The sequence below is a fragment of the Brevundimonas sp. FV1ye7S genome, assembly GCF_058680995.1.
Map to the genome: position 1 here is coordinate 618066 of NZ_CM178726.1, position 111515 is coordinate 729580.

Below are 111515 nucleotides of genomic sequence, written 5' to 3' on the forward strand. Positions count from 1 at the left end.
CAGTGACAGGAGCCTTCCGTGATCGCGCTTCCCTCCACCGCAGAACCGGCCGTGCGTCGGCCCTTTTACCGGCATCTGTATTTCCAGGTTCTGACCGCCATCGTGGCCGGTGCGATCATCGGCCATTTCTGGCCCAGCTTCGGCGAAAGCCTCAAGCCGCTGGGCGACGCCTTCATCAAGCTGGTGAAGATGATCATCGCCCCGGTCATCTTCCTGACCATCGTCACCGGCGTCGCCGGCATGAGCGACCTCGGCCGCGTGGGGCGCGTGGCGGCCAAGGCCTTCGCCTATTTCCTGACCTTCTCGACCCTGGCCCTGATCGTCGGCCTGATCATCGCCAACCTGGTCCAGCCGGGACGCGGCCTGAACATCGATCCGGCCACCCTGGATGTCGGCGCCGTCGCCAAATATTCGGAACAGGCGCATGAGACGACCATCACCGGCTTCCTGATGGGCATCATCCCGGACACGATGGTTTCCGCCTTCTCCGAGGGCAATATCCTTCAGGTGCTGTTCGTCTCGGTCCTGTTCGGCCTGGCCCTGGCCCTGGTCGGCGATGTGGGCAAGCCGGTGCTGAGCTTCCTGGAATCGATCAGCCACGCCTTCTTCAAGCTGGTGGCCATCCTGATGAAGGCCGCGCCCATCGGGGCCTTCGGCGCCTTCGCCTTCACCATCGGCAAATATGGGATCGGCTCCATCGCCAATCTGGCCGCGCTGGTCGCCACCTTCTACCTCACCGCCGTCATCTTCGTGGTCGGCGTCCTGGGCCTGGTCGCCTGGGCCAACGGCTTCAACATTCTGAAGCTGATCCGCTATCTGAAGGAGGAACTGCTGCTGGTCCTGGGCACCTCCTCGTCGGAAGCCGCCCTGCCGTCGTTGCTCAGCAAGATGGAACGCGCCGGCGCCTCCAAGTCGGTCGTCGGCCTGGTCGTCCCGACCGGCTATTCGTTCAATCTGGACGGCACCAACATCTACATGACCATGGCGGCCCTGTTCATCGCCCAGGCCCTGAACATCGAGCTGACCCTGCAGCAACAGATCCTGCTTCTGCTGGTCGCCATGCTGTCCTCCAAGGGGGCGGCCGGCATCACCGGCGCCGGATTCATCACCCTGGCGGCGACCCTGTCGGTGGTTCCTACCGTTCCGGTCGCGGGCATGGCGCTGATCCTGGGCATCGACCGGTTCATGAGCGAGTGCCGGGCCCTGACCAACTTCATCGGCAACGCCGTGGCCACCATCGTCGTCGCCCGATGGGAGGGCGAACTGGACCGGGACGCCTTGCACGCGGCCTTGAACGGTCCGTCGCAGCCGATCGCGGCCCAGCCCGATCCGGCGGCCGGCCCCGGCGACAAAGAGCTGGTCACCGCCGACTGAGTTCCTTCCTGCATCCGGCGCTTGCCCAACGCTGATACGCATTTCTGCTTATAGCCATTTGGGCCTTCCTTAACAGTCGCACCCTATGAGCGTTATTCATGATTATTCACCGCTCCCTCGCAGCGGGTGTCGGCCTCGCCGCGCTCGCCACATCCGCCTTCGCCCAGTCGTCAACGCCGACGGCGGAAGAAATCGCCGCCCTGCGCGCCCAGGTGCAGGCCCTGTCCGCGCGCCTCGAACAGCTTGAGGCCCAGTCGCAGGTCCAGGCTCAGACGGCCGCCGCCGCGCCCGCTGCCGCGGGAACGCCGCCGCCGGTCGCCGCCGCCGCGCCGCGCCCGGTCGTCCAGGCCGCCAGCGCGCCCTCCAGCGTCGACTGGTCGAGCGGCCTTCCCGAACTGCGCAGCCCGGACGGCGGCTTCACCTTCAAGCCGCGCATCCGCGTCACGGCCGACCTGTCCAACACCTTCGGTTCGGACTTCGACGGCCGCAACCTGACCACCACCGAACTGCGCGGCCTGCGCCTGGGCGCCCAGGGCAAGACCCCCGGGGGCTTCAGCTACTGGATCGAAGGCGACATCGCCGACAATGCGATGAGCGTCGCCAACGCCTTCATCGCCTATAGCCGCAAAGTGGGCGGCCGCGATCTTGAGGTGTCCGTCGGCCAACGTCTGAACGATCGCTGTTTCGAATGCGGCACGGCCGAGGATGTGGTTCCGTTCCTGGAGCGCAGCATGGCGATCTCGACGGTGGGGCCGGAGCGCGGCTCCTACGGCGTCGGCGTGACCTCCAAGCTGATCGGCAGCGTCTGGCACGCCTCGTTGTCATTGACCGGCGACGCGATCAGCAGCGGCACGACGAATGACTCCGTCACCCTGATGGGCCGCACCCACTGGTCGCCCTTCAAGACCGACGACGGCTTCCTGCACATCGGCGGCTGGGGCTTTATCGAGGATCTGACGCCGAATGCATCGGTGGGTTCGCGCAGCCTGGTGGTCTCGTCGCGCGGTAACGACAATCTGCGTCTCTCGGCCGGAACCTATGCCGATCCGAAGGGCAGCAAGGGCCTGGGGCTGGAGCTGGGCGGGGTGCATCGCTCGGGCTGGCTGATGGCCGAAGGCGGCCGGCGTGTGCTGGAGACCGCCGCGCGGGACTTCGACCAGGACGGCTATAGCATTTCGGCGGGCTTCTTCATCACCGGCGAGAAGCCGCCCCTTTCGCCCCGTACCGGCACCTGGGCGCGTCCCAAGGTGCTGAAGCCGCTGGGCGTCGATGGTTACGGCGCGGTCGAAATCGTCGGCCGCTATGACACCGCCGACTACAGCGACAACCCGACCGGGGGGGAAGCCGACACCTGGCTGTTGGGCGTCAACTGGTATCCGACGAACAACACCCGCGTCTCCACCCACTGGAGCGCCTGGTCGGTCGATAACCGCACCGGGACCTTCGTCGGCGACGACAGCGGCAACACCGCCACCGTCCGCGTCCAGACCGCCTTCTAGACCTGAAACCCGCCCGGAACGGTCCGCCGTTCCGGGCTTGCGCTCCAAAGCCGCCGAGATGATCGCATGAACCCGAAGAACATCCCGATGCAGCGGAAACTGGCGATCGCCTTCGCCCTTCTGCTGACCGTAGCGGCCGCCATGATCGGGGCGGTCTTTTTCCAGCTGTCGGAGATGAAGACAGCGGCCGAACTGAACGCCGAGAGCAAGTCGATCATCGACCACACCCATGTGGCCGAGAAGGGCGTCATTCGCCTGAACTCACAGATGCGCGGCGTGCTGTTGACCGGAAACGCCGACTATCTCGAAGTCTACCGCAAGGGCTGGGAACAGTTCGAAGCCTCGGTCGCCGCTCTGGGCGCCGCCAACCTGACGCCGGAAGAGCAGGCGCTGGTTGAGAAGGCCAAGACCAGCGCGGCCGCCTGGCGCACCGAGTTCGGCACGCCGCTGACTGAGGCGGCGCTGGACCCTTCGCGTATCGAGGCCGCGCGCCGCGTGGTGATCGATTCCGGCGATCGGGTGCGCGTCACCCACATCACCAAGGCCGTCACCGAAATCCGCGATATGGAGATCGAGCGGATGAACGTGCGCGACGCCGAACAGGCGTCGGCGATCACCGCCTCCTTCATCGCCCTGGCGGTCGGGGGGCTGATCCTGGTCGCCGCCGCCGTCTTCCTGGGCGTGCAACTGTCCATCCTGATGGTCGCGCCCGTCCGCCGCATGACCGGCGCCATGTCGGTCATGGCCAACGGCAAGCTGGACGTCGCCATCCCCGACACCGACCGCAAGGACGAGGTCGGCGCCATGGCCCAGGCCATGCAGATCTTCCGCGACAACAGCCTGCGCGCCAAGGCGCTGGAGCTCGAAACGGAAACGATGCGCGACGAGTCGGAAGTCGAGCGTCGGCGCCGCGAAGCCGCCGCCGCGCAGGAAGCGGCCGAGAATGCGGTCGTGATCGAAAGCCTGGGCAAGGGGCTGTCCGCCCTGGCGGACGGCGATCTGGTCTATCGCATCGACGCGCCCTTCCCGGCGCGCAGCGAAGTCCTGAAAACCGATTTCAACCGTTCGATCTCCCGTCTGGAAGAGACGGTCACCGGCGTGCTCGGGTCGGTCCGCGGCATCGACTCCGGCGCCGGCGAGATCAGCCAGGCCTCCGACGACCTGTCGCGCCGCACCGAACAACAGGCCGCCAGCCTGGAGGAAACCGCCGCGGCCCTGGATGAGATCACGGTCACGGTCCGCAAGACCGCCGAGGGCGCCACCCAGGCCGCCACGGTCACCAGCGGCGCCCGCCAGAGCGCCCAGGCCTCGGGCGCGGTCGTGATGAACGCCGTCCAGGCCATGCAGAAGATCGAGGACGGCTCACGCCAGATCAGCCAGATCGTCGGCGTGATCGACGAGATCGCCTTCCAGACCAACCTCCTGGCCCTGAACGCCGGGGTCGAGGCGGCGCGGGCCGGCGAGAGCGGACGCGGCTTCGCGGTGGTCGCCTCTGAAGTGCGGGCCCTGGCCCAGCGCTCGGCCGAGGCCGCCAAGGAGATCAAGACCCTGATCAACAGTTCGGGCGCCGAGGTCGAGAACGGCGTGCGCCTGGTCAGCGAGGCCGGTTCGGCCCTGCAGGCCATCGCGTCCCAGGTCAACGACATCAGCAATCTGGTGGTCGAGATCGCCGCCTCCGCCAAGGAGCAGGCGACCGGCCTTCACGAGATCAATGTCGCCGTCAACCAGATGGACCAGGTCACTCAGCAAAATGCTGCGATGGTCGAACAGGCGACGGCGGCCAGCAACGCCCTGCGCCAGGAGACCGCCGAACTGTCGGCCCAGGTGTCCTTCTTCCAGGTCTCGGGCGGAAAGCCGGTCTCAGCCGCGCCCGCAGCCCCGTCCGCGCGCTCTGCGCCCCGCCCGTCCCCTCGCGCGGAACAGCGCGTGGTCAAGGTCGCCAACGGCCGCGACATGACGGTCGGTTCGAACGACGACGGCTGGGAAGAATTCTGATCAGAAGGGGGCGGGACCAAGGTTCCGCCCCGCCCTGTCATCGGACGTGCAAGACCCGAGTCCAACCCTGTTGAACGCGCCGCCGATCCGTTTCCGTCGCACAAGTTCAGGCTGTGTGGGGTGCATGCAACGCTTTCCAAAACGTCATGAATTCCGCCGCTTTCCAGCCATGTTTTTCGCGCCCAAGGGCCTGAAATCTACATTCTGGAACACGGTTTTCATGACTCCGACCGCGCTCATGCTGCTCGCACTCGCTCCGACCGCCAGCGCCGCCGATATCCAGCCTTTGCAGCAGGAAGAGGTGACGACGGTCCTGCCCGACATCGAGGTGACGGCCGCCAAGCGCGGCGTGGCCCTGGGCGGACAGGAACCGATCGTCTCGTATGACGCCGCCCAGATCCAGGCCTTCGGCGCCACCAATATCGGCGAACTGGTGACCCTGCTGGAGGCCCAGACCCGCAGCGCGCGCGGCGGGTCCCCGGTCTTCCTGGTCAACGGCCGTCGCATCTCCGGCTTCCGTGAAATCCGCGGCATTCCGCCCGAGGCCATCGAGCGGTTCGACGTCCTGCCGGAAGAGACGGCCCTGTCCTACGGCTACAGCGCCAACCAGCGCGTCGTGAACATCGTGCTGAAGGCCGACTTCCGCTCGCTGACCGCCTCGGTCAACGTCAGCCGGTCGGACCAGGGCGGCCGGACGACGACGGCAAGCGAGAACAACCTTCTCAAGATCGCCGGGGCCGACCGCTGGTCGCTGGACATCAACGGCGAGAGCAGCAACGCCCTGTACGAGACCGAACGCAATATCGACCGCACCGACTCGAACAGGGTCGACTCGGCGGGCGACAACGGCGAGCGGAACGCCTATCGCACCCTGCTGCCGCGCGCGGCCGAGGCGTCGGTCGCGGGGACCTACAAGCACGACCTGAACGACAAGGTCGGCATGACCCTGAGCGGCAGCTTGGAGGACAGCAGCAGCCGCAGCTACTCGGGTCTGCCCAGCTTCAGTCTGAGCCTGCCGGCCGGCAATCCCTGGTCGCCCGGCGGGGCGGCGGCCGATCTGTATCGCTACGTCGGCCTGCCGGACGCCCTGCAGCGCCAGACCAATACGCGCGCTGCGGAACTGGGCACGGTGTTCGACGGCTACCTCGGGGACTGGCGCTGGACCGCCACGGGCGAATACAGCCGCACCGAGACGGACACCACCACCGGACGCGGCGTCAGCGCCGCCGCCCTGCAGGCCGCGATCACGGCGGGCGACACGACCGTGAACCCGTTCGGCGACCTGACCGGCGCGGTGACGACGTCCGCCCGCGACACCGCCAATTCGATCTCCCAGTCGGCGGAAGCCGAACTGGTGCTGAACGGCACGGCCTGGGAACTGCCGGCCGGTGGCGTCACCACGACCTTCAAGGTCGAAGGCGAACATCAGTCCCTGGATTCCGAAAGCGTCCGTTCAGGCGTGACGACCGACCGGTCCCAGGCGCGCGACCTGGGCAGCCTGCAGGCCAATTTCGATCTTCCGATCTCCAGCGTCGATCGCGGCGTCCTGCCCAGGATCGGCGATCTGTCGGCCAATATGAACCTGGCCTATCAGGAACTGTCGGACTTCGGCGGCGTCTCGACGCTGGGCGGTGGTCTGAACTGGTCGCCGGTCGCCCGACTGTCCCTGTCGGCCAACTATTCGGACGAGGACAAGGCTCCGACGATCCAGCAACTGAACGATCCCACCATCTCGACGCCGAACACCGCCGTCTTCGACTATTCGACCGGCCAGACCGTCCAGGTCGTCCAGATCACCGGCGGCGATCCGAACCTGAAGGCGGAGAACCGTCGAATCCTGAAGCTGGGCGTCAACTGGCAGCCGCTTTCGGCCACCGATCTGCGCCTGAATCTCGCCTATACCCGCACCGAGGTCGAGGATGAGATTTCCGGCTTCCCCGCCATCACCCCCGACCTCGAAGCCGCCCTGCCGGAGCGGTTCACCCGCGCGGCGCCCGAACCCGGCGCCGATCCGAATGTGCCTGGCGCCCTGCTGTCCATCGACGCCCGTCCGCTGAACTTCGCCAGCCGCGAGCAGCAGGACGTCCAGTGGGGCTTCAACTTCTCCAAGCCCTTCGGCAAGCCCAATCCGGCCATGATGGGTCAGAGGCCGGGCGGCCCGGGCGGCCGGCCCCCCGGGGGGGCGATGCGTATGGGCGGCGGGCCGGGCGGTCCTGGCGGCGGGCGGCTGCGCGGCTCCGCCGCCCCCGGCATGCAACCCGGCCAGGGCATGTTCAACTTCTCCCTGACGCACACCTGGCGCGTCCAGGACGAGGTGGTGATCCGCGACGGCCTGGCGCCCCTGAACCTGTTGGACGGGGATTCCATCTCCGGCTCGGGCGGCCAGTCGCGTCACGAGGTCCAGGTGCAGACCGGCCTGTTCAAGAACGGCTTCGGCGCCTTCGTCAACGCCAACTGGCGGTCGGGCACGACGGTCGAGGGCGACACCGCAGGGTCGGCCGATCTGGACTTCTCGGACCGCACGACGGTCAACCTGTTCGCCTTCGCCGATCTGACCCAGCGCACCGCCTGGGTCGAACGTTTTCCCTTCCTGAAGGGATCACGTGTCGGTCTGGGGGTGCAGAATATCTTCGACGACCGAACGTCCGTCACCAGCAGCGACGGGGCGACGCCGGTCAATTATCAGCGCGACTACCTGGACCCGCAGGGGCGGGTGTTCCGGATTAACCTGCGCAAGATCCTGTACTGATCCGAGGGGCAGGGCGGGGCTCGCGCCGTTCCGCCCTGTCGGCCCTCCGACCTGTCAGGGCCAGACCACCGCCAGGGCGATCAGGGCGGCGATGGCGACGAAGGCCAGGGGAAAGAACAGATGGTCGGACATGGCGACAGCCTAGCGGCCGCCCCGGGCCGCCACAAGCCGAGCGCGCGGCGCCTGGGCTGTGCGTTGCAACACGGCGGGGCGCGCAAGCCTTGACCGGCTCATGACTGCGGCTTACCCGGACAGACTGTTTTGCCGAGGACTGATCGAATGCCGCGCCTGATCCTGCTCCGCCATGGCCAGAGCCAGTGGAACCTTGAAAACCGTTTCACCGGCTGGGTCGATGTCGATCTGACGGCGGAAGGCGAGGCCCAGGCGCGTCGCGGCGGCGAACTGATCGCCGAGGCCGGGTTCACCCCTGCGGTCATGTTCACCTCGGTTTTGACGCGCGCCAAGCGCACCGGCGCCCTGGCCCTGCAGTCGGCGGGTCTGACCGATATCCCGGTGATCGAGGACTGGCGCCTGAACGAGCGCCACTACGGCGGTCTGACCGGGCTGAACAAGGCTGAGACGGCCGAGAAGCACGGCGAGGATCAGGTCAAGATCTGGCGCCGCAGCTATGACGTGCCGCCGCCCCCGCTGGCGCCGGGCGGCGAATTCGATTTCAACGCCGACCCCCGCTACGCCGACAAGCCCATCCCGGACACCGAAAGCCTGAAGACCACGCTGGAGCGGGTCGAACCCTATTGGAACGCCGAGATCGCCCCGCGCCTGAAGGCGGGCGAGGACGTGCTGATCGCCGCCCACGGCAACTCCCTGCGGGCCATCGTCAAACTCCTGTTCGCCGTACCGGACGACAAGATCGTGGGCGTGGAGATCCCGACGGGCAATCCGCTGGAGATCGATCTGGACGCCGATCTGAAGCCGACCGCCGCCCGCTATCTCGACGCCGCCCGCGCCGAAGAGCTGCCGACCGTCGCATGAGCTGGACCGACGCCGACCGCGCCTTCATGGCCCAGGCCATCGATCTGGCCACCGCCCGCATGGGCGAGACCTGGCCGAATCCGGCCGTGGGCTGCGTCATCGTCAAGGACGGTCGGATCATCGCCCAGGCCGCCACGGCCCCGGGCGGGCGTCCCCATGCCGAGGAACAGGCCGTGCCGGCCGCCGGGGCCGAGATCGAAGGCGCGACCGTCTATGTCACGCTGGAGCCCTGCGGCGCCCGGTCGTCGGGCCGCCAATCCTGCGCCCATTTCCTGACCGAGGCGGGGGTGGAGCGGGTCGTCATCGCCTGTCTGGACCCCTCGCCCTTCGCCGCCGGGCGCGGCACCGAACGTCTGCGCGCGAAGGGTCTGACGGTCGAGACCGGCCTGATGTGCGACGAGGGCGCGACCCTGTGCGAGGGCTTCCTGCACCGGTTGGAGACGGGGCGGCCCATGGTGCGGATCAGCACGGACGGCGTGGGCTTTGACGGTCGGTTCGTCGCTGCGGCCAAGGCCGATCTGGTGACTGAGCTGAAGCGGCTGGGCGAGGCGGGCTACACCCGCCTTTGGACCTCTGCGGGAGATCTGGCCGACGCCCTTCGCGAACAGGGTCTGCTGACCGAGTGACAACCGCCTGTTGCGCAAGGCTTTCTTAAGCCGGTTGCGGTTAATCTGGCTGAATGGTCCAGGCTGCTGAACCCCTTGTACGCAAGCGCCTCACCCAGGCGGAGCTGGACCTCGTCTGCGCCCGGCACGACCGTCTGTTCCAGGCCCGCCCCGGCGGCGCCCGCGCGGTCTTCGCCTGGCTCGACATCTCCTTTCTGAGCCTGAAGGGGCGCAACCTGGCCGACGCCGACTTCGCCGCCGCCTGTCTTGAGGGGTGCGACCTGACCGGGGCCAAGCTGGACAACGCCATCTTCTTCGGCGCGGACATGCAGGACGCCGTCCTGGCTGACGCCAGCCTGCGTCGCGCCGACCTGCGCGGCGCCTGTCTGCGCGGGGCCGACCTGTCCGGCGCGGACCTGTTCGAGGCCGACCTGCGCGAGGGCACCATCGCCGCCGCCGACGCCAAACTGGGCTTCAAGGTGATCGAGCCGCGCCAGCGCGAGGAGACCGAGGCGACGGGCGCCTGTCTGGCCGGCGCCAACCTGCAACGCTCCAAGATGTCGGGCGTCATCGCCATCAAGGCCGACTTCTCCGGCGCGGTGATGAAGGACTGCAAGATGGTCCGCGCCAACCTGAAACAGGCCGATTTCCGCGGCGCCGACCTGGCGGGCGCAGACCTCTCGGGCGCCAATCTGTCCGGCGCCGACATGCGCGACGCCATTCTGGTGGGCTGCAAGATGACCATGTGGTGCGCCGACGGCGCCAATATGGAAGGCGCCCTGACGGACAAGAGCACGGTCGGCGAGTCCGTGGCCCGGATGCCGGCGGCCGAAATGCTGCGCGAACACGCCCGCTGGTGCGAAACGGGCGGAAGCGAGGGCCAGCCCTCGGTGTTCGACGGCGTGGACCTGCGACCGCTGAAGTCGATCACCGGCCTGAACCTGACCGCCCTCTCGGCCAAGGGCGCGATCTTCTACGGGCTGGATATGGAGGGGGTGCAGTTGCAGGGCGCGCATCTGGAGAACGCCGACCTGCGTTCGGCCAACCTCCATCGCGCTGATCTGCGCGGCGCGCGCCTGAAGAACGCCAAGCTGAACGGCGCCGATCTGCGCGGCGCCCAACTCGGTCCCCTGCTGATCGCGGCCGACCGGTTGCTGTCGGCGGACCTGACCGGGGCGGTGCTGAGGGGGGCGGATCTGTCGGGCGCGGATCTGCGCCGGGCCGTCATGACCGGCGCGGACCTCGGCCGGGCGATCCTGCACGGCGCCCAGACCCGTCAGCTGGACCTTACGGGCGCCAATCTGACGGGCGTTCGCGGCCTGACCCTGGACGATCAGGCCGCCTGAGCGATCAGGCCAGCGCCTTCAACTGCTCGACCAGATCGGTCTTTTCCCAGCTGAAACCGCCGTCGGCGTCCGGCTCGCGGCCGAAATGGCCGTAGGCGGCGGTGCGGGCGTAGATGGGCTTGTTCAGCCCCAGATGGCTGCGGATGGCGCGCGGGGTCGCCCCGCCGATCAGGCCCAGCAGCTTCTCTTCCAGCAGGGTCTCGGAAATCTTGCCGGTGCCGTGCAGATCGACGTGGATCGACTGGGGCTTGGCCACGCCGATGGCGTAGGAGATCTGGATGGTGCAGCGGTCGGCCAGACCGGCGGCGACCACGTTCTTGGCCAGGTAGCGGCAGGCGTAGGCGGCTGAACGGTCCACCTTGGTCGGATCCTTGCCCGAGAAGGCGCCGCCGCCGTGGGGCGCCGCGCCGCCGTAGGTGTCGACGATGATCTTGCGGCCGGTCACGCCGGCGTCGCCGTCCGGACCGCCGATCTCGAAGATGCCGGTCGGGTTGATGTGCCAGACGGTGTTCTCGTCGGTGAAGCCCTCGGGCAGGACTTCCAGGATATAGGGTTTGACGATCTCGGCGACCTGTTCCGAACTCAGCCCCTTGGCGTGCTGGGTCGACAGGACGATGGAGGCGGCGCGCTTGGGTTTGCCATCCTCGTATTCGATCGTCACCTGGCTCTTGGCGTCGGGCTCCAGTTGCGAGCCGCCCGCGTGGCGGACATCAGCCAGGCGTTTCAGGATGTTGTGGCTGTACTGGAGGGTGGCCGGCATCAGTTCCGGCGTCTCGTTCGAGGCGTAGCCGAACATGATGCCCTGGTCGCCGGCGCCCTCGTCCTTTTCATTGGTCGAGTCGACGCCGACGGCGATGTCGGCCGACTGGGCGTGCAGGTGGCAGGCGTATTCCGCCGTTTCCCAGTGGAAGCCGTCCTGCTCGTAGCCGATGTCCTTGACCGCGGCGCGGACCAGAGGCTCCAGGCTGTCGATGATGGACTGGGTGAAGGCTTCGTTCTGTTCCCTGGTGTTGCCCGGCTGGGTCGCGCGGACCTCGCCGGCCAGGACGATCCGCTGGGTCGTGACCAGGGTCTCGCACGCCACGCGGGCCTCGGGATCCTTCGACAGGAAGGCGTCGACGACAGTATCCGAGATACGGTCGGCGACCTTGTCGGGGTGGCCCTCGGAGACGCTTTCCGAGGTGAAGAGGAAGGAAGAACGAGCGGCCAAAAGAGGCTCCTGTCAATGTCAGCCCGGCAAACATATAAAGACATGCTTATATGTTCAAGTGATCTTCCCGTCTTTGGTTCGCAGGAACCGCGCCGTGTCTGGTCGTGCCGGTGAAATCCGCTATGACGAGGCGGGGAGCGCGTGAATGCCTGAAAGCCTGTCGCCAAGAGAGATCGAGTGCGTTCGCCTGGCCGGCCTGGGCCTCGAGGACAAGGAGATCGCTGCGCGATTGGGCATTTCCCCCCGCACGGTCGGCAATCACCTGCATCGCGCCTACGTCAAACTGAAGGTCTCGGACCGCAGACTGGCGGCCCGGCGGCTGAGTAACGGCTACTCAGGGGAGCCGATACTCATTCCCGAACCGGCGGAAGACGGGCTTGGTGATGCGGCGTCGGCCGGACAATCGGACGACGACGGCCCGCTCGTTCGGTCCGCCTGGTCCTTGCCGGCTCCGCCTCGCGGCGTCGGCGCACGACTGGCGGTCATCGTGGCGGGGGCCGCCGTCGCCCTCTTGCTCGCCATCGGGATCGTGACGGCAGGCATGGTGGTTCCCTCCCTGTTCGACCGTATCGCTCCCGAATGGGCCCGCTGACGCGGGGATCCTTTTGGAGGACGGCAGAATGCGAAACATGAACGTCGGGGTGAAAGTCGCTCGCCAGGTCAGGACCGCCGAACACGCGATCGACCAGGCCATGATCGAGGTCTGCAAGCTGATCCAGACCGCGCTCGAGGGGCGGCTCGAGGCGCGTCTGGCGGCCGAGGTCGGTCAGGCGGCGCTGGAGGACATCGTGACCGGTCTGAACCGGCTCACGACGGTTCGTGCGGCGGTCGCCGCCGGCCACGCGGGGCTGTCGATCGTGGCGGACGACCACGCGATCGGTTGGCGTCTGGACGGCATGAGCGAGGACAAGGGCAAAGCCCAGGCGTCGGCGCCGTCCGGCGTGTTGCACCTGGCCGCCTGATCGGTTCTGACGGAATGCCTTCGCCGCTCTGGATCTTCGGCACGGCCCTGACCATTCTGGCGCTCGGGCTGCTCATCTGGAAGGGGGGGCGCCCCGAACGGGAGGCGGCCGCAGGGCTTTTCGTCGTGCAACTGGTTTCGGGCTGGGTCGATCACCTCGTCATCGGTGGTCAGTTCCGATGGGCGGTGGCCGCCGTTTCCTTCAGTCTTCTGGTCTGGTTCGTCCGACTCAGCCTTCGCTACGACCGCTGGTGGCTGCTGTTCGCGGCCGGGGCCCAGCTTCTCGCGCTCGGCACTCACGTCGCATCTCTGTTCGGATCCGACGTCCTCACCTGGTCGATCGTGACGACGCGGATGGTGGTCTGGGTGGAGATCATGATCCTCGGTCTGATCGGCGTCTGGGAAGCGACCTCGGCCCCCTACGCCAGACATCAATCCCTCAGCGCCAAGTCGCGCATCGCCTGAAATCTACAAGGACATCACAGCGTGGATACCCAACCTCTGAAGACCTTCATGCCGCTTTTCCGGTCATGGTTCGACACGACCCGACTGGCCGAGAAACTCGGCGGAGCGGGACTCTCGGGCAGCGAGGACAATCTGCTGGCCGACCTGGATCTCGGACCGATGGTCGAGGCGGAGACCAGCCTGCTCAACCACCAGCCCGCAAACGCTGCGGAGGCCGCCTGTCTGCTTGAGGTCGTGCGCCAGAACATCGCCGATGCGGGACGCTCCGACGGTCTCGATCTTCGTGCGATCGTCGCGGTCCAGACCTGGCTCGCCGATGCTTCGGTCGGCGCGCGGGGCGGCGAACCGGTGGAGCGGGTGTTGAGACAGACTCAGGTCTGACGGATCAGTCGCGCAGGCCCTTGGCCACGACCAGGAGGGCGTCGCGCTTTTCAGCGTCCCGGATGCTGCGGAAGGCGGACAACAGTTCCGCCACGCCCGGCGCGGCCAGAGCCAGTTCATCGCCCTCGGCCGTCTCGAGTTCGCCCAGCAGAGCCGCGCCCGTGGACTTCAGCACCGCTGCGATCTGCAGCAGGCGTGCGGCCGAGACGCGGTTGACGCCCCGCTCATACTTTTGAATTTGCTGGAAAGTCACGCCGGCGCCGGCGGCCAGTTGCGCCTGGGTGATGCGGAGTTCCTCGCGACGGGCGCGAATGCGGGCGCCGATTGCGATGTCTACTGGGTCGACTGCGTCGTTCATCTTGGCCTTCGGGCGTGCGAGAATACCTGCGTCAGGCCTGAAAATGACAAGGGCGTCAAGCCAAAGCTCGACGATACGGGAATCCTACGTACCGCGAATAGGTAAATATTCAACTTGAGGGAGAGGTTGTGAGCGAATCCTTCGCAACTGAAACGAAAGTAACCAAGACTGTTCCAGTCGATACTGGAGTCTCAAGCTCGCCTCATGTGAACAGGATACCTTATGGGGCTGCCTCAAGGGACTGAAAACTGCCCGAAGGGAAGCCTGAAGACTACGGTTCGGATCCGAAATCGATACGCCCGCAGCGACCCGATACTGGGCCTCGCGCCCAGGTTCAGGGCGAACACTGTTCTATTTGAAGGCCCGGAAACGATGGTGCCGCTTGCGTGACTCGAACACGCGACCCCCTCATTACGAATGAGGTGCTCTACCGGCTGAGCTAAAGCGGCCCGGTTGCGGAGGCGAAGCAGCCCGCGCGAGAGGGGCTCTTTATACGGGCGTATCGCGCTTGCCAAGCGCCGCTTTCAAGGTCGCGAGCAATGTGGCTTCGTCCGGGGCGTCCGCCACCGCCGGCGTCAGGCCGACGGCGCTCAGGGGCGCGGCGGCGGCGGGCGAGATACAGGCGATCACGACGCCGGTCAGGCGCGCCGCCGGCAGGGAGACGGGAACCAGGGCGGCCAGGGCCTGGGCCGCGCGCGGGGAGTGGATCAGCACGGCGTCGAACGCCTCTGGCGGCGCGGCGGCGGCGGTCGGGGCGGTGCGATAGACGTTCAGGGGGTGCAGGCTGACGGCGCGGGCGCCGGCGGCGGCCAGGGCGGCGGCGAGGTCGCCGGCGGGCGTCTCGGCCTGGGGCGCCAGCAGGGCGGCGTCGCTCAGTTCAGCGGCGATCCGGCGGGCGAGGGCGGTCAGGTCGCCCGAGGCGGAGCGGACGGCGACGAAGCCGGCCTCGCGCGCCGCCTGGGCGGTGGCGTCGCCGACGGCGAAGACCGGCCGGTCGCGCCTGGACGTCAGGGCGGCGAAGGCGGCGACGCCGTTCCGGCTGGTGAAGGCCAGGGCCGCGAACCGATCCAGATCCGGTACGGGCGGGCTCAGGGTCTCCACCGCCAGCAGGGGCTGGATCAGGGGCGTGAACCCCATGTCGCGCAGACGGCCGGCGGTGCGCGACGCGCCGGGCTGGGCGCGGGTGATCCAGACGCGGGGGCTCTGATCCGCGGCGCCCGGGGCCGTCATCCGTCCAGGCTCGCCGGATCGACCTCCTGATCGCCGGCGAAGGCGTGGACCTCGCCGCCCAGCCGTTCGCCCAGGGCGCGGGCGTCGGCCTCGGTGGGCTGGAACAGTTCGCCGACGCGGCGCCAGCGGGCCGAACCGTCGGGGCTCAGCATTTCGGTGGTCAGGCGCAGGGTGTCGCCCTCGATCAGGGCGTAGGCGCCGACGGCCGTGCGGCACGATCCCTCCAGCGCCGTCATCGCCCCCCGCTCGGCGGCGACGGCGACGGCGGTCTCCGGATGGTTCAGGGCGGCGACCCAGGGGGCGTCGATGTCCTCGGCGCGGGTCTGGATGGCCAGGGCGCCCTGGCCCGGCGCCGGCAAAAAGGCGTCCAGCGACAGTTTCTCGCGGATATGTTCGGTCACGCCCAGCCGGGTCATGCCCGAGACGGCCAGCAGTATGGCGTCGAAATCCCCCTCGGCGGCGCGGCGCAGCCGGGTGTCGATATTGCCGCGCAGCATCTCGACCTTCAGATCGGGCCGCAGGGCCAGGGCCTGGGCCTGGCGCCGCAGGCTGGCGGTGCCCAGCCGTGCGCCGAAGGGCAGTTGGTCGAAACTGTCGAAGTCGCGGCTGATGAAGGCGTCGCGGGCGTCCTCGCGTTCCGGGATGGCGGCGATGCACAGGCCCTCGGGCTGTTCGGCGGGCACGTCCTTCATCGAATGGATGGCGATGTCGATTCGCCGGTCCAGCAGGGCCTCCTCGATCTCCTTGGTGAACAGCGCCTTGCCGCCCATCTCCATCAGGCGGCGGTCCTGGATCCGGTCGCCGGTGGTGACGATCTCGACCAGGGGCACGGCGGTCTCGATGTCGGCCTCGGCCACGCCGAGCGCCCGGCCGATGGCCCGCTGCATCATGCCCGATTGGGCCAGGGCCAGCTTGGACCGCCGGGTGCCGATGCGGAGAGGAAGGTTCATGATCGTTGCTTACCGGACGCCGGATCGCTACCTCGACCCGATGGAGAGTTCCGCCGACTATAGCAGCGGCGCCGCAGCGGCAACCGGACGCGATGTCCGACCCCTGACGGTGCTGGGTCTCGAGACCAGCTGCGACGAGACCGCCGCCTCGGTGGTGCGCCTGCACCCGTCCGAACGGGGCGGCCGGGCCGAGGTCCTGTCTTCGGTCGTCCACAGCCAGATCGACGATCACGCGGCCTATGGCGGCGTCGTCCCCGAAATCGCCGCCCGCAGCCATGTCGAGATGATCGCCGGGGTCACGCGCCGCGCCATGGCCGAAGCCGGTCTGGGCTATGGCGGCCTCGACGGAATCGCCGCGACGGCCGGGCCGGGCCTGGTCGGCGGCGTCATGGTGGGCCTCAGCTTCGGCAAGGCGGCGGCCCTGGCGCGGGGTCTGCCCCTGGTGGCGGTCAATCACCTGGAGGGGCACGCGGTCTCGGCCCGGTTGGGCGAGGAAGTGACCTATCCCTTCCTGCTGCTGCTGGTCTCCGGCGGCCACTGCCAACTGCTGGAGGTGCGCGGCGTCGGCGACATGAGCCGGATCGGCGCCACTATCGACGACGCGGCCGGCGAGGCCTTCGACAAGATCGCCAAGGCCCTGGGCCTCGGCTATCCCGGCGGGCCGGCGCTGGAGCGGCTGGCGATGCAGGGCGACGGCTCGAAGATCGATCTTCCGCGCGCCCTGCTGGGCCGCAAGGACTGCGACTTCTCCTTCTCGGGTCTGAAGACGGCCGCCTTCCGCATCGCCCAGACCTGCGAGACCGAGCAGGACAGGGCCGATCTGGCCGATGCGGTCCAGACCGCCATCGCCCGGCAACTGTCGGATCGCTCCGAGCGGGCCCTGGCCGCCTATGCCGAGACCCACGATCACCGGCTGTTCGTGGTCGCGGGCGGCGTCGCGGCCAACAAGACGATCCGCGCGACCTTGCAGGCGACGGCGGCGAAACACGGCTTCGACTTCCTGGCGCCGCCCATGGCCTATTGCACCGACAACGCCGCCATGATCGCCCTGGCGGGAGCCGAGCGGCTGGCCCTGGGGCTGACCAGCGACATCGACGTGGTCGCCCGGCCGCGATGGCCGCTGGACGAAGCCCGCGCCCTGGCCGATCCTTCGCACAAGCCGGGCCGCAAGGGCGCGAAAGCATGACCAACGAGACCGCCTCGGGAGGGCGCATGGAATTCCGCACCGCAGGGGTCATCGGCGCCGGCGCCTGGGGCACGGCCCTGGCCCAGGTCTGCGTCCGCGCCGGACTGGACACCACGCTTCAGGCGCGCGAGCCCCAGTTGGTCGAGACCCTGGCGGCGACGCGGGCCAATGACCTGTATCTGCCGGGCGTCACCCTGGCCGAGGCTCTCAAATTCACCGCCGATCTGGCCGATCTGCGCGACTGCGACCTGATCCTGGCCGTGCCCCCGGCCCAGCATATGCGGGCGACCCTGACGGCCTTTGCGCCCCATCACCGCGCCGGCGTGCCGGTGGTGCTCTGCTCCAAGGGGGTCGAGCGCCGCACGATGAAACTGATGACCGAGGTGCTGGCCGAGACCCTGCCGGACGCCCCGGCGGCGGTTCTGTCCGGCCCCAGTTTCGCCGGCGAAGTGGCGCGCGGCTTGCCGACAGCCGTCACTTTGGCTTGCGCCGACCCGTTGCTGGGCCAGGCCCTGCTGAACACCCTGTCGGCCCCGGGCTTCAGGCCCTATCTGGCCACAGACCTGGTCGGGGCCGAGGCCGGCGGCGCGCTGAAGAATGTGCTGGCCATCGCCTGCGGTGTTTCCGAGGGACGGCAGCTGGGCCGCAGCGCCCACGCCGCATTGATCACGCGCGGCTTTGCGGAAATGACCCGCCTCGCTGTCGCCATGGGTGGACAGGCCGAGACGGTGGCGGGCCTGTGCGGCCTGGGCGACCTGGTCCTGACCTGTTCCAGCCCCCAGTCGCGCAACATGAGCCTGGGCCTAGCCCTGGGCCAAGGCCAGACAGTGGAACAGGCCCTGGCCGGCAAACGTTCGGTGGCCGAAGGTTATGAGAGCGCGCCGGCCGTGCGCGCCCTGGCCGCGCGGCTGGGGGTGGAGACTCCCATCGCCGAGGGCATCGCCGCCTTGCTGGCGGGCGAGATCACCGTGGACGGCCTGATCGACGGCCTGCTGTCGCGCCCGCTGAAGGCCGAACGTGTCTGACGAGACGCCGAGCGAGCGCAAACGGGTCTGGAAGACGCCGCCGAACGTGGCCCTGTGCGCCGAGGCCGACATCGCCGAGCCCGGCGCGCGCGGCTTCGTGCTTCAGATCGGCGAGGCCTTCTTCCATGGTTTCGTGGTGCGCAAGGACGGGGCGGTGGCCGGCTGGGTCGATCGCTGTCCGCACGCCGGTTTTCCCATCGCCATGGAGATCGACCGCTATCTGACGCCGGACGGCGCCCTGATCCTGTGCGGCTGGCACGGGGCGGTGTTCGAACCCCTGACCGGCGAATGCAAGGGCGGCCCCTGCGCCGGCGGGCGACTGACGCCCTGGCCGGTGACGACCAGCGGCGGCGTCATCCGCACGGCCTAACCGCCCCACACGCCGGGGCGCTGGGGCGGAAGCGGCTTCAGTCCAGCGGCTTCAGTCCAGGGGCTGGGGCCGGGTCACGACCGGAGCGTTCGGGTCGGTCTGGGCCGGACGCGCGGCGGTCGGTGCGGGCGCGACGACGACGACCGGCGCCGGCGTTGCGGAGGGGGGCGTCGAGACGGCCGCCGGGGCCTGAGCCGTCGGGCCCCGGGGCGCCGGGGTTTGCGTCGTTGATTGCGCCGGCGTCTGGGGACGCGTCGTCGTCGCGGGGCGAGCGGACGAGGTCGGGGGCGTGGTCCGGCCCGTGGTCCGGGCCGTTGTCGGAGCCGGGGCCGCCGCTGGCCGCGCGGCCGCACCCGCGGGTGTTTCCTCGACCGGTGCGGCTTCAACGGGCGCTGCGGTCTCGACCGGCGTCTCCACGGGCGCGGCGGCCGGGGTCAGGGCTTCAGGCGCAACGGCTTCGGGCGCCGCCGCCGGGGCGGGGGCAACCGGCGCGGCCACAGGGGCGGGACGCAGGGCGAACCACAGGCCGCCGCCCACGGCCAGAACCGCCAGCACCCCGACGCCGATGTACAGCGGCAGGCGCGACGGCCGCCGGGGCGCGGCGCGCGCGAAACTGGGCGTGACCGAAGGGGCGGCCTCAACAGCAGGAGACGGCTCAAGCGGGGCCAGGGCGGGGGCCGCGACCACGGGCGCCGCGGCGGCCTGTTCGGCGACATCGGGCTGATCGACAGGCGCCGTTGGCGGTTCGGCCGAGACGGGGGGCAGGGGGGCGGGCGCCGAAGGAGCGTTGGTCAGACCCGCGCCGGGCAGGGGCCGCACGGTCGTGTCGGCGCTGGGCGCGGGTGCGGGCTCTGGCTGTGGCGCAGGCGTCACCGGACCGGAGCGCGGACGCGCCTGGGGGATCAGCGACCCGCTCAGGATATTGCCGCCGGCGCGCGGCGCAGGGACACGGCGCGGCGGCTCCTGAACCTGTCCCGAAACCTGGCCCCCGCTCGGGCCTGTCTGGCCCAGCGGCGTCGTGCGCGGCGGGCGATTGGGAATCCGGTCCAGCGGATTGGGCGCGACCGGCACCGGGCCGACGTGGAAGGTGGTCGTGGGCATGCGCCCCCAGGTCACCTGTTTGCGCACGAACGGCTCCGGCGGTCCTCCCGATGGACCGTTCGAGGCGGGCGGCGTAGCGGGGGTGATCTTGGCGTCGTCGGACATGATACTCTAATCGCTGGCGATCTGGCCGGTTTCGTGACGGCTCAGCTCTTGAGGCGGTAGCCGGTCTTGAACATCCACATGACCACGGCCAGGCAGACGACGAAGAAGCCCAGGGTGGCGGCCACGCTGATGCCGATGGGAACGTCGCCCTGGCCATAGAAGGTCCAGCGGAAGCCCGAGATCAGATAGACCACCGGATTGAAATGGGCCACCGCGCGCCAGACGTCAGGCAGCATGTTGATCGAATAGAAGGAGCCGCCCAGGAAGGTCAGGGGCGTCACGATCAGCATGGGGATGAAGTTCAGCTGTTCGAAACTGCCGGCCCAGATGCCGATGATGAAGCCGAACAGGCTGAAGGTCACCGAGATCAGCACCAGCATGGCCAGCATGCCTACAGGGTGCAGCACCTGCAGCGGCACGAACAGGGTCGAGGTGGCCAGGATGATCAGGCCCAGCACCGCCGACTTGGTCGCCGCCGCCCCGACATAGGCGATCACCACCTCCAGCGACGACACGGGCGCCGACAGGATCTCGTAGATGGTGCCGGTGAATTTCGGGAAATAGATGCCGAAGGAGGCGTTGAAGATCGACTGGGTGAACAGGCTCAGCATGATCAGGCCCGGCACGATGAAGGCGCCATAGGCCACGCCGTCGATCGCCTCCATCCGGCTGCCGATCGCGCTGCCGAAGACGATGAAATAGAGGGCGGTGGTGATCACCGGCGTGACCACGCTCTGCCAGATGGTGCGCAGGGCCCGCGCCATCTCGAACCGATAGATGGCCCAGACGCCATGTCCGTTGAAGTTCATCAGACGGTCTCCCCATCGCGGTGGACCAGGCTGACGAAGATGTCTTCCAGCGAGCTCTGGCGGGTGTTCAGATCCTTGAAGCCGATATTCAGCCGTTCCAGCCGGCGGATCAGCGAGGGCACGCCGGTGTCGTCGGCGTTGGCGTCGAAACTATATTCCAGCTCGCTTCCGTCGGCCTTCAGCGCCAGATCCCAGTCGGACAGATCGGCCGGCAGGGCGGGCAGGGGTTCGATCAGGTTCAAGGTCAGGGTCTTCTTGCCCAGCTTCTTCATCAGGGCGGTCTTTTCCTCGACCAGGATCAGTTCGCCGTTCAGGATCACCCCCACCCGGTCGGCCATCTCCTCGGCCTCCTCGATATAGTGGGTGGTCAATATGATGGTGACGCCCCGCTCGCGCAGCTTGCGGACCATGGCCCACATGTCGCGGCGCAGTTCGACGTCCACCCCGGCGGTCGGCTCGTCCAGGAACAGGATGTCCGGCTCGTGGCTCAGGGCCTTGGCGATCATCACCCGGCGCTTCATCCCGCCCGACAGGGTCATGATCTTGGCGTCGCGCTTGTCCCACAGGGACAGGTCTCTCAGGATCTGCTCGATCAGGGCCGGGTTCGCCGCCTTGCCGAACAGGCCCCGGCTGAAGGTGACGGTGGCCAGCACCGTCTCGAAGGCGTCGGTGGTCAGTTCCTGCGGCACCAGTCCGATCTTGGTGCGGGCGGCGCGGAAATCCTTGCGGATGTCGTGGCCGTCGGCGATCACCGTGCCCGTCGTGGCGTTGACGATGCCGCAGACGATGGAGATCAGGGTGGTCTTGCCCGCTCCGTTCGGACCCAGCAGGGCGAAGATCTCGCCCTTCTCAATGGTCAGGTCCACGCGTTTCAGCGCCTGAAGCCCCGACTTGTAGGTCTTGGTCAGGCCTTCGATCTCGATAACCGGCATGGGCGCTCCTGATCCGAGGCGGAAACGCCTGGCGTCGTCGTGGCGGGAATATGGCGTTCCCCTCGCAGGGCTCAAGGGGCCAGCGGCAATCATTAGGCGCTTGCTTGCTAAAATATTTGAGCAAGCATATGCTTGCTGTTGTTGGCAGCAAGCAGGATTCGTTATGGACGACCATCAGGCTCAATCCAAAGGCGGCTTGGCGAGGGCGCGTCGGCTTTCTCCCGCCGAGAGGAGTGCCATTGCACGCAAGGCGGCCTTGGCAAAGCACGGCAAAGGACTGCCGAAGGCCATCGCAGAAGGTACACTGATTATCGGGACACTACGTATCCCCTGCGCGGTGCTGGAGGATGAAACCCGTGTGCTGACGCAAGAGGGCTTCCTGACGGCAATCGGACGCGCGGGTAAGGCGAAAGGTGGCGAGGGAGCTGGTATCGATGGAAAACCCGCCTTCTTGCGCGCACAAAATCTAGAACCCTTCATTTCCGACGAGCTGATAGCGTCCACGATTCCGATCGAATTCGTCCCATTGCGGGGACCGGGATATCAGGGGCGCGCTTTCGGATACCGTGCGCGAATGCTTCCTGACGTGTGCTGGGTTTATCAGGATGCGCTTGTGGCTGGAAAGCTTCTACCCAGCCAACAACATATCGGCACGGCCTGTCGCGATTTCCTTAAAGCGCTGACGAACCACGCCATCGACGACCTGGTTGATCTTGCGACCGGCTTCGAAGACATGCGCAAGCGGCGCGCAATCAACAAGATCATTGACCAGTATGTCGAGAAGGAAGCGCGTCCTTGGGTCAAAATGTTTGACCTTGGTTTCTACCGCCACATCTACCGCCTGAACGGCTGGGATTTTGACCCAGAGAACACGGCTCGACCAGGCGTCATCGGCACTTGGACAAACGATATTTACGAACGCCTCGCCCCCGGTGTCCGCGAAGCTTTGCACGCCCGTGTTCGGCGCAACGAAAAAGGAAAGCCAACCCAAAAGCTAACACAGCTTCTGACGCCCGAGGAAGGAAAGCCGGCATTGGAGCGCTTGCTGGAGGGTGTGGTGCTGTTGATGCGCATGTCGGGGACCTGGGCCGAGTTCAAAACGAAACTTGAAGAGTATTATCCGAAGTTCGACGATACTCGGCAAATACCCTTCAGCGGCTCAACATTCAGCTTGCCGCCGCCTAAACCTTCACTCATCGCTTCGAAGCGGCCTATCGCGCAATCTTCGACAACCACTCCGGCTTCAGAGCGGTTGCTCTAGCGGCACTACCGTTTTTACATTCTCGTGGCGGTTAGCCATGACGTCTCGGCATCGTCGTAACCCTTCCCAAGCCCCGTCTTTGTAAGCACGAGAAGCCGTTGTTAACCCAAAGACGGCACGGTGGCGTCTTCGTCGCCTGCAGACGGGAGTGCCTCTTGTCCTCGCTGTCCGTCGCCCACCGCGCCGCCCTGCAGGCGGTCGTCCAGGCCGCGCCTGACGCGGTCCTGACGCAGCTGCGGGCGGCCGTCCCGTCCCTGGGCGGGGACAAGGCGGCGGAACTGACCGCCATGATCGTGCAGGAGGCGCGCGACCGCGCCCGGCGCGACCTGGCCTTCGCCCCCCTTCTCCCCCTGTTCCAACCCCGCGCCGACCGAACTCCGGCCCTGATCTTTCCGCCGGCCGTCCTGGCGCGGGTCTGGCGCGAGGCGCGGACGGGCGAGGAGGCCTTCCTGGGATTGCTGGACGGGGCGGGCGTCGGCGAGGGCGAATGGACCCTGGCGGCGGATCGGCTGTGCGCACGGGCGGCTGCGGTGCTGCGGGACCGGCCTCGCGACGTCTGGCCGGACGACCAATGGCCCGACCCGACGGCCGGCCAGGCTGAAACCCCGGCCGCCAGCCCGGCGGAACTGGCCGGTTGTTTCGACCTGGCGCCCCTGGCGCGAACCGCCGTGGCCCGCCTGTCGGTCTGGCTGGAGCGGCCCGACGACAATCAGTTGGCGGGGCTGCGGCTGCTGATCCAGGACTGTCTGGCGATATCGCCCGAGGGCGGGCGGCGGATGATCGACATTCTGTTCGCCCATGTCGCCGACGCTGAGCGGATGCTGCGGATCGTCACGCGCACCAGCCGCCTGGCCGACACTGAGGCCATTCTCAGCCATTCCGAAATGGGCGTCTTCGTCGAACGGCTGCTGACGTCGGTCCAGAGCCGTGTCCAGCGCATCGCCGCCTGTCTGTCGCCCCGCGACGGGCCGGACATGACCCAGGCGGTGGAGGACGCGACCTGGTGCGCCGGGGTGCTGGCCGAAATGGACATGACCCTGATGGTCCGGCCCGATTCGCCCTGGGGCAAGACGGCGCGGATGGCGCGGGTCCAGGTGGCCGGCCAGCTGTCGGGCCTGATGAAGTCGACCTCGGCCGCCGTCCACGCCGCCCTGCCGATGAAGCGTCAGGTCCTGACCGGGCGGATGACGCGCCTGTGCCCCTGGCTGGAGGCGCCGGCCAAGGGCGAACCCATCGAGGCGGCGGCCGCCCTGCTGGGGGCGGTTTCGGGCCTGCGCGGCGCGGCCAACACCTTCGGCTGCGAGGCGGACCGGATGGCGCTGAAGACCGAGCTGACCGACTATCTGTCCACCTGGGCCAATGAGGCGCTGGACAGCATCGCCGACGGCGATGTGGCCGATCCCGATCAGGCCCTGCGTCTGGTCGGAACGGCGGCCCGTTTCCTGACCCTGGTCGAGGCGCTGGAGGCGGCGCGGGCTGTGCGACGGCGCGCGGCCGCCGCCGAGGCCGCAAGGGCGACGACAGGTGTGACGACTGGCGCGACGACTGGGGCCTCGCCCGGCGTCGTCTGATGCGATAGACGGCGGGGATGATCGTCTTCTGGATAATGACCGGCCTGGCGGCGGCGATGGCCGGCCTGCTGGTGCTGACCGGGGCGCGACGCGGGGCTGATGCGGCCGGCGCCGACGCCGATGTCGGCGGTCGCGAACTGGACGAACTGGACCGGTTGAAGGAGCGCGGCCTGCTGGACGAAACGGCCCACGCCGCCGCACGGGCCGAGGCGGGGCGGCGGCTGCTGGCGGGTCAGGCCGTGGCTGCGGCCACGCCCGTGGCCGGCCGGCATGACCGCTTCTGGGTGTTGGGCGGGATCGCGGCGACGACGGCGGGGGCGCTGGCCCTCTATGTCCTGACCGGATCGCCGGGCCTGCCGGACCAGGCCTATGAGCGGCGGGTCGATCAATGGTCCACCCAGCTGGAAACCCTGGAGCCGGCGCAACTGGCGGCGGTGACGGCGGGGGTGGCGCGGGACAATCCGCAGGACCGTCAGGCCCTGGCTATGCTGGGCGCGGCCCGGTTCGCCGCCGACGACCCGCTGGGCGCCGCCTCGGCCTTTCGCCGGCTGATCGAACTGGAGCCCGGCGACGCTCGGGCCTGGGCGCGGCTGGGCGAAAGCCTGGTGCGGGCCGATGACGGCCGGATCGGCGGCGACGCCGAGGCCGCCTTCCGCCAGGCGGTGAACCTGGACCCGGACCAGTTGGGCGCCCGCTTCTTCCTGGGCCAGGCGGCGCTTGAGCGGGGCGATACGACGACGACGCGCGCGCAATGGACGCCGTTGATCGCCGCCCTGGACCCGGCCGATCCGCGCCGGATCGACCTGGAACGGCGCCTGCCTGCGGATAAGGCGCAATGACACATTGGCGGCCGGCCCCCGCCGCTATAGACCCAAGAAAAATTCCGTCGGGGAGCGGAACCGCCAAGTCATGAGCTGGCTGCCGAAATCGCCGAAGGCGCGCCGTCGCCTGTGGGTCGTCGCCGCCGTGGCCCCGATCCTGGCCCTGGCGGTCGGCCTGTCGCTGTGGGCCATGCAGGACAGCGTGACCTTCTTCTATTCCCCGTCCGAGGCCACCGCCGACAAGGCGCCGGAAGGCCGCGACATCCGTCTGGGCGGTCTGGTCGAGACCGGCAGCGTGCGGAAATCCGGCGACGGGCTCGTGGTCTTCACCGTCACCGACAATATCGCTGTGACCCAGGTCCAGTATCACGGCGACCTGCCCGACCTGTTCCGCGAGGGGCAGGGGATCGTGGCCCAGGGGTCGTTCGGCGCCGACCGCGTCTTCCACGCCAGCCAGGTCCTGGCCAAGCACGACGAGAACTATATGCCGCGCGAGGTCGCCGACCGGATCAAGGCCAAGGGCGAGTGGCGGCCGGAAACTGTGACCAAGAACACGCGCTCAAGCAGGCCGCAGGCCGATAGCGCAACGAACAGTCTATGATCGCCGAACTCGGGGCCTTCGCCCTATCCCTGGCCCTGGCCCTGTCGATCCTGCAGACGGCGCTGTCGGCGGCAGGGCGCTGGCGGCGCAGTCCGGTGCTGGCGGGCGCGGCGCAAGGGGCGGCCCTGGCGGCGGCGGGCGCTGTGGCCCTCAGTTTCGCGGCCCTGATCTACGCCTTCGTCGTGTCCGACTTCTCAGTGTCCAACGTCGCGGCCAACAGCCACACCGACAAACCGATGCTGTACAAGGTCGCCGGCGCCTGGGGCAGTCACGAGGGGTCGCTGCTGCTGTGGTGCTTGGTCCTGACGGTCTTCGGCGGAGCCTTGGCTCGCGCGCGCGGCCTGCCGTTCGGGCTGAAGGCCTCGGCCGTGGCGGTGCAGGGGGCGTTGGGGTCGCTGTTCCTGGCCTTCGCCGTCTTCACTTCCAGCCCCTTCACCCGCCTTGACCCCGCGCCGTTCCAGGGGGCGTCGCTGAACCCGCTGCTTCAGGACCCGGCCCTGGCCGTGCATCCGCCGCTGCTCTACGCCGGCTATGTCGGCTTCTCCGTCTGCTTCTCCCTGGCGGTCGCCGCCCTGATCGAGGGCCGGGCCCAGACCGCCTTCTGGCCCGCCTGGGGCCGGTGGGTGCGGCCCTGGGCCCTGGCCAGCTGGGCCCTGCTGACCGTCGGCATCACCCTGGGGTCCTTCTGGGCCTATTACGAACTGGGCTGGGGCGGCTGGTGGTTCTGGGACCCGGTCGAGAACGCCAGTTTCATGCCGTGGCTGGCGGGCGCGGCCCTGCTGCACAGCGCGGTGGTGACCGAGCGGCGCGGGGCGCTGGCGGGCTGGACGGTGTTTCTGGCCCTGCTGGCCTTCAGCTTCTCCATGCTGGGCGCCTTCCTGGTGCGGTCCGGGGTGCTGACCAGCGTCCACGCCTTCGCCGTCGATCCCCAGCGCGGCCTGATGCTGCTGGCCATCCTGGGCCTTACGGCCGGCGTCGCCTTCGCCCTGTTCGCCTGGCGCGCGCCCCAGCTGAAAGGCGGCGGCCTGTTCGCCCCCGTCAGCCGCGAGGGCGCGCTGGTGCTGAACAACCTGTTCTTGACCGCGGCGGCGGCCACCGTCCTGCTCGGCACCCTCTATCCCCTGATCCTGGAGGCGGCGTCCGGCGCGACCATCTCGGTCGGCCCGCCCTATTTCGCCGCCACCTTCGTTCCCCTGATGACCGTGGCTTTCATCATCCTGCCCGCCGGGCCTCTGCTGGCGTGGAAGCGGGGCGACCTGACCGGGGCGATGCAGAGGCTGGCCGTCGCGGCGGGCCTGGCCCTGGTTTCGGCCCTGGCCGCCTACGCCCTGTGGGAGCCCAGAAAGGCCTTCGCCGCCGCCGGGATCGGCCTGGGCGCCTGGCTGATCCTGGGTTCGCTGGCCGAGGTCGCGGAGCGGGCGCGCCTGTTCCGCGCCTCAGGCGCCGAGACCCTGCGTCGCCTGAGGGGCCTGCCGCTGGGCGCCTGGGGCATGAGCCTGGCCCACCTGGGCCTGGGCGTCTTCATCCTGGGGGCGGTGGTCGAGACCGGCTTCAAGGCCGAGGCCGCGCGCGCTCTTTCTCTGGGCCAGAGCGTCTCCGCCGGCCCCTGGACCGTGACCCTGGACCAGGTGCGGGTGGTCGAAGGCCCCAACTATCTGGCCGAACAGGGCCGGCTGACCGTGCGGCCGTCGAACGACCGGGGCCGGGCGAAGTCCGTCACGGCCGAACGCCGCTTCTTCCCCGCCGGCGGCCAGACCACGACCGAGGTCGGGCTGGATTTCCGCGGGCTGGACGACGTCTATGTGGTGATGGGCGAACGGGCGGGCAGCCCGGCAGAGCCCGCCTGGGTCGTGCGCCTGTACTGGAACCCCTGGGCGCGGCTGATCTTCCTGGGGCCGATGATCATGGCGTTCGGGGGGCTTCTGTCCCTGCTGGACCGCCGGCTGCGGCTGGGCGTCGGGCCGCGTCGGAGGAAGGCCCCATGAGGCGGCGGCTGATCCTGCTGATCGCGCCCGTTCTGGCGCTGATGCTGACGGCGGCCGAGCCGGCCGCCGCCCCCGACCGGCCCCTGGCCGACCCGGCTCAGGAGGCCCGCGCCCAGGCCCTGTTCAAGGACGTGCGCTGCGTCGTCTGCCAGCACGAGGCCATCGCCGACAGTCCGGCGGGCGTCGCCGGCGACATGCGCCGCCTGATCCGCGAGGAAATCGCGTCCGGCGCCTCCGACCAGGCCGTGCGCGACGACCTGGTGCGCCGGTTCGGCGACTATGTGCTGTTCACCCCGCCGGTGCGGGCCGGAACCTGGCTGCTGTGGTTCGGGCCGTTCGCTCTGGCGGCCCTGGCGCTGCTGGTCATCCTGGTCCGCGCAGGTCGCGGCGCCGTCGAGGCGCAGCCCCTTTCCCCGGATGAGGAACGTCGACTGCAAGACATTCTCGCAAATGAGAAGCTTCGCCGTGATCTGGACGCAACCTCGCCTCACGACGGGCGCTAGTCGAGATCATCCATCGAACACCGGAATTGGCGTCGCGCCGGTTCGGCCTATATCAAGAGCCAAGACGGGGCGTCGCCCCGAGAGGATCGCAAGGACCAAGATGCTGAAGCGCAAAGAGTTCATTCTCGGGGCCGCGGCCGGCCTGACCCTGGCGGCGGCGGCGACCGCAGGCGGGGTCATCAACTGGCCCGGCGCGCACGCCGACCCCCAGGCGGTGAACCGGCTCACCCCCGTGCCGGCCAACGGAAACAGCTTCTCGCCCCCGCCGGGCGCGCCCAACAGCTTCGCCAACATCTTCGAACAGGTGGCCCCCGCCGTTGTTCAGATCGACGTGACGGTGAAGGTCGAACAGCCCCAGGGCGGCGCCTTCCAGATCCCCGGCCTGCCGTTCCAGTTCGTTCCGCCCCAGGGGCGCGGCGGCCAGGGCGAGGAGGACGAGCCTCAGACGACCCAGGGCGCCGGTTCCGGCTTCTTCATCTCCCAGGACGGCTTCATCGTCACCAACAACCACGTCGTCGCTGACGCCACCGAGATCAAGGTCAAGATGTCGGACGGCCGCGAACTGCCGGCCCGCCTGATCGGCCGCGACCCCGGTACGGACCTGGCCGTGATCAAGGTCGAGGGGAACGACTTCAAATACGTCAGCTTCGAAGAGACCGCCCAGCCGCGCGTCGGCGACTGGGTCATCGCGGTCGGCAACCCCTTCGGCCTGGGCGGTACGGCGACCGCCGGCATCGTCTCGGCCAAGGCCCGCGACATCGATCCGTCCGGCTATAACGACTACATCCAGATCGACGCCGCCATCAACCGGGGCAACTCGGGCGGCCCGACCTTCGACATCTACGGACGCGTCATCGGCGTGAACTCGGCCATCTATTCGCCCACGGGCGGATCGGTCGGCATCGGCTTCGCCATTCCGGCCGAGACCGCCAAGTCGATCACCGAGCGGCTGATGCGCGGCCAGGCGATCGAGCGCGGCTACGTCGGCCTGGGCCTGCGCAGCCTGTCCCCCGACTCCTGGGAAGCCCTCGGCCAGCCCAAGGACTTCAAGGGCGCCTATGTCGAGACCGTCACCGAGGACGGCCCCGCCGCCCGCGCGGGCGTCAAGGTCAACGACATCCTGGTTGCCGTGAACGGCGAGGCCATCGACAGCAGCGCCGAGGCCACCCGTCGGGTCGGCGCGGCCAAGCCTGGCGACACCATCCGCCTGGAGGTCATCCGCGACGGCCGTCGTCAGACGCTGAACGTCCGCTCCGGCGTGCGCCCGTCAGACGAGGAATTGAACGCCGGCGAGGAGGGCGGCTCCTCCGCGCCCGGTCAGGCTCAACCCGGCCAGAGCGAAACCATCGAGGGCCTGGCGGTCACCCCGCTCAGCGCCGCCGCGCGGTCGCGCTTCAACATCCCCGAAAGCGTGAACGGGGTTGTCATCACCAATGTCGCCCAGGGGTCTTCGGCGGCGCGTCTGGGCTTCCAGCCCGGCTTCGTCATCACCCGCGCCAACGGCCGCGCCATCGCCTCGGCGGCGGATCTGCGGACGGCGGTTCAGGAAGCCAAGTCGGCCGGACGTCCCAGCATCCTGCTGTTCGTCCGCACGCCCCAGGGCACCAGCCCGGTGCCGCTCCGCTTCGCCACGGAAGAATGATCGGCATTCTGACCAAGCCTTAACTCGTCAATCGCCGCCGATGCGCTACCATCGGCGGCGATTTTGATTCCGGGAGGGGTTCCATGCGGATTTTGGTGGTCGAAGACGACGCGGAGGCGGCGACCGCCATGGTGCGGGGCCTGTCCGAAGCCGGGCATGACGTCACCCATGCCGTGGACGGGGCCTTCGGCCTGCTGGAATCGCAAAAGGGCGGCTACGACGTCTATGTAGTGGACCGGATGATGCCCCGTCTGGACGGCGTCGGCATGGTCGAGACGGTCCGCAAGGGCGGGGACCAGACCCCGGTCCTGTTCCTGTCGGCCCTGGGCGAGGTCGAGGACCGGGTCACGGGCCTGAAGGCCGGCGCGGACGACTACCTGGTCAAGCCCTACGCCTTCGCCGAACTGATCGCCCGGGTCGAGGCCCTGTCGCGCCGTCGCGAGACCGGCGGGGTCCAGACCGTGCTGAAGGTCGGCGACCTGGAGATGAACCTGATCGCCCGCACGGTTCATCGCGGCGCGACCGAGATCGATCTCCAGCCGCGCGAGTTCCAGTTGCTGGAGTTCCTGATGCGCCACGCCGGCCAGTCGGTGACCCGCACCATGCTGCTGGAGAAGGTGTGGGAATATCATTTCGACCCCCAGACCAACGTCATCGACGTCCATATCAGCCGCCTCCGCTCCAAGATCGACAAGGGCTTCGACCGGGCGATGCTGCAGACGGTGCGCGGCGCGGGGTATCGGTTGGAGGCTTAGCCATAATTCTCCCTCCCCCTCGGGGGAGGGGGGACGCGTAGCGTCCGGGTGGGGAGGGCAGGGCGACATGGCGATCATTGCTCGGGCGCGCGCCATGCGGAAAGCGCTCACCCCGGCGGAAGCCCGTCTGTGGATCGCCCTGCGCGCGCTCCGATCCGACGGTCTGCATTTTCGTCGACAGGCGCCCCTGCGGGGCTACTACCTTGATTTCTTTTGTTGGGCCCGAGGCGTGATCGTGGAAGTGGACGGCGGGTCTCATCTCGACGAAGACCGCGCCCGGCAGGATCGCGTGCGTGACGCGGTCTTTGCCAGAGAGGGGCTGATAACCTTGCGGTATGACAATCTCCGGGTCCGGGATCAGTTGGCCCAGGTCATCGAAGATGTGCGCGCGCATTGCCTGGCCCGCCCCACCCGGTCGCCGCAGCGCGGCGACCCCCCTCCCCCGCAGGGGGAGGGAGAGTTCTCTTAACCCATGCGTCTTCCCTCCCTCCTTCGCCGCACGCCCTTCCGGCTGACCCTGCTGTTCCTGGCCCTGTTCGTGGCGGCGGCGGGGGCGATCCTGGCCTATGTCTATTTCGCCTCGGCGTCCGAGGCCCAGACGCGGGCGCGGACCGACGTCGAGACGGAACTGGCCGCCCTGACCGCCGTCCACCGCACGCGCGGGATTGACGCCCTGAACCAGGCCCTGGTCGAACGCACGATCCGGGGCGGTCCCTATCTGTATCTGCTGACCGGCCCGGACGGTAAGATCGTCACCGGCAATCTGTCGGTCATGCCCTTCGACCTGAAGGAGGCGCGCCGGACCGGGACCGGCGAATGGAGCACCTTCCGCCTGACCAGCACCGATCCCGACGGCCGGGTCCAGACCCGCCGCTCCATCGGGGTGATCATGCCGCTGGCGGGGGGCGACACCCTGTTCGTCGGCGAAGATATCGGCGGGATCGAGGAATATCTGTCGCGCCTGACCCAGGCACTGTGGGGGGCGATGGCCCTGGTCATGCTGCTGGGCCTGGCGGGCGGTCTCTACATCAGCCGCCGGGTCGAAAGCGCCATGGCCGGGCTGAACCGCGTGGTCCAGGCGGTGCAGGACGGCGACCTGAAGGTCCGCGCCCCCATCCGCAACTCGGGCGACGAACTGGACGAACTGGGCCAGGGGCTGAACGTCATGCTGGACCGGCTGGAGGGGTCGATGGCCTCGATCCGCCACGCCGGCGACGCCATCGCCCACGACCTGCGTTCGCCCCTGACGCGGATGCGGGCCAAGCTGGAGGTGGCCCTGATCGACGCCGAGGCGGGCAAGATCGACGGGGTGGACGCCCTGGGCATCGCCCTGGACGAGGCCGATCATCTGCTGAAGACCTTCAACACCGTCCTGGCCATCGCCCGGCTGCAAGCCGGCGGGGCGCCGGATCCCAAGCCGATGGACGCGGGCGAACTGGCCGCCGACATGGCCGAGCTGTACGAACCGGCGGCCGAGGACAAGTCGATCGACTTCTCGTCCGAGGTCGAGACGGGGCTGATGATCGAGGGCAACCAGCCCTTCCTGGCCCAGGCCCTGGCCAATCTGATCGACAACGCCATCAAATACACCCCGGCGGGCGGGGCGGTGAAGCTGCGGGCGCGGCGGCGGTCGTCGGGCGAGATCGAATATTCGGTCACCGACACCGGCCCCGGCGTGCCGGAAGAGGACCGCGAGCGCGTCGTCCAGCGGTTCGTCCGCCTGGACAACAGCCGCACCGAGCCGGGCTCGGGCCTGGGCCTGTCCCTGGTCACGGCGGTGGCCGAGGCCCACGGCGGCCGGGTGGTGCTGGACGAAGGCCCCGGCGCCTATGGCGGCTTCGGGCCGGGCCTGCGGGTGGCCCTGGTGCTGCCCCCCGCTGGGCAGACTTAGAGATTTCCGCTCATCCCGGCGAAAGCCGGGACCCAGTTCTTTGGGCGCGCGGCCTTGTGGCGCGTGTCAGGATTGTGGTCCAACGCGGTGCCGAGCGAAAGCACTGGGTCCCGGCTTTCGCCGGGATGAGCGGATAAATTGATGGCCGATACTGAAACCTCCGCGACGATCCCGCTGGGCCAGCGGATCAAGGCCGCCGGCCCCGTCGCGAACCCCGCCGCCGCCGAACGCCTGCTGGAGACCCTGATCGAGGCCGCCGACGCCGACGGCTGGCGCGAGACCCTCGACGCCGCCTGGCCTGCCCTGGCGCCGGTGGCGGGCGCCTCGCCCTATCTGGCGGGCCTGATGCGTCGTCGGCCGGCTCATCTGCGTCGGATTTTGGAACGGGACCCGACGTCGGGACTGATCCGCATCCTCGCCGAGACCGACGCCCTGGACGCCGAACCCGACGATGTCCGTGCGCCGCTCCGGGTGCTGAAGGCCGATCTGCACCTGCTGACGGCCCTGGCCGATCTGGGCGGGGTCTGGGACCTGGACCAGGTGACGGGCGCCCTGTCCAGCTTCGCCGACGCCGCCTGCCGCGCCGCCCTGCGCGCGGTCGCCGCCGAACAGCGCGCGCGGGGTCGCCTGGTCTCGCCGCCCGACGATTCGCGCGGCCCCATCCCCGGCCTGTTCGGCCTGGCCATGGGCAAGCATGGCGCGAACGAGCTGAACTATTCGTCCGACATCGACATCTCCCTCTTCTTCGAGCCGCGCCTGATGGGCCTGGCCCTGCGCGAGGGCGAGGAGATGCAGGACTTCGCCAATCGCGTCGGCAAGGGGATCGCGACCCTGCTGACCGAACGGACGGCCGACGGCTATGTCTTCCGCGTGGATCTGCGGCTGCGGCCCGATCCGTCCTCGACCCCGCCGGTGGTGTCGGGCCCGATGGCCCTGGCCTATTATGAAAGCGTCGGTCAGAACTGGGAGCGGGCGGCCTTCATCAAGGCGCGGCCGGTGCTGGGCGACCCGCGCGCCGCCGCCCGGTTCGTCAAGGCCCTGCGCCCCTTCATCTGGCGCCGCAGCCTGGACTACGCCGCCGTCCTCGACATCCAGTCGATCAAGAAACAGATCCACGTCCACAAGACCGGCGAGGGGCTGCAGGCCGCCGGGGCCAATCTGAAACTGGGCCGGGGCGGCATCCGCGAGATCGAATTCTACGCCCAGACCCAGCAGTTGATCCTGGCCGGTCGCGACCCCGCCCTGCGCGCCACGCGCACCCTGGACGCCCTGACGGCCCTGGCCCAGGCCGACCATATCCCCGCCGCCGTCGCCGAGGAGATGTCCGCCGCCTATGTCGAACTGCGCGGCCTGGAGCACCGGGTCCAGATGCTGGACGACGAACAGACCCACCGCCTGCCCGAGGATCCGCAGCGCCGCGCCGCCGTCGCCGCCCTGGCCGGCTGGACCGATCTGGCGGCCTTCGACGCCCATGTCGAGGCCCTGCTGGTCCGGGTCAACACCCGCTACGGCGAGCTGTTCGAAGGCGGAGAGGAACTGGACTCCGCCTATGGCAGCCTGGTCTTCACCGGGGTCGAGAACGATCCCGAGACCCTGGACACCCTGCGCCGCATGGGCTTTTCCGAGGCGCCGTCGGTGGCGGACACCATCCGCTCCTGGCACCACGGCCGCATCCCCGCGACCCGCACCGAGCGGGGGCGCGAACTGTTCACCCGCCTGGCGCCCCGCCTGCTGGAGGCCCTGGCCCGGTCGGGCGCGCCCGACGACGCCTTTCGCCGGTTCGCCGTCTTCTTCTCGGGCCTGGCCGCCGGGGTTCAGGTCCAGGCCCTGTTCCTGAACCAGCCCAAGCTGTTCGAGATGGTGCTGGGCGTCATGGCCTTCGCGCCCCGCCTGGCCCGGACCCTGGGGCGTCAGCCCGCGGCCCTGGACGGGGTGCTGGACGCTCGCTTCCTGGCCGACCTGTCGGACGAGACCGGCCTGACCGAACAGATCCTGCGTGAAGCCGGCGAGACCGAGGATTTCGAGGGCGCCATGAACGCCGTGCGCCGCCTGCACCGCGAACAGATGTTCCGCATCGGCATCCACGCCATGACCGGCCGCGCCGGACCGGAGGCGGCCGGCCGCGCCTACGCCGCCCTGGCCGACGCCGCCATGCGCACCCTGTCGCCGGCCGCCCTGGCCGAGACCGAACGGCTGGGCGGCGCCTTCCCCGGCGCGGTCGCCGTGGTGGCCCTGGGCAAGGCCGGCTCGCGCGAGATGACGGCCGGGTCCGACCTGGACCTGATGACCCTGTACGACGCCCCGCCCGAGACGGTGTCCGAAATCAAGGGCTGGACCGCCGACGTCTTCTACGCCCGCTTCACCCAGCGGCTGATCGCGGCCCTGTCGGCCCATACGGCCGAGGGCGGCCTTTACGAGGTGGACATGCGGCTGCGCCCCACCGGGTCCAAGGGGCCGGTCTCGGTGCGGCTGTCCACCTTCGACGACTATTACGCCGGCGAGGCCGAGACCTGGGAGTTCATGGTCCTGACCCGCGCCCGCGTGGTCTGGGCCAGCGACCCGGTCTTCGGCGACCGGGTCTCCGCGGCGATCGAGGCGGCCCTGCGTCGGCCCCGTCCCGGCGTCGATGTCGCCGCCGATGTCCGTAGAATGCGCGCCCTGATGGATCGCGAGCGTCGCCCCCACGGCTTCTGGGATCTGAAACTGTCGCCGGGCGGCCAGGTGGACGCCGAGTTCGCGGCCCAGTACCGCCAGCTCCAGGCCGCCGTCGCGGGCGAGCCCCTGACCCTGTCCACGCTGGAGGCCCTGCACGACGACCCGGTCCTGGCCGAGGCCTGGCGGGTGCAGCAGCGGCTGGCTCATCTGCTGGCCGCCGCCTTCGAGGGCCGGGTCGATCCCGAGGCCGAGCCGTCGGTCTTCCGGCTGCGGCTGGCCGAGGCGGCGGGGGCTCAGGACTTCGAGTCGCTGAAGACCGAACTGACGGAACTGCGGGCGCGGGCGCGCAAGGCCTTCGAACGGGCGGTCCCGCTCACGCGCGAAGAGATCAGTCGCGACGGAGAGTCCGAGGAGCCGCGTTCAATCTCCTGACAGGGTCGTCAACGACCGCTCAAGGCGGTTCGAGGAGATTATCGAGATGAGAAACATCGTTCTGAACGGCTTCAGCGCCATGGCCTTGGCCGCCGTCCTCGGCGCCGGCGCCGGGGTCGCCACGGCCCAGGTTCCGCCGCCCCCGGCCGACGGTCCCCCGCCGCCCTATGCGCGCGGCCTGGCCGACCGGAACGCCGACCTGACCCGCGCCGCCTTCGTCGAGGCTCGCGTCGCCCGCCTGACTGCGCTGGACGCCGACCGCGACGGCACGGTCAGCCTGGCCGAGCGTCAGGCCGCCATGCAGGCCAAGCGCGCCGAGCGGGCCGACGACCGCTTCGCCACGCTGGACGCCAACGGCGACGGCTCCATCAGCCGCGCGGAGTTCGACGCCGGTCACGCCGTCCGCCCGGACTGGGCCGCGCGCGGCCGGTCCGGGCCTCGCGGCGGTCCCCGTCACGCCATGCGTGGTCCCGGCTGTCTGGAAGGTTGTGAACGCGGCCCCGTGGTGATCTCCGAGGCCGCCGCCAGACTGGGCGAACAGTTCGACAAGATGGACGCTGACAAGAACGGCGTCGTCACCGCCGACGAGCGCCGGGCCGCCATGACCGCCAATCGCGCCGAGCGCCGAGCCGAACGGGGAGGCCAAGGTCAGCAACGCCGCGCCGTCCGTCCGGTGCAACAACCCGCTTCCCCGGCTCCGGCTTCGGAGTAAGAACGGTGTCGGGGTCGGCCGTCCTGGGCGAATCGGTCCCTTTCGTCAGCAGCGGAAGAGGCGGGTTTGGTCGCGATCGTCGACCCCGACGAGGATCTTGTGCGCCGCGTGGGTCAGGGCGACCCGGCGGCCGCGCAGACGCTTGTGTCGCGCAAGCTGCCGCGCATCCTGGCCCTGGCCCAACGCATGCTGGGCGACGCCGCCGAGGCCGAGGACGTGGCCCAGGAGACGATGCTCAAGGCCTGGCGACAGGCGCCGAAATGGACCCCCGGCAAGGCCCGGTTCGACACCTGGCTGCACCGGGTGGCGCTGAATCTCTGCTATGATCGGCTGCGGCGACGGCGCGAAATGCCCATGGAGACGCCGCCGGATCGCCCCGATGACGGCCCGGCGCCGGATCGCGCCCTGTTGGCGGCCGAGACGGGGGCTCAGGTCGACGGGGCGCTGAAACGCCTGCCGGACCGTCAGCGCGAGGCGGTGGTCCTGTGTCATTATCAGGAGCTGTCCAATATCGAGGCGGCCGCCCTGATGAGCATCAGCGTCGAGGCGCTGGAGAGTTTGTTGTCGCGCGGACGCCGCGCATTGCGTCTAGCCCTGGCGGACCTCGCGCCGGGGATGAAGCCAGGGATGACTAAGGGAGTCGGACGATGAAGGCGGATCGGTTGCACGCTCTGGCGGAGGCTTACGGCGCCGACCTGCGTCGGTGGCCCGCGTCTGAACGCGTCTTCGCCGAAAGCCTGATCGCCGCCGATCCGTCGCTGAAGACGGCGCTGGCGCAGGCGGCGGCGCTGGACGCCCTGCTGGACGCCTCGCCCGCCCCGACGCCCTCGCCCGACCTGACGGCGCGCCTGCTGGCCGCCGCGCCGAAAGCGAAGACCCGCCGCTTCCATCTGGATCGGATCGCCCTGTTCCTGGGCGCGGGCTGGGCGGCGGCCGCCTGCGCCGGCGTGGTCGCGGGCGTGGGTCTGACCACCCATGTCACCGCCGACGAGCGGGCCGACGCGGTGCTTTACCAATCCACCCTGGTCGAGGTGGACGATACGGAGGTTCTGGGATGAGCGAACGCAGCCTGAAGATCGCCCTGGCGGTGTCGGTGGCCCTGAACCTGTTCGCCCTGGCCGGCGGGGTCGCCTTCGCCGTCAGCCGGGCCAGGGTGGACGAACGGGTCGCCGAACTGCGCGGTCCCTTGCGCCACGGTCCCTTCCGCGAGGTGATCGCCCAGCTGCAGCCTGAGGTCCGGCGCGACGTTCGCGCCAGGATGCGGGCGGCTGCGCTCGCGGCCCGGCCCGATTTCGAGGCCGCCCGCGCGGCGCGGGCCCAGGCGGTCCAGGCGGCGTCCCAGCCCCGGATGGACGCGGCCCGGGTCCAGGCCCTGCTGGATCAGTCGCGCACGGCCGAGATGCGCGGTCGCGCCCGTCTGGAAGGCGAGGCCATCGCCATGCTGGAAACCCTGGACGTCGAGGACCGCAAGGTCCTGTCCGGCCTGCTGATGCGGCGTGGGCCACGGTCCGGTCCCCCGACGCCCGACACCGGCCGCAACGCCGCGCCCCGGCCGCCGGAACCGGACGGCCCCGACGGTCCGGGCTGAGGCGGGTTCAGCCCTTGTTCGACGCCCGATAGGCGGCGACGGCGTCCACGGTGGCGCGCACCTTGGCCTCGATGGCGGCCCAGTCGCCCGACTTGACCGCTTCGTCGGTCACGAGCTTGGAGCCCATGCCCGCCGCCACGATGCCGGCGCCGAACCATTTGGCGATCGAGGCCTCATCGGGATCGACGCCGCCGGTCGGCATGATCTTGACCCAGGGCATCGGCCCCTTGACCGCCTTGACGAAGTCCGGGCCGCCGACCGACGACCCCGGAAACAGTTTGACGATGTCGCAGCCCAGTTCGTGCGCCTCGCCGATGTCCGTCACCGAGCCGCAGCCGGGGAAATAGGCCACCATGCGTCGGTTGCAGACCTTGGCCACGTCGGGGACCAGGCAGGGGCTGACCACGAAGCGCGCGCCCCGGTTCAGGTAGAGCGACGCCGTACCGCTATCGACCACCGAGCCGATGCCCAGCACCACGTCCGGGTCGGTCCTGATCAGCTCGCGATTGATCTCGCCGAACAGGTCGCAGGCGAAGTCGCCGCGATTGGTGAACTCGACCACCGGCGCCCCGCCGCGCGCGCAGGCGCGGATGACGTTCAGGCTGACCTCGGGATCGGGATGATAGAAGACGGGGCAGACGCCCTGGGTCTCGAGCGCCTGAAGCACGCTGACGCGATCATGGGCCATGTCTTAATCTCCGCCTGTCCCGAGCCGCGCCGGAACGCCTGTGTTGCACCGACCGGTCGCCCGGCCTCGCCCCCTGCTTATCCCAGCCGCCGCCGAAAGCGAAAGCCGCGCGGCCGGGTTCATGGCGCTGCGGCGGAACATATTGTTTCATCCGACGTCTTCGACGCCGCGTCCAAAACGGTTTAGGACGCGGGCCAGCAACAGGAGCCCCCGCCCATGATGACCGCCATCTTCGTCTTCATCAAAACCGAGCTGGGCTATGCCAACGATGTGGCGGCCGACATCGTGGACAATGTCGAGAACGTGTCGGAGGTCTATTCCACCTCGGGCCAGCACGACCTGCTGGCCAAGTTCAATCTGCCGCGCGACGCCGACATCGGGACCTTCGTCACCAAACAGGTCCAGACCCGGCCGCATGTCCGCGACACCTTCACCGTCATCACCTTCTCGCCCTTCCTGCCCAAGGGCGGCTAGGCGCTCTTGCGCTTGACCTTGTCCTTGCGTTCTTCGGCGTCGTCGTCGTCGCCGACCTTCTCCTCGACCGTGGCCGACAGGCGCTGGAACACGCCCAGCCCGACCAGGACCAGCACCGCCGCGATCAGCAGGGCGGTGGGATAGATCAGCAGGGCCACGTCCTGGCGCGCCGTCTTGAACACCACCACCAGGGCCTCCAGGAACAGGGCGATGACGATGGTGGACAGGAATTTGGTCAGGCTGCGCCGGGCCTCGGCGGCGCTGCGCCGTTCGTTGCCGCGCCGCACCTCGTCCTCGAAGATGTATTTGGCCACGTCGAAGACGGCGATGGCGACGATGACATAGCCCAGCATGTCCAGCGCCGCGTCCGCTCCGGACTTGTCCGGGGACCGAATGGTGTGGATGGCGTCCATCAGGCCGAACCCGATCAGGGCCGAGGCCGACAACAGCAGCAGCAGGCTGGCGAAGGCGAAGACCGCGCGGGTCAGATAGGTCATGACGGTCGTCTCCTGGCGGCCCTGAACGCGCGAACGGCGAAGCTGTTGCACCGCTCGGTGGATGACGGCTTGGGGTGACGATGGCCGGCGGCGGCGCTAAACCAGCGAAATAGGGAGACCACACACATGACGCGATCCAACGCGCCCGCCTATCTGACCGGCTTCGGCAATCATTTCGCGACCGAGGCCGCGCCCGGCGCCCTGCCGCAGGGCCAGAACTCGCCGCAGAAGACGCCGATGGGCCTGTACGCCGAACAACTGTCGGGCACGGCCTTCACCGCCCCGCGCGCCGAGAACCGGCGCAGCTGGCTGTACCGCCTGCGCCCCTCGGCCCAGCACGGCCCCTATGCGCCCTTCGATCAGGGCCGGGTGCGGTCGGGCCCGTTCGACGAGACCCCGCCCAATCCCAACCGGATGCGCTGGGACCCGCTGCCGATCCCGGAAGCGCCGACCGACTGGGTCGAAGGCCTGGTCACCTATGGCGGGGCGGGCGATCCCGACGCCGGGGGCGGGGCGGGCGTCCACCTGTATGTCGCCAATCGCTCGATGATCGACCGCGTCTTCTACGACGCCGACGGCGAACTGCTGATCGTGCCGCAACAGGGCGCCCATCGCTTCGTCACCGAGATGGGCGTGATCGAGGCCCAGCCCGGCCACGTGGTCCTGATCCCGCGCGGCGTCCGCTTCCGCGTCGAAGTCGACGGGCCCGTGCGCGGCTATGTCTGCGAAAACTACGGCAGCCCGTTCCGCCTGCCGGACCTGGGGCCGATCGGCGCCAACGGCCTGGCCAATCCGCGCGACTTCGAAACCCCGGTCGCGGCCTATGAGGACGTCGATCGCCCGACCCAGTGCGTCCAGAAGTACGGCGGCCGTCTGTGGGCCACGACCTTCGATCACAGCCCGCTGGACGTGGTGGCCTGGCACGGCAATCTGGCGCCCTGCCGCTATGACACGGCGCGGTTCAACACGATCAACACCGTCAGCTACGACCACCCCGATCCGTCGATCTTCACCGTCCTGACCAGCCCGTCCGAGACGCCGGGCACGGCCAATATCGACTTCGTCATCTTCCCGCCGCGCTGGATGGTGGCCGAGCACACCTTCCGCCCGCCCTGGTTCCATCGCAACGTCATGAGCGAGTTCATGGGCCTGGTGACCGGCGCCTATGACGCCAAGGCCGGCGGTTTCGCCCCCGGCGGCGCCAGCCTGCACAACCGGATGAGCGGCCACGGCCCGGATCAGGCCAGCTATGAGGGCGCGATCCAGGCGGAACTGAAACCGCACAAGATCACTGACACCCTGGCCTTCATGTTCGAGACCCGGGCGCCGATCCGGGTCACGAAATGGGCGTCGGAATCACCGCAGATGCAGCTCGACTACGACGACGTCTGGTCAGGCTTCGCAAAAGGACAGGTCAAATGATCCGTATCGCTCTCATCGCCGCCGGCGCCCTGATGGCCGCCGCCTGCACCCCTCAGACGACAGGCGCCGGCTCCGACGCCCCGATGCAGAGCGCCGACGCCTCGGCCTGCGCCACGCGGGGCGGCTCGATGAAACAGGTCGGCCGGATGCAGTCCTGGCAGTGCGTGATCAGCTACGCCGACGCGGGCAAGTCCTGCACCGACGGCGACCAATGCCAGGGCGACTGCCGCGTCGAGGGCAACAGCGGCCTCGCGCCGGGCGCGGCCACGACCGGCGTCTGCCAGGCTGACAGCGACCGTTTCGGCTGCAATACGCCGGTCGAGGACGGCAAGGCCGGCCCGACGCTCTGCATCGACTGAGGCGTAAGGTTCGGGCGAAGACCGCCTATCCCATAAGACCGGCATCCTCGCCCTTGTGGCGAGGATCCATACTCCCGGCGCCTGACATGTGTGTCCGCTGCGGACGCACCGGGATTATGGATCCTAGGGACAAGCCCTAGGATGACGGCGTGAGAGGGGGGGCTGCGCCCCGCCCTCAATCCCCGTGCTTGCCGTTGCTGGAGAACTCCGGCGGGGCGGCCTTGTGGATGAACTGCTCCGCCACCAGCCAGGCCTTGAACGGCCGCAGGCAGCCCAGGCACATGATCACCAGGATCGGCAGGGTCACAACCGCGTGCACCCAGATGGGCGGCTTCACGCTGAAGTCGAAGACCATCAGCAGGATCATCCCGACCAGGCCCACCGCCGTCATGACGAAGAAGGCGGGGCCGTCGGCCGGATCGGCGAACCCATAGTTCAGCCCGCATTTCGGGCAGGATTCGCGCAGGGTCAGATAGCCCTTGAACAGCGCCCCCTCGCCGCAGCGGGGACAGCGACAGGCCAGGCCGGTCTTCAAGGTGCTCAGGCGCGGGTAATCGGTCATGGCCCCATCATGGGCCGGATCGCGCCGCCTGTCGCCGGACGAACCGTCCTATCCGTAGAATCCCGGTCAATGTCGGTTAACCGTGATTAAAGAGCTTGTGGGGCAAGGCTCGACGGATATGTCCGGGACCCCGCACAGCAAGCGTATCCTGAAGTCGACCGTGGCCGCCGCCGCGGCCGGCGCGGTCGTGTTCGCGCCACTGGCGCCGCTGGCCCAGGAAGCCGGCCGGTCGCGCGATCCGCTGTCGATCAGCATCGGCCAATCCAGCGAATTCACCCGTGTCGAATTCGGCGGCGTCATCGGCGCGCGCAGCCAGGTCCGGCGCGAGGGCGACAAGGTGATCGTCCGCCTGGGCGTCTCGGCCGCGCCTGACGTCTCGCGCCTGCGCGTCGATCCGCCGGAGGGGGTCAAGGCCGTCGAGACGCGGCTGGCGCGGGGCGGAACGACCGATCTGGTCATCACCCTGGCCGAGGGCGCCGACGCCCGGTCCGGCGCGGCTGACGGCGCGGTCTGGCTGAACCTCTATGCGCCGGGCAAGGCGCCCGAGCCGACGTCGGAAGAACGGGCGGCGGCCATCAATTCCGTCGTGCCCGTCCGCGCCGTCTCGACGCCGGACAAGACGGTCCTGACCTTCCAGTGGGGCGCGCCGGTGGGCGCCGCCGTCTTCCGGCGGGGCGAGGCCGTCTGGGTCGTGTTCGACACCGCCGCCAAGATGGACCTGACCGGCGCCAAGGCCCTGGGTCCGGCCAAGGACGCCCGCTGGGCCGCCGGCCCTGACTACACCGCCGTCCGCATCGCCGCTCCCGACGGCCTGCCCGTGGCGGCCGAAGGGCAGGGCGGAACCTGGACCGTGACCATCGGCGGTCCGCCCGCCGGCGCCTCGGGCGTCGAGATCGACCGCTCCGACGACGGCTCGGCCACCCTGGTGGCGCGGATGGCGGGCGCGACCAAGACCGTCTGGCTGACGGATCCCCTGGTCGGCGACCGTTTCGCCGCCGTCACCGCCCTGGCGCCCGGCAAGGGTTTCTCGGGCACGCGCAGCACCGTCGATCTCAGCCTGATCCCCACCGCCCAGGGCCTGGCGGTCGAGACCACGACCGACGATCTGAAGATCGAGGCGGCGGGCGATCTGGTCACCCTCAGCCGTCCGCAGGGCCTGACCCTGTCGCCGCCGTCGGCGACGCTGGAGGCCGCCGCCCATGAGGATGACGCGCCGAAGCCGGCGGCCTATCCGGCCCTGATCCTGGAGGAATGGGCGACCGCAGGCGAGGACGGCTTCTCGCAACGCTATCGCCGCCTTCAGGACGCGGCGGCTCAGGAAACCATCGCCGGAACCGACAATCCCCGCGCGCCCATCGCGGCGCGCATGGCCCTGGCCCGGTTCCTGGTCGGGTCGGGCCTGAACTATGAGGCGATCGGCGTCATCAACGCCCTGGTCGCCAAGGCCCCCAACATGCAGGGCGAGCCCGAGGTGCGCGGCCTGCGCGGCGCCGCCCGCGTCGGCGTCGGCCGTCTGGAGGAGGCCCAGGCCGACTTCGCCGGCTCGGCCCTGTCGAACGATCCCGCCGCCAAGGTCTGGCAGGGCTATATCGCCGCCGAACAGGGCGACTGGGAGGGGGCGCGCCGCGCCTTCGCCGCCGGGGCCTCGGTCATCGACGACTTCCCCAAGGAATGGCGCGCCCGCTTCGGCGCCGCCCACGCCCTGGCCGCCATCCAGACCAACGACCTGCCGGCCGCGCGCCAGCTGCTGGCCTATGTCTTCAGCCAGAACGCCTCGGCCGCCGATCAGCTGACCGCGCGCGTGGTCCAGGCGCGGCTGTTTGAACTGTCCGGCGACAAGGACCGGGCGCTGGCGGTGTACAAGGCCGTGGCCCGCGCGCCGCTGGACGGCATCGCCACCCCCGCCAAACTGGGCGCCATCGGTCTGGAGCTGGACAAGGGCGTCCTGACGCCGGATCAGGCGGCCCAGCAGCTTGAGCAGTTGAAGTGGCGCTGGCGCGGCGACGCCACCGAACTGGCCGTCATCCGCAAACTGGCCAACCTCTATCTTCAGCAGGGCCGCTATCGCGAGGCCCTGGACGCCCTGCGCGGCGCCGGCAAGCGGATGTCCGGGGTGCCCGGCGCCGCCGAGATCTACGCCGACCAGTCCAACGCCTTCCGCGCCCTGTTCCTGGAAGGCGCGGCCGACGGCTTGCAGCCGGTTCAGGCCCTGGCCCTGTTCTATGATTTCCGCGAACTGACCCCCATCGGCGCCGACGGCGACGAGATGGTGCGCCGTCTGTCGCGCCGCCTGATCGACGTCGACCTGCTGGACCAGGCCGCCGAACTGCTGAAACACCAGGTGGACGAGCGGCTGGACGGGGTGGCCAAGGCCCAGGTCGCCACCGATCTGGCCACCGTCTATCTGATGGACCGTCAGCCGGAGAAGGCGTTGCAGGCCATCTGGGGCTCGCGCACCACCCTGCTGCCCAACGCCATCAACAGCGAGCGTCGGGCGCTGGAGGCCCGGGCCCTGATGGATCTGGGCCGCTACGATCACGCCCTGGAGGTTCTGGACCGCGACCAGTCCGCCCCGGCGCGCGAGGTGCGCGGCGACATCCTGTGGAAACAGCAGAAGTGGGCCGAGGCCGCGCCCCTGTACGAAGCGCGTCTGGGCGACCGCTACAAGCAGGCGGAGGCGCCCCTGACCCCGGCCGAGGAAAGCTGGCTGATTCGCGCCGGCGTGGGCTATTCGCTGAGTGGAAACCCCGCCGCCCTGGATCGTCTGCGCGGCCAGTATTCGCCCTTCATCCCCCGGGCGCGGTCAGCGAATGCGATCCGCGTGGCCCTGGACGACAATCTGGCGGGTCTGGCGGGAGTGAACGACTTCGCCGCCCTGTCGGCCAACGCCGACACCTTCGTTGGCTGGGTCAACGCCGCCAAACAGGACTTCCGAAAGGAAACGGGCGGGAATCGCCCTGCGACCCCCGCCCGTTGAATCGGTTGATCGGTCCCCGAGGGGACCGGAAAAACCTTAGCCGTTGACGGCGTCCTTCAGCGGCTTCGAGACGCGGAAGCGGACGGCCTTGGAGGCGGCGATCTTGATGGTCGCGCCCGTGGCGGGGTTGCGGCCTTCACGCTCGGCGCGGGCGGCGGTGTCGAAGACGCCCAGGTTCGAGATGCGCACGTCGCCGCCGGCCTTCAGGCTGGCGTGGATGTTTTCGACGATGGCGGTCAGCACCTTGCCGGCGTCGGCCTGCGAGACACCGGCGTCCTTGGCGACGGCGGCGATCAGTTCGGCTTGAGTGGTCATAAGAAGCGTTTCCAGTGTTAGTCGCCCGATTCAGGGCGAGGACTGGGGGATCAACACGGATTTCGTCCGGCATTGCAAGCGGGTAAAAGGCGCAAAGCCTTATGGGGCGGGGATTATCCGGTTCCGGACGCCCGCTGGAAGCTCTCGACCAGGCTGCCGGCGACCAGTCTCCAGCCGTCCACCAGCACGAAAAAGATCAACTTGAACGGCAGGGACACCACCACCGGAGGCAGCATCATCATACCCATGGACATCAGCACGCTGGCGACCACCAGATCGATCACAAGGAACGGAACGAAAAGGAGAAATCCGATTTCGAACGCCTTCTTCAGCTCGCTGATCATGAAGGCCGGCGTGACCACGCGCAGGGGCAGCTCCTGCAGGTTGGCCGGGGCCTCCACGCGGCTTAGACGGGTGAACAGGGCCAGGTCTCCGCGGTCCACCTGGGCCAGCATGAAGGTTTTCACAGGTTCCGACGCCGCATCGAAGGCCTGGGGCAATTCCATCTGCTGATCCAGCAGCGGACGGATGCCCGAATCATAGGCGTCCTGCCAGGTCGGGGCCATGACGATGGCGCTCAGGAACAGGGCCAGGGACACCAGAACGGCGTTCGGCGGCGACTGCTGCATCCCCAGCGCCGTCCGCAACAGCGACAGGACCACGACGATTCGCACGAAACTGGTGGTCATGATGACGATGGAAGGCGCCAGCGACAGCACGGTCATCAGCCCGACCAACTGCACCACCCGCTGCGTCAGCCCCGCGCCGCTGCCCAGGTCGATATTGATCGCCGACCCGCCCGCCGCCGCGTCCTGGGCGAAGGCCGCCAGAGGCCAGGCCAGGCACACCAGGGTGGTGAACAGAGACAACAGGGCCGCGCGCTTCAGTTCGGCGCCCGTGGGGATCGTGAAGACTTTCTCCCTCCCCCTGCGGGGGAGGGGCGTCGCGTAGCGACGGGGTGGGGGCGGCAAGGCGACGTCGCACTGAACTGAGACAGGACCGGTGCGTGTTTGGGCCAGCCCTTCCCACCCGGCTTCGGCTACGCCTTCGCCCCCCTCCCCCGCAGGGGGAGGGAGAAGCTCGCTCTCGCCCCTTGGCCTCTTCACTTGAAGATCTCCGGCTGGCGCGGCTCGATCAGTTCGCGCCCTTCGCCCAGCAGGATCAGCCGCTCTTCCGCATCGATCCGCACCAGGACCAGCCGGCGCGCGGGGTCCAGCACCAGGGTCTCAACCACCTGCATCCGCCGTTCGCCGCGCTGGGCGTTCAGCTTGGCCATCAGCTGCGGCGCATAGCGGCGCGCCGCATAGGCGGCCAGGCCGATCAGGCCCAGGGTGAAGGCCAGGCCGAAGACGGCGCGGGCGAGATCGAGGAAATTCATACGCTTAAGGCCCCGCGCAGTCGGCGCTATTCCTCAAGTCTTAACCACCACGGTTAACGATGGGTTTAGATAACGGCCTGTTAACCATGCAGGCGGCATTTTCTGCCCATCGCGCGCATCCGCGTCGCACGGGAGATCGCCATGGGCGTCGCCGACATACCGCTGCTGGGGCAGATCAAGGGCCGGCTGGGCTGGCTGGACGAGCGCCAGAAGCTCATCGCCGAGAATGTGGCCAACGCCGACACGCCGGGCTTCGTCGGTCGCGATCTGAAACAGCCGACCGACTTCGCCGCCGCCCTGCGTTCGGGCGGGGGGCTTCAGGTGGTCCGCACCAACCGCGCCCATATCGCCCCGGCCGTCAGCGCGCCTCGGTTCGATCCGACCAAGTCGCCGGACTCCGAGACCACGCTGGACGGCAACTCGGTGGTGGTCGAGGAGCAGATGCTCAAGATGGCCGAGAGCCGCATGGCCTATGACGCCGCCATCGGCTTCTATCAGAAATCCATGTCCATGCTCCGCATGGCCGCGCGCAAGCCTGGCGCGGGCTGAGACGAAGGACTGATCCATGCCTGATCCCATCCCCCCCTCGAACAGCGCCATGGCCGTGGCGGCCTCGGCTCTCAAGGCCCAGCAGTCGCGCATGCGCGTCATCGCCGAGAACATCGCCAACGCCCAGTCCACCGCCCGCACCCCTGGCGGCGAGCCCTATCGCCGCCAGATCCCGGTCTTCCAGGCGCGCGAGGTCGACGGCGCGACCGGCGTGACCCTGGCCGAAGTCCGGCCGGATCAGGGCGAGTTCAAGATGGACTACGACCCCTCGCACCCGGCGGCCAACGCCCAGGGCTATGTGATGCGGCCCAATGTCGACACCCTGGTGGAAGCCATGGACATGCGCGAAGCCCAGCGCGCCTACGAAGCCAATCTGAACGTCATCGAGACGGCGCGGTCCATGGACAGCCGCACCCTCGACATCATCAAACGCTGAGGACTAGGCCATGAACCCGATGATGGCCGCCCGCGCCTACGCCGCCGTTCAGGGCAGCGCCATGCCCACGGCGGCGCAGCCGCCCGCCTCCGGCGACAATGGCTTCGCCGACCTGGTCAAGAACGCCATGACCGACATGACCCAGCAGTCGCGCGCGGCCGAGACCCAGATGACCCAGTCGATCCAGGGCAACGGCAATCTGATCGACGTGGTCACGGCGCTCAGTTCGGCCGAGGCGTCGCTGGAAACCGTGATGTCCGTCCGCGACCAGGTGATTTCCGCCTACAAGGAAATCATGGCCATGCCGATCTGATCCGCCGGAGCGCGGCCCAGGTCCTTCAGGTTCCGCGCGGAAAATTGCGGGTCGGCGGTGCGCCGAAATCCGCGCCCTGGCCTGACGTCTTGCCGATCAGGCGGCGCCGCGCCGTACGCAGGTCGCGAATCGCCAGGGGCGCCAGGGTCCAGGGCTCGATGCAATAGCGGTGGAACAGGCGGCGGGGGTTCTGCGACAGTCGATAGGCCCATTCGATCCCGGCGCGCCCCATCCATCGCGGCGCCGGATTCTGGGTTCCCGCCTCATAGTCGAAGGCGGCGCCGACCGACAGGATGACGCAGTCGGGCAGGGCGTCGAACACGGCCAGGGTCCACAGCTCCTGGCGCGGCATGCCCATGCCGACGAACAGGATATGCGGCTGAAAGGCCTGAATCTCCGCGACAACTTCGGCGTTGTCGGCGGAACCTGCCCGGGCGTCGAAGAAGCCGTGGCGGGTGCGGATCTCGGTCTTGGGATAGCGCGCGCCCAACCGGCGCGCCGCCTCTTCGCCCACGCCCGGCGCGCCGCCGACCGCCATGACGCGCCAGGCCTTGCGGTTGGCGACGCTCCAGAAATGGTCGCGCCAGTCCAGATAGGTGCAGCGATGAAAGCCCCGGCTATGCAGCCCCAGGGCGCGCGAGAACCAGATCATCGGCGTCGAATCGACCTCGATCAACTCGGCCATCTCGTAGAAGGCCCGCATCTCCGGATGTTTCTGGAGCAGGTAGAGGCTGTGCAGATTGTGGTTGGCCACCACGCTCTTGCGGCCCTCGGCCACGGCGTCCTGGACGTGATGCAGCACTTCCTCGGGCTTCACCAGATCGACCAGCTGGCCGAACATGTGGACGCGCTCGCGCCGACGCCGACGCTTGCGATAGGTCGCGCGAGGGGTCGTGCGCCGCTCGTGCGCCTTGGAAACTCGGGACGGATCCGCCATCGCACCCAGATAGGGGACGGGCTCTCAAAGCGAGGTAAGCGAACAGGCTTAACGGGCCGCAACCCTGTCCGACCGACGCTTGTGTCGGGGCCTCCCGCCTCGCTTGCGAAATAAAACCGACCTCCGACGAAAAATCCCTGTTGACCCCGCCCGGACCCTCCCTTAGAGGTCCGCGCCTTCCCGATGGAAACGCCGCAAGGCGCTGCCGACGGGGCCCAGATGGCGGAATTGGTAGACGCGCTGGCTTCAGGTGCCAGTGGCTTAACGGCCGTGGAGGTTCGAGTCCTCTTCTGGGCACCATATTATAGACGGCGTCGTGTTTTCGGACACGGCGCCGTTTGCTTTTTCGGCCTATCGCTTCGCGCGCGGCGCTCTGCTGCTTGAGGCCATCTTCGTTTTGGGGCCTATCGCCTCGCGCGCGGCGCTCGCCTGCTTGAGGCCCGTCCGTCGCGCGGTAAGCCGTTTCGTCCCGTCCCCCAGCCGTGTAAGAACCTGCCCATGACCGTTTACCTGCACGAGGGCGACCTGCCCGACGACCTGGACCTGGGACCGGACGTCGCCATCGATTCCGAGACCATGGGCCTACGCTTCCGCCGCGACCCCCTTTGCGTCGTCCAGCTGTCGGCCGGCGACGGAAACGCCCATGTCGTGCGGCTGAACCGCCCCGGCTATGATTGCCCGAACCTGAAGCGGCTGCTGACCGATCCGGCGGTGACCAAGATCTTCCACTTCGGCCGCTTCGACATCGGCATGTTCCTGCTGCACCTGGGGGTCGAGACGCGGCCGGTCTATTGCACCAAGATCGCCTCCAAACTGGCCCGCACCTATACCGACCGCCACGGGCTGAAGGACGTGGTGCGCGAGACCGTTGGGGTCGACCTGTCCAAGGCCCAGCAGTCGTCCGACTGGGGCGCGGCCGAACTGACCCAGGCCCAGCTGGACTACGCCGCCTCGGACGTCCTGTATCTGCACGCCGCCCGGGCCAAGCTGGACCTGATGCTGGCGCGCGAGGGACGGGCCGAACTGGCGGCCAAATGTTTCGACTTCCTGCCGACCCGTTCGGCGCTCGATCTCGCCGGCTGGGACGAGATCGACATCTTCGCCCATAGCTGAGGCGCGCTTGACCGACCCCGGCGAACAGACACGGATCCAGGCGGACGCCGCGGACGAGGCCCGGGTGGTCCTGGCCGGCGCGCGCTGGCGGGCGCGTTCGCGGCGCGTCAAACTGTACCGCCGCGTCCTGCCGATCATCATCCTGGTGCTGGCGGGCGGCGTCCTGACCTGGACCGTGTTCCGCACCGTCATGTCGGGGGTGGAGCGCAAGGCCAGCCAGGGCCAGGAGGTCCGGCTGGACAAGCCCCTGTTCCACGGCCAGGACGCGCAAGGCCGCGCCTTCACCGTCGGCGCCCAGGGCGCGATCCGCGATCCCGCCACCGGCCATTTCCGCCTGGTCGGCCCGGCCCTGAAGCTGAATTTGGGCGGGCGCAAGGTCACCGAAATGACCGCCGACGGCGGGACCTACAACGAACAGGCCAGGACCGTGACCATCGGTCCGAACGTGCGGATTTCGGACGGCGGCTCCGGCTTCGTCCTGACCACGCCCGAGGCCGTGGTCGACACCTCGACCGGAATCATCACGGGTTCACGGGGCGTTCAGGGCGCCGGCCCTATTGGAACCATCAACGCTTCGTCCTATGCGATCTATGATCAGGGCGAGCGGGTGGTGTTCAAGGGCTCTGGCGACAACAAGGTGATGGGCGTGCTGACGCCCAAGGGGTCTGGCGGATGATCATGACGAAGATTTCAAAGGCTCTGGCGACGGTCGCGGCCGTGACGGTCGTGGCTCTGCCGGCCGTAGGCGACGCGCAATCCCAGTTGGGGGCACAGTCAACGAACCAGCCCGTCGCTTATGGCGCGGATTCGGTCGAATATGGCCCCAACCGCATCATCCTGAGGGGGCGGGCCGAGGCGACACAGGGCGGCAACCGTTTCCGCGCCGACACCCTGACCCTGGTCAGCGGCGAGGGCGGCGACCTGCAACGGGCCGAAGCCGCAGGCACGGTCTATTTCGTCACCCCCGACCAGTCGATGCGCGGCGACCGCGCCGTCTATAATCTGGGCAATGGCGAGATCGTGGTGACGGGCAATGTGGTCCTGAGCCAGGGCAAGAACGTCCTGACCGGCTCGCGCCTGGTCTATAATATCAACACTGAGGCCGCACGCATGGAAGGCGCGCCGCGCGGCGCCGCCGGAAGCCGCGTGCAGGGCGTCTTCTACCCCAACTCGAACTGAGGCCGTCGGCCGTCTGGATCTAAGATTTGGCCCGCAAGGAACTCTCCGCCCTGAACCTGGCCGACCGGCCTGCGGCAAAGCCCGCGCCGGCGGTTCCGGCCGCTGAAAAGGGGCTGCGGGTGCGCAACATCGCCCGCGCCTTCGGTCAGCGCCAGGTGGTGCGCGACGTCTCCCTGACGGTCCAGCGCGGCGAGGTGGCGGGCCTGCTCGGCCCCAACGGCGCCGGCAAGACCACCTGTTTCTATATGATCACCGGCCTGATCCCGCCCGATTCCGGCACGATCTGGCTGGACGGCGAGGACATCACCAGCCAGCCCATGTACCAGCGCAGCCGCATGGGCCTGGGTTACCTGGCCCAGGAGGCCTCGATCTTCCGGGGCATGACGGTCGAGCAGAACATCATGGCGGTGGTCGAGCTCAACTATCCGCGCGATCAGCTTCAGGCCGAGACCGACCGCCTGCTGAACGAGCTTCACATCGACCACCTGCGCCACGCCCCGGCCACCGGCCTGTCGGGCGGCGAGCGTCGCCGGGTCGAGATCGCCCGCGCCCTGGCGGGCCGCCCGTCTTTCATCCTGCTGGACGAACCCTTCGCCGGCATCGACCCCCTGGCCATCGCCGACATCCGCTCGGTCATCCGCTACCTGGCGGACCAGGGCATCGGCGTGCTGATCACCGACCACAATGTCCGCGAGACCCTGGACATCACCGACCGGGTCTCGATCATCTCGGGCGGGTCGGTCCTGTTCGAAGGCACGGCTGAAGAGGCCGTCAACGACGCCGAGGTCCGCCGGGTCTATCTGGGCGAAAACTACGCCTGACGCGCTCACCTCCCCGTCGGCGAAGGCCGACGGGGAGGACAGGCGATCGCGTCAGCGAGCGCCAGGAGGGGGAGACTCGGTGTCAAAAGCCGGCCCGGTCAGCACCCCTGTCAGAGTCGCCCCCTCCTGGTCGCAAGCGCGACCTGTCCTCCCCCCGCGCCTTCGCGCGCGGAGAGGTGACGCTGGCCCATTTCGTCATTCCGGGCGAAGCGCAGTGGAGACCCGGAACCCAGCGGCGCGCGAGAGCGCGACACGAAGGGCGTCGCGTAGGCCTGCGGCGGTCGGATTTCACCTTGGACGCGTTTGGCGCGGTTTTTTCGCGCCAGTAGCGCCAGAACGGGCGACCCGCGTTTCGGCGTTTGTCGGGCGTTAACCAGTGCGGCCACATCCTGCACAGCAAGTTCCGGGCCAGTTGGCGCGCCGGCAGGATTTTTCGAACGTGATCGGGCAACGTCTAGAGATCAGACAGGGGCAGGGGCTGGTCATCACGCCCCAGCTGCAGCAGGCGATCAAGCTGCTGCAACTGTCGAACCTCGAGCTCGAGGAGTTCGTCGAGGCCGAGCTGGAGCGCAATCCCCTGCTGCAACGCGACGAGCCCGAGGGCGACGGCCCCGAGGCCCCGGTTTCGGTTTCCGACGCCGCCCCGGACGGTGAAATGTCCTTCGGCGACGGGGTCGGCCAGGATTCCGTGGCCTCGATGGACGCCGGGTCCGACGATGTCTACGGCGACGCCGCGCCCGGCGAACGCACCAGCGACCGCATGACGGACGAGGCCCAGCCGGGCCTGTCCGACTGGTCCAGCGCCGGCAAGGGCGGCCAGGTCTTCGAAGGCGACGGCGAACGGCCCGACGCCCATGAACTGACCCTGTGGGAGCATCTGCAGGTCCAGGCCTCCTCGGCCGGCCTTTCGGCCGCCGACCACGCCATCGCCCTGACCCTGATCGACGCCACCGACGAGGGCGGCTATCTGCGCGGCGAAATGGCCGAGTTCGCCGATCGCCTTGGCGTCAGTCTGGATCGGATCGAGGCCGTCGTCGCCGTCTGCCAGGGGTTCGAGCCGACCGGCGTCATGGCCCGTTCGGTGCCCGAATGCCTGATGCTGCAACTGATCGAGCGCAATCGGTTCGACCCGGCCATGGGCGCCCTGCTCGACCATCTGGACCTGCTGGCCCGGCGCGACCTGGCCGGTCTGAAGAAGATCTGCGGCGTCGACGGCGAGGATCTGGCCGAGATGATCGCCGAGCTGAAGGCCCTGACGCCGCGGCCCGGCGCCGGCTTCGGCGGCGAACCGGCCCAGACGGTCGTCCCCGACGTCCATGTGCGGCCCGACCCGGCCGGCGGCTGGCGGGTCGAGCTGAACGCCGACACCCTGCCGCGCCTGTTGATCGACAAACGCTATCACGGCCTGGTTCAGGCCGGCGCCCGCTCCGACACCGAAAAGACCTTCGTCGCCGACTGCGCCGCCCAGGCCAGCTGGCTGGTCAAGTCGCTGGACCAGCGCGCCAAGACCATTCTGAAGGTCTCGTCCGAGATCGTGCGCCAGCAGGACGCCTTCCTGGCCTTCGGCGTCGAATTCCTTCGCCCGCTGAATCTGAAGACGGTCGCCGACGCCATCGGCATGCACGAATCGACGGTCAGCCGCGTCACCTCCAACAAATATGTCTCGACCCCGCGCGGGGTGTTCGAGCTGAAATTCTTCTTCACCGCCGCCATCCAATCGGTGGACGGCGCATCGACTCATTCGGCCGAGGCGGTCCGCCATCGGATAAAAACCATGATCGATGGGGAAGGGGTGGGGGGCGACGTTTTGTCCGATGATCGGATCGTCGAAATCCTTAAGGAGGCGGGCATAGATATAGCCCGTAGAACGGTCGCCAAGTATCGGGAAGCCTTGAGGATTCCGTCCTCCGTCGAGCGCCGCAGGATGCTTAAGACCGGCTGAAGCGTGACCACAAATCGGTGATCTCGATTGACACCAAATGCGGGCGGGAGCGTTCTATCCGTATGCAAGTCCAAGTCAGCGGCAAGCAAGTGGATGTCGGCGAAGCGTTAGGCTCGCGCATCTCCCAGGAACTCGAAGACGGGGTCGGAAAATACTTCGCCCGCGGCGGTGAAGACGCCGAGGTCGTGGTGTCCAAGGACGGCCACAACTTCAAGGTGGACTGTTGGGTCCGCCTCGCGTCGGGCCAGACCCTGGTGACGACGGGCATGGGCGGCGACGCCCATTCCGCCTTTACCGAGGCGCTGGATCGTCTCGAAAAGCGGGTCCGTCGCTACAAGCGCCGGCTCAAGGATCACCACATCGGGCCCAAGGGCCTGTCGCCTGAAAAAACCGAAAACGCCGCCCGCGAAGTCGCTCGCAGCATCGTGCTGCGGGATCCCGACAGCGTCGAGGACGACGTCTTCGGCGACACCGGCGAAAACGACGGCCCGCCGCCCGTGGGCATGGTCATCGCCGAGACCGAGCACGAGATCCGCTCCATCACGGTCGGTCGTGCGGTCCTGGAACTGGATATGACCGGCTATCCGGTGGTGCTGTTCCGCAATGCGGCGCACGGCGGCCTGTCCGTCGTCTATCGCCGCCCAGACGGCAATGTCGGCTGGATCGACCCCGAGCGCACGAAGAAGTCGAACGGGCATTAGACTTACGGCTTAGTTTGACTTTGCCGCGGGAGCCTCTAAAGGGGCGCCCGCGGCCGCCAGTCGCTTATCTAGAGTTGGGCTACCCATGGATATCGCAGATCTGCTCGCGCCGAACGGCGTGGTGCTGCGTGGCGGCGCCTCGTCGAAACGTCAGGCGCTTCACGCCGTGGCCGAGGCTGCGGCCCAGGCTCTGGGCGTCGACCAGGGCCGTATCTTCGAGGCCTTGCTGGAACGCGAAGCCCTGGGCTCCACCGGCCTGGGCTCCGGCGTGGCCGTGCCGCACGCCCGTCTGAAGGAAATCGACCGGGTCACGGCCGTCTTCGTGCGCCTGGATACGCCTGTGGCCTATGAAGCGGTCGATGATCGTCCGGTCGATCTGCTGCTGGCCCTGTTCGCCCCGCCCAAGGATGGCGCCGAACATCTGCGCGCCCTCGCGGCGGTCTCGCGCGCCCTGCGGTCGCCGGAACTGCGTGAGCAGTTGCGTCAGGCCCGGACGGTCGATGCAATCAAGGCCCTGTTCGTCAAGGACCAGGCGCCCGCTACGGCCGCCTGAGAGGCCGGGCCGTCAAGGGCGGCGACCGGCCGCCCTTTCCCTTGTTCAGTGAACCGAGACCGGCTCCAGTTCGTGCGCCACAGCGGCGGCGAAGGCGGTGTCGCGGTCCAGCATGACGGCCAGCCGTTCCCCGTCCGCGCTGTGAACGGCGTAGAGGGACTGATTCGGGTCGAAGGCGATGTCCTTCATCTCGACCGCCTCTTCCAGCAGGTCGGACGCCTTCACCTCGCGCACATAGACGAGATCGGGGGCGCCCAGTCCGGCGAAATCTTCCTTGGTCATCATCATCGGCGTCATAGGACCGCCTCCTTCGCTTTGACAACGCCCGGATCGCCGGGCGGTTCGAACGGCTGCGCTTTTCAGCCGGCCGTGATGGGAATGCGCCGCACCTGGCGCTCGGCCTCGGGCCGGATCAGATCGACATGCAGCAGGCCGTGTTCCAGCCGTGCGCCCTCGATCTCCAGCCCGTCGGCCAGGACGAAGCTGCGTACAAAGCCTCGCGCCGCGATGCCGCGATGCAGGAAGGCCTGTTCGCTCTTGCCCGCGCCGTCGCGCTTGCCGGCGATGGTCAACTGCCGCCCTTCCAGGGTGATGGCCAGTTCGTCAGGAGCGAACCCGGCCACTGCCAGGCTGATGCGGACCCCCGCCTCGCCGATCTGTTCGACGTTATAGGGCGGATAGCTCTCGGCCGCCGCCTTGGCGGCGCGGTCGATCAGGGCGCGGGTGTGGTCGAAGCCCAGCAGGAACGGGCTGTCGAACAGGATGGTGCGGGTCGTCGTCATCTGGGTCCTCGGAAAAGCGACCGACCGTGGGCCTCCCGCAATCGGCAAGGCTCCCGGTCACAGATGAAGATGGGGGCGGACGCGGCCGGGATCAACTGTTGGGGACCGGTCGTCCCCAATCTCGTCATCCTCGGGCTTGACCCGAGGATCGGGCGCCCCGCCGCTCATGCAGAGGGGCGGTGGTCGGCATTGTGATCGACCCCAAGAGCAAAGCGGCCGATGGTCCGGTCCTCGGGTCAAGCCCGAGGATGACGGACGGGGCGAAGGCGCCCCTAGTGGATGGCTTCGCCATGCTGGGCATAGTCCAGCCCCTCGACCTCTTCTTCCTTGGTGACGCGCAGGCCCGTGGTGAACTTGCAGATCATCAGGACGACGAAGGTGCCGACCGCACTCCAGACGATGGCCCCGCCCAGGCCCAGCGCCTGTTTCCACACCGTCGCGCCCTCGGACAGGGCGTTGATGCTGGTGGTGGCGAAGACCCCGGTCAGCAGGGCGCCGACGATGCCGCCGATCCCGTGCACGCCGAAGGCGTCCAGGCTGTCGTCGTATTTCAGCGCGTGCTTCAGCCAGACCGCCCCGGCGTAGCAGGCCGGACCGGCGATCAGGCCGATGAAGAAGGCGCCCTTGGGATCGACGAAGCCGGCGGCGGGGGTGATGGCGACCAGACCGCCGACGACGCCCGACAACAGGCCCAGCAGGGTCGGGCGCTTGCGGTCGAACCATTCGACGGTCATCCAGCCCAGGGCCGCGGCGGCGGCGGCCAGGATGGTGTTGAAGGCGGCGGTGGCGGCCAGGGCGTCGGCGGCGCCGGCCGACCCGGCGTTGAACCCGATCCAGCCGACCAGCAGCAGGCCAGTGCCGATGGCGCTGTAGACCAGATTGGCGGGGGCCATGTTGTCGCGGCCGAAGCCGTGGCGCGGGCCCAGCACCAGGGCGCAGACCAGGCCGGCGACGCCCGCATTGACGTGGACCACCGCCCCGCCCGCGAAGTCGAGCACGCCCAGGCTCCCCAGATAGCCGCCGCCCCAGACCTGGTGACAGATCGGCGCATAGACGATCAGGTGCCACAGGGCGAAGAACAGCAGGCTGGCCGAGAATTTCATCCGCTCGGCGAAGGCGCCGGCGATCAGGGCCGGGGTGATGATGGCGAAGGTCATCTGGAAGCTGACGAACAGCAGTTCCGGCAGGCCGGGCAGCAGGCTGTGCGCCGTCTGCATCGTCACCCCGTTCAGGAAGGCCGCCTGGACCCCGCCGATCAGGCCGTTCACCGCATCCGGCCCCTTGCCGAACGACAGACTGTAGCCGACCAGGAACCACAGCACCGAGACGATGGCGAAGGCCGCCGCCGACTGGGCGATGACGCTGATGATGTTCTTCTTGCGCACCATGCCGCCGTAGAACAGGGCCAGACCCGGCAGGGTCATCAGCAGCACCAGGGCGGTGGACGTCAGGATCCAGGCCGTCGCCGCATTGTCGATGACCAGGGGCGCCTGATGGGCCAGCAGGGCGGGGGCCGCCGCCAGGGCCGGAGAGGCGAGGGACGCCGCCCCGGCAACAGCGATGGCGGACAGGGCGGCGTGTCGGGTCATTTCATGCGTCTCGGGGAGGAGAGGAAGGAACGGCTCAGGCCAGGGTCTCAGGCCGAAGTCTTAAGCCGTTCCTCCGTTCTGACAATGTCCGTAAGCGGCAGGATACGCACGAAACGGTCAAGCGTGTTGTCCCAGTCGCCCAGCAGTCGGCGGGCCAGCGGCGAACCGGTCGCCGCCAGATGGGCCTCGACCAGTCCGCGCAGCCGTTCGGCCGCCGCTTCGTCGATGTCGGCCACGCCCGCCAGGTCGCCGTTCAGGGCCCGTTCGGCGAAGCCCGGCTGATCCAGCACGAACAGTTCGCCGCCGCTCATGCCCGCCGCCAGGTTCCATCCGACCCCGCCCAGCACGACCACCCGGCCGCCGGTCATATATTCGCAGCCATGCGCGCCCAGGCCCTCGACCACGGCCTCGGCGCCCGAGTTGCGCACCGCGAACCGCTCGCCCGCCGCACCGGCCACGAACAGCCGGCCCGAGGTCGCGCCATACAGGGTGGTGTTGCCGCAGATCAGCTGGTCCTCGCGCCATTCCGGCGTGCGGATCGAGATTTCGGCGCCCGACAGGCCCTTGCCGACATAGTCGTTGGCCTCGCCGGTCAGATGCAGCTCCAGCCCCTTGGCGGCGAAGGCGCCGAAGCTCTGGCCGGCGATGCCTTCCAGACGCAGCTTCAGCCGCCCGGCCGGCCCTTGCGCCCCAAATCGCCGCACAATGGCGGACGAGACGGCGGCGCCGACCGTCCTCTGGGTGTTGTTCAGCGGATAGGACAGCTCCAGCGTCTGGCCGCGATCCAGGAAGCGGACCGCGTCCTTCAGCACTCGGGCGTCCAGGCTGTCGGCGATGGGCTTGCGGCCCTTGTCCGCCCACTTGCCGGCCGCGCCCTCGTCCACCTGAACCAGCAGGGGGTTCAGGTCCAGGTCGTCCAGGTGCGAGCCGCCGCGCCGGACCTGACGCAGCAGGTCGGTGCGACCGATGATCTCGTCCATCGTCCGCGCGCCGATCGACGCCAGGATTTCGCGCGTCTCCTCGGCGATGAAGGTGAACAGGTTGACCACCTTGTCCGGGGTGCCGGTGAACTTCTCGCGCAGCCGCTCGTCCTGCGAACAGACGCCGACGGGGCAGGTGTTCGAATGGCACTGGCGCACCATCAGACAGCCCATGGCGATCAGGGCGGCGGTGCCGACCCCGTATTCTTCTGCCCCCAGCATGGCGGCGATGACCACGTCGCGGCCGGTGCGGACCCCGCCGTCGGTCCGCAGGGTCACCGAGCCGCGCAGATTGTTCAGCGTCAGCACCTGATGGGCCTCGGCCAGGCCGATCTCCCACGGCAGGCCGGCGTGTTTGATCGAGGTCTGGGGCGAGGCGCCGGTGCCGCCGTTGTGGCCGGCGATCAGGATGGCGTCGGCGTTGGCCTTGGCCACCCCGGACGCAATGGCCCCGATGCCCGAGGCGGACACCAGTTTCACCGTCACCTTGGCGTCGGGATTGATGGCCTTCAGGTCGTAGATGAGCTGGGCCAGGTCCTCGATCGAATAGATGTCGTGGTGCGGCGGCGGGCTGATCAGGGTGGTGCCGGGCACGGCGTGGCGCATCCGGGCGATGAACTCGGTCACCTTGAAGCCGGGCAGTTGGCCGCCCTCGCCGGGCTTGGCGCCCTGGGCCACCTTGATCTCGATCTCGCGGCACTGGTTCAGATATTCGGCCGTGACGCCGAACCGGCCCGAGGCGACTTGCTTGACCGCCGAGTTGGCGTCGTCGCCGTTGGCGCGCGGGTGATAGCGTTCCGGATCCTCGCCGCCCTCGCCCGAGACCGAGCGGGCGCCGATGCGGTTCATGGCGATGTTGAGCGTCTCGTGCGCCTCGGGGCCAAGCGCCCCCAGGGACATGGCCTGGGTCAGGAAGCGGCGGCGGATGTCGGACACGCTCTCGACCTGATCGACCGGGATGGCGACGCCCTCGCGGAAGTCCAGCAGGTCGCGCAGGCTCAGGTCCGGCTGGTTGCGGACGGCCTCCGAGAACTGCTTGAACCGGCGATAGTCGCCGCGGTTGCAGGCGTCCTGCAACAGGTGGATGGTCTTGGCCTCGTGGGCGTGGGCCTCGCCGCCCGAGCGGATCTTGAAGAAGCCGCCGATGGCGGGCGAGGGCCGGGCCTCGCCCCAGGCGACCGTGTGCCGCTTCATCGCCGCCTGTTCCAGACCGGCCAGGCCGATGCCGGAGATGCGCGACGGGGCGCCGGGGAAGAATTCCGCCGTCAGGGCGCGCGACAGGCCCAGCACCTCGAACTCGCAGCCGCCGCGATAGGCGGAGATGACGCTGATCCCCTTGCGCGCCAGGGTCTTCAGCAGGCCCGCCTCGATGCCCTTCTTGTAGTTCAGGCAGGCGTCGCGCAGCGTCAGGCCGGGATACAGGCCCCGGTCCAGACGCTCCTGGAACAGGTCCTGGGCCAGCCAGGCGTTGACGGTGGTGGCGCCGACCCCGACCAGGACCGCGAACCCGTGCGGGTCCAGGGTCTCGGCGGTGCGGACCACGATGGAGCAATAGGAGCGCAGACCCGCCTGGGTCAGGCGGCCGTGAACCCCGGCCGTGGCCAGGATCATCGGCGCGGCCAGACGCCCCGCCGACCCCTGCTGATCCGTCAGCACGACTAGGGCCGCCCCGTCGCGGGCGGCGGCCTCGGCCTCGTCCATGATCCGGTCCAGCGCCGCGCGCAGGCCGGCGCCGGGCCGAGCGTCTTCTGACGGGGTGTCATAGCTGCAGTCGATGACCACGGTCGAACCGGCCCCGACCGTCTCGATCATCCGCTCGTACATGCCGTTGGTCAGCACCGGGCTGTCCAGCACGAAGACGTCGGTCTGGGCCGCTTCCTGGGCCAGGATATTGCCCAGGTTCTTGAACCGGGTCTTCAGGCTCATGGCCCCGGCTTCGCGCAGCGGGTCGATGGGCGGATTGGTGACCTGGCTGAAGTTCTGGCGGAAATAGTGGCTCAGCGGGCGGGGCAGGGCCGACAGCACCGCCGGCGGGGCGTCGTCGCCCATCGAGCCGACCGCCTCCTTGCCGTCGCGCACCAGGGCGTCCAGCAACAGGTCCAGATCCTCGCGGCTGAAGCCGGCGGCGATCTGACGGCGCGTCAGATCATCGCCCGAGGTCGAGCGTGGTTCGGGGCCGGGGCCGATGATCGGCTCCAGATCGACCATATTGTCCAGCCATTCCGTATAGGGGTGGGCGGCGGCCAGGGCGTCGATGGCCTCGTGCTCGTCGTACAGACGGCCGTGCTTCATATCGACGGCGATCAGCTTGCCTGGGCCGATGTGCAGACGGCGCTTCACACGGCTCTCGGGGATGGGCACCAGGCCGGCTTCGGAGCCGGCCATCAGCAGGCCATCGACGGTCTCGACGGCGCGCAGGGGGCGCAGGCCGTTGCGGTCCTTGCCCGCCACGATCCAGCGGCCGTCGGCGGCGCAGATGGCGGCCGGGCCGTCCCACGGCTCCATGACCGCGTTGCAATAGGCGTAGAAGGCCCGGTGTTCGGGCGGCATGACCACGTCGTCCTTGGCCCAGGCCTCGGGGATCAGCAGGGCCTTGGCCATCGGCGCGGGGCGCCCGGCGTGGACCAGCACCTCCATGACATTGTCCAGCGCGGCCGAGTCCGACCCGCCCGGCTGAACCACCGGCTTCACCTCGCGGTCGCGATCCCCGAAGGCCTGGGCGGCCATGCGGATCTCGTGCGACTTCATCCAGTTGAGGTTGCCCTTCAGCGTGTTGATCTCGCCGTTGTGGGCCATCATCCGGAAGGGCTGGGCCAGCTTCCATTCGGGGAAGGTGTTGGTCGAATAGCGCTGGTGGAAGACGGCGTAGGCCGAGACGAAGCGCGGATCCTCCAGGTCGGGGTACAGGTTCCCCAGCAGTTCGGCCCGCACCATGCCCTTGTAGGCGATGGAGCGCGCGGACAGGGTGCAGATATAGACGGCGGCCAGGTTCTCGGTCTTGACCGTCTTCTCGATGCGGCGACGGCACAGATACAGCTCGCGCTCCAGCGCCTCGCCGTCCAGCGGCTGACCGGCGTCGTCCAGCGGCGGGGCCAGCATGATCTGTTCGATCTCGGGCCGGGTGGCCCCGGCCTTGGTCCCGACCACCGACAGATCGATGGGCGTCTGACGCCAGCCATAGATCCAGAAGCCGGCGCGCAGGGCCTCGGTCTCGACGATGGCGCGGGCGCGGTCCTGGGCGCCCAGGTCGGTGCGCGGCAGGAAGACCTGGCCGACGCAGATCGGGCCGGGACGCAGGGACTGACCGATGGAGGCCACCTGTTCGGCGAAGAAGCCCTGGGGCAGTTCGGCCATGATGCCGGCCCCGTCGCCCGACAGGCCGTCGGGATCGACCGCGCCGCGGTGAGCCACGGCCTTCAGGCTGCGGATCGCATATTCCACCACGTCGCGACGCGGGCTGCCGTCGATGGAGCAGACCAGGCCCACGCCGCAGGCGTCGCGCTCGGAGGCGCGGTCATAGGCGTGGCCGGCTTCCAGGCGGTCGCGGGTTTCTTCGTACTTATCAAGCCATTGGGTCATGCCGCGACCTCCTCGGTGCGGGTCTTCAGGTAACGGTCGATTTCGGCGGCGGCGTCCTGGCCCTCGCGCACGGCCCAGACGACCAGCGAGGCGCCGCGCACCGCGTCGCCGGCGGCGAAGACGCCGGGCAGGCTGGTGGCGAAACTCACGGAGCCGACCTTAATCGTGCCGTCGTCGCGCAGGCGCAGATTTGGCTCGTGCGCCGCGAACGGCTCGGGCGAAAAGCCCAGGGCCTCGATGACGATGTCGGCCGGAATGTCGAAGTCGGCGCCCGGGACCGGCACGATGTCGCGACGCTGTCCGGGGGCCGCCTCGGTCAGCTGCATCCGCGCGGCGCGCACGCCGGTGACGCGGTCGCCCTGGGACAGCAGGGCCTTGGGCGCGCCCAGCCATTCGAAGACGACGCCTTCCTCCTCGGCGTTGACCACTTCGCGGGCCGAGCCGGGCATGTTCTCGCGGTCGCGCCGATACAGGCAGGTGACGGACGCCGCGCCCTGGCGAACGGCGGTGCGGACGCAGTCCATGGCGGTGTCGCCGCCGCCGATGACCACCACCCGCTTGCCGCGCGCCTCGTGCCAGCCGTCTTCCTCGGCGTCACCCAGGTCGCGCCGGTTCTGGTGCGTCAGATAGGACAGGGCCGCGACGGTCGAATCCGGACCCCGGCCGGGCGCCGACAGGATGCGCGGCTGATAGACGCCCATGGCCAGCAGGACCACGTCATGACGCTCGCGCAGTTCGGCCAGGGTCACGTCCTTGCCGATCTCGCAGCCCAGCACGAACTGGACCCCGCCTTCAGCCAACCGGTCCACGCGCCGCTGGACCACGTGCTTCTCCAGCTTGAAGCCGGGGATGCCGTAGATCAGCAGGCCGCCGGCCCGGTCATGCCGGTCATAGACCGTGACCTGATAGCCTTCGCTGCGCAGACGGTCGGCGGCGGCCATGCCGGCCGGACCCGCGCCGACGACGCCAACGCTCTCGCCGCGTTCGGCCGCCGGGCGGATCGGTTCGACCCAGCCGTTGGCGAAGGCCTGATCGCCCAGCCAGGCCTCGACCGAGCCGATGGTCACCGCGTCCCAGCCGGACTGGTTCAGGGTGCAGGCGCCCTCGCACAGCCGGTCCTGCGGACAGATGCGGCCGCAGATCTCGGGCATGGTCGAGGTCAGGGAGGCGACGCGCCAGGCCTCGCGCGGCTCGTTCTCGGCCGACAGGCGCAGCCAGTCGGGAATATTGTTCTGAAGCGGACAGGCGTTTTGGCAGAACGGCACGCCGCAGTCGGTGCAGCGCGACGCCTGTTTCTCGGCCGTCTCGGTCGAGGGCGGAATCGTGATCTCGCCGAACCCGCGTGCGCGCAGTTCGGCTGTGGCCTTCGAGAGGCGGCGTGGTTCGACGACGAAAGTCCCGCCTTGCTTCAGGGTCTTGTGCATGACGCGCTTATGCCGCGAATGGTCCGGCCTAGGCAAATATTATTGCTGAGACCCGTTCGCGGCTGCTCAAGTTGCAATAGGCATCCTGATATGTCGAAATTCGAGACAGTAAATTGCGCTGTCGGTAGGGTTGGGGAAACAGGTTTCAGGCGTCTCCAATCTTTGCCGGAACCTCCCCGGCTCGCGGTCGTTGGCTTTCCATTCTAATTTCTCAAGGGAACCGCCATGCCGCGATGGACCACGCCGAGCGGATGGGGTGGGTGGTTGACCCTCCTCCTGGGTGTTTTGATTTTTCTGATCGGCGGGATCCTCGCCGTCGGCGGCGTTCAGCTCCTGAGTCTGGGCGGTTCCTGGTACTATCTGGTCGTGGGCCTGATGCTGATCGTCGCCGGCGCCCTGCTGGTGTTGCGGGACGTCAGGGGCGTGTGGGTCTATGGCGCGGCCTTCCTCTTCACCCTCGTGTGGGCCTTGTGGGAGACGGGTCTGGACGGCTGGGCCCTGGTGCCCCGGCTGGTGGGGCCTCTGGTCTTGATGGTCCTGGTTCTGGCGACCCTGCCGGTGCTGAAGCCGCACGGCGGCGGGCGTCTGGCCGGGGGCGGCGCCCTGGGGCTGGCGGTTCTGACCGTGGTGTTCGGGTTTGCAGTCGCCCAGGCCAACCAGGCCGGCGTCGAGAACCGGCTGCCCGGACCGCGCGGCGCCTATAATGATCCGGCCCTGCTGAAAACCGGCGCCGACTGGCCCGCCTGGGGCGGCACCGACAGCGCCCAGCGCTATTCCCCGCTGACGCAGATCAACAAGGACAATGTCGGCCGGCTGGAACGCGCCTGGACCTTCCGCACCGGCGATCTGCCGGAGGAGCGTTGGGGCGCCGAGACCACGCCGCTGAAGATCGGGAACACCGTCTATCTCTGCTCCGCGCGCAACAAGCTGTTCGCGCTGGACGCCGCGACCGGCCAGCAGAAATGGGCCTATGATCCCCAGGTCGCGGACGAGAACATCCCCTATACGGCCGCCTGCCGCGGCGTGACCTATCATGCCCGCGCCGACGCCCAGCCGGCCCAGCCCTGCGCCACCAAGATCATCGAAGGCACCCTGGACGGCCGCATCATCGCCGTCGACGCCCAGACCGGCCGGCCTTGCCCGGCCTTCGGTCAGAACGGCGCCGTGGACATCAAGCGCGGCATGGGCGACCCCTATCCCGGCATGGTGTCGATCACTTCGCCCCCCGTCATCGTGCGGGGCGTGATCGTGACCGGGCATCAGGTGCTGGACGGCCAGAAACGATGGAACGCCTCAGGCGTGATCCAGGGCTTCGACGTCGAGACCGGCGAACTCCGCTTCGCCTGGGACATGATGCGCCCCGACCGCACCGGCCTGCCGCCCGAGGGCGAGACCTACACGCCCGGCACGCCCAATATGTGGACCACGGCCACGGGGGACGAGGCCCTGGGTCTGGTCTATCTGCCCATGGGCAATTCGGCGGCTGACTACTGGTCCAGCTCGCGTCGCCCGCAGGAGAATGAATATTCCACCGCCCTTGTCGCGCTCGACGTGACGACGGGCAAGCCGCGTTGGCATTTCCAGACGGTTCACAAGGATGTCTGGGACTTCGACCTGGGCTCGCAGGCGACCTTGATCGACTATCCCACGGGGGGCGGCGTCGTGCCGGCCCTGCTGCTGCCCACCAAACAGGGCGACATGTATGTGTTCAACCGCGCCACCGGCCAGATGCTGCACGGGATGGAGGAACGCCCGGTCCCGACCACGGGCGGAACCGAACAGGGCCAGCGCGCCCCGACCCAGCCGTTCTCGCTGTTCGCCACCCTGCGCAAGCCGAACCTCGAAGAGCGCGACATGTGGGGCATGTCCCCCATCGACCAGATGATGTGCCGCATCAACTTCAAGAAGGCGAACTACCAAGGCTACTACACCCCGCCCTCGACCAATCACTACATCAACTATCCGGGCTACAACGGCGGTTCGGACTGGGGCGGCGTGGCGGTCGATCCGGTGCGCGGCGTGATCATCGCCAACTATAACGACATGCCCAACTACAACCGCCTGGTGCCGCGCGAAGAGGCCAACGAGAAGGGCTGGTTCCCGCGCGACGATCCCCGCTACATCGAGCAGCAGAAGGAGCTGGCCCTGCGCGGCGGCAGCCTGTCCAAGGGCGAGGGCGCCGGCGATCCGCAGATCGGCGTGCCCTACGCGATCGACGTCAACGCCGGCTGGCGCGTGAAGTGGACGGGCCTGCTGTGCAAGGAGCCTCCATACGGCGGCATTACGGCCATCGACCTACGCTCGGGCCAGACCCTGTGGGACCGACCGTTCGGCACGGCGCGCAAGAACGGGCCGTGGGGCATCCCCTCGCACCTGCCGCTGGAGATCGGCACGCCGAACAACGGCGGATCGGTGGTCACGGCCGGCGGCCTGATCTTCATCGCCGCCGCGACCGACGACCTGATCCGCGCCATCGACATCGAGACGGGCGAGACGGTCTGGTCGGACGTGCTGCCGGCCGGCGGTCAGGCCAACCCGATGATCTATGAGCAGAACGGCCGTCAGTATCTGGTCATCATGGCGGGCGGCCACCACTTCATGGAGACGCCGCGGGGCGACTACGTCATCGCCTATGCCCTGCCGCAACGCGGCTGAGGCGTTTTCTCCCTCCCCCGGCGGGGGAGGGTGGTCGCGCCAGCGACCGGGTGGGGGCGGCTCGGAAACGAGCCGCCTCTTTTCGTTCAGGGATGCTTTGCTGGGCCGCCCCCACCCGGCTTCGCCTGCGGCTCAGCCACCCTCCCCGGACGGGGAGGGAGAAGATCAGGGTCTGATCTGGCCCTGGCCGCGCACGACGTATTTGTAGGTGGTCAGCTGTTCGGCCCCTACTGGGCCGCGGGCGTGCAGGCGGGCGGTGGAGATGCCGATCTCGCCGCCGAAGCCGAACTCGCCCCCGTCGGCGAACTGGGTCGAGGCGTTGATCAGGACGATGGCGCTGTCCACCCGCGCCGCGAACCGTTCGGCGGCGTCGGCGTCCGTCGTGATGATCGCCTCGGTGTGGCCCGAGCCGTAGCGGGCGATATGGTCGGTGGCGGCGTCCAGATCATCGACGATCCGCACCGCCAGGATGGGCGCCAGATATTCGGTGGTCCAGTCGGCCTCCGTCGCCGGGATCATGGCGGGGACCAGGGCCAGGGCCTCGGCGTCGCCGCGCAGTTCGCATCCGGCGGCGATCAGGTCGGCGGCGACGGGGGGCAACAGGCGCGCCGCCGCCGCCCGATCCACCAGCAGGGTCTCGGTCGCGCCGCAGACCGACACCCGCCGCATCTTGGCGTTCACCACCACGGCCCGCGCCACCGCCAGATCGGCGGCTTCGTGCAGATAGGTGTGGTTCAGCCCTTCCAGATGGCTCAGCACCGCCACCCGGGCCTCGGCCTGGACCCGCGCGACCAGGCTCTTGCCCCCGCGCGGGATGATCAAGTCGATGGCGCCGTCCAGCCCGGTCAGCATCAGCCCCACCGCCGCGCGGTCGGGCGTGTCCACCAGCTGCACCGCATCGGCGGGCAGGCCGGCCTCGTCCAGCGCCTGGGCGATCAGGCCCGCGATGGCCAGCGACGACTGCAGACAGTCCGAGCCGCAGCGCAGGATGGCCGCATTGCCCGAACGGATGCACAGGGCGGCCGCGTCGGCGGTGACATTGGGTCGGCTCTCGTAGATCACGCCCAGCACGCCGATAGGGGTGCGGACCCGAGCGATGTCCAGGCCGTTGGCCGGGGTCCAGCGTTCGGTCTCGACGCCCAGGGGATCGGGCACGGCGGCGATGGTGGCCACGGCCTGGGCCATGCCGGCGACGCGGGCGGGCGTCAGGGCCAGCCGGTCGATCAGGGCCTCGGTCATGCCATTGGCGCGGGCGGCGTCCACGTCCTGGGCGTTGGCGGCCAGAATCTGGGCCTCGGCCGCCGTCAGCTTTTGCGCCAGCACCTCCAGCGCGCGGGTGCGGGCGGCGGCCGGCGCATCACGCAGGGCGACGGCGGCGGCGCGGGCGCGTCGGCCCAGGTCCATCATTCGGGTCTCAAGATCGGTCATCGCTCGTCCAGAACCATGTCGTCGCGGTGGATCAGAACCGAGGCGCCGCGATAGCCGAGGATGGCCTCGATCTCGTCGCTGCGGCGGCCCCGGATGCGGGCGGCCTCGTCGGCGGCGTAGGCGGCCAGGCCCACGCCCACGGCCCGGCCCTCGGCGTCGGTCAGACGCACGCAGTCGCCCTTTTCGAAATCGCCGCTGACGGCCGTGACCCCGGCGGGCAGCAGGCTCTTGCCCGCCTTCAGCGCGGTCACGGCGCCCCCGTCCAGCGTCAGGGATCCCGCCGGCGACAGACTGCCGGCGATCCACTGCTTATAGGCGGCCATGGGGCCGTCGGGTGCGGTGATCAGGGTGGCGCGCGCGCCCCCGCGGATGGCGCTCAACGGCGACAGCGCCTGGCCCGAGGCGATGATGGTGGCGCACCCGGCCGAACGGGCGATCTGGGCCGCCGCCAGCTTGGTGGCCATGCCGCCCGTGCCGACGCCGGCCTGGGCGTTGGCGCCCCCGCCCATGGCCAGGATGTCGGGGCTCAGGGTCTCGATCAGGGGCAGGTGGGCGGCGGCCGGATCACGGCGCGGATCGGCGGTGTAGAGGCCGTCCACGTCCGACAGCAGGATCAGCAGATCCGCCCGCGCCAGCTGGGCCGTCCGCGCCGCCAGCCGGTCGTTGTCGCCATAGCGGATCTCTTCGGTGGCGACGGTGTCGTTCTCGTTGACGACGGGGATGACCCCGTGCCCCAGCAGGGCCTCGACCGTGGCGCGGGCGTTCAGCCAGCGGCGGCGCCGTTCGGTGTCGTCGCGCGTCAGCAGCACCTGGCCGACCACCAGGTCGTGGGGCGCCAGGGCCTCGGACCAGGCGGCCATCAGCAGCGACTGCCCGACCGAGGCCGCCGCCTGCTTGTCCTCCAGCCGCGCCCCCAGTTTCGGCAGACGCCCCCGGCCCAGGGCGATGGAGCCGGACGAGACCACGATGACCTCGCGCCCCTCGGCCTTCAGCGCGGCCAGATCCGACGCCACGGCCGCCAGCCAGTCGCGGGTCGGCCGCCGCGTTTCGGCGTCGATCAGCAGCGAGGATCCGATCTTGACCACGATGCGCCGCGCCGCGCTCAGGGCCGACACGGCGCTGGCGGCGGAGTCTGGGCGCGGGGGGAGGGCGGCGGCCTGGGACATGAAGGTTTCTCTAACGCGACTGTTCGGGCTTGTCTCTTGCCGTATCCACCGCCACAGCAGGCGGATGATGGAATCCCTTTCCCCGATCGCGGCCGGCGCCCTGGGCAGTCTGGCGGCGGGCATGATGACGGCGGTCGGCGCGGCGCCCATGCTGTTCGTCAAACGGCCGGGACAACAGACCCAGAGCGTCCTGCTGGGCTTCGCCGCCGGGGTGATGCTGGCGGCCTCCTTCTTCTCGCTGATCATTCCGGGCGTCGACGTGCTTCAGGCCGGGGGCGCGTCCCAGGGCTGGGCGGCGGGGACCATGGCGGCGGCGGTGCTGATCGGGGCCACGGTGATCGGCCTGATGAACCGGTTCGCGCCCGTGGACATGCTGGCCATCGGTCCGGCCCAGTCCAAGCATCTCGCCCGTCGCATCTGGCTGTTCATCATCGCCATCACCCTGCACAACTTCCCCGAAGGCGCGGCCGTCGGCGTCAGTTTCGGCGGCGGCGACATGCACCAGGGCCTGGCCACCGCCCTGGGCATCGGCATCCAGAACATGCCCGAAGGCCTGGCCGTCTCGGCCGCCATGGCCTCGCTGGGCTATGGTCGCGGCGCCGCCTTCCTGGCCGCGCTGGCGTCGGGTCTGGTCGAGCCGGTCGGCGGTCTGATCGGGGCCGGCGTGGTGGGAGCGTCGCCCGGCGCCCTGCCGTGGGGCCTGGGCCTGGCGGCGGGCGCCATGATCTATGTCGTCACCGCCGAGATCATTCCCCAGACCCGCGAACAGTCCAAGGGGGACGGCTCGATGATCGGTCTGATGATCGGCCTGGTGGGCATGATGTTCCTGGATATCGCCTTGGGTTGACGGGCGCGCGGTGGTCGCCGACGTGTCAGTTACATCATTTACATCCGGCGCGGGTCTGGACGGGGGCATGCGCCAGAGGTTAGGCCACATGCCTCCCCGGCCTGATCCGCACGATCTCGCCGCCGATCTTCCGCCCGACCTTCCGAAGGAGCGCCCCATGAAGACGCGACCTGTAAAACCTTCGGCTTCCCGTCGAAACTTCTTGTCTGGCCTCGGGCTTCTCGCCCTGATGGGCGCCGGAGTCTTCCCCATGCCTGCTACCGCCGAAACCGCCCGCGCCGTTCAGCGTCATCGCCAGCGGATCGAAGATCTGATCGCGGCCATGACCGTGGAGGAGAAGGCGGGCCAGTTGAACCTGCTCGCCGACCCGTTCCGCTGGATGCCCACGGCGGTCAATCCGCTGGACGGCACGGGGGACCCCGCGCGCGTCACCGCCCTGATCCGCGAAGGCAAGGTCGGCAGCCTGTTCAACGGCATCGGCGCCGAGACCGGCCGCCGCATCCAGCAGGTGGCGATGGAGGAAAGCCGGCTGAAGATCCCGCTGCTGTTCGCGGCGGACGTGATCCACGGCCTGTCCACCATCTTCCCCGTGCCCCTGGCCGAGGCCGCGGCCTTTGACACCCATCTGGCCTATCGCACCGCCCGCGCCGCTGCGGTCGAGACGGCCGCCTCGGCCGTGCACCAGACCTACGCCCCCATGGTGGACGTGGCCCGCGACCAGCGCTGGGGCCGCAATGTCGAGGGCGCCGGCGAGGACGTGCTGCTGAACAATCTGCTGGCCGCCGCCCGGGTGCGCGGCTTCCAGGGTGAAAAGGGTCTGGACGACCGCGACGCCGTCCTAGCCACCGCCAAACACATGGCCGCCTATTCGGGCGCCATCGGCGGGGTCGAGTACAACACCACCGACATGAGCGAACAGACGCTGCGCGGGGTCTATCTGCCGCCGTTCAAGGCGGCGGTGGACGCCGGCGCCCTGTCGATCATGAGCGCCTTCAACGACGTCAATGGCGTGCCCGCCTCGGGCAGCCGCAAACTGCTGACCGACATCCTGCGCGGCGAATGGGGCTTCGAGGGCTTCGTCGTCTCCGACTACACCTCCGAGCAGGAACTGGTCGCCCACGGCTTCGCCGAGGACGGCCGCGACGCCGCTCGCCTCGCCTTCAACGCCGGGGTGGACGTGTCCATGGTCTCGGGCCTGTATCTGGAACACCTGCCCAGCCTGGTGGCGAGCGGCGAGGTGTCGATGGCCCGCCTGGACGAGGCGGTGCGCCGCCTGCTGAACACCAAGGCGGCCCTGGGCCTGTTCGACGACCCCTATCGCGGCACGGATCCGGTGCGTGAAAAGGCAGTCGTCGGTTCGCGCGAACACATCGCCCTGTCGCGCGAGGCGGGCCGCAAGTCGGTGGTCCTCCTGAAGAACGACAATCAGCTTCTGCCGCTGAACAAGAGCCAGAAGATCGCCTTGGTCGGCCCGTTCGCTGACGACGTGGACAATGTCTGGGGGCCGTGGACCATCTGGGGCGCGCCCGAGCGCCGCGTCTCGCTGGAAGCCGGCTTCCGCGCCGCCATGACCGATCCGCAAGCCCTGACCGTCGCGCGCGGTTCGGGCGTCGAGACCCCGCTGGACGGCGGGATCGAAGAGGCCGTCCGTGCGGCCGCCAACGCCGACGTCATCGTCCTGGCCATCGGCGAAAGCCAGAAGATGTCGGGCGAGGCCCAGTCGCGCACCGAGATCGTCGTCCCGGCCCCGCAACAGGCCCTGGTCGACGCCATGGCCGCCACCGGCAAGCCCATGGTCATCCTGCTGCGCAACGGCCGGGCCCTGGCGCTGGAGGGCAATGTCAAGAACGCCCAGGCCATCGTCGTCACCTGGTTCCTGGGCGAGCAGATGGGCAACGCCGTCGCCGACGTCGTCTTCGGCGATCACGGCCCCTCGGCCCGCCTGCCGATCAGCTTCCCGCACAAGTCGGGCCAGCAGCCCTATTCCTACGACCACAAGAACACCGGCCGCCCGGCCAATCCGGACCTGCCGATCGAGGAATACAAGGCCCGCTATCGCGAGACGACCAATACGGCCCTGTATCCGTTCGGCTACGGCCTGACCTATGGAGAGGTCGCCTATGGTCCCGTCGAAATGGCGAGCGATCAACTGGCCTGGGCCGGCACGCTGGACGTGGCCGTGACCGTCACCAACCAGGGCGCCCATGTCGCCGAGGAGTTGGTCCAGCTCTATATCCACGACCGGGTCGCCAGCCTGACCCAGCCGGGGCGGCTGCTGAAGGACTTCAAGCGGGTGACGCTGCGGCCGGGCCAGAGCGAGACGGTGCGCTTCACCCTGAACGCCCGCCAGCTGGGCTTCATCGGCGAGGACAATACGTATCGGATTGAGCCGGGCCTGTTCGATCTCTGGCTGGCGCCCCATGCCCAGGGCGGTTCGGCGGCCCAGTTCCGTCTGGTCGGCCCGGCGTAGAATGCGGATGGTCGTTGACCCGGCGCACGGCAGGGCTTAACGACCCCGCCGTTTGTTTAGTCCAGCGGTCTGGGGCCTCCGTTTAGGCCGGATTCGTGTGTAGGAGCGCGCCCATGACGACCAAGATTCTTCCGGGCGCAACTGGCGTCCTCGCGCTCGCCGACGGCACGATCCTGCAGGGGATCGGCGTCGGCGCTGTCGGCTCGGCTCTGGGCGAGGTGGTCTTCAACACCGCCATGACCGGCTATCAGGAAATCCTGACCGACCCGTCCTACATGAGCCAGATCCTGGCCTTCACCTTCCCCCATGTCGGCAATACGGGGACGAACGTCGAAGACATCGAACAGATGGGCGGCGGTTCGGACACCTCGGCGCGGGGCGCCATCTTCCGCGACGTGCCGACCGATCCGGCCAACTATCGGTCCGACGCCAGTTTCGACGACTGGATGAAGCGGCGCGGCGTCGTCGGCCTGGCCGGCGTGGACACCCGCGCCCTGACCAAGATCATCCGCGACAAGGGCGCCCCCCATGCGGTCATCGCCCATGACCCGAACGGCGAATTCGACCTGGACGCCCTGATCGCCCAGGCCCGCGCCTGGACCGGCCTGGTCGGTCTGGACCTGGCCAAGCCCGCCTCGACGCTGCAGGCGTTCGAATGGGACGAGGGGCTGTGGGAATGGCCGGAGGGCCACCCGAAGACGCAAGGCCGCAAGCAGGTGGTCGTCATCGACTATGGGGTGAAGCGCAACATCCTGCGCGCCCTGGCCTCGACCGGCGCGAAGATCACCGTGGTCCCGGCGACGACCACGGCCGAAGAGGTTCTGGCCCGCAATCCCGACGGCGTCGTCCTGTCGAACGGCCCGGGCGATCCGGCCGCGACCGGCGAATACGCGGTGCCGGAAATCCAGAAACTGGTCGCCAGCGGCAAGCCCCTGATGGGCATCTGCCTGGGCCACCAGATGCTGGCCCTGGCCCTGGGCGCCAGGACGGTGAAGATGGAACAGGGCCACCACGGCGCCAACCATCCGGTCAAGGACCTGACCACCGGCAAGGTCGAGATCGTGTCGATGAACCACGGCTTCACCGTGGATCGCGACAGCCTGCCCGACGCCGTGACCGAAACCCACGTCAGCCTGTTCGACGGCACCAACTGCGGCATCGCGGTCAAGGACAAGCCGATCTTCAGCGTCCAACACCACCCCGAGGCCTCGCCCGGCCCGGCCGACAGCCTGTATCTGTTCGACCGGTTCGCCGACCTGATGGGTCCGCGCTGACGCCATGAAGCTGATGTCATGAGACGGGGGGCGGTCCGGTCGCACTATCTGGACTGGCTGGCCCAGGCGCTGGAGGTCGGACGCCGGACCGAACCCCTGCCTGACGGGGATGTGGTGGTCGGCTACGCCACCGGATACGACGCCGCCGACATCGCCCCTTTCGTCCTGTCCCTGCGGGCGGTGTTCGACGGCCCGGTCGCCCTGGTGGTCGACGCCGACCCCGACCTGCGCGCCTTCCTGGCGCGGCATGACGTGACCGCCGTCGATGCGCCGGTCTGGCGGGGCTGGGCGCCCCATCCGGTGATGCAGAGGTTCGTCGCCTTCGCAGGCCTGCTGGGCGACAGGCCCGGCGCGGGCCTGGCCTGCGACGTGCGTGATGTGATCTTCCAGGCCCCGCCCTTTTCGCCCGCGCCGCACGGGCTGGAAGCCTTCATCGAGGCCGAGACGCCCCTGGCCGACCACGGCTTCAACATGAAATATCTGCGCGCCCTGTTCGGCGAGGCCCAGGCTGCGCAACTGGGCGATAAACCCTGTCTGTGTGTCGGGACCGTGCTGGGGCCGCGGGCCGAGGTCGCACGTCTGTCGCGCCTGGTCCTGTCATTGGCCGCCACGCCCCGGTCCGAGATCGGCGGGGCCTTCGGCGCCGATCAGGCGGCCTTCAACATGGCGATCCATCAGGGGCTGACGGCAGCGATCCTCCGGCCCAACTACGGCCGCGTGGCCACCCTGGGCCTGACGCCCGGCGAGGCTCTGGGCTTCCGCGACGGACAGGTGGTCAATCCGGACGGAACGATCAGCCCCATCGTCCACCAGCACGACCGCCATCCTCACCTGGACACGGCCGTTCACGACCGCTGGGGCGGCGGACTGGAACACCGCAAACGGGTCCGCCCCAAGTCGGCCGGCCAGAAGCTGGCCAAGCTGACGGCCTCGCTGCGGCGGCGGACGCCGGAACTACGCTAGGGTTTTCTATCTAGGGAAGGGGCGCGAAACTCTTGTCCTCGCGCAGGGCGCTGGCCTTCTGCACCGCCATGGGGGCGGCGTGCAGCCAGTAGTCGGCGTCGTCGAGCCTTTGCTCGCGGCGACGTTCCTGGCCCCGCATCCGTCTCAGGGCGGCGTTTTCCAGAAGGCGTGCGTGCAGGGCGCGGGGCGTCGGTTCGGGGATGGCGGAAGAGCCGGGGACAGCGACGAGATCGGGGCCTTGGGGCTCCACCGCCGGACGGGCGATGGCGATGAACATGAACCACTCATGGGATGGGGAGAAGGGGCGCTTCTGCACCAGGGGGTCTGTGGATGAACCACTCCCTCTGTGGATAGTTCCCGAGCGTGTCCGAAAAAAGGTACGTGAATCGAAAGGCTTGCTGCCGCAATCCGGTCAAAAGGGTTGTGGGTTGATTAACCGTGGTCGGAGGGATTGAGGGGGCGGCGATTGGATCACGCCTTGCGATCCGCCGCCTTGAGTTTCCGCTGCCGGACAAGGTCCAGCATCGTCGCGCGAAGCCTGTTGTACAGGCCCTTGGGTATGAGGCCGTAAGCCCACTGTACGCCCGGCTTTACGGGAACAATGCCGGGATCGTCCCATGAGACGCTGTTGGCTTCGCTGGCGATGATATAGCTGCGCGCGTCATCCAGGCCGAGGTGCCGCCCAACCCGGTGCGGGATCTCGATGGCGACCGTGCCGGCCATCGGCGGGGAATGGGTGATCGGCGCGACCAGAATGTCCGTACCGCCCGTCGCCTTGCGAATGACGGCGGTGACGATCACGCAGGGCCGGGTCTTGGCGCCGTCCGCATAGCCCTTCTCGCGCTCGTGCGACCACAGGAAGTCGTAGCGGATCACCAGGCCGACGGTCGGTTCCGGCTTCTTCACGCGCGGTCTATTTGATCAGGGTCTCGAGCTTCGGATCGGCCTCGCCGTAGTCCGCCGCCTCAAGGGCCGCAGCCCATTCATCAGGGAGGTCTTGCGTCGCATAGGCCTGGCGCGTGTCGCGCGCCTTCAGCCGCTCATATTCTTCGATATCGAGCAGCACCCGCGCGGGGCGGCGATGCTTGGTGATGAGCACCGGCTCCTTGCCGGATTGCTCAATATAGAGCCCCGCCCGCGTCTGGAATTCCGTCGCACTGACTTCTCGCACGAATTCCTCCTGGGGGCGGTTGAGATGTCCCGATATTAGCTATTTTGCTGATAATGGCAAATCTTGACCGAGCAGCGCGGTCTGGCTTCGCCGTTTTGATATTTTGGTAGGCAAGAGGGCGGCGGCGCACTCGCCTGCAAACGCCTAAAACCCGGTGGCAGTCCCTAGGGGAGTCGAACCCCTCTTTTCAGGTTGAAAACCTGACGTCCTAACCGATAGACGAAGGGACCGCGGCCGGGGCGGCGCATTTGCCCCGGTTCGGCCCCCTCTGCAAGCAAAAAATCAGGCGGCCTGCGCCTTCGCCGGGATGACGGCGTCCAGGGCCGGGAACAGGTCGGCGATCAGGTCCTCGGCATGCTCCAGCCCGACCGACAGCCGCACCAGGCCGTCGCCTATGCCGGCGGTGGCGCGCTGCTCGGGGGTCATGGCGGCGTGGGTCATGGTGGCGGGGTGGGCGATCAGGCTTTCGACCCCGCCCAGGGATTCCGCCAGGGTGAAGATCTCCAGCGCCTCGACCAGGTCGCGCACCGCGTCCGTGCCGCCTTCCAGCTCGAAGCTGAGCATGGCGCCCGGCCCGGCCTGCTGGGCGGCGACCAGGGCGTGGTTGGGGTGCGACTTCAGGCCGGGATAATGAACCACCTTGACCGCCGGGTGAGCGGCCAGTCGTTCGGCGATCTTGCCGGCAGTAGCTTGTTGCCGCTCGATCCGGGCGAACAGGGTGCGCACGCCGCGCAGGGTCAGATAGGCGTCGAAGGGCGAGCCTGTAACGCCGGTGCAGTTGGCCCACCAGGCCAGGGTCTGGTGATCCTCGGCGTCGGCCGAGACGACGGCGCCGCCGACCACGTCGGAATGGCCGTTGATGAACTTGGTCGTGGAGTGGACGACGAAGTCGGCGCCCAGCTTGATCGGGTTCTGAAGCGCAGGCGACAGGAAGGTGTTGTCGCAGACGACCTTGGCGCCGGCCGCATGGGCGCGGGTGCAGATGTCGGCGACGTCGACCAGGCGCAGCAGGGGGTTGGACGGGGTTTCGACCAGAACCAGCTTCGGCTTCAGCGCCAGGGCGGCTTCAAGGGCTTGGGGATCGCCCTGGTCGACCAGCAGCAGTTCGAAATGGCCCTTCTTGGCGCGGGCGTTCAGCAGGCGGCAGGTGCCGCCGTAGCAGTCGTGCGGGGCGATCAGCAGGTCGCCCGGCTCCAGCAGGGCCAAGGGCAGATCGACGGCGGCCATGCCGGTGGCGGTGATGACGCAGCCGGCGCCGCCTTCCAACTCGGCCAGGGTCTCGGCCAGGACGTCGCGGGTCGGATTGCCCGACCGGCTGTAGTCGTATTTCCGCTTCTGCTCGAAGCCGGCGAAGGAATAGTTCGACGACAGATAGAGCGGCGGCATGACCGCGCCATGCGCCGTGTCCGAATCCACGCCCGTGCGGGCGGCGATCGTGTGCGGGTTGGCGATGCGGGTCATGATTTAATGTCCTTGAAAGCGGCGCGGAGGATGTCGCCGACGAAGGCGTCCTCCTTCAGGAAGGCGTCGTGACCATACAGGGAGGGGGCTTCGACGAAGCGCCACAGGGTCGGCAACCGCGCGGCCAGTTCGCGGATGTCGTCGATCGGCACCAGCCGGTCGGAGGTGAAGCCGATCAGGGTGACGGGGGTGGTGATGGCCTCGGGCGTCACGCTGTGGCGGTCCAGGGAATCGGACATCGACAGCCAGCGCGCCGGGGTGGTGTGGGTGCGATAGGCCTGGCCCCGCGCCGTCAGATAGTCGCAGACGGGATAGGCGCCGCCGACGGCCTGGGGCGCCGTCGTCTCGAACCGGTCGTTGAACTCTTCGGCCGTGCGATAGGTGGTCATGGCCAGCTCGCGGGCCAGGGCCACGCCTTCTTCCGGGCGGCCGGCGGCGACGGCGAACTGAAGGATGCGGCGCTGGATGCCGCGCCAGGCGGTGGCCTGCGGATGGGCGCGGTGGGCGGCCGAGACCACGATCAACTGCTCGGTCCAGTCGGGATACAGTTCGGCGAAGGCCAGGCCGACCATGCCGCCGTAGGAACAGCCGACGAAGGCGGCGACCCGCTCGACCTTCAGGTGGTTCAGCACCAGGGCCAGCAGGCGGGCCTGGTCGTGGGTGGTGATGGTGACGGGGGTGTCGGAGAACTCGGCGCCGGGCGCGAAATCGACGGCCAGAACCTGGAACCGGCTCAGGTCGATGGGGCCGCGCACCGACACGGCGCCCGACCACCAGCCCAGGCCGTTGGTCTCGGTGCGGTGGACGAACCGGCCGGCCGAGATGCCGCCGGCGACGACGACGACGGGGGCGCCGGCGCGGCCGTGGATGCGGCCGACGATATTGGGCTGGCTCAGTTTTTCGCCCGAGGCCAGGCGGAAGTCGGCGGGAATGGAGACGATGACGTCGCGGGCGCCGCCGCGTTCACGAACGGGCGCAGCCGACGGCGCGGGCCGACAGGCGGGCTCTTCAAGCAGGGATGTTTCAGCCAGGGTCATCGATCGTCTTCCGCAACAGTCTCGCTCAGCAAGGCTCGATGCGGTGACAGATCGTGGAGCGTCGTCTCGCCGATGCTCCACTCATCTCTCGCGATCCCGAAGGATCCCGCAGGAGTTGGCACCGTTTCGAGCTGTGAGACCCGATGGTTGCCCCAGCGTCAAAGGGCCTAATCCCTCGGCTGGTCTTGATGAGTGACTTTACGTTGATCAAACCCACGGCGCCGGTCAAGCGAAAAATTCGACCCCGGCCGCGGCGGACGTTGCGGATGCCGGGCTTGAATCGGACCAAAAACCGTCTGTCGTGAAAAAATCATCCAATGCGACTTGACAGTGTGGGGGCGCCCCGACCACCCTAGGCGCAGATTTCAACCGGACCAGCCCTGTGCAACAGCGCTTCCTCATCGCCGAACTTTCGACCGTCGCCGGCCTCGCCGCGACGGGCTTCGGCATGATTACCACCGGCGGAACCACCACCATCACCATGCCCTCACGGGCGGGACGAGTTTAGCGCGCCGAACCCCGGCAACCGCAGAACCCGAACCCCGCCCGGTCCGCCTGGCGGGGTTTTTCTATTCACCCCACCCCTTCCGAACATTCCCGAGAAACCCCAATGTCCGCCTCCCTCGCCGTCGTCGATAACTCCGAGAACCCCGATCCCAGCAGTCGGCCCGCCGCAGCCGCCGCCGAAGTGGTGGTGCTGAAGTTCGGCTCGTCCATCCTGCGCAGCCCGGCGGAGGCGCCGCTGGTGGCCTCGGCCGTCTATGGCCATGTGCGGGCGGGGCGCAAGGTGGTGGCGGTGGTCTCGGCCTTCGGCGGGGCGACGGACCAGATGCTGGGCGAGGCGCGGGCGCTGGGCCTGGCCCATTCCAACGACCTGCTGCCCGGCTATGTGGCTCTGGGGGAGGAGAAGTCGGCGGCCCTGGTGGCCATCGCCTGCGATCGGATCGGCCTGGACGCCTGCGCCCTGTCGGTGCGGGAGCTTGGCATCGTCGCCGAGGGCGAGCCCGAGCATTCGCGCCCCTGCGGCCTGCGGCCCGACCATCTGAAACAGGCGCTGGACCGGCACGAGGTGGTGGTGGTGCCCGGCTTCGGCGCGGTGCGGCCGGACGGGCGGATCGCCCTGCTTGGGCGGGGCGGATCGGACCTGACGGCGGTCTTCCTCGCGGCCGAGCTGGGGCTCAAGAAGGTGCGTCTGGTGAAGGATGTCGACGGCCTTTACGACCATGACCCGAACGATCGGACGGCCCCGGCCCTGCGCTATCGCCGGGCGTCCTGGGATGTGGCGCGCAAGCTGGGCGGCGCCCTGGTCCAGCACGACGCCATCGACCTGGGCGAAAGCCGGGGCGTGGAGATCGAGGTCGCGGCCCTGGACAGGGCCGACGGCACGGTCATCGGCAAGAAGTCGGCCCCGCCCGGACCGGCCCCGGCCCTGCCGCCGCTGAAGGTGGCGGTCGCCGGCTGCGGCGTGGTGGGCGGCGGGGTCCTGGCCCGGCTGCTCAGCGACCCGCGCTATGACGTGGTCGGGGTGCTGGTGCGCGATCCGAAGAAGGTCCGCGACGTGGCCTGTCCCCAGTCCCTGTTCACCGCCGATCCGGCCGTCCTCTGGGCCAAGAAGCCCGACATCGTGCTGGAGGCCTTGTCGGAGGGCGAGGCGGGCCATGCGGTCATCCGCGCCGCCCTGGAGGCCGGCTGCGACGTGGCCAGCGCCAATAAACAGGCGGTCAGCCGCGATCCCGGCGGCTTGCAGGAGCTGGCGAAAGCCCATGGCCGGCGGATCTTCTGGTCGGCCTCGGTCGGGGGTGGCGCGCCGATGATCGAGACGGTGCGCGCGGCACGCGCCGCCGGCGAGGTGGTCGGGTTCGAGGCGGTGCTGAACGGCACGGTCAACTTCATGCTGGAGCGGCTGGGCGACGGCGCGGCCTTCGCCGAGGCCCTGGCCGACGCCCGGGCGGCGGGCTTCGCCGAGGAGGATCCGTCGGCGGACCTGGAGGGGCTGGACGCCGCCGCCAAGGTGCGGCTGCTGTGCCACGAAGCCTTTGGCCGCTCGCCCGACGGCGAGGTCCCGCGCGACCACCTGACCGAGGCCACATCAGCCGAGGGCGGGGTGCGCCAGATCGGCGCCGCCCATCTGAAGGACGGGGTCATCGCGCCCTCGGTCAAGCTGACGGGCGAACACGGCGACCCGCTGTTCTCCAGCCTGCGCGGCGAGGGCAATGCGCTGAAGGTTTACGGCGCCGACGGTCGGGTGTGGCGTTGCCGAGGCCGGGGCGCCGGCCGCTGGTCCACGACCGAGAGCATCATGGCGGACCTGGCCGAGATCGTGCGCGCCCGCCGCGCCGATGCGGGCCTGAACTAGGTCATGGCCGTCTTCACCCCCGTATCGCTGGACGAGGCCAGGCGGTTCCTGGCCGGCTACGACCTGGGCGAGGTGGTCGAACTGACCGCCATCGCCGAGGGGGTGGAGAACACCAACTACCGGCTGGAGACCCGGCAGGGGGCAGCCCGGCGGCGGTTCGTCCTGACCCTGTTCGAGGCGCGGACGGACGAGGCGTCTCTGCCCTTCTGCCTGGGGCTGACGGCCCATCTGGCGGGGCGGGGCTTTCCTTGTCCGACCCCGATCGAGGACCGGTCCGGCGGCTGGCTGGGGCGGCTGAACGGCCGGGCGGCGGCGGTGATCGAATGGAAGACCGGCGCCTGGCTGAGGAACCCGTCAGAAGCCGATCAGGCGGCGGCGGGGGCGGTGCTGGCGCGGCTGCACCAGACGGCGGCCGGCTTCGCCGGGCGGCGGGAGAACCCGGTCGGGCCGGCGATGTGGCGGCGACTGGCGGATCGGTGCGCGGCGGGCGCCTCGGGCGAGGACCGGGCGCTGCTGGACCAGGTCGAGGCGGCGCTGGCGCGGCTGGATGATCCGTTTACGGATGATCTGCCCGTCGGGCCGATCCATGCCGACTATTTCCCCGACAATATCCTGTTCGAAGAGGGGGCGGTGTCGGCGGTGATCGACTTCTATTTCGGCTGCACCGGCCCCCTGGTTTACGACCTGGCCATCGCCCTGTCGGCCTGGGGGTTCGACGCCGAGGGCCGGGCGATGCCGGAGGCCTTGGCCGCCTTCCAGCGCGGCTATGAGGCGGTGCGGCCGCTGAGCGAGGCCGAGCGCGCGGCCCTGCCGCGCCTGGGCGAGGCGGCGGCCCTGCGGTTCACCGTCACCCGCCTGCACGACCGCATCTTCCACGACCCGTCCAAGCTGGTCACGCCCAAGGATCCGGCGGTCTTCCTGCGTCGCATGGACCATTGGCGGGCGCTGGAGACGGTCTGAGGGTCGGCCTTGCGCGAAAAACAGGGTGTGCAGTGGTCACGCAGACAGCGGGACTGTCAGCCGAGGGGAAGAGGCGGTCATGAAAACGGCTCCGCGCGACTGGCGGAGCCGCTCTGACTTCGGCGATCGGCCTCAGGCGATCATTCGCCGACGTTGAATGTAAATCGCCGCGCCGCCGGCGAGGCTCAGGCCGAATAGGATCATCGCCCACTCCGACATTGTAGGAATCGGCGCAGGCGCAACTGCAGTCGGCGTCAGGATGAGTTGCCGCAGCGTACCGTCGCTCGAGGCGGAAAACACGGCGTCTTCGGCGGGGGGAGCCGTTGGTGAACTGACAAACCCGAACGAGATTTCGCCGCCTCGGGCCGCGTTCACGGCCGCGAGGCCGTCGGCGTTCAGCGTGATGTCGACCGTCTCGAACGAGGTGTTGAGCCCGGTGATCGTGCCGAAGACCGTGCCGCTGCCGAAGTCGGCGTAGAGGTCCGTCCCCGCCGCGGTCGAGATGTCAGAGGAAACATCATACACAGTCAGGTCGTTAGGCCCGTTGGAGACGCCCTCGATATTGACCCGGATCACCGCCGACGTGAACGCGCTGGCGCTGGCCGGAATGGCGTAGCTGATATAGCTCCGGTAATCGTCGCCGCCGGTGTAACCCGTGAAACTGTTGGAATTCGAGTTCCTGGACGCCACTGTCCCTGTGTGGGTGACCCAGGCGGCTCGGCTCGAAGTCACGGTTGTTTGGGCCAGCGCGGCATTCGGCAAAGCAACGACAGCAAGCGCCCCGACAAGGGCGCTGAAAATTCTAAGCACGGGGTTCCCCAAGGTCAACAATACAGAACATGGTTAGGACCATGCGGTGGGTTAGAGAACACGAATTTTAAGTTCGATCAACGGTATCCAAGCCCGGACGCCCTTCGGCGGCGTCTTGGGCGGTCCTGCCCAAGCGACCGGTGGGGCCGCAGCAGCTAGGCGCTGTGACGCCGATAACCGCTCCGGCGAACAAGTCGGTAAATATCGGCTCAGACAGCCCGCTGACGGCGCTGGAGATAGAGGGCTGCGCCGCCAGCCATCAGCAGGCTGAACAGGGTCATCGCCCATTCGGACAGCGTCGGCACGGGGGCCGGCGCCGGGGCGGCTGCGCAGGTGTAGTTAACGCTCGCGTACTGTCCATCGAAAGGCGCCCCGCGCGAGGCGGTGAAGTTGTAATTCGCCGATGTCGTGGCGGCGACATAGGTGGCCACGCCGCTCACCGGACCGGTGGTCGAGGGAACAATGTCCTCGACTGCGCCGGGAGCCGACTTGGACACGCCGAAGGAGACGGAGCCCGGGCTGCTGTAGGTCACCGTGACCACGTCGCCGGCGTCCAGGCTGAGGTTGGACCGGGTGCTCGATCCCAGGCCCGGGCCTTGCGAGAACGGAAATCCGCCGCACGCCGAGGCGGAGCCGGAAGCCATCATGGTGAATAGTCCAGCGAGTGCACACACGCTTCTGATCTTGAACACTTTGTCCCCCTCCGACCCCGACAGGGGACGCCCCCAGGCCAGGGGCTTTTCTAGCTGCGCCGGCTGCGGGCCAGCAGATTATCTCTTGTATCGCCCTGCTGAAGAATTGGACTCAGGTCCGGTTTTGGGCTCGCGCGGGGCGGGGAGGCGGCTCCACCATCGCCCGCCGGGGCGCACAAGGTCGTTGCCGCCGGCCCTCAGGCGGGCCGACGGCGGCCCTGGATGTGCAGCGCTGCGCCGGCCGCCAGAACGAAGCCCAGCAGAATCATCGCCCACTCGCCGAGCGTCGGGACAGGGGCCGGCGGGGCCGCGACGGTGACGCGTACCGAAACATCGTCCAGGAACGAGTTGAAATACTGGCTGACGTGGTCGTGGGTGACCCGCAGTCGGATGGTCTGTCCGGCATAGGGCGCGATGCTTACGGGGGTGCGAGCCGCCAGGGTCTCGGCGGGCGAGGTTCCCACCCAGCTATAGACGGTCACCGGCGGTCCGACCGTCGGCACAATCTCGAATTTCAGCGTGCTCGCGGACGCCGAAGACGCGTTCACCCCGATGGCGTAGGTGAGGTCGCCGGTCGCACCGGCTGGAACGGCGATGTCCTGATAGACCGTACAGGTTATGGTGGAGGACCCCGTCGCCAATTCGAGAACCTGGGCGCCCGCCGTGGCGGCGGGTCGGAAGTCCGCGCCGCCGATTCGTGCGGTGTAGCCGCAAGGCCCCGGGTCGCCGGTCCAGCCCGGCACGTCGTTGAAGCTGTCGAGGTTGCCTTCAAACGAACCGTTCGTAACGAGTTCTGTCTGGGCGGTCGCAGGTCCGGCGGCCAGGAACAGGCCGGCGAGGACTACAGGGAACAGCCGCCAGGGCGACGCGATGCCGCGCCCGCCCCTGCGGCGCGTGGTGTGGATATTGAACATGGTCGCCCCGCGTCGACGCCTGGGCGATGCGCCCGGCAGGCCGCTAATCTAAGCTGGGCCTTAACCATTGGGCCGACGATTTCTTGGATCGTCGGCTCAAAGAATTGAACAAAGGCCGGCTATTTCCCTTGGGAGGGCAACATCTCGCGATCCGCGCGAAGCAGGTCGCGGTATTGCCGGGGCGTCATGCCATAGCGGTCGCGAAACGCGCGACTGAGGTGGGCGGCGTCGGAAAAACCCAGGCGGTGGGCGACGGCGCCGACGGGTTCGTTCCGCTCCAGGTCGGCCAAGGCATGGCGGCTGCGTTCCAGCCGCCGGATCAGTATGTAGGCCCGGACGCCGCCGTCGGCCGAAAAGGCGGCGAGCAGCCGGGCGCGCGTGGCGCCGAGGGCGTCGCACAGATGTTCGACCGTCAGTTCGCCCGTGGTCAGCCGCTCTTCGATCCGGTTTTCCGCGCGCCGACGCAGCATCGCTCGGGCGCTGGGCGGAGGAGACTGTTTGGGCCGCACGGCGGCCAGGGCGACGGCCAGGGCCTCGAGGAACATCCGCCCCAGCCGTTCGGCCTGTTCGGCGTCGAGGGCGGGCAAGAGATCGCTGACCTGTTCGGCCAGGGCGAAGACCAGCTTCGCCTGGTCCGTCGGCACGACCAGTCCGTGCAGGTCCCCCAGGGGGCCAAACCACTGGTCGGCCAGCGCGCGCGGCAGCACCAGATTATAGGTCAGGCTGGCCGTCGAGACATGCAGCGAGGCCCGGCCAAGATCGTGGAAATGGAACGTCCCCGGCGTCTCGTGGAAGGGGCGGCCGTCGAAGTCGCCCTGGGCCTCGCCCGACTTCATCAGGCTGATGACGACCGGATCGAAATCCGAGTTTCGAACATCGGCCAGGCGCCGCTCCCAGCGCATGGCCGTGATCTCGACCCGGGCGAAGGTCACAGGGCCCAGTTGGGCCGACACCCAGCGGGTGTCGAACGGCTCTATCGGCTTGGTGCGATAGATCGGCTGGGCGCGCGGCCAGTCTCGCATGTACCAGGCGCGATAACGGTCTTCGGCGGGCAGATCGTCTGTCGAAAACCTTAGAACCTCGATCCTCTCGCGCACGTCTGCAGCCTGGTCGTCTGCAGCCTCGGTCAAAATGCAACTCACGAAAGCGCGGGCCTCTTCTCTGATACAGGGTCGGAGGAGCGCCCGTTAAGCATACGCGCGCGCCATGAGGTCTCCGTCAAGAGCCGGTCTCGTCGGCGGGGCTGCGGTCGTGGCCGGCGCCGGCCCGGATCGGCGAGCCGACTGCGCCGCCTTGTCGCTGGAACTGAACGGCGGTCTGGGGTTTGATGGTTGACGCGGCCACGGTCGCACTCCCCGAGAATGAGATTTCATCATGACTGACGAACGGATCGAGGGCGCCGCTTTCCAGGCGACCGGTAAGACGAAAAAGGGTTTCGGCAAGCTGGTCGGCGACCAGAAGCTGCAGGTCGAGGGGGCGTTCGAGGACGCCAAGGGCCGGTCGCTGGACACCTTCGGCAAGGCGATGGACGCGGTGGATCGGCTGGTCGAGAAAACCCCGGTCGATTATCGCGATAAGGCGCGGGCCGTGGCCGGCGAGGCGCGCAAGCGGCCGCTGGTGACGACCCTGTCGGTGGCGGGCGTCGGCCTGATGCTGCTCGGGATGCTGACGCGGCGGCGGTAGTAGAATCTCCCTCCCCTTCATGGGGAGGGACGATCGCGCAGCGATCCGGGTGGGGCCCGAAAGGGCGCGAGCGAGATGTCCTGACGGCCCCACCCCGGCTTCGCCGCCCCTCCCCATGAAGGGGAGGGAGAGTTAGCGAATCGCCGCCAGGGCCGCGTCCATCGTGCCGTCGATGATCGTCATCCGCTCGGCCTGGTCGCCCAGGGCGGCGATGACCGGCGCGGGTTCGGGCTCGAAGCCGAGGACGTCGGAGACGAAGGCGCCGAACTTGGACGGGTGGGCGGTGGACAGGGCGACGACCGGGCCGGTCGAGCGATCGACGCGGCGGGCGGCGGCCAGCGCAACAGCTGTATGCGGGCAGACGACGCGGCCCCAGGCTTCATGGGCGTGGGCGATCTCCGCGCGGGTTTCCATCTCGTCGACCGAGACGGCCGAGACGGCGGCGCGCAGGGCGGCCAGCAGGTCGGGATCGAAGGCGACGGCGCCGTCGCGGGCGAAGGTTTCGAACACCGTGCGGGTGCGGTCGCCGTCGCGGCCGGTCGCCTCATAGACCAGGCGCTCGAAGTTGGACGGGGCCTGGACGTCCATGGAGACGCTGCCGCTTTCGACCGCAGGACGGCGCGAATAGAGCCCGTCGTTGATGGCGCGGGCCAGGGCGTCGTTCTGGTTCACCGCGGCGACGAAGCCGTTGCACGGCAGACCCATTTTGGTGGCCGCGATGCCGGCGAAGGCGTCGCCGAAATTGCCGGTGGGGACGACGAAGGTGGCCGGGCCGCCCAGCTGGGCCGTGGCTGAGACATAATAGGGGATCTGGCCCGCCAGACGGGCCCAGTTGATCGAATTGACCGAGGACAGACGGCCGCGTTCGCGCAGGGACTCCTCGGCCAGCAACCCCTTCACCAGACGCTGGCAGTCGTCGAAATCGCCGCGCACGGCCAGGTTCAGCACATTGTCGGCCTGAACCGTCGTCATCTGCTTGCGCTGCACCGGCGAGACGCGGTCCAGCGGATGGAGCACGACCAGATCGACCGACTGGGCGCCGGCGAAGGCGCGGACGGCGGCGGCTCCGGTGTCGCCCGAGGTGGCGGTCAGGATGGTCAGACGCTCGCCGGAAGCCGCCAGGGCCTCGTCCGTCAGGGCGGCGACCAGCTGCATCGCCAGGTCCTTGAAGGCGGCGGTGGGGCCGTGGAACAGCTCCAGCACGAACAGGCCGGGCTCAAGCTCCACCAGCGGCGTCACCGCCGGATGGTCGAACCCGGCGGTCAGGCGGTCCAGCGCGCGGTCCAGCGCGCCGGCGGGCAGGGCGTCGCCGATGAAGGGTGCGACGGCTTGCAGGGCGATGGACTTGTAGTCGGCGGTCGCGTCCCAGGCCGAGGGCGACAGGGTGGGCCAGGCGGTCGGCATATAGAGGCCGCCGTCGGGGGCGATGCCGCGCAGCAGGGCGTCGGCGAAGTCGGTCTCGGGGGCCTGACCGCGGGTGGAGACGTAACGGGCGCTGGAGGTGCTCATGATGGTCTGGTCGTAACCAGCCGGGGCGGCGTCGTCACCCGGTTTCTGGTCGTTCGGGGGAGGAAATTGTCGGGTGGGCGGCGAAGGTGCGCCCGTGCGACAAATTCATGCCGCCTGGGCGCTCGGGTGCGCGCCTGCGACCATCGTCCCCGCTGGCGCCTGAGCGCCGGACGGTCCATGTCTGGGGGATGAGACGACGCGATCTTCTGATCCGGCTGGGCCTGGTCGCCGGCGCCGTGGGCGGGGCCTGGTGGCTGCGCGACCATGTGCTGTGGAAGGCGCCGGGCGTCGGGTTTCCGGCGGACGGCGCGTCGGGCTGGCTGGATTACGCCGCACGCCGCGCCGTCACCCCGACGGTCGCCGTGACGGTCAACGGAACCCCGGTGCGGGCCCTGGTCGATTCCGGGGCCCAGTATTCGGTGATCGACCGGTCGCTGGTCCAGACCCTGGGGCTGACCGATGTCTTCAATATTCCGATGGTGGCCTACGGCGTCGGGGGCGAGCCGCAGATGGGGCGGGGCGCGGCCCTGGATGTCGAGGTCGGGCGGCTGAGGCTGGACGGGTTGCGGGCGGCGATCCTGGACCTGGGGCCGCTGGCGGGCGATCAGGGGCTGGGGGCGCCGCTGATCCTGGGTCAGGACGTGCTGCGCGAACTGGTGCTGGAGCTGGACACCGGGCGACGGCGGATGCGGTTCCTGAAGCACGAGGTCTGGACGCCGACCCCGGACATGGCCGCCGTCGCCGTGACCCGGGCGGGCAAGGCCTTGCAGGCGGGGATCACGGTCGAGGGGGCGACGGTGGAGGCGGTGATCGACACCGGCGCCTCGGCCGTTCTGGCCGTCACGCGCGAGACGGCCCAGGCGGCGGGCCTGCTGGACGGGCGTGAACGGCGGCCGGGGCAGAGCCTGGTGCTGGGCGGAGTGGTGCGGGCCGAGGCGGTGACGGTCCGCACACTGACGTTCGCCGACGAGCTGTACCGCAATGCGGAGGTGGCCATCTATGACGACGTGCCCGTGCCGGGCTTTCCCAAGGCCCTGATCGGCATGGGGGCGTTCGAGGCGCGGCGGCTGGCGCTGGACCTGGGCGGGCCGCGCCTGTTCATGTCGCGGCCGCTGGAGATCACGGTGGGAGAGTAGAAGGGAAGCTCTCCCTCCCCCTGCGGGGGAGGGGCGTCGCGCCAGCGACGGGGTGGGGGCGGCAGGGCGCGGGCGCACCTGTTTTTGCAAGCCTGTGATGCGTCGCCCGGCCCTTCCCACCCGGCTTCGGCTCCGCCTCCGCCCCCCTCCCCCGCAGGGGGAGGGAGAGGCCTCAGCCGTTCAGCATATCGAACACCGCCGCATAGCCGTTCGCCTCGGCGAAGCGCAGCGGCTTGACCCGTTCGACCAGGATCTCGCCGCGCGGCGTGTCTCCGCGCTCGATCAGGCCGATCACCTCGGCCGTATAGTCGGCCAGGGGCATGGAGTTGGGGTTCTCGGCATGGCCCGGCATCAGGTCGGTGGCGACGGCGGGCGGGGCCAGCTCCAGCACCTCGACGGCGGTGTCCCGCAACTGATGGCGCAGGGACTCGGTCCAGGAGTGGATGGCCGCCTTGGTGGCGTTGTAGGTCGGGGTCGCCGCCAGGGGGATGAAGGCCAGGCCGGAGGTGACGGTCATGATCGTCGCGGCGGGCTGGGCCTGCAGATGGGGCAGCAAGGCCGCCGTCAGGCGGATCGGGCCCAGCAGATTGGTGGCGATGGTCGCCTCGACCGTGGCGAAGTCGAAGGGGCGGGCCTTCAGGTCCTCGACCTTCATGATCCCGGCGTTCAGGATGACCGCGTTCAGGGTCGGGTGATCCCTGACCACCTGTTCGCCGAAGGCGGCGACGGCGGCGGGGTCGGCGACGTCCAGGGCGGCCCAGGCCATGCCGGGATTGGCGGCGGCGACGTCCTTCAGCACGTCTTCGCGACGGCCGGTGATGATGATCTGATTGCCGCGGGCGTGCAGGGCCTCGGCCAGGGCGCGGCCGATGCCGGTGCCGCCGCCGGTGATCAGGATGGTGTTTCCGCTGATGTTCATGGGGCTCTCCTCAAGGGGTGCGTCAGTGCGGAAGCTCAGGTATGACGGTCACTCTCCACTGGAAAGTAGGCACCGAAAGCCGCCATACTTACCGAGAAGGAAGAAATGGACATGACGGCTGTTCCGCCCGCAAGAATTTCACACCCCGAGACCGGCGAGGTCGCCGATCCGCGCGTCGAGGCCCTGGTCAACGAGGTGATCGGCCGGGTGGCCGACAAGTGGACCATGCTGATCCTGGAGGTCCTGGCCGAACACGGCGAGACGCGGTTCACGCGTGTGGGAGAACTGGTCGGCGGCATCAGCCAGAAGATGCTGACCCAGACCCTGCGTCAGATGGAGCGCGACGGCCTGGTGGTGCGCACGGTCCATCCGGTGATCCCGCCCAAGGTCGAATACCGCCTGACCGACCTGGGCTTCACCCTGGCCGAGGCGTTTTGCGGGGTGTGGACGTGGGCGGAGAAGAATATCGACCGGATCGAGGCGGCGCGGGCGGCGTTCGACGCGCGGAAGGGATAGGCTTCGTCAGTCGTCCGACAAACCCAGCCAGCCCTCCAGGCCTTCGAAGGAGGAGGTCATCGGGAAGGCGCGCAGGAAGGGCAGAGGGATGTGGCCGTAGAGCGGCGACAGCTGCAACTCTGAGCGGAAATGGCCCTGATGGGCGATGGCGGCCAGATACAGGGCCGAGGCCAGGCCGCTGCGGTCGGCGCCGCCGTTGCAGTGGATCAGGACGGGCTTGGGCGCCGCGCGCATGACGGCGATCAGTTCGGCGGCCCGCCGGGCGTCGAACCGATCCTTGGCGCTCATCCGATAGTCGATGTGAACGAGGCCCAGGCGGCGGCTGGCGGCCACCTCCTGATCGTACCAGTCGGCGCCCCTGTTCTCGCCCCTGAGATTGATCACGCTGCGCACGCCATAGGTCGCCTGAATGGCCGCCAGACGTTGCGGGGTCGGCTGGGCGGCGCGGACGGCCTGGGCGTCGAGCCGATGCACATTGCCGGAGCTGAACAGACCGACCTCATAGCCGAGGGTCAGGGCGAGGAGGGCGGCGCCCGCCGTCAGTCCGATGATCAGCCGGGTCTTCACCGTGCGATCTCCCGATCTTATGCGCCCGTCTTCGGGCCCTCGCCTGGCTAGGCCCGGCGCCGAAGGCGCACAAGTCGGGACAAGTCCCTAGGCCGGGCGTTCCGTCGCCTCGGTCTTCAGCGACCACAGGGCGCTGAGGCCTGTCGGGTTGACGGCCGCCCAGACGAGCAGGGCCGTCAAAAGCGGCAGGACCGACATGCCGGCGTAGCGTCCGAGCAGAACCGTCTGCGCCCAGGCGGGGTGCAGGGGCGGGGCGGCCAGAAGAGCCGTCGGCGGGGCCCCCGCCGGGGCGAGCGCGGGATTCAGCATCGGCGCCAGCTCGCCCCAGACATAGGCGGTCAGGCTCAGCAGGAAGACGACGGACAGGGCGATCGACCCGATGAGGATCGCCCTCGGCAGCCGGGGCGTGCGGGGCGGCGCGCAAAGGAAGGCCAACAGAAGCGGAAAACCCAGCAGGAGCCGACGCAGGTTGTTGCGCGAAACCGGATAGATCAGATCGCCCCGCCCGTCCGCCAGCGGCAGACCGGTCGATACGAACCAGCCCTGGGCCGAGCTGTCGATCCCGCCTTCCAGGCCTGAAACCTTGAAAAGGAGCGCGGCGGCGGGCCGCAACACGGCCAGAACGAGATCGGCGCCGATCAGCCACCATACCGGCAACAGGATCACCAGCACGGCCGCAGCCCACAGGGCGAAACGCCGATGCTCGGTCCGAATCCCGATCACGCCTCGACCTCCCTAGACGCTTGGGGCTGCTGCGTCGGCTGGAAATGCGCCCATGTGAAGAACAGCACCATACCCTCCAGGCCGATCATGGCGTCCCAGACGTAGTTATGGAAGAATTCGAACAGGCTCGGCTCGCCCCGCGACAGATAGAGCAGGCTGATGATCCGCGCCAGATTGACGGTCTGCAGCGCCAGAACGGCGATCACCGCCCCGATCGCCGACCGGACGAAGGTGGTGGGATAGGCGAAGACGGCCGCGATCAGCAGGGCGCAGACCTCCACCGCATTGCAGCCGGCCAGCACCTGGACAGCCCCCCTGCCGTCGTTGAACCGCAGGATGTCGCCGTCCGCCACCACGCGGCTGTCGAACACCGCCACCAGGGTCTGGGACACATGGACCAGCCCTTGGGTGAAGGGCTGGACGAACATGCGGGCGGCCTGGGGCGTGGCCAGCACCCAGAACAGGGTGAAGGCCAGCACGCCGAACATCAGCAGGAATTGACCCGCCGGGCTTTTCAGCCCGGCCTTGAACCGATCAAACACTCAGACGCCACCGCTGCACATAGAGGGCTGCCGCGCCGGCCAGGACTGTGCCAAACAGGATCATCGCCCATTCGCCCAAAGTGGAGATGGCGGGGGCGCCCCCGGCGGTGTTCGTTACCATCACGCTGTATCCGCTTGTGGCGAGGGTGGTAGTGTAGCGCATCAAGCCGCTCAGAGTATAGCCGTCGGCGTTGGCGGTCGTGGCCCATAAGTTGACGTCTGAGATCGCTCCGCCGTCGCCCCGAGACAAAATGAATGCGGACAGATCAGCCGTTGTGAAGGTCACAGGGCGACGACGTCCATGCTGATCGCCAAGGCCACCCGTCGAAACAAGCGCGTCATAAAGCCCCCAAACTCTCCCAAAAAAGACGCCCGTCAGATGAGGGGCGCCGGTACGGAAGCTCTGCCATATACGCCTCGGCGGCGCGGACGCAACGACAACTTGTAAAGGTCGGTTAACCCTGTCGCGCGGCATGATTTCGTGTCTGTGCAAGATGTCGCGATTTCGATCACGCCGGTTATCAATAGGCGGGATCAAGGCCTTTGATCGGGCACAGTGAGCCGGTCCCGTGCCGAAACAAGCCGACCGCGCGAATACCTAATCCTGCACCTTCTCGGTGATGAAATGCCGGCCCTGGCGGTCTTCGATCTCGACCACCCAGAGGTCGGGGTCGTAGCCGCGCTGGCGGGCGATATAGGCGTCCAGTTCGGCTTCGCTGTCGCTGGTCACCGGCTGGATCCACAGGGGTTCACCGTCGTTCCCGAAGGCCTCGGTGTAGAGTTTGGCGGTGCGGGTCGAGGTGTCGTAGGCCTTGACGATGACCGAGCCGGCGCGGTCGTCGCCTTTCTTGACCACGGTGGCGTAGGCGCCCTCGAGCTCGGCGCGGCGGATCAGGGCGCTGACCCACAGGTCGCTGGATAGAAGCAATTCGCTAACCCTGTACGGAAACCAGACCCAAAGGCGGGACGTGCCAGGGTCAGGGGATGAGAATAGGCTCTTCCACCCGGCGAACCCAAGCCCTGATCGCCGCCGCCCTGATCGCCGCCCCGGTCGCGGCGGGTCCGGGCATGGCGGGCGCGGCGCCGGCGGATCGATACTATGAGCGCAGCTTCGTCCTGGCCGCCAACGCCCGCTGCGGTCTGTTCCAGCCGCAACTGACCGCCGCCCTGACCGCCGCCGCCTGGCAGGCGCGGGGCGCGGCCCTGCGCGCAGGCGGCAATGACCGAGACCTGGCCGAGACGGCGGCGCGGGCGCGGGCGCGGGCGGCGGCGACCCGGTGCGACTCCGCAGATCTGAAGACGGTCAGCGGCCGGGTGCGCGACGCCTTCTCCGGCTGGTCGCGGATGGCGCGGATGAATTTTCCCGGCGAACGGGCCGGCTGGAGCGCCGACCGCGCCGCCTACGCCCGGCCCACCTGGCGGCTGATGCAGGCGACGCGGACCGGCGCCTCGCCGGTGCGGTTCGGCATGGTCGGCGGGATGGGCCGGTCGGACCAGCTGGCGGCCGTGGTGTCCTGGCAGGGCCGGTCACGGCCGACCGGGGTGCGGATCGTCATGCGCGACGCGACCGTGGCGCCGCGGCCCTGGCTGGCGCGCGAACTGCCGCCCCAGACCCAGCGCCGCGCCGTCTGGGCCTCGGGCGTCTCGGCGGCGGACGCCGGCCTGCTGGTCGAGGGGCGAGAGGCGGGCCAGATGTGGGTCTTCCCGACCTCGGCGGCCGACGCCCTGTCGGCCCTGGATCCGCGCGAGATCTTCACCGTCGAATTCCTGTTCCGCGACGGCAGCGTGGCCCGCTCGACCTTCGAGACCGGCGACTTCGCCGCCGGCCGCGCCTTCCTGTCGATGGGGCAGACCTAGACGGTCAGGGCGCGACGAGGTCTTCGACCGGCGCCTCGCCCCGCGCCTCGTCCCGCGTCTCGACCGGTTCGATGGGGATGACCGGCAGCCGCACCATCACGGCCGTGCCTTCGCCCAGGGTGCTGTCGATGCTCATCCGGCCGCCGTGCAGTTCGGTCAGGGACCGGACCAGCGACAGGCCCAGGCCGGTGCCCTGGGCCTTCTGGTCGGCGCCCCCGGCCTGTTCGAACGGACGGCCGACCCGTCGCAGATCCTCCGGCGCGATGCCGACGCCGGTGTCCGACACCACCAGCTCCAGATAGGGGCCGACCCCGTCCAGGGTCAGGGTGACGGACCCGCCGGTCGGGGTGAATTTGACCGCATTCGACAACAGGTTCAGCGCCATCTGCTTCAGGGCGCGGGCGTCCGCCTGGACCGTCAGGGGAATGGACGGCAGGACCGGCGCCAGATCGACCCCCTTGTCGTCGGCCTGGACGCGGACCAGGGCCACGGCGGCCGACACGGGGTCGCGCGCGTCCAGGGACTCCAGGGCCAGTTCGTAGCGTTCGGCCTCGATCTTCGACAGGTCCAGCACGTCGTTGATCAGGTCCAGCAGATGGCCGCCCGCCTGATGGATCGAGTCGGCGTAGCCGGCGTAGCGGTCGGGCAGGGGGCCGAACAGGCGCTGACGCATGATGTCGGCGAAACCGATCACGGCGTTCAGCGGGGTGCGCAGCTCGTGGCTCATATTGGCCAGGAAGCGGGTCTTGCCGGCGCTCTGGGCCTCGGCCTCGGCGCGGGCGCTCTCCAGGCCCAGTTCACGGGCGAACTGGGCGGTGCCGTCGAAGGCCTGGGCGATCAGGCGCGGCGGGTCGCCCCCGGAATCGCCGCCGGAATCCTGGCCGTGGTCGAACCGCCGCAGGATCATGACGACGCGCCGGTCCAGGGCCAGGCGCGGGCTGAACAGGATCTCGGCCGTCTGGCCGGCGGCGGCCCGCTGAAGCGCGGCGGCGACGGCGGGGCGGTCGGGGGCGTGGACGGCGGCGATCAGGCCCTGGTTCACCAGGGCGTCGATGGAGACCGACGGCGGCGGCGCGCCCCAGGCGGCGACGGCGCGGCCGGCCGGATCGAGCAGCAGGGTCAGGCCGGGCTGGGCGTTCAGCACCGCCTCGACCCGGCGGCTGTTCGCCTCGGCGAGGGTCAGGCGTTTGCGGCGTTCGTTCCAGGTCAGGCCGATGGCCGAGGCGGTGGCCGCCACGGCCAGCAGGCCGGAGACGGCGGCCAGGACCGGCGGCTGGGCCTCGGCGCCGTTCAGCAGCGACGAGATCAGGCCTGAAACCAGCGGCAGGACCAGGGCGGCGATCCCCAGCCGGGTCAGGCGGTCGTCGCCGATCCGCGGGTGGTCCAGCACGATGCCCGCGGCCAGGGGCATGACCAGCAGGCCGGGAACCGCCCCGGTCGCCCCGCCGGTCAGGCCGGCCGCCGCCACCGACGCCAGCAGCCAGCCTCCCATCAGGACGAATCTCAGGCCGATGGAATCGCGCACCATCAGCATCACCCCGCCGATGCCGGGCAGGGCCGTCAGCAGCAGGGCGGCCAGCACATTGTCCGGCAGTCCGCCGAGGCTCTGGGCCGCAAAGGCGGTCACGCTGGCCGCCACCGCCCAGCAGGCGTGCCACAGGGCCAACAGCGATGACGGGACCGCCGTCGCCGAACGCGCGGCGTTCGTCGTGGAGGGGGTCTGCCGTGACTGTGGCGGGTGGACGTACAAGCGTTCTGGCCGTTGTTGCTCGTCTGGAGCCTAAACCGGCCGCCGAGTCGGTGCGAGGCCGCTCCCGTTCCAGGCGATATCCGAACCCGCGTTCACCATGAATATCGGGGGACAAAACAGCCAGTTGTCGTTAACGGCCGCGCGGCCTATCTGGCGGCCATGACCCAGCGCACGCCCCCGACCGACAGTCTTGACCAGACCCTGGCCGAACTGGCCGAGGATTTCGACCTGCTGGGCGACTGGGAGCAGCGGATCGAATATGTGATCGAACTGGGCAAGGGCCTGGCCCCGCTGGACCCGGCCGACTGTATCGAGGCCAACCAGGTGCCCGGATGCGCCGCCCGGGTCTGGCTGGCGACCCAGGTCGAGGGCGACCGCCTGTGGTTCGCCGCCGACAGCGACAGCGCCCTGTCCAAGGGCAATATCGCCCTGCTGCTGAAACTCTATTCCGGCCGCACCCCGGCCGAGATCCTGGCCTTCGACGCCAAGGCCGCCCTGGACCGTCTGGGCCTGCCCTCGGCCCTGACGCGCCAGCGCGCCAACGGCCTGAACAGCATGGTCGGCCGGATCCGAGAGGCGGCCCAGATCGCGAACGGGGCGGCGGGGTGAGGCCGCGCGGATTTATTTCGCCCCACGCCTCGTTCTCGACGCCTTTCCTAAGGTAAAGCTTGATCGAGAGCGTCCAGGAATGTCGGGCCGGAACCAGAATGCGCGTGATTTCAGAACACTACCGGTCGGCCGCCCCGCCGCCTCAAGCCGGCTGAGGACCGCGTCATGTTCGACCTGTGGCGTTCCGGTTTCATCCGACGTCCCCTGGCCGATGTCGTGGATCGCCCGCCCCGCCCGGACGAGATCGTCTGGCTGCCGGATGTCGGCCCCTACGCCTATCTGGCCGATCCGTTCGCGATCCAGCGGGACGGCGGGCTGACCGTCTTCGTCGAGGCGTTCGACTATCACCTCCGTCGCGGCCGGATCCGCTTCTATCGGTACGACGCCGATGACCGTCTGGTGGACCAGGGCCTGGCCCTGTCGGAGCCCTGGCACCTGTCCTATCCGACCCTGATCCAGGACGGAGACGCCCTCTATATGCTGCCTGAGGGCTACAAGAGCGGCGGCCTGATCCTGTATCGCTGCGTCCGGTTTCCCGATCAGTGGCAGGCCGTCGCGCGCCTGGGCCAGGCGGCGGCCATCGACCCGACCGTGGTTCGCCACGACGGCCGGTGGTGGCTGTTCTACGCCCTGGCCGGGCCGGACGACCGGGCGATGCGTGAACTCCATGTAGCCTGGGCCGAGACCCTGACCGGTCCCTGGACGCCCCATCCCGGCAATCCGGTGATGCGCGGCCTGGACGTCTCGCGTCCGGGCGGCACGGCCTTCGTGCAGGACGGCGCCGTCCATCTGCCGGTTCAGGATTGCGCCGCCGCCTATGGCGTGGCGATCAATCTGCTGCGGATCGACGCCCTGTCGCCCCAGACGTTCGCGGCCTCTACGGTGCGGCGGTTCGAGCCGGGCGATCTGTCGCCGGGCTTCTCCGACGGGCTGCACACCCTGTCCGGCCTGGGCGGCGTCACCTGTATCGACGTCAAGGTCGAGCGCCGGTCCGCCGCCGAGCCCTGGCTGAAGGCCAGTTTCAAGCTGCGGCGTCTGTTGGGCCTGAACGGCCCGCGCGGGCGGCGCGCCACGGGGGCCGTCGCCTACCCCGAGATGTTCACGGCGTCCCCTGGTCGGAAGGAAGACTGAGGCCATGCGTATCGCCGTCATCCTGCCGCGAGGCTGCGACTTCTGCCCTGAGAAGGGCAATTCGATGGAAACCGTGGTCCGCACCCTGTCGGGCCACAGCCGGCTTCAGGCGGCCGTGACCCTGATCTGCGACGCGGGCGGCCCGACGCCGGCCGGTACGCACACCCTGACCGTTCCGGCGGGCCTGGGGCGCAAGGCGCGCAATGCCGCGGTGGGGCGGATTCTGACAACCCTGAACCCGGCCGTCGTCGAATACCACCAGCAGCTCAAGGCGGCGTCGGAAATGACCCGCAGCCTGCCCCAGGCGACCCATGTCCTGTACCGCCACACGCGGATCCGACCCGCGCACAATCCGATCGACGCCTGGCGCTACGGCCGTCGGCTGGCCCGTTTCGATCGTCTGGTCTTCGTCAGCGAGGCTGCGGGTCAGGAGTTCGCGGCCGACTATCCCCGCCTGGCGGACCGGGTGGCGGTCGTGTCCAATCCCATCGACGTCGAGGCCTGGCGGGCCGATCCCGAGACGCGCGAGAAACTGATCCTGTTCTGCGGCCGCGCCCTGCCGGAAAAGGGGCTGGACCTGTTCTGCCAGGCTCTGGCCGAGACGCTGGACCGTCATCCCGACTGGCGCGGCGCCCTGGTGCTGGGCGAATGGGACCGGAACAGCGACTGGGCCGAGCCCCATGTGCGGCTGCTGGACCGGTTCGGCGATCGGGTCGAGATCCACAAGTCGGCGTCGCTGGTCCAGGTGCAGGCCGTGACGCGCCGCGCCGCCATCGCCGCCACGCCGTCGCGCGTCCGCGAGGCCATGGGGCTGACCGCGCTCGAGGCGCACGCGGCCGGGGCGGCCCTGATCTCGTCGGGACGCGGCGGCCTGCGTGAGGCCAGCGGCGACCACGCGGTCTATGTCGGGGTCGAGGACGCCCGGTCCCTGGCCGACGCCATGAACCGGCTGATCGAGGACCCGCAGGCGCGTCTGGCCCTGGCGCGCGGCGGCCAGGCCTTCGTCGAACAGGTCCATTCTCCGGCCGCCCGTGCGGCGGAACTGGACGCGCTGCGCGAAACCCTGGCGGACCGGTCCGGCGCCGGCCAGCCCCGGAGGCGGCGGTTCTGGCCGTCGGCGCTGCCCGGGTTGGGCGTGTCGCGCAGGGGCCGTTCCTTCCCCTGACGCCGGATCAGGCGCGGCGGATCAGACTGTCGTAGACGTGGGTCACGGCGTCGAACCCCACCCGCGTCGGCCGATCGCCCAGGGGGGCGGGGGCGAAGGCGGGGGCGGTCAGGCCCGCCGCCACCGGGTCGTCGATCTTGTCGGTGTTCCAGCCCAGCAACAGCCGCCCGCCGGGACGCAAGACCGCCGCCAGGGCCGCCAGGGCCCGCCGCTGCTGCTCGGGGCTGTCCACCCCATAGCCCAGCACCCCGTTGCAGACGACGGCGTCGAACGTCAGGTCGCCGAACAGGGCGTCGGCCTCGCAGACGTCGCCGGTGCGGTGGCGGCCCTTGCGGCCCCAGCGTTCGGCGGACGGGTCGATGTCGGTGGTCCAGACCTCGCCGCCGTTCGCCTCCAGCGCCGCATAGTCGTCCAGCGTATATTCGCGACACCCGACCCACAGGATGCGTCCGCCGTCGGCGGCCAGGGCTGGCACATAGCTTTCGGCCATCACACGCCGATCCGGCAGGTCGCGAATCCGCCGCGCCTTGGCGGAGCGCGCCCCATTGGCGGCGGCCCCGCCGGGGGCCAGTCTGGACATCACGCCCTTGATGTAGCGTCCCAATCCCACGCGCGTCTCCCCTTGATCCAAGACCGCCGTGTTATCGGGACGGCGCGCGTCTGCCAATCGTTCCGACCCGCGCCCCCGCCCGTCAGAGTGCGATCCGCAGCGAGGCGCGCAGGCTGCGGGGGGCGCCGGGGAAGATCCAAAGGGCGCTGTAGGAACTGGCGGCGTAGCGTTCGTCGAACAGGTTGTCGACCTCGACCCGCGCCGTGACCTGGGGCGTCAGGCCATATTCGACCGCCGCCTTGGCCTTCCAGTAGGCGGGCAGGCGCACCCCGTCGGTGGTCAGGGTCGCGGCCCGGTCGCCGACATAGGCGGCGCCGGCCGTCATCGACCAGTCCGTGCCTTGGGCCGTGGGGAAGCGGCCCACGACGAACAGCGAGCCCGAATGTTCCGGCACGTTCAGCACCTTGTCGGTGGCGAAGGCCTTGTCGTCGGCCTTGGCGTCGGTCCAGCCATAGTTGGCGACCACCTGCCACGCCTCGCCGATCCGCACCGACCCGTCCAGTTCGATCCCGCGCGAGGTCAGCTTGCCGACCGGGGCCAGATAGTTGGCGTCCACCGGGTCGCTGGTCAGGATGTTGGTCTTCTCGATGTCGAAGACGGTGGCGGCGAGGTCGATCCCCTCCCAGGCGCCCGACAGGCCGATCTCGTAGCCCTTGCCCTCTTCCGGCGCGAAGCCGGCGCCGGTCCGGCCCGTGCCCGAGTTCAGCACGAAGGACCGGCCATAGCTGGCGTGGGCGGTCAGGGCGTCGGTCAGGCGATAGCGGGCGGCGAAACGATAATCGACCGGGCTGTCCTTGTTCTCGCCCACGGCGCCGGTGCGGTTGTTGCGGATGGTCTGGCTGTAGTCGTCCCAGCGCAGGCCCGCGACCAGGCTGAGGCGGTCGTTCACCTCCCACAGGTCCTGGGCGTACAGGGTGACGACCTCGCGCGTTTCCAGATTGTCGGTGAAGGGCAGGGGCGTGGGGCTGGGGACCGCGCCATAGACGGGGTTGAACAGGTCGATCGGATAGGGGTTGGCCGCCGTCGGATTGATCCTCAGCCACTTCTCGCCATAGGTCAGTTGATAGGCCTTCACGCCGAAGCCCAGAGTGTGCACGCCAAGGCCGGTGGCGACCACGCCGTTCAGCTCCAGACGGGCCGACAGGTCTTCGACGGTGAAGTCGCGGCCCCGGCGCTGGCGCCACAGCGTCTCGCCGACCAGGCGCGAATGGTCGCTGGACAGGCCCTTCAGCGAGCCGCCCCGCCAGGCCACGCCGCCATTCAGGCTCCAGTTGTCGCCGATCCGGTATTCGCCGGTGATCTGGTGCCGTTCGTTGCGGAACCGGGTCGGGCCGTCGCTGGGCTCGCCGTAGTAGTTCGACTCCGGCAGGGCCAGGGCGTCGCCGTTAACGGCGGGCATGCCTCGGTCGAACAGGGTCGAGAAGACGGTGAACTCGCCGACATAGGTCAGGCGCAGGGCGTCATTGGGCCGCCAGGTCAGGGACGGGGCGACCGAGGTGCGGTCCATCCCCACATGGTCGCGCCAGCCCTCGCTCGTCTCGCCCGCCAGCACCAGCCGCCCGGCCAGGCTGTCCGACAGGGGGCCGGTCACGTCCAGTTCGCCCCGCCTCAGGCCGAACGAGCCGACCGTGCCGGTGAAGACGGCGTCGGGGGTGAAACGCGGGGTCTTGGACACGATATTGATCCGGCCGGCCGGGTCGATGTCGCCGAACAGGGCGCCGGCCGGGCCCTTCAGCACCTCGATCCGCTCGGCCGTGGCCGGGTCGCGCGGCGGGGCCATGCCCCGGTTGGCCAAGAAGCCGTCGACATAATATTCGGCCCCGCCGTCGGGCGTGCCCAGGAAGCCGCGGACGGCGAAATTGTCCATCACCCCGCCGCGGTTGTTCTGCTGGCTGACGCCGCTGACCAGCTCCAGGGCGTCGGACAGGCGTGTGGCGCCGACGGCGTGCAGCAGGTCCGTCTCGATCGAGCGGCTGGACGGCGACATCCGCTCGGTCACTGCGCCGACGCCCAGGGTCCGGTCATGCGGGGCCGTGCGACGACCCAGAACCACGATCTCGCCCACCGTCGTGGCTTCTGCGGGTTCCGGCGCCGCTTCCAGAACAGGGGCGGCTTCGGCGTTGGCGGCGGCCAGAAGGCACAGGCTGGCGCAGCTCGAAAGCAGGGACACGTGATACTCCGTTGAAACGTTATAAAGTATCGGCTATCCGCTTCCGCCTGATGATGTCAACCGCCGCAGCGCTTGCGCCCGCTTCCGTCGCACCGCCCGAACAGGTCCGTTCGGGCGGCCGTATCCGTTCCATCGACGCCCTGCGCGGCCTGGTCATCCTGCTGATGCTGGTGGACCATGCGCGGGAGTTCTTCTTCATCCACGCCCAGGTCTCGGACCCGATGAACCTGGAGACGACGTCTCCGGCCCTGTTCTTCACCCGGCTGTCGGCCCATCTGTGCGCACCGGTGTTCATCGCCCTGACGGGACTGGGCGCCTGGCTGTACGGCAACGGCCGAGGGGGAGGGGCGGTCGGCGCGCGGGCGGCGTCCGACTTCCTGCTGAAACGCGGCCTGTTTCTGGTGCTGCTGGAGCTGACGCTGGTCGGCTTCGGCTGGAGCTTCTCCTTCACGCCCCAGATCATCTATCTTCAGGTCATCTGGGCCATCGGCCTGTCGATGATCGCCCTGGCCGCCCTGGTGCATCTGCCGCGTCCGGTCCTGATCGCTGTGGGGCTGGTCATCGTCCTGGGCCACAATCTGCTGGATCCCATCACGATCGCGGCGGGCCAGCCGGGTCATGTCCTGTGGGCGGTGCTGCACGACCGCACCCTGATCGACCTGCCCTGGGGCGGTCAGGTGCGGACCTCCTATCCCCTGCTGCCCTGGATCGGGGTGGCGGCCCTGGGGTACGGGATCGGACCGTGGTTCGTCGGGGATGCGTCGCAGCGTTTGCGGCGGCTGGTCCTGACCGGCTTGACCGCCCTGACGCTGCTGATCGTGCTCCGGGGCCTCAATGTCTACGGCGACCCGACGCCCTGGGCCGTCCAGGCCACGCCGCTGCACACCGTCATGAGCGTGCTGAACCTGACCAAATATCCGCCGTCGGCCGATTTCATCCTGCTGACGCTGGGCCTCGGCGCCCTGTTTCTCGCAGGCCTGGAACAGGCGCCGTCCCGATTGACGGGCGTTCTGGCCGTGTTCGGCGGGGCGCCGCTGTTCTTCTATCTGATCCACATCTACGGGCTGCACCTGGTCTATCTGTCGGCCCTGGCCCTGTTCGGCGCCAATCAGGGCGACGGCTTCGGCGTGCCGAACGTCGCCTGGCTGTGGCTGTTGGCCGCCGGGGTCGCCGTCCCCTGCTGGTACGCCTGCCGCTGGTTCGCCGGCGTCAAACGGCGCAGCCCGCACGCCTGGATGAAATACCTGTGACCTCACCCTATGCCGTAATGCTCCGCCAGCGCCTGTAGCGCCTGTTTCAGCAGGGTCTTGCCCTGGCGGCGGCGCAGGCCCAGGCCGGTTTCGGCCAGTTTCAGACTGTCGCCGTGAACACAGATCCGCGTCAGCATGGGGCGCAGGCGTGGGCCGACGGCGCTCAGGGCCTCTTCGACGCGACGGCCGGCCGACAGGGCGCGGTCGCCGGGCTCGATCCGCGCGGCCGACCCGCCCCCGGCGCGGGGCAGGGCGTCCCAGCGCATGGTCAGGGACGGGCCGGCGCGGGCCTGTTCCACCTCGGTGCGCAGGCGTTCGCCGGCGGCGGCCTCGGCCGGGGTCAGCCAGGGCCGGCCGGCCGCGTCCCGGCGGCGCGCCAGCCAGGCGATGGGGCTTTCGCCCAGGTTGGCGGCGTGACGGATCATGCGGCCCTCTGCGTCGATCAGGGTGCGCTGGCCGTCGATGACGCCGGGTCGGCCCGGCGGGGCGGAGGGGCCTTCGCAGCCGGACGGGCGCGCGACCCAGCCGCCCTGGGGGCGACGGCGCAGGCCGGGCCGGTCGATCAGGGCGCGGAACTCGGGCTCGGCCAGGGTCAGGCTGACGCGGCCGCGCCGGTCGGCGCCCAGCCGCAGCGCATAGACCCCGTGTTCGGCCGACAGCCAGGCGCCGGACCGGACCAGCAGGTCGCGGGCGCGTTCGACCGCGCGGCTCATTGCGGCATCTCCCAGCGCGGCGCGTCGTACAGGCCCGCGATACAGGCCTCCAACTGTTCCAGCAGGTCGTCGATGGCGCGGCTGTCGCGTTCGTCCTCCACCCAGCGGCAGGCCGCACTGACCGTCGTGCGGTTCATGCCGAACACATGGCCGACCCGTTCCAGCGTCCAGCCGAAGGCGATGTGGGACAGATACATGGCCAGCCAGCGCGCGCGTGAACTGAGCGGGTCGAGCCGTCCGCGCGCGGCCATCCGATCGGGCAGGGCGCCGGTGCGCGCCGCCACCAGATGCACCGCCAGCCCGGCCTTGGTCCGGTCCTCCTCGCCGACCGGCGCCCTGTAATCCTCCAGCATCACTCTCTCCCATCACAAACCTGATGCGCCATCCTAGATCGACGCGGCGCCTGTGATAGGAATATGATCCTATTCGACGTCAGAAGCGGACGTGAAGCCAGAACCGCCTTGGGGTTGTGATCGGCCCGGTCGGCGACCTGGGCCTCGGAGCCGCGAATGCGGACCCGGGGCCGGCGCGGGGGGGGCGGGAGGGAAACATGGTTAATTAATTTCGAATCGTTGACTCCAGACTCTCGACGGCGATTCGCAAATCAGCTTAGGAACGACTCAATGGCTCGGCGTTAACCCTTCTTAAGGTTTTCGGGTCTTAACCTGCGAACAAGGTTACCCAACCGTGTGGCTGGGTGGTTACCGCAAAGCTTTTGCCTGGAGGGGCACGAATGCGCGTCCTGTTGATTGAAGACGATCACGCAACTGCCCAAAGCATCGAATTGATGCTCAAGTCGGAAGGCTTCAATGTCTATACGACCGATCTGGGTGAAGAAGGCATCGATCTGGGTAAGATCTATGACTACGACCTCATTCTGCTTGACCTGAACCTGCCCGACATGAGCGGTCTGGAGGTCCTGCGCCAGCTTCGCGTCGGCAAGATCAATACGCCGGTCATGATCCTGTCGGGCAGCCACGAGATCGAGACCAAGGTCAAGACCTTCGGCGGCGGCGCCGACGACTATCTGACCAAGCCCTTCCACAAGGACGAGCTGATCGCGCGCACCCACGCCGTGGTCCGTCGTTCGAAGGGTCACGCCCAGGCGATCATCCACACCGGCGAGATCGCCGTGAACCTGGACGCCAAGACGGTCGAGGTGAACGGTCACCGCGTCCACCTGACGGGCAAGGAATACCAGATGCTGGAGCTGCTCTCGCTCCGCAAGGGCACGACCCTGACCAAGGAAATGTTCCTGAACCACCTGTACGGCGGCATGGACGAGCCCGAGCTGAAGATCATCGACGTCTTCATCTGCAAGCTGCGCAAGAAGCTGGCCACCGCCGCCGACGGCAAACACTATATCGAGACCGTCTGGGGCCGCGGCTATGTGCTGCGCGACCCGGCCGAGGGCGCCAACAGCGTCGCCGCCTGAAAAGCCGCCGACACCTGATCCCGAAACGCCCGCCGGAAACGGCGGGCGTTTTGCGTCAGGGGGCGTCGAACGCCACGACCGCCTCCAGGCCGCCGTCCCCGGCGTTGGCCAGGGTCAGCCGCCCGCCCGCGCCCTCGGCCATGCGCCGGGCGATGGTCAGGCCCAGGCCCGTGCCGCCGCTGTCGCGCGACCGGGACGGGTCCAGCCGGTAGAAGGGTTCGAACAGGGCCTCCAGCCGATCCTCGGGCACGCCCGGCCCCTGGTCACGCACGATCAGCCGGGTGTTCGTTCCCTCGACCATCGCCGAGACCGTCGCGCCCCCGCCGTGGCGCACCGCATTGTCGATCAGATTGGTCAGGCAGCGGCGAAGGGCCTGGGGGCGGGTGGACAGGACGGCGCCGCACCCCTGGGCGAAGACGACCGGCTGACCGGCGTCGGCCGCGTCCTCGCACAGGGCCGACAACAGGGCGTCCAGATCGACGGGAACCACCGGCTCGGGCGCCGTCTCGATCCGCGCCAGGTCCAGCCCCTCGCGCACCAGATGCTGCATGGCCGCCAAGTCGGCGATCAACTGGGCGCGCAGGCCCTCGTCGCCGATCTTCTCGACCCTCAGCCGCATCCGGGTCAGCGGGGTCTGGAGGTCATGGGCCACCGCGGCCAGGACCCGGGTGCGCTCGGCGATCATGTCCCGCAGCCGGGTCTGCATGACGTTCAGGGCCGCCGCCGCCTGGCGCACCTCGCGCGCGCCTTCCTCGACCAGGGGCGGCTGGTCCAGGTCGCGGCCCAGGGCCAGGGCGCCGGCCGACAGCCGCGCCAGAGGGGCGGCGGCGCGGTGCGACGCCAGCCAGGCCGTGGCGATCACCGCCGCCAGACCCGCCGCCAGCAGGGCGGCGCTCTCGCGCCCCAGGCTCCAGGGGCGCGGCGCGGCCGGCAGGCTGACGGCTACGGGGGCCATGGCCGGGCCGCCGTCGGGCGTCAGGGTCAGGATGCGGCAGCGCAGCCGCTCGCCCGGATCGGCCCCGCAGACGGCGTCCGCCGCCTCATAGGCCCGCACGGTCACGCCGCTGACGCCGCGCCGGTCCAGCGCCGCCGCCACCGCCTGGGTCAGGGCCGCGTCGGGCGGTCCCAGCCTCTGGCCCCGCGCCGGGGGCAGGCCGGCGGCCACGCCCGCGGCCGGATCGTCGTCCGACTGGGCCAGGTCGCCGATCCGCTCGGCCGTGGTGAACTCGTGCGCCCGCTTCAGTCCACGATGGTGGCCGACCTGAAGCGCCAGGAAGGTGACCGCCGCCGCCGCCATCGTCCCCACCAGCAGCAGCAGGAACAGCCGCACGGTCGATCCGTCGGCGGCGCGGCCTACGCCGCGTCTCAGGCGCGCCATGTCACCGGTCCCGACAGCATATAGCCCAGGCTGCGCACCGTGCGGATCAGGGCTGGGTTGCGGGCGTCGTCGCCCAGTTTCTGACGCAGGCGGCTGACCCTCAGGTCGATGGCGCGGTCGTCGGCGTCGGCCACGGTGGACAGGGCGCGGATCCGCTCGCGCGACAGGGGCCGGCCGCCGTTGCGCACCAGGGCGTGCAACAGGTCGAAATCGGCGCTGGACAGGGGCGCCAGCCGCCCGTCGGGCGCCGTCAGGGCGCGCGCGGCGATGTCCAGCGACCACCCAGAGAAGTCCGCGTGGCGGCCCTCGATCCTGTCCCGGTCATGGCCGGCGCGGCGCAGGACCGTGCGGATGCGCGCCACCAGTTCGCGCGGCTCGAACGGCTTGGCCATATAGTCGTCGGCGCCCATCTCCAGCCCGACGATCCGGTCGATCGGATCGCCGCGCGCGGTCAGCATGATGACCGGGGTGCGCGACGTGGCGCGGATGGCGCGGCACAGGCTCAGTCCGTCTTCGTCGGGCAGGTTCAGGTCCAGCACCACCAGATCCACCGGCCCGGCCTCCAGCGCGGCCCGCATCGCCCGCCCGTCGGCGGCCTTCACCGTGCGAAACCCGTGCTGTTCCAGGTGTTCCGACAACAGATTGCGGATGTCGCGGTCGTCGTCGACGACCAGCAGGACGGGAAAGACGGCGGTCTGGGACATGGGCGTTCGGCGCAGGAAAGGACGGGGATCTGTCGTCCCGGCTCGTGGCCAAAGCGCGGCGGATACAGTCGGACACAAATCTGTTCGCCGACGACATGCGGCGACACCGAACGGACGCGAACCCGCCCGGGGGCGGCGCGAAACAGTGACTGTCCGACACGAGGCCGGACGTTCTCAACCAGAGAGACCTGAAATGAAATCCTTCCGCACCCCCGCCATCCTGGGCGCCGTCGCCACCGTCCTGCTGACCAGCGGCGCCGCCTTCGCCGGAACCGTGCCTGCCTCGACCGCATCCGCCGCGACCGCCCGCCCGGCCGCGACCTCGAGCGCCCGTCCGCAGCACCAGACCCGCAGCGCCCGTCACCACCGCGCCGAAACCCCGGCCAAGGTGAAGCCGGCCAAGCCCGGCAGGAAGTAAGACGGACGCACGCCCCCACCTCCGTCGTACAGCGCCCGTCGGCCCCAGGCCGGCGGGCGTCGCTGCGTCTAGGCCCTGAAGGCTTCCGCCAGGGCCGCCGCCATCGGATTGGGCCGGCCGAAACTGTCGAAGGGGAGCGGTTTGTCGCGGCCGTCGTCCTTGTCGCCCTGGCGATACCAGCTGTCGGTGTCGCGCAGGCCCCAGACGGTGAAGGCGAACCGCTGCGCTGGGGGCAGGGCGGTGAAGGCCTCGGCCAGTTCCGTGACGCGGGCGGTCTGGCGGGCCAGCCGGTCGGCCTGGGACCGCAGATCCAGCGGGTTTTCCGTGCGCAGGGTGCAGTCCAGCTCGGACACATGGATGGGCAGGCCGAACTGGGCGATCTCGCGCATATAGGCGGCGATGACGCCGTCGGGGATGTCGATCCACAGGTGGGACTGAAGCCCCAGACCCTGAAGCGGACAGCCGGCCTTCAGTAGGCGTTCGACCAGTTTCAGGAACTGGGCGCCCTTGGCCGGGACGGATTCCTGGTTGTATTCGTTCAGGAACAGCACCGCCTTCGGATCCGCGATCCGCGCCTGTTCGAACGCCCGCAATATATAGCCATCGTGGCCGTAGCGGGCGCTCCAGTGGCAGTCGCGCAGGGCCGAACCGTCGTCCAGGATCGGCTCATTGACCACGTCCCAGCTGCGGACCTTGCCGCGATACCGGCCGGCCAGGGCGGCGATATAGCCGTCGAAGGCGCGGTCGAAGGCGGCGCCGGACAGGCCCGCGAACGCTTCCTTGCCCTGCGAGTACCAGATCAGGGTGTGGCCGTGCAGGGCCATGCCGTTCGCCTGGGCGAAGGCGGCGATCGCGTCCGAGCGGTCGAAGTTCGGCCGGTCCAGGCCGTCGGCCAGGACATATTCCATCTTCATCTCCCACTCGGGCGTGAGCTGGGAGACATTGGCGCGGGCCAGGGCGACCCAGTCGGGGTCGTCGATCTGCATCGCCTTGATCGCCGCGCTGAAGGGGCAGGGGGCGACGGATTTCAGCGGGGGGACGGCAGGCGGGGTCGGTTCGGCCGAGGTGCTGTCGCAGGCGGCCAGGGGCGCAGCCAGAGGAAGCGCGAGGCCCGAGGCGAGGACGGTGCGGCGGGAGATCACGGGGTTTCTCCCTCCCCTTCATGGGGAGGGACGGCGAAGCGAAGCGGAGCCCGGGTGGGGTGGTCAGGACCTGGCTCACGCCCGTTCGGGCCCCACCCCGATCGCTGCGCGATCGCCCCTCCCCATGAAGGGGAGGGAGAATTTGTGATGTCGTCAGACCGCACGTTTCCGCAGGCCCAGCTCGTCGAAGGCGGCGGTTTCGCGCTTGGCGACGGCGAGGAGCTTGTTCAGGCGGGTGGTTTCGGCGACGTGTTCGAACTTCTTCAGCTCTTCGAAGGCGCCGGTCAGGGCGTCGCGGGCCCCGGCCTCCTCGGCTTCGACCACGGTCAGGTCGCCCTCGGCGGCGGCCTTGCGGGCCTTCCAGCCGTTCAGATAGGCGGCCAGCATCATGCCGGCGTCGGCGTCCGCGCGGGCGCGCTCGCGTTCGATCTCGACCTCGGCGTCCAGAACGGCCAGGCGCATCTCGGCGGTGGCGCGGCGGGACGTGATCTCGGCCAGGCGTTTTTGAAGGGTCTCGACTTCGTAGTTGGAGATGCGGATCAGGGATTGGGCCCAAGCGGTCATTTCGTCACTCTCTGATCATGCCTTGGTTCAGGATGTGCTCGAGCCGGGTAAAGGAATCGGTAAGACGCGTGGCGTCGTCCTTGTCCTGGCTCAAAAAATCTTCCAGCGCGGGGTTCAGCGCGATGGCGCGGTCCACGATGGGGTCGGCCCCGGTGCGATAGGCGCCGATCTTGATCAGCTCCTCCATGTTCGCATAGGCCGACAGGGCCTGGCGGGCGCGCTTGTTCAGTTCGCGCTCGGGCGGGGTCTGGCAGGCGGGCATGGTCCGGCTGACGGATTTCAGCACGTCGATGGCGGGGAAGCGGCCGCGCTCGGCGATCTTGCGGTCCATCACGATATGGCCGTCGAGGATACCGCGCACGGCGTCGGCGATGGGCTCGTCATGGTCGCCGCCGTCCACCAGGACGGTGAACAGGGCGGTGATGGGGGCCGCCGTGGTGCCGTCGGGCCGCACCGGACCCGGCCCCGCCCGCTCCAGCAGCTTGGGCAGTTCGGTGAAGACGGTGGGGGTGTAGCCCTTGGTCGTCGGCGGTTCGCCCGCCGCCAGGCCGATCTCGCGCTGGGCCATGGCGAAACGGGTGACGCTGTCCATCAGGCACAGGACCTCCAGGTCCTGGTCGCGCAGATATTCGGCGATGGCCATGGTCATATAGGCCGACTGGCGGCGTTTCAGCGCCGGCTCGTCCGAGGTGGCGACCACGACGACGGCGCGTCTCAGCCCCTCTTCGCCCAGGGTCTCCTCCACGAACTCGCGCACCTCGCGGCCCCGTTCGCCGATCAGGCCGACCACGACGGCGTCGCAGGTGGCCTGTTTGGCCAGCATGGACAGCAGCACCGACTTGCCCACGCCCGAGCCGGCGAAGATGCCCAGGCGCTGGCCCCGGCAGGTGGTGGTGAAGACGTCCATGGCCCGCACCCCCAGGTCCAGCCGCTCGCCCACCCGGCCGCGCGAATGGGCCGGGGGCGGGGGGGCGCGCAGCGGATAGGGGACCGGCCCCTGAGGCAGGGGGCCCTTGCCGTCGATGGGATTGCCGAAGGCGTCGATGATCCGGCCCAGCCAGGCCGTGGTCGGGCGCACGCTGGCGGCCTGGTCGATGATGCGGATCTCGGCGCCGGGCGCCACCCCCTCGACAGGGCCGAACGGCATCAGCAGAGCCTTGGCGTCGCGGAACCCCACCACCTCGGCCGGCAGGGCCGTCTGCCCGCGCCGGCTGATCTCGGCCCGCGCCCCGACCGCCAGACGCGACAGGCCGCCGCGCGACTCGATCAGCAGGCCCGAGACGCCCGCGACCTTGCCGGTGACGACCAGCGGATCGATCGCTTCGACGGCGGCGACGAGAGTGTGCAAAACGGACCCCAGGAACAGGTGTTAACCAGATGGGCCATCGTGGTTAACGGCGTGTTTACAGAGGCCGAAGACAGAGCCGCTTCGCGCCGGGGGGCTCGAAATTCGCCTACCCCTGGATGGGGGTGTAGCGACAGGTGAAGGGCGGGTCCTGCATCAGGGGGGCCGGGGTCAGGTGAATGTAGAGTCGTTCGGCCGCTGCGAGGTCGTCCAGCGCGAAGGCCTGTTCCGCCTCAAACATCTCGTCCCTGTGGGGCGCATCCCAGCCCCTGGCCCGTTTGATCGCGCGGGTCTTGGCCTGGGCCAGGGTGTCGGCGACGACGAAGACATTGCGGTGCTTCTCCGCGAACTTGATCCCGTCATAGCCGCCCAGATTGACGTAATAGAGCCGCGCCTCGCCTGGAAAGGGCGTGGGCTGCAAACTGACCTCATAGCCGTCGGCCTGGCTGATTTCGGACCAGCAGTCGATATGGAGGCTGCCGGGCCGGCCCCACCACTGCGCCCGTAGGGCGTCGTAGGTTTCCTCAATGGACGGAGCGACCACGAACCGCATGTCGTGGACCTCGATTTTGGCGCCGGGATGCTCGCCGCCGATGTAGATCGCAAACAATTTCATCAGGCCGTCGCTTCCGTGAGGGCGCCGAACGCACCAATTCCAGCCCCGGTCTTCTCGGTCTCCCCGATCCCCGCAATGATCCCGGCCAGGGTCGCCCCGACGTGCTGTCCGATGTGATGCGAACTGGTGACGCCCTGCACAAACGGGTGACGGCCCATGATGAAGGGCAGGCTGAGACAGAACAGGCGGTCGACAGGCCCCGAATCCGCGACGGGATGGAAATGCGCGTCGATGCGGATTCCCCGTGTCACTTGCGAGCCGTCGTCGGCGACCTGGTCCTGAACCACCCCCTGTTCCAGCAAGGTCAGGAAGGGGAACTGGAGGCCGGACAGGGCGCGTTGGCCGGTGGCTTCGATGAAGACCGGGAAATGTCGCCGCTCGCCGTCGCCCCGCTTCAGAACCGCGCCGCCCTCGGACGGGCGGGTGTCGATCTGGTGATCGTCGCCCAGAGCCAGGACCTCCAGCCGACCCGCGCGGTGAAGCGCCAGCATGCGCTCGATCGATTCATGCGGCACCGAACTGTAATTATCGACGAAAACCGGCTTCAGGTGGGTGTTGAACCGCGTGAAGGCGACGCCGCTCAGATGCGGGGCGATGGCGGCCATCACCTCGTGCATGCGCAGAATGGCGTCGCGCCAGGCCACGGTGATGCGGTTCGCGTGGTTGAGCCGCGCCTCCTCCAGGTTCGCCTCGGCCCACTTGAAGGGATCGACGGCGGTTCGGCGCTGGAAGTACCGGTCGGCGAAGGTTTCCAGATCCGCGTCGGGCAGGCCGATATCCCTGGCGTATGTGGGGTCCGCGAGCATCAGCTCGCGCTTGAACAGATCGAAGGCCCGATCCAGCAGTCCTTCGTCGGCCTGGGCCGTCAGGGCGCCGACCGCCTGGGGCGTCAGGATCGACAGCGGCGCATGCGGCAGGGGGAAGAAGAAGTCGGCTTCGGGCAGCAGTCCCTTTCGGGACATCATGGTGACGCCGAAACCCTCGGCGCCGGCCTTGAGGGTATAGACGAGGCGGTCTTCGCGACGTTCGAACCGTCCGTGGGCGGCGGCGACTGCAATTGCGGCGTCGATGGCGGTCAGGGACGAGCCGCGGATACCGACCGACACAGGACCGATCCGCGACAGGCCGGCGGCAGGCCAGGGACTGGTGAAATAGCCCGGTCGCGCCTCTTGGCGGCTGGGCCACTGATGACCCGTGGCGAGGACGGCGTAGTCGAACACCTGATCCT

General features: G+C 69.0%; 110 protein-coding genes, 3 tRNA genes and 1 riboswitch (1 of these 114 only partly in view). Of the genes, 61 read left to right on the forward strand and 52 right to left on the reverse strand.

Annotation, left to right across the window (positions count from 1 at the left end):
* The first annotated feature begins 18 nt into the window (after nucleotides 1–18).
* The 7 genes from ACW18C_RS02865 (at nucleotide 19) to ACW18C_RS02895 (ending at nucleotide 10561) form a co-directional block, all read left to right on the forward strand.
* Nucleotides 19–1374, forward strand: coding sequence for a dicarboxylate/amino acid:cation symporter (locus tag ACW18C_RS02865; RefSeq protein ID WP_492072713.1), 1356 nt, complete (start codon nucleotides 19–21; stop codon nucleotides 1372–1374).
* 98 nt (nucleotides 1375–1472) lie between these two features.
* Nucleotides 1473–2873, forward strand: coding sequence for an OprO/OprP family phosphate-selective porin (locus ACW18C_RS02870; RefSeq protein ID WP_492072714.1), 1401 nt, complete (start codon nucleotides 1473–1475; stop codon nucleotides 2871–2873).
* A 66-nt stretch (nucleotides 2874–2939) separates the two neighbouring features.
* On the forward strand, nucleotides 2940–4868 hold the full coding sequence (locus tag ACW18C_RS02875; protein ID WP_492072715.1) for a methyl-accepting chemotaxis protein: 1929 nt from the start codon (nucleotides 2940–2942) through the stop codon (nucleotides 4866–4868).
* A gap of 220 nt (nucleotides 4869–5088) precedes the next feature.
* Complete coding sequence (locus ACW18C_RS02880) at nucleotides 5089–7617, forward strand: TonB-dependent receptor plug domain-containing protein (RefSeq protein WP_492072717.1); 2529 nt, start codon at nucleotides 5089–5091, stop codon at nucleotides 7615–7617.
* Between the two features lie 279 nt (nucleotides 7618–7896).
* Complete coding sequence (gene gpmA / locus ACW18C_RS02885; protein ID WP_008260311.1) at nucleotides 7897–8610, forward strand: 2,3-diphosphoglycerate-dependent phosphoglycerate mutase; 714 nt, start codon at nucleotides 7897–7899, stop codon at nucleotides 8608–8610.
* Entirely contained in the window at nucleotides 8607–9236 is a 630-nt protein-coding gene (locus ACW18C_RS02890; RefSeq protein ID WP_035307921.1) for a bifunctional diaminohydroxyphosphoribosylaminopyrimidine deaminase/5-amino-6-(5-phosphoribosylamino)uracil reductase RibD, read from the forward strand. Before gpmA ends, ACW18C_RS02890 begins: the two co-directional genes overlap by 4 nt.
* A 53-nt stretch (nucleotides 9237–9289) precedes the next feature.
* The gene (locus ACW18C_RS02895) at nucleotides 9290–10561 is read left to right on the forward strand and encodes a pentapeptide repeat-containing protein (RefSeq protein WP_492072719.1); all 1272 of its coding nucleotides are present in this window, start codon (nucleotides 9290–9292) and stop codon (nucleotides 10559–10561) included.
* A 4-nt stretch (nucleotides 10562–10565) separates the two neighbouring features.
* On the opposite strand, the gene metK is transcribed toward ACW18C_RS02895, so the two are convergent.
* Nucleotides 10566–11771, reverse strand: a complete 1206-nt coding sequence (gene metK, locus ACW18C_RS02900; RefSeq protein WP_154726806.1) for a methionine adenosyltransferase — start codon at nucleotides 11769–11771, stop codon at nucleotides 10566–10568.
* A gap of 145 nt (nucleotides 11772–11916) precedes the next feature.
* Between metK and ACW18C_RS02905 the strand changes: the two genes are divergently transcribed.
* The 4 genes from ACW18C_RS02905 to ACW18C_RS02920 are packed head-to-tail and all read left to right on the forward strand — an operon-like array spanning nucleotide 11917 to nucleotide 13578.
* Nucleotides 11917–12363: a helix-turn-helix domain-containing protein gene (locus ACW18C_RS02905; RefSeq protein WP_292147236.1), complete on the forward strand. Its 447-nt coding sequence runs from the start codon at nucleotides 11917–11919 to the stop codon at nucleotides 12361–12363.
* A gap of 28 nt (nucleotides 12364–12391) precedes the next feature.
* Nucleotides 12392–12733: a hypothetical protein gene (locus tag ACW18C_RS02910; RefSeq protein WP_492072721.1), complete on the forward strand. Its 342-nt coding sequence runs from the start codon at nucleotides 12392–12394 to the stop codon at nucleotides 12731–12733.
* Between the two features lie 14 nt (nucleotides 12734–12747).
* Entirely contained in the window at nucleotides 12748–13197 is a 450-nt protein-coding gene (locus ACW18C_RS02915) for a hypothetical protein (protein WP_492072723.1), read from the forward strand.
* A 21-nt stretch (nucleotides 13198–13218) separates the two neighbouring features.
* Nucleotides 13219–13578, forward strand: coding sequence for a hypothetical protein (locus ACW18C_RS02920; protein WP_492072724.1), 360 nt, complete (start codon nucleotides 13219–13221; stop codon nucleotides 13576–13578).
* Between the two features lie 4 nt (nucleotides 13579–13582).
* Here ACW18C_RS02920 and ACW18C_RS02925 read toward each other — a convergent pair whose 3' ends face one another.
* The 4 genes from ACW18C_RS02925 to hemC all read right to left on the reverse strand — a co-directional run bounded on the left by ACW18C_RS02925 (nucleotide 13583) and on the right by hemC (nucleotide 16116).
* Entirely contained in the window at nucleotides 13583–13936 is a 354-nt protein-coding gene (locus ACW18C_RS02925) for a helix-turn-helix domain-containing protein (protein ID WP_008262454.1), read from the reverse strand.
* Nucleotides 13937–14309: 373 nt separating this feature from the next.
* Nucleotides 14310–14385 (reverse strand) — tRNA-Thr (locus ACW18C_RS02930).
* Nucleotides 14386–14425: 40 nt separating this feature from the next.
* On the reverse strand, nucleotides 14426–15166 hold the full coding sequence (locus ACW18C_RS02935; protein WP_492072725.1) for a uroporphyrinogen-III synthase: 741 nt from the start codon (nucleotides 15164–15166) through the stop codon (nucleotides 14426–14428).
* Nucleotides 15163–16116: a hydroxymethylbilane synthase gene (gene hemC / locus ACW18C_RS02940; RefSeq protein WP_492072726.1), complete on the reverse strand. Its 954-nt coding sequence runs from the start codon at nucleotides 16114–16116 to the stop codon at nucleotides 15163–15165. Before hemC ends, ACW18C_RS02935 begins: the two co-directional genes overlap by 4 nt.
* Here hemC and tsaD point away from each other — a divergent pair.
* The 3 genes from tsaD to ACW18C_RS02955 are packed head-to-tail and all read left to right on the forward strand — an operon-like array spanning nucleotide 16115 to nucleotide 18697.
* Nucleotides 16115–17302: a tRNA (adenosine(37)-N6)-threonylcarbamoyltransferase complex transferase subunit TsaD gene (tsaD, locus tag ACW18C_RS02945; protein ID WP_492072727.1), complete on the forward strand. Its 1188-nt coding sequence runs from the start codon at nucleotides 16115–16117 to the stop codon at nucleotides 17300–17302. The two genes, hemC and tsaD, sit on opposite strands and share 2 nt — an antisense overlap.
* Nucleotides 17303–17328: 26 nt before the next feature.
* Nucleotides 17329–18327 (forward strand): NAD(P)H-dependent glycerol-3-phosphate dehydrogenase, encoded by a 999-nt coding sequence (locus tag ACW18C_RS02950; RefSeq protein WP_492073962.1) that lies wholly within the window; start codon nucleotides 17329–17331, stop codon nucleotides 18325–18327.
* Nucleotides 18320–18697: a Rieske (2Fe-2S) protein gene (locus tag ACW18C_RS02955; protein WP_035307947.1), complete on the forward strand. Its 378-nt coding sequence runs from the start codon at nucleotides 18320–18322 to the stop codon at nucleotides 18695–18697. Before ACW18C_RS02950 ends, ACW18C_RS02955 begins: the two co-directional genes overlap by 8 nt.
* 51 nt (nucleotides 18698–18748) lie before the next feature.
* Here the strand turns inward: ACW18C_RS02955 and ACW18C_RS02960 are convergent, their stop codons facing one another.
* From ACW18C_RS02960 to ACW18C_RS02970, 3 genes are read right to left on the reverse strand one after another with little or no spacing between them, the layout of a single operon-like run.
* Nucleotides 18749–19903, reverse strand: a complete 1155-nt coding sequence (locus tag ACW18C_RS02960; RefSeq protein ID WP_492072728.1) for a hypothetical protein — start codon at nucleotides 19901–19903, stop codon at nucleotides 18749–18751.
* A 41-nt stretch (nucleotides 19904–19944) separates the two neighbouring features.
* Complete coding sequence (locus ACW18C_RS02965; protein WP_372705327.1) at nucleotides 19945–20712, reverse strand: ABC transporter permease; 768 nt, start codon at nucleotides 20710–20712, stop codon at nucleotides 19945–19947.
* Nucleotides 20712–21644: an ABC transporter ATP-binding protein gene (locus ACW18C_RS02970; protein WP_492072729.1), complete on the reverse strand. Its 933-nt coding sequence runs from the start codon at nucleotides 21642–21644 to the stop codon at nucleotides 20712–20714. Before ACW18C_RS02970 ends, ACW18C_RS02965 begins: the two co-directional genes overlap by 1 nt.
* 163 nt (nucleotides 21645–21807) lie before the next feature.
* Here ACW18C_RS02970 and ACW18C_RS02975 point away from each other — a divergent pair, with 163 nt between their 5' ends.
* The 15 genes from ACW18C_RS02975 to ACW18C_RS03045 all read left to right on the forward strand — a co-directional run bounded on the left by ACW18C_RS02975 (nucleotide 21808) and on the right by ACW18C_RS03045 (nucleotide 38061).
* The gene (locus ACW18C_RS02975; RefSeq protein ID WP_492072730.1) at nucleotides 21808–22905 is read left to right on the forward strand and encodes a P63C domain-containing protein; all 1098 of its coding nucleotides are present in this window, start codon (nucleotides 21808–21810) and stop codon (nucleotides 22903–22905) included.
* 155 nt (nucleotides 22906–23060) lie between these two features.
* On the forward strand, nucleotides 23061–24476 hold the full coding sequence (locus tag ACW18C_RS02980) for a hypothetical protein (protein ID WP_492072731.1): 1416 nt from the start codon (nucleotides 23061–23063) through the stop codon (nucleotides 24474–24476).
* 17 nt (nucleotides 24477–24493) lie between these two features.
* A complete protein-coding gene (gene ccmI / locus ACW18C_RS02985; RefSeq protein WP_492072732.1) occupies nucleotides 24494–25315 on the forward strand; it encodes a c-type cytochrome biogenesis protein CcmI in 822 nt (273 codons plus the stop codon).
* Nucleotides 25316–25385: 70 nt separating this feature from the next.
* Nucleotides 25386–25898, forward strand: coding sequence for a cytochrome c maturation protein CcmE (ccmE, locus tag ACW18C_RS02990; protein WP_292147217.1), 513 nt, complete (start codon nucleotides 25386–25388; stop codon nucleotides 25896–25898).
* Nucleotides 25895–27883, forward strand: a complete 1989-nt coding sequence (locus ACW18C_RS02995) for a heme lyase CcmF/NrfE family subunit (protein ID WP_492072733.1) — start codon at nucleotides 25895–25897, stop codon at nucleotides 27881–27883. Before ccmE ends, ACW18C_RS02995 begins: the two co-directional genes overlap by 4 nt.
* Nucleotides 27880–28386, forward strand: coding sequence for a cytochrome c-type biogenesis protein (locus ACW18C_RS03000; RefSeq protein ID WP_492072734.1), 507 nt, complete (start codon nucleotides 27880–27882; stop codon nucleotides 28384–28386). Before ACW18C_RS02995 ends, ACW18C_RS03000 begins: the two co-directional genes overlap by 4 nt.
* Nucleotides 28387–28486: 100 nt before the next feature.
* Nucleotides 28487–30028, forward strand: a complete 1542-nt coding sequence (locus ACW18C_RS03005; RefSeq protein ID WP_154726706.1) for a Do family serine endopeptidase — start codon at nucleotides 28487–28489, stop codon at nucleotides 30026–30028.
* A gap of 83 nt (nucleotides 30029–30111) precedes the next feature.
* Nucleotides 30112–30783 (forward strand): response regulator transcription factor, encoded by a 672-nt coding sequence (locus ACW18C_RS03010; RefSeq protein ID WP_008258750.1) that lies wholly within the window; start codon nucleotides 30112–30114, stop codon nucleotides 30781–30783.
* Nucleotides 30784–30850: 67 nt separating this feature from the next.
* Nucleotides 30851–31252 (forward strand): endonuclease domain-containing protein, encoded by a 402-nt coding sequence (locus ACW18C_RS03015; RefSeq protein WP_492072735.1) that lies wholly within the window; start codon nucleotides 30851–30853, stop codon nucleotides 31250–31252.
* Between the two features lie 3 nt (nucleotides 31253–31255).
* Nucleotides 31256–32674: a sensor histidine kinase gene (locus tag ACW18C_RS03020; protein WP_035310159.1), complete on the forward strand. Its 1419-nt coding sequence runs from the start codon at nucleotides 31256–31258 to the stop codon at nucleotides 32672–32674.
* A 141-nt stretch (nucleotides 32675–32815) separates the two neighbouring features.
* Complete coding sequence (locus ACW18C_RS03025) at nucleotides 32816–35761, forward strand: bifunctional [glutamine synthetase] adenylyltransferase/[glutamine synthetase]-adenylyl-L-tyrosine phosphorylase (protein WP_492072736.1); 2946 nt, start codon at nucleotides 32816–32818, stop codon at nucleotides 35759–35761.
* A 46-nt stretch (nucleotides 35762–35807) separates the two neighbouring features.
* Nucleotides 35808–36473, forward strand: a complete 666-nt coding sequence (locus ACW18C_RS03030; protein ID WP_492072737.1) for an EF-hand domain-containing protein — start codon at nucleotides 35808–35810, stop codon at nucleotides 36471–36473.
* Nucleotides 36474–36539: 66 nt separating this feature from the next.
* Entirely contained in the window at nucleotides 36540–37124 is a 585-nt protein-coding gene (locus tag ACW18C_RS03035) for an RNA polymerase sigma factor (protein WP_492072738.1), read from the forward strand.
* On the forward strand, nucleotides 37121–37531 hold the full coding sequence (locus tag ACW18C_RS03040; protein WP_492072739.1) for a hypothetical protein: 411 nt from the start codon (nucleotides 37121–37123) through the stop codon (nucleotides 37529–37531). Before ACW18C_RS03035 ends, ACW18C_RS03040 begins: the two co-directional genes overlap by 4 nt.
* Nucleotides 37528–38061, forward strand: coding sequence for a periplasmic heavy metal sensor (locus tag ACW18C_RS03045; protein ID WP_492072740.1), 534 nt, complete (start codon nucleotides 37528–37530; stop codon nucleotides 38059–38061). Before ACW18C_RS03040 ends, ACW18C_RS03045 begins: the two co-directional genes overlap by 4 nt.
* A 7-nt stretch (nucleotides 38062–38068) precedes the next feature.
* Here the strand turns inward: ACW18C_RS03045 and ACW18C_RS03050 are convergent, their stop codons facing one another.
* A complete protein-coding gene (locus ACW18C_RS03050) occupies nucleotides 38069–38749 on the reverse strand; it encodes a bifunctional 4-hydroxy-2-oxoglutarate aldolase/2-dehydro-3-deoxy-phosphogluconate aldolase (protein ID WP_008259465.1) in 681 nt (226 codons plus the stop codon).
* Between the two features lie 216 nt (nucleotides 38750–38965).
* On the opposite strand from ACW18C_RS03050, the gene ACW18C_RS03055 reads away from it, so the two are divergent.
* On the forward strand, nucleotides 38966–39223 hold the full coding sequence (locus tag ACW18C_RS03055; protein ID WP_008262170.1) for an Lrp/AsnC ligand binding domain-containing protein: 258 nt from the start codon (nucleotides 38966–38968) through the stop codon (nucleotides 39221–39223).
* Here ACW18C_RS03055 and ACW18C_RS03060 read toward each other — a convergent pair.
* Nucleotides 39220–39720: a hypothetical protein gene (locus ACW18C_RS03060; protein WP_040349246.1), complete on the reverse strand. Its 501-nt coding sequence runs from the start codon at nucleotides 39718–39720 to the stop codon at nucleotides 39220–39222. The genes ACW18C_RS03055 and ACW18C_RS03060 overlap by 4 nt on opposite strands.
* A 126-nt stretch (nucleotides 39721–39846) precedes the next feature.
* Between ACW18C_RS03060 and hmgA the strand changes: the two genes are divergently transcribed.
* Both hmgA and ACW18C_RS03070 read left to right on the forward strand, forming a co-directional pair.
* The gene (gene hmgA, locus ACW18C_RS03065) at nucleotides 39847–41142 is read left to right on the forward strand and encodes a homogentisate 1,2-dioxygenase (RefSeq protein WP_492072741.1); all 1296 of its coding nucleotides are present in this window, start codon (nucleotides 39847–39849) and stop codon (nucleotides 41140–41142) included.
* On the forward strand, nucleotides 41139–41501 hold the full coding sequence (locus ACW18C_RS03070; RefSeq protein ID WP_492072742.1) for a hypothetical protein: 363 nt from the start codon (nucleotides 41139–41141) through the stop codon (nucleotides 41499–41501). The genes hmgA and ACW18C_RS03070 overlap by 4 nt, the downstream gene beginning before the upstream one ends.
* Nucleotides 41502–41676: 175 nt before the next feature.
* On the opposite strand, the gene ACW18C_RS03075 is transcribed toward ACW18C_RS03070, so the two are convergent.
* A complete protein-coding gene (locus ACW18C_RS03075) occupies nucleotides 41677–42063 on the reverse strand; it encodes a DUF983 domain-containing protein (protein WP_008260146.1) in 387 nt (128 codons plus the stop codon).
* A gap of 118 nt (nucleotides 42064–42181) precedes the next feature.
* Here ACW18C_RS03075 and ACW18C_RS03080 point away from each other — a divergent pair, with 118 nt between their 5' ends.
* Entirely contained in the window at nucleotides 42182–45040 is a 2859-nt protein-coding gene (locus tag ACW18C_RS03080) for a tetratricopeptide repeat protein (protein ID WP_492072743.1), read from the forward strand.
* A 36-nt stretch (nucleotides 45041–45076) separates the two neighbouring features.
* Here ACW18C_RS03080 and ACW18C_RS03085 read toward each other — a convergent pair whose 3' ends face one another.
* The 3 genes from ACW18C_RS03085 to ACW18C_RS03095 form a co-directional block, all read right to left on the reverse strand.
* A complete protein-coding gene (locus tag ACW18C_RS03085) occupies nucleotides 45077–45355 on the reverse strand; it encodes an HU family DNA-binding protein (protein ID WP_008263548.1) in 279 nt (92 codons plus the stop codon).
* Nucleotides 45356–45468: 113 nt separating this feature from the next.
* Nucleotides 45469–46260, reverse strand: a complete 792-nt coding sequence (gene fliP, locus ACW18C_RS03090; RefSeq protein WP_035310672.1) for a flagellar type III secretion system pore protein FliP — start codon at nucleotides 46258–46260, stop codon at nucleotides 45469–45471.
* A 197-nt stretch (nucleotides 46261–46457) separates the two neighbouring features.
* A complete protein-coding gene (locus tag ACW18C_RS03095; RefSeq protein ID WP_008260176.1) occupies nucleotides 46458–46733 on the reverse strand; it encodes a flagellar biosynthetic protein FliO in 276 nt (91 codons plus the stop codon).
* Between the two features lie 141 nt (nucleotides 46734–46874).
* On the opposite strand from ACW18C_RS03095, the gene flgB reads away from it, so the two are divergent.
* From flgB to fliE, 3 genes are read left to right on the forward strand one after another with little or no spacing between them, the layout of a single operon-like run.
* Nucleotides 46875–47282, forward strand: coding sequence for a flagellar basal body rod protein FlgB (gene flgB, locus ACW18C_RS03100; protein WP_035311182.1), 408 nt, complete (start codon nucleotides 46875–46877; stop codon nucleotides 47280–47282).
* Nucleotides 47283–47331: 49 nt separating this feature from the next.
* On the forward strand, nucleotides 47332–47718 hold the full coding sequence (gene flgC / locus ACW18C_RS03105) for a flagellar basal body rod protein FlgC (RefSeq protein ID WP_008261179.1): 387 nt from the start codon (nucleotides 47332–47334) through the stop codon (nucleotides 47716–47718).
* A 10-nt stretch (nucleotides 47719–47728) separates the two neighbouring features.
* Nucleotides 47729–48031, forward strand: a complete 303-nt coding sequence (fliE, locus tag ACW18C_RS03110) for a flagellar hook-basal body complex protein FliE (protein WP_008262620.1) — start codon at nucleotides 47729–47731, stop codon at nucleotides 48029–48031.
* Between the two features lie 25 nt (nucleotides 48032–48056).
* On the opposite strand, the gene ACW18C_RS03115 is transcribed toward fliE, so the two are convergent.
* Nucleotides 48057–48968, reverse strand: coding sequence for a WecB/TagA/CpsF family glycosyltransferase (locus tag ACW18C_RS03115; protein WP_492072745.1), 912 nt, complete (start codon nucleotides 48966–48968; stop codon nucleotides 48057–48059).
* Between the two features lie 213 nt (nucleotides 48969–49181).
* Here ACW18C_RS03115 and ACW18C_RS03120 point away from each other — a divergent pair.
* The 8 genes from ACW18C_RS03120 to ptsN all read left to right on the forward strand — a co-directional run bounded on the left by ACW18C_RS03120 (nucleotide 49182) and on the right by ptsN (nucleotide 55277).
* A tRNA-Leu gene (locus ACW18C_RS03120) sits at nucleotides 49182–49268 on the forward strand.
* A 198-nt stretch (nucleotides 49269–49466) separates the two neighbouring features.
* On the forward strand, nucleotides 49467–50081 hold the full coding sequence (locus ACW18C_RS03125; RefSeq protein ID WP_372705309.1) for a ribonuclease D: 615 nt from the start codon (nucleotides 49467–49469) through the stop codon (nucleotides 50079–50081).
* 7 nt (nucleotides 50082–50088) lie between these two features.
* Nucleotides 50089–50757, forward strand: a complete 669-nt coding sequence (lptC, locus tag ACW18C_RS03130; RefSeq protein WP_492072746.1) for an LPS export ABC transporter periplasmic protein LptC — start codon at nucleotides 50089–50091, stop codon at nucleotides 50755–50757.
* Nucleotides 50758–50759: 2 nt separating this feature from the next.
* Complete coding sequence (locus ACW18C_RS03135) at nucleotides 50760–51260, forward strand: LptA/OstA family protein (protein ID WP_492072747.1); 501 nt, start codon at nucleotides 50760–50762, stop codon at nucleotides 51258–51260.
* A 26-nt stretch (nucleotides 51261–51286) separates the two neighbouring features.
* On the forward strand, nucleotides 51287–52081 hold the full coding sequence (gene lptB / locus ACW18C_RS03140; RefSeq protein WP_492072748.1) for an LPS export ABC transporter ATP-binding protein: 795 nt from the start codon (nucleotides 51287–51289) through the stop codon (nucleotides 52079–52081).
* Nucleotides 52082–52520: 439 nt separating this feature from the next.
* The gene (gene rpoN / locus ACW18C_RS03145; RefSeq protein WP_492072750.1) at nucleotides 52521–54023 is read left to right on the forward strand and encodes an RNA polymerase factor sigma-54; all 1503 of its coding nucleotides are present in this window, start codon (nucleotides 52521–52523) and stop codon (nucleotides 54021–54023) included.
* 62 nt (nucleotides 54024–54085) lie between these two features.
* Nucleotides 54086–54724: a ribosome hibernation-promoting factor, HPF/YfiA family gene (hpf, locus tag ACW18C_RS03150; RefSeq protein ID WP_008260210.1), complete on the forward strand. Its 639-nt coding sequence runs from the start codon at nucleotides 54086–54088 to the stop codon at nucleotides 54722–54724.
* Nucleotides 54725–54809: 85 nt separating this feature from the next.
* Nucleotides 54810–55277, forward strand: coding sequence for a PTS IIA-like nitrogen regulatory protein PtsN (gene ptsN / locus ACW18C_RS03155; RefSeq protein WP_008262263.1), 468 nt, complete (start codon nucleotides 54810–54812; stop codon nucleotides 55275–55277).
* A 45-nt stretch (nucleotides 55278–55322) separates the two neighbouring features.
* Here the strand turns inward: ptsN and ACW18C_RS03160 are convergent, their stop codons facing one another.
* From ACW18C_RS03160 to ACW18C_RS03180, 5 genes are all read right to left on the reverse strand, one after another.
* On the reverse strand, nucleotides 55323–55574 hold the full coding sequence (locus tag ACW18C_RS03160; protein WP_008260703.1) for a DUF1150 family protein: 252 nt from the start codon (nucleotides 55572–55574) through the stop codon (nucleotides 55323–55325).
* A gap of 62 nt (nucleotides 55575–55636) precedes the next feature.
* Nucleotides 55637–56059 carry an Hsp20 family protein gene (locus tag ACW18C_RS03165; RefSeq protein WP_492072752.1) on the reverse strand — a complete coding sequence of 141 codons (423 nt, stop codon included), beginning with the start codon at nucleotides 56057–56059 and terminating at the stop codon, nucleotides 55637–55639.
* A 272-nt stretch (nucleotides 56060–56331) separates the two neighbouring features.
* A complete protein-coding gene (locus ACW18C_RS03170; protein ID WP_492072754.1) occupies nucleotides 56332–57648 on the reverse strand; it encodes an ammonium transporter in 1317 nt (438 codons plus the stop codon).
* A 47-nt stretch (nucleotides 57649–57695) separates the two neighbouring features.
* Nucleotides 57696–62207, reverse strand: coding sequence for a glutamate synthase large subunit (gltB, locus tag ACW18C_RS03175; RefSeq protein ID WP_492072755.1), 4512 nt, complete (start codon nucleotides 62205–62207; stop codon nucleotides 57696–57698).
* The gene (locus ACW18C_RS03180) at nucleotides 62204–63631 is read right to left on the reverse strand and encodes an NAD(P)-dependent oxidoreductase (protein WP_492072756.1); all 1428 of its coding nucleotides are present in this window, start codon (nucleotides 63629–63631) and stop codon (nucleotides 62204–62206) included. The genes gltB and ACW18C_RS03180 overlap by 4 nt, the downstream gene beginning before the upstream one ends.
* Before the next feature lie 264 nt (nucleotides 63632–63895).
* On the opposite strand from ACW18C_RS03180, the gene ACW18C_RS03185 reads away from it, so the two are divergent.
* Nucleotides 63896–66286, forward strand: a complete 2391-nt coding sequence (locus tag ACW18C_RS03185) for a membrane-bound PQQ-dependent dehydrogenase, glucose/quinate/shikimate family (RefSeq protein WP_232216205.1) — start codon at nucleotides 63896–63898, stop codon at nucleotides 66284–66286.
* Nucleotides 66287–66451: 165 nt separating this feature from the next.
* Here the strand turns inward: ACW18C_RS03185 and ACW18C_RS03190 are convergent, their stop codons facing one another.
* Nucleotides 66452–67714 carry a glutamate-5-semialdehyde dehydrogenase gene (locus ACW18C_RS03190; protein WP_492072757.1) on the reverse strand — a complete coding sequence of 421 codons (1263 nt, stop codon included), beginning with the start codon at nucleotides 67712–67714 and terminating at the stop codon, nucleotides 66452–66454.
* The gene (gene proB / locus ACW18C_RS03195; protein WP_492072758.1) at nucleotides 67711–68880 is read right to left on the reverse strand and encodes a glutamate 5-kinase; all 1170 of its coding nucleotides are present in this window, start codon (nucleotides 68878–68880) and stop codon (nucleotides 67711–67713) included. The genes ACW18C_RS03190 and proB overlap by 4 nt, the downstream gene beginning before the upstream one ends.
* Nucleotides 68881–68947: 67 nt before the next feature.
* Between proB and ACW18C_RS03200 the strand changes: the two genes are divergently transcribed.
* From ACW18C_RS03200 to ACW18C_RS03215, 4 genes are all read left to right on the forward strand, one after another.
* Nucleotides 68948–69727: a ZIP family metal transporter gene (locus ACW18C_RS03200; RefSeq protein WP_035310226.1), complete on the forward strand. Its 780-nt coding sequence runs from the start codon at nucleotides 68948–68950 to the stop codon at nucleotides 69725–69727.
* Nucleotides 69728–69977: 250 nt separating this feature from the next.
* Nucleotides 69978–72197 carry a glycoside hydrolase family 3 N-terminal domain-containing protein gene (locus ACW18C_RS03205; protein ID WP_492072760.1) on the forward strand — a complete coding sequence of 740 codons (2220 nt, stop codon included), beginning with the start codon at nucleotides 69978–69980 and terminating at the stop codon, nucleotides 72195–72197.
* 113 nt (nucleotides 72198–72310) lie between these two features.
* Nucleotides 72311–73471: a glutamine-hydrolyzing carbamoyl-phosphate synthase small subunit gene (gene carA / locus ACW18C_RS03210; protein WP_492072761.1), complete on the forward strand. Its 1161-nt coding sequence runs from the start codon at nucleotides 72311–72313 to the stop codon at nucleotides 73469–73471.
* A gap of 18 nt (nucleotides 73472–73489) precedes the next feature.
* Nucleotides 73490–74434, forward strand: coding sequence for a hypothetical protein (locus ACW18C_RS03215; protein WP_492072762.1), 945 nt, complete (start codon nucleotides 73490–73492; stop codon nucleotides 74432–74434).
* A gap of 10 nt (nucleotides 74435–74444) precedes the next feature.
* Here ACW18C_RS03215 and ACW18C_RS03220 read toward each other — a convergent pair whose 3' ends face one another.
* The 6 genes from ACW18C_RS03220 to metX all read right to left on the reverse strand — a co-directional run bounded on the left by ACW18C_RS03220 (nucleotide 74445) and on the right by metX (nucleotide 78103).
* Nucleotides 74445–74711 carry a hypothetical protein gene (locus ACW18C_RS03220; RefSeq protein WP_008262121.1) on the reverse strand — a complete coding sequence of 89 codons (267 nt, stop codon included), beginning with the start codon at nucleotides 74709–74711 and terminating at the stop codon, nucleotides 74445–74447.
* Between the two features lie 194 nt (nucleotides 74712–74905).
* Entirely contained in the window at nucleotides 74906–75340 is a 435-nt protein-coding gene (locus tag ACW18C_RS03225; RefSeq protein WP_492072764.1) for a growth inhibitor PemK, read from the reverse strand.
* 7 nt (nucleotides 75341–75347) lie between these two features.
* Nucleotides 75348–75605: a type II toxin-antitoxin system Phd/YefM family antitoxin gene (locus ACW18C_RS03230; RefSeq protein ID WP_008262511.1), complete on the reverse strand. Its 258-nt coding sequence runs from the start codon at nucleotides 75603–75605 to the stop codon at nucleotides 75348–75350.
* Between the two features lie 155 nt (nucleotides 75606–75760).
* Nucleotides 75761–75835: transfer RNA gene (locus tag ACW18C_RS03235), tRNA-Glu, on the reverse strand.
* A 52-nt stretch (nucleotides 75836–75887) separates the two neighbouring features.
* Nucleotides 75888–77066 (reverse strand): cystathionine gamma-synthase, encoded by a 1179-nt coding sequence (metB, locus tag ACW18C_RS03240; RefSeq protein ID WP_492072766.1) that lies wholly within the window; start codon nucleotides 77064–77066, stop codon nucleotides 75888–75890.
* A complete protein-coding gene (gene metX, locus ACW18C_RS03245; protein ID WP_492072767.1) occupies nucleotides 77063–78103 on the reverse strand; it encodes a homoserine O-succinyltransferase MetX in 1041 nt (346 codons plus the stop codon). The genes metB and metX overlap by 4 nt, the downstream gene beginning before the upstream one ends.
* A 78-nt stretch (nucleotides 78104–78181) precedes the next feature.
* Nucleotides 78182–78298: riboswitch (SAM riboswitch) on the reverse strand.
* Nucleotides 78299–78713: 415 nt separating this feature from the next.
* On the opposite strand from metX, the gene ACW18C_RS03250 reads away from it, so the two are divergent.
* Together ACW18C_RS03250 and thrB are read left to right on the forward strand one after the other, a co-directional pair.
* A complete protein-coding gene (locus tag ACW18C_RS03250) occupies nucleotides 78714–80459 on the forward strand; it encodes an amino acid kinase family protein (RefSeq protein WP_492072769.1) in 1746 nt (581 codons plus the stop codon).
* Nucleotides 80460–80462: 3 nt separating this feature from the next.
* On the forward strand, nucleotides 80463–81419 hold the full coding sequence (thrB, locus tag ACW18C_RS03255) for a homoserine kinase (RefSeq protein WP_492072770.1): 957 nt from the start codon (nucleotides 80463–80465) through the stop codon (nucleotides 81417–81419).
* Between the two features lie 132 nt (nucleotides 81420–81551).
* On the opposite strand, the gene ACW18C_RS03260 is transcribed toward thrB, so the two are convergent.
* The 5 genes from ACW18C_RS03260 to ACW18C_RS03280 all read right to left on the reverse strand — a co-directional run bounded on the left by ACW18C_RS03260 (nucleotide 81552) and on the right by ACW18C_RS03280 (nucleotide 85179).
* On the reverse strand, nucleotides 81552–82229 hold the full coding sequence (locus ACW18C_RS03260) for an IPTL-CTERM sorting domain-containing protein (protein ID WP_492072771.1): 678 nt from the start codon (nucleotides 82227–82229) through the stop codon (nucleotides 81552–81554).
* A 209-nt stretch (nucleotides 82230–82438) separates the two neighbouring features.
* Nucleotides 82439–82876 carry an IPTL-CTERM sorting domain-containing protein gene (locus ACW18C_RS03265; RefSeq protein ID WP_492072772.1) on the reverse strand — a complete coding sequence of 146 codons (438 nt, stop codon included), beginning with the start codon at nucleotides 82874–82876 and terminating at the stop codon, nucleotides 82439–82441.
* 242 nt (nucleotides 82877–83118) lie between these two features.
* Entirely contained in the window at nucleotides 83119–83835 is a 717-nt protein-coding gene (locus tag ACW18C_RS03270; RefSeq protein ID WP_492072773.1) for an IPTL-CTERM sorting domain-containing protein, read from the reverse strand.
* Between the two features lie 119 nt (nucleotides 83836–83954).
* Nucleotides 83955–84965, reverse strand: coding sequence for a helix-turn-helix transcriptional regulator (locus ACW18C_RS03275; RefSeq protein WP_492072774.1), 1011 nt, complete (start codon nucleotides 84963–84965; stop codon nucleotides 83955–83957).
* Nucleotides 84966–85053: 88 nt separating this feature from the next.
* On the reverse strand, nucleotides 85054–85179 hold the full coding sequence (locus tag ACW18C_RS03280; RefSeq protein ID WP_292150692.1) for a hypothetical protein: 126 nt from the start codon (nucleotides 85177–85179) through the stop codon (nucleotides 85054–85056).
* Between the two features lie 30 nt (nucleotides 85180–85209).
* Here ACW18C_RS03280 and ACW18C_RS03285 point away from each other — a divergent pair, with 30 nt between their 5' ends.
* Entirely contained in the window at nucleotides 85210–85518 is a 309-nt protein-coding gene (locus ACW18C_RS03285) for a CsbD family protein (protein WP_292150691.1), read from the forward strand.
* Between the two features lie 132 nt (nucleotides 85519–85650).
* On the opposite strand, the gene thrC is transcribed toward ACW18C_RS03285, so the two are convergent.
* Complete coding sequence (thrC, locus tag ACW18C_RS03290; RefSeq protein WP_492072776.1) at nucleotides 85651–87027, reverse strand: threonine synthase; 1377 nt, start codon at nucleotides 87025–87027, stop codon at nucleotides 85651–85653.
* A gap of 188 nt (nucleotides 87028–87215) precedes the next feature.
* On the opposite strand from thrC, the gene ACW18C_RS03295 reads away from it, so the two are divergent.
* Entirely contained in the window at nucleotides 87216–88163 is a 948-nt protein-coding gene (locus tag ACW18C_RS03295; RefSeq protein WP_492072777.1) for an aspartyl protease family protein, read from the forward strand.
* A 172-nt stretch (nucleotides 88164–88335) separates the two neighbouring features.
* Here ACW18C_RS03295 and ACW18C_RS03300 read toward each other — a convergent pair whose 3' ends face one another.
* The gene (locus ACW18C_RS03300; protein ID WP_492072779.1) at nucleotides 88336–89082 is read right to left on the reverse strand and encodes an SDR family oxidoreductase; all 747 of its coding nucleotides are present in this window, start codon (nucleotides 89080–89082) and stop codon (nucleotides 88336–88338) included.
* Nucleotides 89083–89193: 111 nt separating this feature from the next.
* On the opposite strand from ACW18C_RS03300, the gene ACW18C_RS03305 reads away from it, so the two are divergent.
* The gene (locus ACW18C_RS03305; protein WP_230307712.1) at nucleotides 89194–89598 is read left to right on the forward strand and encodes a winged helix-turn-helix transcriptional regulator; all 405 of its coding nucleotides are present in this window, start codon (nucleotides 89194–89196) and stop codon (nucleotides 89596–89598) included.
* A gap of 6 nt (nucleotides 89599–89604) precedes the next feature.
* On the opposite strand, the gene ACW18C_RS03310 is transcribed toward ACW18C_RS03305, so the two are convergent.
* The 5 genes from ACW18C_RS03310 to ACW18C_RS03330 form a co-directional block, all read right to left on the reverse strand.
* Nucleotides 89605–90165 carry a phosphatase domain-containing protein gene (locus tag ACW18C_RS03310; RefSeq protein WP_492072780.1) on the reverse strand — a complete coding sequence of 187 codons (561 nt, stop codon included), beginning with the start codon at nucleotides 90163–90165 and terminating at the stop codon, nucleotides 89605–89607.
* A gap of 87 nt (nucleotides 90166–90252) precedes the next feature.
* Nucleotides 90253–90888 (reverse strand): exosortase H-associated membrane protein, encoded by a 636-nt coding sequence (locus tag ACW18C_RS03315; protein WP_492072782.1) that lies wholly within the window; start codon nucleotides 90886–90888, stop codon nucleotides 90253–90255.
* Nucleotides 90885–91430, reverse strand: coding sequence for an exosortase H (gene xrtH / locus ACW18C_RS03320; RefSeq protein ID WP_492072783.1), 546 nt, complete (start codon nucleotides 91428–91430; stop codon nucleotides 90885–90887). Before xrtH ends, ACW18C_RS03315 begins: the two co-directional genes overlap by 4 nt.
* Complete coding sequence (locus ACW18C_RS03325) at nucleotides 91423–91551, reverse strand: hypothetical protein (RefSeq protein WP_492072784.1); 129 nt, start codon at nucleotides 91549–91551, stop codon at nucleotides 91423–91425. Before ACW18C_RS03325 ends, xrtH begins: the two co-directional genes overlap by 8 nt.
* Nucleotides 91552–92028: 477 nt before the next feature.
* The gene (locus tag ACW18C_RS03330) at nucleotides 92029–92358 is read right to left on the reverse strand and encodes a DUF1491 family protein (RefSeq protein ID WP_292148133.1); all 330 of its coding nucleotides are present in this window, start codon (nucleotides 92356–92358) and stop codon (nucleotides 92029–92031) included.
* Nucleotides 92359–92414: 56 nt separating this feature from the next.
* Here ACW18C_RS03330 and ACW18C_RS03335 point away from each other — a divergent pair, with 56 nt between their 5' ends.
* A complete protein-coding gene (locus ACW18C_RS03335) occupies nucleotides 92415–93287 on the forward strand; it encodes a hypothetical protein (protein WP_492072785.1) in 873 nt (290 codons plus the stop codon).
* 4 nt (nucleotides 93288–93291) lie between these two features.
* Here the strand turns inward: ACW18C_RS03335 and ACW18C_RS03340 are convergent, their stop codons facing one another.
* Entirely contained in the window at nucleotides 93292–94953 is a 1662-nt protein-coding gene (locus ACW18C_RS03340) for a sensor histidine kinase (protein WP_492072786.1), read from the reverse strand.
* 243 nt (nucleotides 94954–95196) lie between these two features.
* Between ACW18C_RS03340 and ACW18C_RS03345 the strand changes: the two genes are divergently transcribed.
* The 3 genes from ACW18C_RS03345 (at nucleotide 95197) to ACW18C_RS03355 (ending at nucleotide 97942) form a co-directional block, all read left to right on the forward strand.
* Nucleotides 95197–95646 carry a SufE family protein gene (locus tag ACW18C_RS03345; RefSeq protein ID WP_008259705.1) on the forward strand — a complete coding sequence of 150 codons (450 nt, stop codon included), beginning with the start codon at nucleotides 95197–95199 and terminating at the stop codon, nucleotides 95644–95646.
* Between the two features lie 165 nt (nucleotides 95647–95811).
* A complete protein-coding gene (locus ACW18C_RS03350; RefSeq protein ID WP_492072787.1) occupies nucleotides 95812–96777 on the forward strand; it encodes a glucosamine inositolphosphorylceramide transferase family protein in 966 nt (321 codons plus the stop codon).
* Nucleotides 96778–96781: 4 nt separating this feature from the next.
* Nucleotides 96782–97942 carry a glycosyltransferase family 4 protein gene (locus ACW18C_RS03355; protein ID WP_444585028.1) on the forward strand — a complete coding sequence of 387 codons (1161 nt, stop codon included), beginning with the start codon at nucleotides 96782–96784 and terminating at the stop codon, nucleotides 97940–97942.
* A gap of 7 nt (nucleotides 97943–97949) precedes the next feature.
* Here ACW18C_RS03355 and ACW18C_RS03360 read toward each other — a convergent pair whose 3' ends face one another.
* Nucleotides 97950–98552 carry a methyltransferase domain-containing protein gene (locus ACW18C_RS03360; protein ID WP_492072789.1) on the reverse strand — a complete coding sequence of 201 codons (603 nt, stop codon included), beginning with the start codon at nucleotides 98550–98552 and terminating at the stop codon, nucleotides 97950–97952.
* Nucleotides 98553–98634: 82 nt separating this feature from the next.
* Complete coding sequence (locus ACW18C_RS03365; RefSeq protein ID WP_492072790.1) at nucleotides 98635–100722, reverse strand: TonB-dependent siderophore receptor; 2088 nt, start codon at nucleotides 100720–100722, stop codon at nucleotides 98635–98637.
* Nucleotides 100723–100772: 50 nt separating this feature from the next.
* Between ACW18C_RS03365 and ACW18C_RS03370 the strand changes: the two genes are divergently transcribed.
* Nucleotides 100773–101972: an acetyltransferase domain-containing protein gene (locus ACW18C_RS03370; RefSeq protein ID WP_492072791.1), complete on the forward strand. Its 1200-nt coding sequence runs from the start codon at nucleotides 100773–100775 to the stop codon at nucleotides 101970–101972.
* A 2-nt stretch (nucleotides 101973–101974) separates the two neighbouring features.
* On the opposite strand, the gene ACW18C_RS03375 is transcribed toward ACW18C_RS03370, so the two are convergent.
* A complete protein-coding gene (locus ACW18C_RS03375; RefSeq protein WP_492072792.1) occupies nucleotides 101975–102685 on the reverse strand; it encodes a DUF6456 domain-containing protein in 711 nt (236 codons plus the stop codon).
* Complete coding sequence (locus ACW18C_RS03380; protein WP_183196134.1) at nucleotides 102682–103038, reverse strand: chromosomal replication initiator DnaA; 357 nt, start codon at nucleotides 103036–103038, stop codon at nucleotides 102682–102684. The genes ACW18C_RS03375 and ACW18C_RS03380 overlap by 4 nt, the downstream gene beginning before the upstream one ends.
* A 380-nt stretch (nucleotides 103039–103418) precedes the next feature.
* On the opposite strand from ACW18C_RS03380, the gene ctrA reads away from it, so the two are divergent.
* Nucleotides 103419–104120, forward strand: a complete 702-nt coding sequence (gene ctrA, locus ACW18C_RS03385; protein ID WP_008260932.1) for a response regulator transcription factor CtrA — start codon at nucleotides 103419–103421, stop codon at nucleotides 104118–104120.
* 55 nt (nucleotides 104121–104175) lie between these two features.
* On the opposite strand, the gene ACW18C_RS03390 is transcribed toward ctrA, so the two are convergent.
* On the reverse strand, nucleotides 104176–105498 hold the full coding sequence (locus ACW18C_RS03390; protein ID WP_492072793.1) for a sensor histidine kinase: 1323 nt from the start codon (nucleotides 105496–105498) through the stop codon (nucleotides 104176–104178).
* Complete coding sequence (locus ACW18C_RS03395; protein ID WP_008262223.1) at nucleotides 105486–106202, reverse strand: response regulator; 717 nt, start codon at nucleotides 106200–106202, stop codon at nucleotides 105486–105488. The genes ACW18C_RS03390 and ACW18C_RS03395 overlap by 13 nt, the downstream gene beginning before the upstream one ends.
* A 193-nt stretch (nucleotides 106203–106395) precedes the next feature.
* On the opposite strand from ACW18C_RS03395, the gene ACW18C_RS03400 reads away from it, so the two are divergent.
* Entirely contained in the window at nucleotides 106396–106620 is a 225-nt protein-coding gene (locus tag ACW18C_RS03400; protein WP_008262985.1) for a hypothetical protein, read from the forward strand.
* A gap of 68 nt (nucleotides 106621–106688) precedes the next feature.
* Here ACW18C_RS03400 and ACW18C_RS03405 read toward each other — a convergent pair whose 3' ends face one another.
* From ACW18C_RS03405 to ACW18C_RS03425, 5 genes are all read right to left on the reverse strand, one after another.
* Nucleotides 106689–107762, reverse strand: coding sequence for an endo-1,4-beta-xylanase (locus ACW18C_RS03405; RefSeq protein WP_492072795.1), 1074 nt, complete (start codon nucleotides 107760–107762; stop codon nucleotides 106689–106691).
* 153 nt (nucleotides 107763–107915) lie between these two features.
* Nucleotides 107916–108326 carry a flagellar export protein FliJ gene (locus ACW18C_RS03410; protein ID WP_008262669.1) on the reverse strand — a complete coding sequence of 137 codons (411 nt, stop codon included), beginning with the start codon at nucleotides 108324–108326 and terminating at the stop codon, nucleotides 107916–107918.
* 4 nt (nucleotides 108327–108330) lie between these two features.
* Nucleotides 108331–109674 carry a flagellar protein export ATPase FliI gene (fliI, locus tag ACW18C_RS03415; RefSeq protein ID WP_372705273.1) on the reverse strand — a complete coding sequence of 448 codons (1344 nt, stop codon included), beginning with the start codon at nucleotides 109672–109674 and terminating at the stop codon, nucleotides 108331–108333.
* 106 nt (nucleotides 109675–109780) lie between these two features.
* Nucleotides 109781–110287: a DUF1543 domain-containing protein gene (locus tag ACW18C_RS03420; protein ID WP_492072797.1), complete on the reverse strand. Its 507-nt coding sequence runs from the start codon at nucleotides 110285–110287 to the stop codon at nucleotides 109781–109783.
* Nucleotides 110287–111515, reverse strand: partial view of an FAD/NAD(P)-binding protein gene (locus ACW18C_RS03425; RefSeq protein WP_492072799.1) — the 3' portion only. The gene runs 466 nt beyond the window's last position; only the last 1229 of its 1695 coding nucleotides appear in the window; the start codon falls outside the window, past its right edge; the stop codon is at nucleotides 110287–110289. The genes ACW18C_RS03420 and ACW18C_RS03425 overlap by 1 nt, the downstream gene beginning before the upstream one ends.

Bases quoted from the DNA above. Each gene is read 5' to 3' on its own strand.
- ctrA (WP_008260932.1), top strand. From the start codon at position 103,419: ATGCGCGTCCTGTTGATTGAAGACGATCACGCAACTGCCCAAAGCATC.
- ACW18C_RS03380 (WP_183196134.1), bottom strand. From the start codon at position 103,038: ATGCTGGAGGATTACAGGGCGCCGGTCGGCGAGGAGGACCGGACCAAG.
- ACW18C_RS03190 (WP_492072757.1), bottom strand. From the start codon at position 67,714: ATGACCGATCTTGAGACCCGAATGATGGACCTGGGCCGACGCGCCCGC.
- ACW18C_RS03050 (WP_008259465.1), bottom strand. From the start codon at position 38,749: ATGGCCCATGATCGCGTCAGCGTGCTTCAGGCGCTCGAGACCCAGGGC.
- flgB (WP_035311182.1), top strand. From the start codon at position 46,875: ATGGGCGTCGCCGACATACCGCTGCTGGGGCAGATCAAGGGCCGGCTG.
- ACW18C_RS03080 (WP_492072743.1), top strand. From the start codon at position 42,182: ATGTCCGGGACCCCGCACAGCAAGCGTATCCTGAAGTCGACCGTGGCC.
- hmgA (WP_492072741.1), top strand. From the start codon at position 39,847: ATGACGCGATCCAACGCGCCCGCCTATCTGACCGGCTTCGGCAATCAT.
- ACW18C_RS03215 (WP_492072762.1), top strand. From the start codon at position 73,490: ATGAGACGGGGGGCGGTCCGGTCGCACTATCTGGACTGGCTGGCCCAG.
- ACW18C_RS03400 (WP_008262985.1), top strand. From the start codon at position 106,396: ATGAAATCCTTCCGCACCCCCGCCATCCTGGGCGCCGTCGCCACCGTC.
- ACW18C_RS03005 (WP_154726706.1), top strand. From the start codon at position 28,487: ATGCTGAAGCGCAAAGAGTTCATTCTCGGGGCCGCGGCCGGCCTGACC.
- ACW18C_RS03020 (WP_035310159.1), top strand. From the start codon at position 31,256: ATGCGTCTTCCCTCCCTCCTTCGCCGCACGCCCTTCCGGCTGACCCTG.
- hpf (WP_008260210.1), top strand. From the start codon at position 54,086: ATGCAAGTCCAAGTCAGCGGCAAGCAAGTGGATGTCGGCGAAGCGTTA.
- ACW18C_RS02905 (WP_292147236.1), top strand. From the start codon at position 11,917: ATGCCTGAAAGCCTGTCGCCAAGAGAGATCGAGTGCGTTCGCCTGGCC.
- ACW18C_RS02975 (WP_492072730.1), top strand. From the start codon at position 21,808: ATGGACGACCATCAGGCTCAATCCAAAGGCGGCTTGGCGAGGGCGCGT.
- gpmA (WP_008260311.1), top strand. From the start codon at position 7,897: ATGCCGCGCCTGATCCTGCTCCGCCATGGCCAGAGCCAGTGGAACCTT.
- ACW18C_RS03180 (WP_492072756.1), bottom strand. From the start codon at position 63,631: ATGCACAAGACCCTGAAGCAAGGCGGGACTTTCGTCGTCGAACCACGC.
- ACW18C_RS03420 (WP_492072797.1), bottom strand. From the start codon at position 110,287: ATGAAATTGTTTGCGATCTACATCGGCGGCGAGCATCCCGGCGCCAAA.
- ACW18C_RS03070 (WP_492072742.1), top strand. From the start codon at position 41,139: ATGATCCGTATCGCTCTCATCGCCGCCGGCGCCCTGATGGCCGCCGCC.
- ACW18C_RS03045 (WP_492072740.1), top strand. From the start codon at position 37,528: ATGAGCGAACGCAGCCTGAAGATCGCCCTGGCGGTGTCGGTGGCCCTG.
- ACW18C_RS03350 (WP_492072787.1), top strand. From the start codon at position 95,812: ATGTTCGACCTGTGGCGTTCCGGTTTCATCCGACGTCCCCTGGCCGAT.
- ACW18C_RS03265 (WP_492072772.1), bottom strand. From the start codon at position 82,876: ATGATGGCTTCCGGCTCCGCCTCGGCGTGCGGCGGATTTCCGTTCTCG.
- ACW18C_RS02925 (WP_008262454.1), bottom strand. From the start codon at position 13,936: ATGAACGACGCAGTCGACCCAGTAGACATCGCAATCGGCGCCCGCATT.
- ACW18C_RS02970 (WP_492072729.1), bottom strand. From the start codon at position 21,644: ATGCCGGTTATCGAGATCGAAGGCCTGACCAAGACCTACAAGTCGGGG.
- ACW18C_RS03205 (WP_492072760.1), top strand. From the start codon at position 69,978: ATGCCTGCTACCGCCGAAACCGCCCGCGCCGTTCAGCGTCATCGCCAG.
- ACW18C_RS03370 (WP_492072791.1), top strand. From the start codon at position 100,773: ATGATGTCAACCGCCGCAGCGCTTGCGCCCGCTTCCGTCGCACCGCCC.
- ACW18C_RS02935 (WP_492072725.1), bottom strand. From the start codon at position 15,166: ATGACGGCCCCGGGCGCCGCGGATCAGAGCCCCCGCGTCTGGATCACC.
- ACW18C_RS03015 (WP_492072735.1), top strand. From the start codon at position 30,851: ATGGCGATCATTGCTCGGGCGCGCGCCATGCGGAAAGCGCTCACCCCG.
- ACW18C_RS02965 (WP_372705327.1), bottom strand. From the start codon at position 20,712: ATGAACTTCAACGGACATGGCGTCTGGGCCATCTATCGGTTCGAGATG.
- ACW18C_RS03000 (WP_492072734.1), top strand. From the start codon at position 27,880: ATGAGGCGGCGGCTGATCCTGCTGATCGCGCCCGTTCTGGCGCTGATG.
- ACW18C_RS03170 (WP_492072754.1), bottom strand. From the start codon at position 57,648: ATGACCCGACACGCCGCCCTGTCCGCCATCGCTGTTGCCGGGGCGGCG.
- ACW18C_RS03095 (WP_008260176.1), bottom strand. From the start codon at position 46,733: ATGAATTTCCTCGATCTCGCCCGCGCCGTCTTCGGCCTGGCCTTCACC.
- ACW18C_RS03345 (WP_008259705.1), top strand. From the start codon at position 95,197: ATGACCCAGCGCACGCCCCCGACCGACAGTCTTGACCAGACCCTGGCC.
- ACW18C_RS03335 (WP_492072785.1), top strand. From the start codon at position 92,415: ATGAGAATAGGCTCTTCCACCCGGCGAACCCAAGCCCTGATCGCCGCC.
- ACW18C_RS02950 (WP_492073962.1), top strand. From the start codon at position 17,329: ATGGAATTCCGCACCGCAGGGGTCATCGGCGCCGGCGCCTGGGGCACG.
- flgC (WP_008261179.1), top strand. From the start codon at position 47,332: ATGGCCGTGGCGGCCTCGGCTCTCAAGGCCCAGCAGTCGCGCATGCGC.
- ACW18C_RS03125 (WP_372705309.1), top strand. From the start codon at position 49,467: ATGACCGTTTACCTGCACGAGGGCGACCTGCCCGACGACCTGGACCTG.
- ACW18C_RS03270 (WP_492072773.1), bottom strand. From the start codon at position 83,835: ATGTTCAATATCCACACCACGCGCCGCAGGGGCGGGCGCGGCATCGCG.
- gltB (WP_492072755.1), bottom strand. From the start codon at position 62,207: ATGACCCAATGGCTTGATAAGTACGAAGAAACCCGCGACCGCCTGGAA.
- fliE (WP_008262620.1), top strand. From the start codon at position 47,729: ATGAACCCGATGATGGCCGCCCGCGCCTACGCCGCCGTTCAGGGCAGC.
- ACW18C_RS03010 (WP_008258750.1), top strand. From the start codon at position 30,112: ATGCGGATTTTGGTGGTCGAAGACGACGCGGAGGCGGCGACCGCCATG.
- ccmI (WP_492072732.1), top strand. From the start codon at position 24,494: ATGATCGTCTTCTGGATAATGACCGGCCTGGCGGCGGCGATGGCCGGC.
- ACW18C_RS03325 (WP_492072784.1), bottom strand. From the start codon at position 91,551: ATGGTAACGAACACCGCCGGGGGCGCCCCCGCCATCTCCACTTTGGGC.
- ACW18C_RS03305 (WP_230307712.1), top strand. From the start codon at position 89,194: ATGACGGCTGTTCCGCCCGCAAGAATTTCACACCCCGAGACCGGCGAG.
- proB (WP_492072758.1), bottom strand. From the start codon at position 68,880: ATGTCCCAGGCCGCCGCCCTCCCCCCGCGCCCAGACTCCGCCGCCAGC.
- ACW18C_RS03300 (WP_492072779.1), bottom strand. From the start codon at position 89,082: ATGAACATCAGCGGAAACACCATCCTGATCACCGGCGGCGGCACCGGC.
- metX (WP_492072767.1), bottom strand. From the start codon at position 78,103: ATGACCCTGGCTGAAACATCCCTGCTTGAAGAGCCCGCCTGTCGGCCC.
- ACW18C_RS02915 (WP_492072723.1), top strand. From the start codon at position 12,748: ATGCCTTCGCCGCTCTGGATCTTCGGCACGGCCCTGACCATTCTGGCG.
- ACW18C_RS03390 (WP_492072793.1), bottom strand. From the start codon at position 105,498: ATGGCGCGCCTGAGACGCGGCGTAGGCCGCGCCGCCGACGGATCGACC.
- thrC (WP_492072776.1), bottom strand. From the start codon at position 87,027: ATGAGCACCTCCAGCGCCCGTTACGTCTCCACCCGCGGTCAGGCCCCC.
- metB (WP_492072766.1), bottom strand. From the start codon at position 77,066: ATGACCCGCATCGCCAACCCGCACACGATCGCCGCCCGCACGGGCGTG.
- ACW18C_RS03200 (WP_035310226.1), top strand. From the start codon at position 68,948: ATGGAATCCCTTTCCCCGATCGCGGCCGGCGCCCTGGGCAGTCTGGCG.
- ACW18C_RS03160 (WP_008260703.1), bottom strand. From the start codon at position 55,574: ATGACGCCGATGATGATGACCAAGGAAGATTTCGCCGGACTGGGCGCC.
- ptsN (WP_008262263.1), top strand. From the start codon at position 54,810: ATGGATATCGCAGATCTGCTCGCGCCGAACGGCGTGGTGCTGCGTGGC.
- ACW18C_RS03295 (WP_492072777.1), top strand. From the start codon at position 87,216: ATGAGACGACGCGATCTTCTGATCCGGCTGGGCCTGGTCGCCGGCGCC.
- ACW18C_RS03165 (WP_492072752.1), bottom strand. From the start codon at position 56,059: ATGACGACGACCCGCACCATCCTGTTCGACAGCCCGTTCCTGCTGGGC.
- ACW18C_RS03220 (WP_008262121.1), bottom strand. From the start codon at position 74,711: ATGTTCATCGCCATCGCCCGTCCGGCGGTGGAGCCCCAAGGCCCCGAT.
- ACW18C_RS03375 (WP_492072792.1), bottom strand. From the start codon at position 102,685: ATGAGCCGCGCGGTCGAACGCGCCCGCGACCTGCTGGTCCGGTCCGGC.
- ACW18C_RS03060 (WP_040349246.1), bottom strand. From the start codon at position 39,720: ATGACCTATCTGACCCGCGCGGTCTTCGCCTTCGCCAGCCTGCTGCTG.
- ACW18C_RS03025 (WP_492072736.1), top strand. From the start codon at position 32,816: ATGGCCGATACTGAAACCTCCGCGACGATCCCGCTGGGCCAGCGGATC.
- ACW18C_RS03055 (WP_008262170.1), top strand. From the start codon at position 38,966: ATGATGACCGCCATCTTCGTCTTCATCAAAACCGAGCTGGGCTATGCC.
- carA (WP_492072761.1), top strand. From the start codon at position 72,311: ATGACGACCAAGATTCTTCCGGGCGCAACTGGCGTCCTCGCGCTCGCC.
- ACW18C_RS03075 (WP_008260146.1), bottom strand. From the start codon at position 42,063: ATGACCGATTACCCGCGCCTGAGCACCTTGAAGACCGGCCTGGCCTGT.
- ACW18C_RS02880 (WP_492072717.1), top strand. From the start codon at position 5,089: ATGACTCCGACCGCGCTCATGCTGCTCGCACTCGCTCCGACCGCCAGC.
- thrB (WP_492072770.1), top strand. From the start codon at position 80,463: ATGGCCGTCTTCACCCCCGTATCGCTGGACGAGGCCAGGCGGTTCCTG.
- ACW18C_RS02875 (WP_492072715.1), top strand. From the start codon at position 2,940: ATGAACCCGAAGAACATCCCGATGCAGCGGAAACTGGCGATCGCCTTC.
- ACW18C_RS03410 (WP_008262669.1), bottom strand. From the start codon at position 108,326: ATGACCGCTTGGGCCCAATCCCTGATCCGCATCTCCAACTACGAAGTC.
- ACW18C_RS02995 (WP_492072733.1), top strand. From the start codon at position 25,895: ATGATCGCCGAACTCGGGGCCTTCGCCCTATCCCTGGCCCTGGCCCTG.
- ACW18C_RS02895 (WP_492072719.1), top strand. From the start codon at position 9,290: ATGGTCCAGGCTGCTGAACCCCTTGTACGCAAGCGCCTCACCCAGGCG.
- ACW18C_RS02910 (WP_492072721.1), top strand. From the start codon at position 12,392: ATGCGAAACATGAACGTCGGGGTGAAAGTCGCTCGCCAGGTCAGGACC.
- ACW18C_RS03285 (WP_292150691.1), top strand. From the start codon at position 85,210: ATGACTGACGAACGGATCGAGGGCGCCGCTTTCCAGGCGACCGGTAAG.
- ACW18C_RS03030 (WP_492072737.1), top strand. From the start codon at position 35,808: ATGAGAAACATCGTTCTGAACGGCTTCAGCGCCATGGCCTTGGCCGCC.
- ACW18C_RS02870 (WP_492072714.1), top strand. From the start codon at position 1,473: ATGATTATTCACCGCTCCCTCGCAGCGGGTGTCGGCCTCGCCGCGCTC.
- ACW18C_RS02890 (WP_035307921.1), top strand. From the start codon at position 8,607: ATGAGCTGGACCGACGCCGACCGCGCCTTCATGGCCCAGGCCATCGAT.
- ccmE (WP_292147217.1), top strand. From the start codon at position 25,386: ATGAGCTGGCTGCCGAAATCGCCGAAGGCGCGCCGTCGCCTGTGGGTC.
- ACW18C_RS03250 (WP_492072769.1), top strand. From the start codon at position 78,714: ATGTCCGCCTCCCTCGCCGTCGTCGATAACTCCGAGAACCCCGATCCC.
- ACW18C_RS03355 (WP_444585028.1), top strand. From the start codon at position 96,782: ATGCGTATCGCCGTCATCCTGCCGCGAGGCTGCGACTTCTGCCCTGAG.
- ACW18C_RS03085 (WP_008263548.1), bottom strand. From the start codon at position 45,355: ATGACCACTCAAGCCGAACTGATCGCCGCCGTCGCCAAGGACGCCGGT.
- ACW18C_RS03115 (WP_492072745.1), bottom strand. From the start codon at position 48,968: ATGGCGGATCCGTCCCGAGTTTCCAAGGCGCACGAGCGGCGCACGACC.
- tsaD (WP_492072727.1), top strand. From the start codon at position 16,115: ATGATCGTTGCTTACCGGACGCCGGATCGCTACCTCGACCCGATGGAG.
- ACW18C_RS02960 (WP_492072728.1), bottom strand. From the start codon at position 19,903: ATGTCCGACGACGCCAAGATCACCCCCGCTACGCCGCCCGCCTCGAAC.
- ACW18C_RS03395 (WP_008262223.1), bottom strand. From the start codon at position 106,202: ATGTCCCAGACCGCCGTCTTTCCCGTCCTGCTGGTCGTCGACGACGAC.
- hemC (WP_492072726.1), bottom strand. From the start codon at position 16,116: ATGAACCTTCCTCTCCGCATCGGCACCCGGCGGTCCAAGCTGGCCCTG.
- ACW18C_RS03135 (WP_492072747.1), top strand. From the start codon at position 50,760: ATGACGAAGATTTCAAAGGCTCTGGCGACGGTCGCGGCCGTGACGGTC.
- ACW18C_RS03040 (WP_492072739.1), top strand. From the start codon at position 37,121: ATGAAGGCGGATCGGTTGCACGCTCTGGCGGAGGCTTACGGCGCCGAC.